The organism is Mycobacterium sp. 360MFTsu5.1 (genome assembly GCF_000383495.1).
Classification (GTDB): Bacteria; Actinomycetota; Actinomycetes; order Mycobacteriales; family Mycobacteriaceae; genus Mycobacterium; species Mycobacterium mucogenicum_B.
The window spans coordinates 285,515-398,596 of the sequence record NZ_KB911463.1 but is presented as its reverse complement, the minus strand read 5'-3'; the positions used below and the strand labels follow the sequence as shown (position 1 = coordinate 398,596).

The window sequence follows — 113,082 nt, the reverse complement described above, 5'->3', positions numbered from 1 at the left end:
CGTTGAGCAGCGTTGCGGCGCCGCCGATCCCGAGGCCGACGAGCATCAGCACGAACGGGCTGCCCTCGGTGCCCACCTTGTCCCACGGCCAGATGATGAGCATGACGCCGATGGCACCCACGTAGAAGAGCAGGATTCGCAGCAGAACCTGATTGATGGCGCGGGGGATGTTGCGGGCGGGTTCCTCGACCTCGCCGGCGGCGGTGCCCAACGACTCGATGCCGCCGAACGAGAACGTGATCGCGACCAGCGAGATCATGAAGGCGCCGAGCCCCTTCGGCGCGAAACCGCCATGCGCCCACAGGTTTTCCAGTCCGTGCACGTTGTAGTCGCCGGCGCCGAAGATGATCGCGATGCCGAGGACGATCATGGCGATGACGGCCGTCACCTTGATCAGCGTGAAGTAGAACTCGAATTCGCCGAACGCCTTGACGTTGATCATGTTCGCGGCGGTGATCAGCACCAGACACACCGCGGTCGTGATCCAGCGCGGCAAGTTCGGGAACCAGAAAGCCATGAACTCCGAAGCGGCCGTCAACTCCACCATGCAGACGACGACACAGACGTACCACCAGTTCCAGCCGGCGATGAATCCCGCCGGCTTGCCGAGATATTCGCGCGCGTACGCCGACCACGACCCCGCGACCGGATGGGCGACGGCCATCTCGCCGAGCATCCGCATGACCCCGTAGAGGACGATGCCGGCGATGGTGTAGCCGAGCAGAACGATCGGCCCGGCGGTCTGCACTGACGTGCCGGAGATGAGGAACAGGCCCGTCCCGATCGCGGAGCCGAGCGAGATCATCTGCAGATGACGGTTCTTCAGGTCGCGGTGCATCGGGGCGTCGGTCGTGGAGACGGCACTCCGCGGTCCCTCAGCGGAACGGGTGCTCGGAGCCATCGGGTTGCCTTCCATTCGGTGTGATCGCGTGCTGGTGAGGGGCTGGGACTACGTCGGTGCGGCGGGTACGTCGACGCGGGTCCGCAACACCCGCCCGGCCGACTCGCCCCGCACCAGGCCGTCATGCGTGGTGTCGTCGACAATCAGGTACAGCGTGCGCCCGTCGGCGCCGCCCAGGGTGGGCGCGACGGCCCAGCCGTGGTCGACGGTGATCCGGTTCGTCACCGTGCCGCCGGCGATGACGCGCAGGAACTCGCCGGAGTCGTAGCAACCGACCCACACGCCGCCCTCGGCGTCGATGCACAGCCCGTCGGGGTGGCGACCGGGGCCGAGATCGGCGAACACCGTGGGGGAGCCGAGACTTCCATCGGGCTCACTCGAAAAGGCAAGCAGGCGTGACCCGTTCGTCTCACTGACGACAAGGGTCGACCCGTCGGGAAGAAAGCCGAGGCCGTTGGGCACGGCAAGTCCGGTCGCGACGACGCGGACCGTCCCGGCGGAGTCGACGAGGCCGATCTCACCCACCAGCGCATTGTGCGTCTGCTGGTAGAGGTCGACGTACGCGCGGCCGTCCGGGGCGACGACGAGGTCGTTGGTCGACCACGCCCGGTCGCCGAGATCGAACGTCGCCGCGATGTGCCCCTGCGGGTCGACGTGGTGGATCTTCGCTTCGAAGAGCGTCGAGACCACGAGCGTTCCGTCGGGCAGCCAGCCGAGTCCGGAAGCGCGGGGAACCTCGGCCGCCACGGTGAGGTCGCCCGTCTCGCCGGCCGAGTACACCCGGCCGGTACGTCGCTGAACCACAGGCGGCCGTCGTGCCATCGTGGACCTTCGCCGTACACGAACCCGTCGATGAACGGCTCAACAGCTGTTGACGTCGTCGTCGGACCATCCCCTTCGCTCGATGAGTGCGTAGAGGCTATCCCGTGCTGGTGGGAGACCTATCCGAATCACCGTGCCCGACCGGGTGCGACACTGGTCCGGTGACGATTCCGGACGCGATCGAACCCGACACCAAGGACTGGACGTGGGTGCTGGCGCGCGCCTGCCCGGAATGCGGCTTCGACGCGTCGTCTCTCCAGCACACCGACGTCGCCGCCCGGATTCGCGACGACGCCGCCGACTGGGTGCACCGTCTCGCCTCGCCCGGCGTCCGGACCCGGCCCGCGCCCGACGTCTGGTCGACGCTCGAATACGGAGCCCATGTCCGCGACGTGCACCGCATCTTCAACCACCGCGTCCAGCTGATGCTCACGGAGGACGATCCACAGTTCCCCAACTGGGACCAGGACGAGACGGCGATCGCCGACGACTACGGGTCGCAGGACCCCGCGGTGGTCGCGACGGAACTTTTCGACGCCGCGAACATCGTCGCCGACACCTACGCCAACGTACCGGCCGACTCCTGGGATCGCCGCGGATTACGCAGCAACGGAAGCGAATTCACGATCGCGACCATTTCGCTCTACCACCTGCACGACATCGTTCACCACGCGTACGACGTCAGCCGTTGACTACTCCGCCGCGGCTTTGATCGCCTGCAGGGTCTGGCGCATCCCGTCGCGCATGGATGCGGTGAAGACGTCCTGCCCGCCCATGTAATTGTCAATGACGTGGACCGTCCCGTCGGGGCTGCCGTCGGGGCTCTCACGCCGCTGGGTGAGCTTGGTCCCGCCCGATGTGGGCTCGAGGCGCAGCGACCAGATGGCCCAGTTCTCCTTGATCCGGAACGCGATCTCGCGGCCGTTGTCCAACCGGATGATGGTGCCGTGCGTCTTCCATTGGAAGGTGCCGTTGTTGTTCAGGTTGGTGAACTCGACACCGTCCGCGACCTGCTCGGCGCCGCCGCGCAGCCGGGTTGATTCGACCTGCGGGCTCCACTCGGCCATCCGGCGGACGTCGCTGACCAACGTCCACACCGCGTCGGGCGGGGCGGCGATGTCGATGCTCTCCTCGAGCGCGGGTTGCGGATTCGAAGTCATGCGGGCACTCCAATCGCGAAGTTAAACGTCCGATCGGACGTGTTTCGGAGCCTAGCGATCACAGAGATTTACGTCCAGTCGCACGTATAAAATGCGGAGGTGACAACCGACGATCAGCCGGATGGGCGACGCGTCCGCGGTGACGCGACCCGGCGGAAGGTCGCCCACGAGGCGGCGATGATCGCGACGACGCACGGGCTCGACTCGATCACGGTCGGCGCGCTGGCCGCGGCGACCGGGGTCAGCAAGAGCGGCATCCTCACGGTGTTCGGGAACCGCGAGGCGATCCAGGTCGCCGCGGTGGCCGAGGCGCGGAACATCTATCGCGAGACGATCATCGCGAAGGCGTTTGAGGCCGCCCCCGGCGCGCCGCGGCTGCGTGCGCTGATCGACGCGTGGGTCGACTACCTGACCGCCGGTGTGTTCCGCGGCGGTTGCTTCATGGCGGCGACCACGGCGGAATACGGCCGTCGCGATGGTCCGGTCGCGGACGGGGTCAGGAAGCTCAAGCGGGGCTGGCTGCGGCTGCTGGAAACCGAGCTTGCTGTCGCGGGCTCGCCGGCCCCGGCCGACGACGCGTTCAAGATCGACGCGTTTCTCACAGCTGGCAACGGCCGAAGGGAATTGTTCGCCGACGACGCCGAGCTGCTGCGCGCCAGAGACCTCGCGATGGGCGTCGTCGGCCAACTCGCGGGCACCTAGTCGGCGATTGGCCGATTCCTGGTCCCGGTGCGCTTTGCCGGCGTAGCTTCAGGTGCATCTGACGATGCGAACTGGGGGTTGCTATGGCATCGAGAACACTTGGCCTGCTGGCGGCGGGAGCGGGTGCGGTGGCCGTCGCCCTATTGGGAGCGAACCCGCCGGACGGTGTCTCACTGGCGATCCAGCCGTTCCCGGCGTGCTTCCCGTGGGAATGGAACTGCGGGCCCGGCGGCTTCTCGACCCCGGCCGATGATGGCATCCCCGGCGACAACTCCGCAGAAGGTGGCATTCCCGCTTCCGCGGTCGTGCCGAACGTCGACGGTTCGCTCAGCCCGCCGGGCATGCCGGGCGACGTGTAGCTCGCCGCAATACCCCTGAAAGTCATGCCTTTTCAGGGGTACATACGCGTCACTCAGAGTGGCGGCGGGATGTCTTGTTGCTCTGCGGGTTCGGCGGCCGCGGCAGCCTCGGCGGCTTCGCGTTCTTGGCGTTCTTTGCGTAGGCGGTCGAAGGCTTCTTCTGCGGCTTCGTGCTCGTCGATGTCGGCTTGGTTGAGGGCGCGTTCGTAGGCGATCTGCTGGGCCTGGTTTTGGGCGCGGGTGCGGCGGCGGATGGGCATCATGATGCCCCGGCCGGGAGCCGGTGGGGTGTCCAGATCGGGCGCGTCCGGTGGCAGTGGGCCCGGTAGTGGGGTGTCGGTGACCTTGCGGGGAAACAGGATTCGGCATTCGGGCACGCTGATGTAGGTGTGGCCGGTGGGCGCGGTCCACACGATGGTGCCGTCGGGTTGTTGACGGTCCTGCCAGCCGTCGGGCCCGCCGTAGAACGTTTTCAGCAGGTGGTGTTTGCGGCATTTAGGGCTCAGGTTGCCCGGATGCGTCGGCCCGACCGGCCACGGAATCGTATGGTCCACATCGCAGTTGGTGGCGGGCTGGTCGCAGCCGGGGAACATGCACGTCATAGCCCGCACCCGCACGAACTCATCCATCGCCGCCGACGGCCGGTACCGCGGCACTCCATCGAGGTCGGTGGCCGAGGCGACGGTGCGGACTTTCGCGCCGCGGGCCACCAAGTCCGCGAGCACCGCCGGGGGCACTACGCCGCCGCCGAGGACATAACCGACCGGGGTGCGCACCGGTGCTGGGGGTTTAGTGACACCGGCTACCGGAGCGGGACTGGACGACGCGTCAGGCGCGGTACCGCTGGCCGGTTCGGCCGCAGCAGGAGTCGGGGTTTCGGCAGACTGCGAGTCGGCTGCCGGTGCGGGGTCGGGCATCGGAGTCTTCGCCGTGTTGTTCAGGGGCGCAGGTGCGGGCGTGAAGACCGCCTCGGGTGTGGGCTCACGTTCGGCTGTGGGCTCGGGCGCGAAGTCCGACTCAGGCGCAGACGGGGCAGGCGTGGGCACCAGCGGCGCCGCCGGGTCCCCACTGAGCAGCGGGTCCGCCACCGGCACCGGCAGCGAATCGGTCAACACGTGGATCACCACCGCGGTGGCACGGGCATCAGGTCCAGCGGCCGGGCAGTCGGGATTGCCGCACTGGCACGCCAACCGATCCCCACGAGCCGCCAACACCCCCAGGGCGTCGGCGCGGCGTTGCCCGAAAGTGCGGGGATCGTTCTCGCACACCTGCCGGGCCATCTCGGTCAGCACCCGATCGAGTAGCTCGGCGTCGGTGGCCAGCAGCGCACCCCAGATCGACGCCACCCCGGTCTCATCATCCGGCTTACCGACCCCGACCCCGCGGCGGCGGGCCGCCGAGCGCACCTTGATCACCGCGGCCGGATCGAACTTCTGCACCCAGCCGTCGATCTTGCGTTCAATCTTCTTGCGGGACAATCCCGCCCACTCACACAACGCCCCCGCCAATGCGGCATCGATCACGGCGAGCGTGTTGGGGTCCTCCACCAGGCGGGTGCGCCAGCAGATCAGCGACACCGTCCGCGCCGACACGCCACCGTCGGCGAACACCGCCGCCACCTTCGGCAACCGGAAGCGCAACGCGACCGCGATCGACAGCTGTCCCGACGCTTCGCGCTTCCCCAGACCCAGCGCGGCTCCAACTTCGGCGACAGCAGCATCCCAGCCATCGCACGCCCACCACTGCCGGCCATCTTGATCGTCGACACGCAACATCGCCAAGTCGGCAATGGCCGTGAACTTCCCGGACTCGGCGATATTCGACACCCGGGCGAAGTGGATCATCGCGTCGACCACGGAGACGTCGTGCACGAGAACTCCCGTGCCATCGATTCCCACGTGTTCGAACATATATTCGATTATGCCAGACGGGTCTGACACGTGCCAGTGATGCATCAGGACATCGGTGACACTTGGGCCCGCAGACGTGAGTGTCAGCCGCGACTGCGTGAAAGCACATTTACGCGCGCGCATATTTTGTGCAAATCCGGATTCGGCACCGGCCAGGCCGGCGTACCTTGAGCTCAGCCCACCCTCGCCGTCGATGAGCTGGCCAGGCCAACCGCACCTGATCGCAGGGCGTGTGGCACGAGCACGGAACTTCCGAAGCGAAGGGGCGACTCATGACAGCCGATGTCGATTTCTGTGTTGTGGGAGCGGGTTTCGCGGGTTTGACCGCCGCCCTGCGGCTGAAACAGGCGGGCCGCTCGGTGGCGCTGCTCGAAGCGCGGGACCGGGTCGGGGGCCGCACCTTCACCGAAGTGCTGCCGGACGGGACGTGGATCGACCGCGGCGGCGCGTGGGTCGGGCCGGGGCAGGACCGCATCAAGGCCCTGATGGCCGAATACGGCGTGACCGAATACAAGGAGTACGTCGACGGCGACGCCATGATGATCGTCGACGGCAAGAAACACCGGTACTCCGGCACCATCCCCTGGGCGATGAGTCCGTGGGCCATCGCCAACCTCGGCGCGGGCCTCCTCGAGATCGGGCAGATGTGCAAGACCATTCCATTCGACGCCCCATGGGAGGCGAAGAAGGCCGCCGAGTGGGACCGAATCACCTTGGGGGAGTGGCTGCATCGCAACATCCGCTCACATCAGGCGCGCGAGATGCTCGACATGGCCATGGCCGGCATCTACACCTCGGCCGCGTCGGAGACGTCACTGTTGTGGGCGTTGCATCAGATGGGCTCCGGTGGCGGCCCGGTGTTCGTCATCTCCAACGCCGGCGGCGCGCAGGACGCCCGGGTGCGCGGTGGTATGGGCGCAATATACGGGCCGATGGCCGCCGAACTCGTTGACGCGCTGCATCTTTCGCGACCGGTGGACCTCATCGCGCAGGACGACGACGGCGTCACCGTGCACGCCGAGCGGTTGACGGTTCGGGCTCGGCACGCGATCGTCGCCGTCCCGTTGGCCGTCGCCACCCAAATCGACTATGAGCCAATGCTTCCCGTCGACCGGATGTTCCTGCACCGGCGCATGCCGAGCGGCGCCGTGTTCAAGATTTCGATCGTCTACGAGACGGCGTTCTGGCGTGCGGACGGTCTGTGCGGGCAGTCGGCCGCCCCGGGCACTCCGGCGACGCTGACCATCGACGCCTGTACCGACACAGGCACGCCGGGCATCATGTGCGTCATCACCGAAGGCCCGGCCGCGCGCAAGCTCGGGCTGCTCGATCCGGCGGAACGCAAGGCCGTCGTCGTCAATGAACTGGTGGACCGCTTCGGGCCGCAGGCTGCGGCACCGGTGAGCTACCACGAACAGAACTGGACGGTCGAGCGCTACTCGGGTGGCGGCATGATTGGTCACGCGCCGCCCGGCGTCCTCACCGAATTCGGCCACGCGCTGCGGACCCCGTGCGGGCGGATCCATTGGGCCGGAACGGAAAGTTCGGCCATCATGTGTGGCTGGATCGACGGCGCCGTGCGTTCCGGAGAACGTGCTGCTGCCGAGGTGCTGGCGGCGGACAGCGTGGTCCACGCGGGCTAGCGGCTCGCGCGCCACCGCGCGATCTCGCGGCCGATCTCGGTCTCCGCGGGTCGGTCGAAGAACCATTCCTGGCCGATCCGGTACCAGTTGTTGGTGCTCTGCAGATGTCCCAGCGTGCCGAAGGTGAGGAAGTCGGCACGTCGGGAGAAGACGTGTTCGGGTGGCAGCATCTGCCGCTTCATCCCCGCGAATTCGGTCTGCCGTGGATCGATGGCCGAGACGACGGCGCCGGTGGCCAGCTCAGGCGTGATGGTGAGGTCCTCGTCGATCATGTGCCATTCGCTCGCGGCCCAGATGTACTCCAGGCAATCCTGTGCTGTCACACCGGATTCCGTGTCCACGATGCCGCGGTCGAGCATCAGGCGGTACAGGTCATCGGCCCGGCCGTCGATCGCGGCTTGAAAGCAGTCCAGCTCGAACGCGACGTTGGCCGGGTCCATACGGTTGTACAGCCCGAAGTCGACGAAGCCGACGCGGCCGTCGGCGGCCAGCATGATGTTGCCCGGGTGGGGATCACCGCAGAATTCGTGGTTGGCGAACAGCGAGCCGATATAGAAGCGGTAGACCAGTTCTCCGATGCGATTGCGGTCGGCCGCCGGCAGCGTGCGCATGTGCTCGAAGCCTGCGGCGTCGAGGTATTCGGTGACCAGCACCCGCGGTGTGCAGAACTCGACCACGCTGTCGGGGACGACGATGAACGGGTGTCCCCGGTACTGTTCGGCCACCATGTGCTGCGTCTCGGCCTCGCGCAGGTAGTCCAGTTCGCTCTCGAAGTTCCGGGTGATCTCGTCGAGCATGGCGGTGTTCGCCGACGGCCACAGCCGCCAGAGCTTCATCAGCAGGGCGAGATTGCGCATGTCGGCCTGGATGGCCCGATCCACGCCGGGGTACTGAACCTTGACGGCGACGTCGCGGCCGTCGCGCAACCGGGCTCGGTACACCTGGCCGATTGATGCTGCGGCCGTGGGGGATTCGTCGAAATCTGCGAAGACGCCGGACAGGGGACCCAGGTCGGTTTCCATGACCTCGCGCATGGCGCTGAACGGCGCCTGCGGCGCCTGATCCCGTAGCGCGGCAAGCTTTTCCCGGAACTGCTCCCGATGCGATTCCGGCACCAGATCCAGCTCGATCACCGACAGCATCTGGCCGAGCTTCATCGCGGCGCCCTTCATGGAGCCCAGCACCGTCACGAGATTCTCGGCCATCTGGATGGTGGCCCGCTCGGCCAGCAGCTCTTTGGCGCGTTCCGACCGGCCGACCATCGACAGCCGGGTGCGGCCGCCGCGCACAGCTTGCTTCGCGGCGAGGGCGCCCAGCTTGCCGCCCCGCGCAAGACGCCCTTCAGGCAGTCGGCGTGCCACGCTGCCTCCCACGGAATCGGTGCAACGACGCCATCAACGTACCGGCCCGGTTATGCAGGTGTCTCGTGTGCCCAGGACTCGGCTTCGCGGGCGATCCGTTGCCAGGCTTCGAGGCTCGCCAGGCGTGCGCGGGCCTCACCGTCCAGGACGGCGGAGATTTCGAGTACCTCTGTGACAACGCCTTCGGTCTGGGCGACCTCGAGTACGTGCGCGACGACGTCGACGTCGGGATGGTCGAGCAGTTCGGTGACCGCGGGCCGCGCGAGCTCGGGGTCGATCCGGTTCAGCAGGGACAGTAGCGCTGCCAGCACCTCCGGCTTGCCCGCGGCGGCAGCCCGGGCCATGCGCAACGACCGGTCCGGTCCGGCCGCCCGCATGATGTCGTTCATGACGTGCGTGTCCGACACCAGTACGCCGGTCAGGATGATGCCCTCGTCGTCGTCGATGGCCCGCTCGAACGCCACGATGAGTTCGTCGGTGGCGAATTCGACGAACCGCGACGCGGTCAGGTAGTCGCGGCGCCGCAGCAGTTCCTTCGCGGCCGGGATCAGCAGCTTGGCGGGCAGTCGCGGGGCGAAGTGCGGGATGACCCGAGGGTCGACGTACGGTGCGGCGTCGGCGAGGTACGCCGGTTTGAGTCCGGACAGCACGCCGATGGCGCGGTCTCCGTGCGCCAGTCCCACCGCGCCTCCGACGCGCCCCGCGACTTCCGGCGGCACCGCGCGGTGAGCCACGGTGACCACCAAGGCATTCGGGACCAATGGCGCGAGCTTGCCGACGCGTGCGAAGGCCTCGGCCTGTTCGTCGAACAGCGCGTCGGACAGTGCGCTGCGAAGCGCCTTGAGGTCGTCGGCACCGAGTCGTTCGAGGCCGGACAGGTCTGCGGCATCGGTCTGTAGCAGTGCGGCCAGCAGCGACAGTTGTGCGCGGGTCAGGATGTCGGCCATCACGTCACCGTCCGAACAGGATCTTGCGGGCGGCGGGCCGGATCAACCGGGGCAGGACTTTGAGCCCGTCGTCGAGGGAGTCGTTCAGGCTGCGCTGGTGGGCCACCTTCGCCTTCCTGAGCAGACCGAGCAGCTGGGCTGATTCCTCGGGGGTGAGCTTCTCGAGTACTTCCCGCGGTTGTCCGAGCTCGTCGAGCAGCGGGTTGTCTGTACCCCGGGTAGCGGCTTTGTCCATTCTAAATAACTACCACATTCGGATGGTGTAGCTATCCGAAGATGCCCGGATGGCTGGAAAAGGGCCCTTAAGCTGGCCCGTTATCTGGATAGCGATAGTATCGAGGCTCGTCGTATGGAGAATGTGGAGGGCGTGGTGGCGGCTCGGAAGGTGCTGACGCGGGCGGAGAGCCAAGCGCAGACACGGCAGGAACTGCTAGACGCCGCGGAGCAGCTCTTCTACGCCAACGGGTACCACGCCACGTCCCTGGCGGCCATCGCAGCGGAGGCCGGACGCACCATCGGTGCGGTCTACAGCAACTTCGAGGGCAAAGAAGCGCTGTGCCTCGAGGTGATCCGCAACCGCTCCATGGCCGAACTCAATCAACTGCTCGGGCCGCTCGTGGCGGCCGGCGTCTCCACCGACGACAGGCTGGCCGCGCTGGCGAGTTGGTGGGCCCGCATCGGCGCCGAGCCGAACCTCGTCGTGCTGACCGCTGAATACGTCACCAGCACCTTCCATAATCCCGAACAGCTCGCCAAGGCTCGTGAGGCGCTGGAGCGATTCAAGGAATCGACGCGGGTGTTGCTCGAAGATGCTGTGCCGGAAGGGGTTCCGGCAGACCACCCGCTCATGGACGACGCCATCGAAGTAGCGGTGGCGACCGGCGCAGGTATCGCCATGGCACAGGCGCTGGGCACGATCGACGCCGAGCGGGGTGCGGCGCTGATGGTCGCCAACATGCGGTTGTGGTTCGACGCGCTGGTCGTCGGCAAGTAGCGCCGAGTCAGTCCGTCCCTGCCGTCACCCGTTGTGCCGCAATGGCGCGGAGCGCTGCGACCACGTCACTCCCGGCCGCCAGGTCCGCGGCGTACCGCGCTCGGTGTTCCCACGTGACCCGTCGGCCGCCTCGTTCGACGACGAACACGCCACCGAGCCGGCGCGGATCGCCGGTGCGCTGATAGGGGTAGATCCCGGCCCGGACGAAGTCGAGGAAGGCGGTCGCATTCCGGATCGGGTTCAACCATCGCCGTCGGGCGGCCAATCCCATTGTGCGGTAAAGGGTGTGGTCCTGAGTGGCCATGACGGGAGTGCGGGAACCGGCCCGCTTCCGGAAAGTGAAGCCCTGGATCGACGTGCCGATGCCAATCAGGATCACTTGGGCGCCAAGCGCTTCCACTTCATCGACGTGCGCCGTCAACTCTCTGGCTTGGGCCAGGCCGAAGGTGCTGCCGAACTGCGGCAGGAACACCAGCGCCACGGGTCCGTCGTGCCAGAAGTCCTGAAACTCGTGCAGGTGGTGCCTGTCATCCAGCACACGCTCATTGCTGATGACATCGACCCGGCTCAACTGATCGCTCCCACAGCCTCATTCGCTCGGTCGGCCGAGTCGGTCGGCGCGAACGGGCACATCGTGCCGCGTTTGCCGTGCTGCAGGGTCAGGCCAGGGTCGTGCGTCATCTCGACGAAGCCGGTGCTGTCGGCATGGCGAATCACGTTGTGCAGGTAGCCCCACATTTCGGGGCCGAAGTACGGGATGAAGATGCGGTCGAAGACGGGGTTCTCCAACGCCTTGACGGTCGCCTTGACCAATAGTGAGCCCAGCCGCGGTCGCATCCGGTAGTCATCGAGGCCGCAGATCTGCCGGACATACGGCGTCAACAGTGGGATGGCGGCCCAGATCGCCACGCGCATCAGGGTTCCGAGGACGAGGTTCGGGTTCAGTGGTGTCACCGGTGGATGGGTCATGAAATCGGTGAGTTCCTGCGCCGGGCGCGTGAAGGCCATGAGCTCCTGCTCGGCCCGCTGCACCCAGGCTTCGACATCCTCGGGAGTGTCCGGCAGCTCGCCCGCCGGCATACCCATCAGCTGACAAACCCTGACCTGCTCGCGGTAGAACTGGCGCTCCTCTTCGTCGGTCGCATTCGGGTCGCCGAAGGCCTTGTACGCGCGCCACAGGTGCGGCCAGCCCACCACGTAGGTGAACTTGAGCGTCTCGACGTGGTTGGCCTGAAACAGCTCGCCGGTCGCGGGTACCTCGCCGGTGATGTGAGAGTGCTTGCGGAACAGGTCAACTCCCACCTTTTCGGCGCTGGCGGTGTCGCCCGCTACGGCGCCGGCGAAGAAGTGCAGGCTGCGCCGGATGCGGCCGATCGTGTCGTAGTAGTACGTCGTGTGATGGCCGACGCCGTACGCCCCGTCGGGGTCCAGCACCGAGATGAAAAGCCCTGAGAGAGCGCCCATTCCGGCAACCATGACGTTCTCGTAGACCTTCCAGCTGATCGACTCGGGCCCGAAGTAGCCGTTGTCGATCCGTGGGGCCTCGGCTATCGCCAGGGCTTTCTTCCCGTTCTTGCCGTGCAGCTTGAGCAGGAAGTCGTACCGGCGGTCGATTCTCTGGCGTTCGGCTTTGGGCATCGCGACGTCCTGTAGGCGGACGGACTTCATGGGCTCCTCCGGTACCAATTGAAATAGCAACGTTATTCCAATGGTGACGTTACTCCAACCGGGGCGGGCCGACAAGACTTGCGGCCGCCATAGGATGCGGAGGACGAGCAGGACGGAGAACTGGATGTCAGACGCCGCAACGCACAACGCCGTGCAGAAGTTGGTGGACGCTGAGGAGTTGCGGACGGGCTTGGGCACGTTCGCGCGCGTGGTCGACGGCAAGCGATGGGCGGAGGCTTCGCAGGTCTTCGCCGACGACGTCACGTTCGACTATGGCGACCAAGGGCCGCAGTCAGGCCTGCCCGCGCTGGTGGCGACGTTCCGCCGATATCTCGAAAAGTGCGGCGGCACACAGCATCTCATCGGTTCCATCCAGGTCGAGGTGCGTGACGACGACACGGCAGTGACCCGGGCGTACGTACAGGCCCGGCACCAGGGCCTCGGCCCGCTCGCGGCGGACACCTTCGACACCAACGGCGAATACACCGACACCTGGGCCAGGCGGCCCGAAGGCTGGCGGATCGTCAACCGCATCAGCCGGTGGTCGGCGATGTCAGGTAATCCCGCGGTTTTGTTCCCGCAGTAGCGGGATCAGCGGAAGCGGACGTCCATGGTCGCGAGGCCGAAGATCTTCTTGCCGCCCGACTTGGCGCCGACGATGACGACACCCGTGCGGGTCTCGGGATCCAGCGATTTGATCTTGCCGCTGAACTCGATGTCGCAGCCTTCGGTGGCCGGCACCACCGCGGGCGCCGACAGGCGGACGGTGTAGCGACTCACGGCACCGGGGTCACCGGACCACGTCGAGGCGTATCCGGCACCCAGGCCCATGGTCAGCATGCCGTGGGCGATCACGTCGGGCAGCCCGGCCAGTTGCGCCAGGTCCTTGTCCCAGTGAATCGGGTTGGCATCGCCGGCCACGCCGGCGTAGTTCACGAGGTCGCCGAGCGACAGCCGCAGGTGACTCGCGGGCAGTTCGTCACCGACGGACACGTCGTCGAACGAGGGAGTCCCCGGCGTCCGGGCCGAGTCGGTGGCGAACCGGATCTCGCCTTCCGGACGCACCGTCTTGCGGTACTCCTCGGAGCCGATGTCCAGGATGTTCATGTCGTGCATCATGGCCTTCTGCACGGCCGTCTTGACGTCGCCGTCGATGTCCTCGGCCGTCACGCCGACGACGGTGGTGTGCAGGGTGTGGACCCGCTCGCCCTTGGTGTCGGTGAAGGTGTTGGTCACGGTGATGAAGTCGCGGCCCGCGGTCCGGCGCACCGACGTGAGCTCGACGTCGATGACCAGCTCATCGCCCGCCACGATCGGGCGGTGTTGTTCGAAGACCTCTTCGGTCTGCAGGTAGGTGTCATAGCCAACGACGATCGACTCGAACATCCGCCGGTTGCACTTCATGCCGGGGGTCGAGGTGAACGTGATCGGTGCGATGACGTCGGCGTAGCCGAGCTCATTGGCGGCAGCGACGTCCCAGTGCGCGGGGTGGTAATCCTGCACCGCGCGGGCGTACTCGCGCAGCTTCTCGCGGCCGACCAGGTAGGTGCCGTCCATCTGGTAGTGGTGGCCGATCCGCGCTTCGAGCGGCGACGCTTCTGCTGCTGTCGTCATGACTGTGCCCAACTTTTCTATCGACATGTTCGCTGAGGCCGACCAAAGCACCCTACGTGGCGAGGTGGTGCCAACACACCTCGATGCGCCGTCTACCTGCGCGGGGCGGATGCAAATGTGCCGAAAACCACGCGATTCCCGGCAGCACAGTGGCTGTTCGCGGGTGCCGGAGGCCCCGTGCTTGACTGGCAGCATGGCCCGCACACCCATTTTGGCCCGTCGGTTGTTCGAGCGATTCGAACCCGTGCACGCGATCACGTATTTCGCGCCCGAGGCGCGGGCTGCGGCCGTCGACCTCGGCTATCGCAGCTTCTGGAGCGGCTACTTCGTCACCAGGTCAGCACCACTGGGCCCGGTGCCGCCGCAGGTCGTCGAGGCGGTCTTCTACAACTTCGCCGGCCATCGCGTCACGAAGTCGCTGGCCGGTGCGTGGGACATCGCGACGCCCCAGCAGGCGATCGCGGCCAGGGAAGCGGGCGCGGTCGCCGCGTTGCGTCGCTACGGCCTGGTTGCCGACGAGAACCTGCGCACCGCCGCCGATCTGCTGGGCCGGGCCGCGCGAGACGCGGCGGTCGACGGTCGTCCCTTGTTCGCCGCGCTGTCCGCGGTGCCGTGGCCCGACGAGCCCGTGGCCGCGCTCTGGCACGCGGCTACCCTGCTGCGCGAACAGCGGGGCGACGCCCACGTCGCGGCCCTGGTGGCGGCCGGCATCACGGGCCGCGAGAGCAATGTGCTGCACGTCGCCGCCGGCCGGACCACCAAGGAGAAGGTCCTGGCCACACGCGACTACGACGAGGCCGAGTGGGCGGCGGTGACGGCGCAGCTCGCCGAGCGCGGTCTGTTGACGGCCGACGGTTCGCTGACCGATGTGGGTCGCGAGCTCAAGGCCGACATCGAGTACCGCACCGACGCGGCCGCGCTGCCGACGCTCGACGTGCTGAGCGACGCCGAGGTCGAGACGCTGTTCCAGACGCTCACCCCGATTGCCCGGATGGTGGTCGCCGGCGGCGATCTACCGGCGATCACCCCGATGGCGTCGCGGCACAGCGATCTCGGCGATCCCAGCGCGAACCTCGGCTAGGTGTCGTGACCTGACACGTTGTTGTCAGGCGGCGAGCCGACTGATGGGTGGTTTTCCGCCGAGGGCGGAGTGGCCTCGTTGAGTGTTGTACCGGTGGAGGAATCGGTCAAGGCCTTGTGTGCGTTGGCCGTTGGAGGTCCACGGGCGGGCGTAGGCCCATTCGTTGAGCAGGGTCCGGTTGAAGCGTTCGGCTTTGCCGTTGGTCCAGGGGCAGCCGGGTTTGATGAAGCGGCGTTTGAGCTGCCACGCTGAGCACACCCAGCCCCAGTTGGTGCCGCGGCGGTAAACCATCGCGTTGTCTGTCAGCAGCCGCCGCGCGCGCACGCCGTGGCCGGCGAACCAGACCAAGGCTCGGTGCAGAAATGCTGCGCAGGTGAGGTCTTTTTCGTCGGTGTGCACTTCGCTGTAGGCCAGCCGGGTGCGGTCATCGATGGCGGTGTGGATGTAGTCGTAGCCGATCTTGGTTTTCTTGTGCCGGTTAGCAACTGACACTCTGGCGTCGCGTCCGTGCAACCGCCAACCCCCACCGTCAGGGATGCGGCCGAGCTTTTTGACATCGACATGGACCATGGCCCCCGGTAGGCGATGTTCATAGCGGTTCGCTGGGCGCCGCGAGGTACGCACCGACGTGCCGGTGATCGGATCGATCGCCGACAGATGCGGCACGTGATGGCGCGCGAGAATCCGTCCGATCGTCGACGGATTCAGATTCAGTTCCGCTGCCAGGACCACCGCACCGCGCTTGCGGCGGGCCCGGGCGGCCAGCACTTTCTTTTCGACCCGGTCGCTGGTGCGCCGGGGCATGTGATGCGGGCGTGAGGATCGGTCGGCCAGTGCCGCTTCACCGCCTTCGGCGTATCGGCGCAGCCACTTGTAGACCGTGGACCGTGAAATGCCGAGTTGCTCGGCCACATGCGCCGCTGGCCACCCCGCGGCGACACGCTCAACGATCAGGCGACGAGCGAACAGGTTGGTACGGGCGTTAGCGTGAGACACGAGGACCTCCTACGGGTGAATGCCAGACACATCCACTCCGTCAGGAGGTCCTCCCCATTTCAAGCAGGCACGCCGTCAACAACCTCCCAGGTCACGACAGCTAGGCGGCGAGGGCGCCGCGCTTGCGCAGCAGCGGCAGCACGCCTTCGGCGAACCAGTAGGCCTCTTCGAGGTGCGGGTAGCCGGAGAGGATGAACTCGTCGAATCCGAGGTCGTGGTATTCGGAGATCAGCGACGCGACTTCTTCATGGCTGCCGACCAGCGCGGTCCCGGCGCCGCCGCGGACCAGCCCGACACCGGCCCAGAGGTTCGGGTAGACCTCGAGGTGGTCGAGCCGGCCGCCGTGCAGCGCCGTCATGCGCCGCTGTCCTTCGGATTCGGAATTAGCATGCAGCGCAGTGGCTTTGGCGATCTGCTCGGGCGTCAGCTCGGCCAGAAGGGAATTGGCGACGGCCCAGGCGGCCTCCGAGGTGTCGCGGGTGATGGTGTGCAGCCGGATGCCGAACCGCAGGGTGCGCCCGCGGGCCTTGGCCAGCTCGCGCACCTGCGCGATCTTGGCCGCGGCGGCAGCCGGCGGCTCGCCCCATGTCAGGTAGACGTCGACGTGCTCGGCCGCGATGGGCAGGGCCGCCGGCGACGATCCGCCGAAATACAGCTGCGGCAACGGGTTCGGGGGCTCGGACACGCGGGCATCGGTGACGGAGTAGTGCCGGCCGCGGTAGTCCACGGGGCCGCCGCGCCAGATATCGCGCACGATCTCGAGGAACTCGCCGGTGCGTTCGTAGCGCTGGTCGTGGCTGAGCCAGTCGCCGAACCGGCGCTGTTCGACATCGTCGCCGCCGCTGACGATGTTGAGCAGCAGGCGTCCTTCGGAGAATCGCTGGAAAGTCGCGGCCTGCTGTGCGGCCAGGGTGGGCGGCACCAGGCCGGGCCGGAACGCGACCAGGAATTTGAGTCGTTCGGTCTGCTCGAGCAGCGCTGCCGACGTCAACCAGGCGTCCTCACACCAGGTTCCCGTCGGCGTCAGGACCCCTTCGAACCCGAGACGGTCGGCGGCGCGGGCGATTTCACCGAGGTAGCGCAGGCTGGGCTTGCGGTATGACGCCGGAACCGTGTGGTGCGATGACGCGTGCGACGCACCGACGATCGAGCGACTGTCACCGTTTGTGGGCAGGAACCAGAAGAACTTGGCGGACAAGACGATCCTCCTATTTTGCGGTGGTCCAGAACTGTGACAACTGATCGCCGAACCGGTTGTCGACGAACTGCGAGAAGGTGGTTTTGTGGTCGATCTGTCCGGACTGGGCGAATGCGTCGGCGAGCTGCTGCTCAGACGCGATCACCGCGGCGTTGATGGGAATGGCCAGCCGCAGGCTCCGAGACTGCGCGACGCGGGCCACCTGGGGATCGATTCCGATTGCGGCAGCGTACTTTTGGTACCACTCGTCGGGGTGGTCCTTGGCCCAGAGCGAGGCCCGCGCCACCCGTTGGACGAAGTCGGCCAGCGCGCTGTTGCGTTTGGCGTCCTGCAGCGCGGCCACCGCGGCGATGCCGAATCCGTAGCCGTTGGTGACGCTTTCGGCGGTGGCGACGGTGCGCACCTTGAGCTGGTTCTGGGCCAGGGCCGTGTACGGATCCCAGATGGCCCAGGCATCTGCCTGGCCCTGGCTCAGCGCGGTGAAGGCGTCGGCCGGCTGCAGGAACACCAGCTGGATGTCCTTGACCGTCAGGCCGGCCTTCTGCAGCTGGAGCAGCAGATGGCCGTGTGCCGAACTGCCCTTGCCTACGACGACCTTCTTCCCGCGGAGGTCGGCCACGGTATGAACCGCCGAGCCGGCAGGGGTGAGGATCTGGTCACCGGCGGCGCTGTTCGAATAGGCCGCGATGACACGGATTTTCGCGCCTGCCGCGGCGCCGAAGATCGGCGGCGTGTTCCCGGTGACGGCGAAGTCGATCTTGCCCGCGGTGGCCGCCTCGACCTGCGGCGGCCCGGAGGTGAACGTCGAGAACTGCACCTTGTAGGGCACGTTGTCGAGCTCCCCGGCGGCCCGGAGCAAGGACTCGGTGCCGCCCTTCTGATCGCCCACCTGCAGCGTCAGGCCGGTCAGGTCCGATGCCGGAACTGTCTGCGGCACAGCCACTTCGTTCTTGGTGTCACGGCTGGAGACGCAGGCGCTGAGCAATGCGCCGGCGGCGAGGATGGATACCAGGCGTGCTGCCCGGGAATGTTTCACAGTGTTCTCCCGTCAGACACCGAGTTGCGCGAGCAGCTCGGTGCGGTAGTCATCGGTGCGTCGGTCGCGCTGGTCATGCGGCTGGCGCGGATTCTCGATCTGCAGGGTGTGCGCCACGCGTCCGTGCTCGAGCACCACGATGGTGTCGGCCAGCGCGATGGCCTCGTCCACGTCGTGCGTGACGAGGAGCACCCCGAAGTTGTGCTGGCGCCAGAGGTTCAGCAGCAGGCGGTGCATCGAGAGTCGGGTCAGGGCGTCGAGCGCGCCGAACGGCTCATCGAGCAGCAGCAATTGCGGCTCTGCCACCAGTGCGCGGGCCAGGGACACCCGTTGGGCCTGCCCGCCGGACAGGGTCAGGGGCCAGGACTGCGCCTTGTCGGCGAGGCCGACCTCGTCCAGGGCCTGATCGGCCCGGGAAAGTGCTTCGGCGCGGGACAATTTCGTGCGGGTGAGGCCGTAGCGGACGTTGTCGCGTACGGATCGCCACGGGAACAGGCGGGGCTCCTGGAACGCGACGGCGGGTGCGCCCTGGACCTGGCGTTCGCCCTGGAAATCGCCGGCGAGGCCGGAGAGCACCCGCAGTATCGTCGATTTGCCCGAGCCGCTACGCCCGACGAGGGCGACGATCTCGCCACGCTTCACCCGAAGGCTGACGTCGTCGAGCACCCGATTGGCGCCGTACCACTTGGCTACCGAGCGCAGCTCTGCTGCGGGCGGTTCCGATACCGCGGGCGGTTCCACGGGTACTTCGTAAAGTGCTGTCACGGGGTGCCTTTCAGACTCGATAGCGCAAGGCACGGCGCTCCAGGACCCGCACCAGCGCGTCGGTGATGATGCCGAGCAGCGCGTAGACGACGAGACCGAAGATGATCACGTCGATGCGGAGGAAGTCGCGCGCGTTGTTGATGAGGTAGCCGACGCCGGAGTCGGCGTTGATCTGTTCAGCGACGATGAGCGTGAGCCACGAGATGGCCAACGATTGCCGCAGCCCGACGAGGACCTGGGGAGCGGCGCTGGGGATAACGACCGTCCGCAGCCGCTGGAGCGGCGAAAAGCCGAGTACGGCAGCCGTTTCGAAGAGCTTGGGGTCGACCTGGCGGATTGCCGACGAGGTATTGAGGTAGAGCGGGAATGCCGCACCCAACGCGACCATGAGCACCTTGGGCAGTTCGCCGATGCCGAACCAGACGATGAACAGCGGGATCAAGCCCAGGTGGGGCAGCGCCCGGATCATCTGCATCGTCGGATCGACCGTGGCGTCGGCCCACTTCGAGAACCCCACGAGGGCGCCGAGGGCGGCGCCGATGACTCCGCCGAGGAACAGGCCCTCGGCGGCGCGGATGCCGGAGATGCGCAGTGCTTCGGCGAGTTGACCGTTGCTGATCAGCTCGATACCGGCCTCTGCGATGGTCTGGGGCGCCGGCAGGACCTCGGGATTTATGAGGCCCCACGCGCTGCCGGCCTGCCACAGGAAGAGTACCGCCAGCGGTGACAGCCAGCGGATGATTTCCCAGCGCCGAGCGCGGACGCGGCTGAGCCAGGAAACCGCCTGCACTGCAGCAGGTTCAGTACCGGGTGCCGCGGCGGCCACCGGGGCCTCGCGGGTGGTCATCACGCTCCTAACGTCGACGGCTATCGGTCAGGCGCGCACGCCATCACACCGAAATTAGGAGGCCGTCCATGGGGTGTGAAGATTTACCGTCGCCCTGATTCCACGGGAACGGGGGTGGCCGACCGCCTGCAGCGCTGTTTGTGAGCGCACGAGGTTGCCAAGACGATCACGCATGGATCTCAGACGAAAGCGCATTGATCGTCGCGTTCGGTGACCCTACGTTTTGAGTTATGAAGACAGTGATGATCACGGGTTGTTCGTCGGGCTACGGGCTGGAGATTGCCCGGCACTTCCATGCGCAAGGCTGGAATGTCGTCGCGACCATGAGAACGCCACGGCCCGAACTACTTCCGGACTCGGACCGAATCAGGGTGCTGGCGCTCGACGTCACGGATCCGCAGAGCATCGCCGGCGCCATCGCGGCCGCCGGCCCGATCGACGTGCTGGTCAACAATGCCGGCGTCGGGGTGGTGGGCGCGTTCGAGGCCACCCCGATGGCGACGACCCGGGAAGTGTTCGAGACCAATACCTTTGGCGTCATCGCCATGACGCAGGCCGTGGTCCCGCAGTTCCGTGAACGACGGTCCGGCGCCATCGTGAACGTGACCTCCAGCACGACATTGGCGCCGATGCCGCTGGCGGCGGTGTACACCGCGAGCAAGGCGGCGATCGAGGGGTTCACCGGCTCGCTGGCATTGGAGCTCGAATTCTTCGGAGTGGCCGCCAAACTCGTCGAGCCGGGCTACGGACCTGGCACCAACTTCACCGCCAACGGCGCTTCCCGGATGGACGGCCTGCTGCCGCCGGAGTACGAGGAGTTCGCGGGTCCGGTCATGGCTGCATTCGGCGACGTCGACGTGTTCACGACGGCGTCTGACGTCGCCGAGGTCGTCTACCAGGCCGCGACCGATACGTCGGGCCGGCTGCGGTTCGCGGCGGGCCCGGACGCGCTGGCTCTCGTCGCCGCGCAGAGCGAATAGACACGTACTCGCGCTGTCGCGGGTACCGTGTCGAAATGGCAACGGACCCGCTCGATTTCATCGTCGCGCTGTTGCAGTCCCGGGCGGTGCGGTCCAAGATCGTGGCCGGTGGCGGTCACTGGAGCATCCGCAAGCCGCGTTACGCCGATCCGTCTTTCTCTGTGATGCTCGAAGGCGCATGCTGGTTCCTTCCGGAAGGCGGCGACGCGATCGAGCTCCGCGAAGGTGACTTCCTGCTCCTGCCCGAGACACCGAGCTTCGTGTTGGCGAGCGATCCGGCACTGCCGCCGGCGGATGCGCCGATCGACATCGACGGTGACGCCGCCTACGGCGACAGTGCGCCGACAATGCGGATGCTGGGTGGGTACTTCCAGTTCGATCGGGCGAACGCGGAATTGGTTGCCCGGCTGTTGCCGCCGGCGATTCTCATCCGGCGCGGCGAACCGGGTGCGTCCCGTCTCGGCCGCATCGTGGAGCTGATCGCCGAGGAGGCCGGCGAGCACAACCGGTGCCGGGACCTCATCCTCGAGCGCCTGGTCGAGGTGCTGCTCATCGAGGCGTGGCGGTTCGAGACCGACCACGCGTCGGTCGAGCAGGGATTGCTTGGGGGACTGGCTGATCCGGCGTTGTCCGGGGTTCTGCGGGCATTGCACGCCGATCTGGCCGGGCAGTGGACGGTGGAGAAACTGGCGCGCACGGCGGGGATGTCCCGGGCCGTTTTCGCCGAGCGGTTCTCGCGTACCGTCGGCATCCCGCCGATGCAGTACCTGACGGAATGGCGGGTCGCGCGGGCCAAGGAATTGCTGCTGGGCGAGCGGCCCGCGCTGTCGGCGATTGCCGGCAAGGTCGGCTACAGCTCGGCAAGCGCCTTCAGCGCGGCATTCGCGCGGGTGGTCGGATGCTCGCCGGCGGAGTTCGCCAAACGTGGCGATCGCGGTGTGGGGTAGCGGCGAAAATGCTTCAGAGCCGGTACATCTCGCGTGCCATGGCGGCTTCCTCGAAGGATTCGTCGCGCCGCGGCGGATAGTAGTCGGCCCGGTGTTCAGGCCAATGTGTGCGGCTCTGAATCCACGTGCCGGCTGCGGTGAGCGCGTCGGCGAACTGCTGAGCGCTGTGGCGCAGCCAATCCCGCAGCATTTCTGCGGGGGTCGGAACGTGTGCGTGTGTCATGGCATCGACGCTACGAATCCGTCTGGCTGTACACATCGCGCCCAGGGCTGATCTCGATGTCCGACCAGGGTAGGGCGTCGCGATCGACTGCGGGCGGATGCCTAGGCTGGCGGCCCGACGAAATCGTCCAGCGCCGACTCGATTTCGTGTGCGAGTCGTTGTGGCGCCTCGGTGTCTCCAGTGATCAGGTCGCGTAGCGCGCGGTGGAAGAGGCCGTCGGCCGTCGCGTAGACGATGGCGGGCGTGACGATGACAGCGGACTCGGTGAGCTCGGCGTAGGCGATCACGGCCTTCCAGGTCAGCGCGGCGAGGCTGTCGTCGATCTCGTTGATGCTCACGGCGAAACGGTCGTCGAAGAGCGCCTGCGTGCGCAGGTCGTACCAGAGCCGGTGCATGACGGCCGACTCGCGCAGAGAATTGCTCAGCGCGCCGCTGATGCGGGTCTTGAGCTCCGGCCCGGAGCTGCCGTCGATCACGATGGAGTTGTAGCGGTCGATGAAATGGTCCTTGTACTGCCGCACGCAGCACATGACGAGGTCGTCTTTGTCGTCGAAGTAGTAGTGCAGAACGCCGAGCGATATCCCGCAATGCTGGGCGAGCTCGCGCATGCTGGCCCGTGCGAAGCCCAGTTCAGCAAGCCCACTGGTGGCCTGGGCGGCCAGTGCCTGACGGCGTGCAGCGAACTTTTGCCCGCGCGGACCCGACAACCGGCCTGCAACGCGGCTCGAGGCGGTATCCACAGGTCTCCAGTGGCAGATGAGGTGGCAGTGAACTGGCGGGAAATTCTAAGTCTATTCCTCTGATCAGGCACTTCTGCTCGCGCCGGCAAAGTTTGGACGATCGTCTTGAAATGCCCGCGAAGAGTGGCGCAGATCACTATCATGCTCCGCGGGTACTCGAAATTCAACGGAAATGGTGCCGATGAGCGAACAAGGAACCACCGCGGATTCTGCTGCGGACGACAGGTTGGAGTGGTTGCGCAAATCGGTAGCGGAGGGTCAGCCGGGGGCGGTCGACTCGGCGTGGAGTTGGATCGTCGAACTCTCCGCCTTGGCCGACAACGACGCCGACGCGGCCGAGGCGCAGCTCAACGACCTTTTTCGGCTGGGTGCACCACCTGTCGACCTGGACGGTCCGACCGAGGGCATCCTGGTCATGACGACGACGAACCCCGCGCTGGACACGGTGACCCGGGCCGTCACCGCCCTGTGGATGCCCTGGCAGGGCAAACGCTTCGACTCCGATAGCGGGACCGGGGACAATCGGCTGACGCGCAGCACCGGCCTGGTGGGCAAACTGCTGTGGCCGCTGTACTCGATGCGCGACGCCGAATCGGGCAAACTCGCCTTCGATTTCGCCACGTACGTCGAAGCCGGCAAGGACGACCCCGACCGCCAGGTGATGGTCATCGATTACGCCAACGTGGAATCCAATCCGCGGCTGGTGATCCGCAGCATCCGCGACGAGTTGGTGGAGCTGGTACCCGGCGTCTACCTCGGCAAGATTCTGTTCAACACCGGTTCCGACCGGTTCAGCAAGATTGGATATTTCGCGCTGCGCACGCCTCGCTGACGGACCCCAGATCATCCGACGACCACCGACAAACTTCGAAAAAGAAATGGCGACAACATGATTCCGTCCCAGTGGCACGAATATCCCTCTCTTCTCCTGCAGTTGAACGCGTTGGCGAAGACCCGCGACGAACTGCGCGAGCACAACCTCTACGAGGCGTACGGCATGCGGCCGTCCGATGACCTGGGACAGCCCAATGACGAGGTGCGCCGGGCCCGTCAGCCTGATGGCACCTGGAACGATCTCCAAGACCCGCACATGGGTGCCAAGGGCACCGGCTTCGGGCGCAACGTCCCGCTGTCGATGACGGTTACCGACGTCAAGCGCCTCCTCAAGCCGGACCCACGCGTCATCAGCCGCAAGCTCATGGCCCGCGACGACTTCAAGCCCGCCGGCATCATCAACGCGCTGGCCGCCGCGTGGCTGCAGTTCGAGAACCACAACTGGTTCTTCCACGGCGACGGTGTGCCCGACAAGACCATCGACATCCCGCTGAGCGCCGATGATCATTTCCCCGAGAACCCGATGAAGATCCGGTGCACCATCCCGCTGCGGGGTGAGATCGCCGACGGTTGTCCCGCACCGGTTTTCGCGAACGCGGAGACGCACTGGTGGGACGGTTCGCAGGTCTACGGCAGTGGCAAGGAGCGCCAGTCGCAGGTCCGCACCTTCGTCGACGGCAAGGTGAAGGTCGACCCGAACGGTCGTCTGCCCGAGAGCGACATCAAGGGCATCGACCTGACCGGCATGCAGGAGAACTACTGGGTCGGCACCGGTCTGCTGCACACCATGTTCGCGCGCGAGCACAACGCGGTCTGCGACGCACTGAAGAAGGCCTACCCGAGCTTCGATGATCAGCGTCTCTTCGAGATCGGCATGCTGGTCGTCTCGGCGCTGATCGCCAAGATTCACACCGTCGAGTGGACGCCGTGCGTTCTGCGTCACCCGGCGCTGCAGATCGGCATGAACGCGAACTGGTATGGCGCACTGGGGGAGACGTTCCAGGAGAAGTTCGGCCGGATCAGCGACAACGAGGCGATCTCGGGCATCATCGGCTCACCGACTGATCACCACGCCGCGCCGTTCTCGCTGACCGAGGAGTTCGTCTCGGTCTACCGTATGCACCCGCTGATCCCGGACGACTGGAACTTCTTCTCCCTGGAGTCCGGTGAGCACCTCGTCAAGGCGGACTTCACCCAGCTGCAGGGCGCGCACACACGTGGCTTCATGGACAAAATCCAGATGGGCGACATGTGGTACTCCTTCGGGCTGGCCAGCGCCGGCGCGGTGTGTCTGCACAACTACCCGAATGCGCTACGCAACCTCACCCGCGTCGACGGCCAGATCACCGACCTCGCCACGCTCGACATCGTGCGCGACCGGGAGCGAGGTGTGCCGCGCTACAACGACTTCCGCGAAGCACTGCGGATGCCGCGGCGCAAGACGATCGATGACATCACGCCGAACAAGCAGTGGGCGCGTGAGATCAACGAGGTCTACAACGGTGACGTCGACGCCGTCGACCTGCAGATCGGCATGCAGGCCGAGCAGCCGCCGAAGGGATTCGGCTTCTCGGACACCGCTTTCCGGATCTTCATCCTGATGGCGTCGCGGCGGCTCAAGAGCGACCGCTTCTTCACCAACGACTTCAAACCCGAGGTGTACACGCAGGTCGGGTTCGATTGGGTGAACAACAACACCATGAAAGACGTGATGCTGCGGCACTATCCGGAGCTGGAGCCGGTGATCGGCGACGTCGAGCGGGTGTTCGCGCCGTGGCCGAAGCTGGGTGCACCGGTGCCGGGGAAGAAGAACCCGGTGGTGCAGCTGGCCGACTCCGTCCGCGCCTACCTCCCCTGGGGCTGACGGACGATGGCCGAGGATTTCCCGCACGCGTCCATCGTCGAAGGGGTTCGGTTCACCGCCCAGATCGGCGTTCCGAATGTCCTTCTGGGACTGTTCAACAAGCGAGAGTTGCCCACGCGCATCGCATCTGGGCTCGGCTCGGACTATCTGGGATACCAGCTGGTCGAGGGCATGGTGCGCAGCTACGGGCCCGGTCCGTTCTACGTCCGGGTCGTCGCTGACGAGGCGCTGCTGGTGCACCATCCCGACGATCTGAAGTTCGTGCTGGGCGGGTCGCCCGACCCGTTCGCGTCCGACCCCAAGCCCAAGAGAGAAGGCATGGCGGCCTTCCAGCCGGACGCGCTGACCATCTCGCGCGGGCAGCCGTGGGAGGACCGCCGGCGGTTCGCCGAGGCGGTGCTGGACACCGGCCATCCGGTGCACCGGTTGGCGCAGGCATTCGTCGAGAAGGTCGCGCGGACCGTCGAAGGCCTGGGCTCCGGAGAGCTGAAGTGGGCGGAGTGGAACGCGGCATTCCAGCGGTTGACCCGCAGCGTGGTCTTCGGTGACAAGGCCGCCGACGACGCCCGGCTCACCTCCCAGCTCAGCGAGCTGATGTCGGCGGGCAATGGAATGCCCGGCGAACCGGCGCCCGGCTACCCGGAGTTCGTCGGGCACATCGAGTCCTACCTGAGGGATCCGGAGCCGGGCAGTCTGGCCGCGCTGATCGCCGAGACGACGCCCCCGGAGACGGCGAGCCCCGCGAGCCAGGTGATCCACTGGCTGTTCGCGATGGGGGACACCTTGGCCGCCAACGCGTTCCGCACCCTGGCGGTGTTGTCCACCCACTCGGAGAACCTGCGTGAGGTCCGTGCGGAGCTGGCGTCGGCCGACATCAACTCGGGGCAGGGCATCGCGTCGCTGAAGTACCTCGGCGGGTGCCTGCTCGACACCATGCGGCTGTGGCCGACGACGGGGTTGTTCGGGCGCGTCGCAACCCGTGACATCGAGTTTCCCAGTGGCGCAGTGCTGCCCGAAGGCAAGCAGGTCCTCATCTACAACGTGTTCAATCACCGGAACCGCGACCGGATCCCCTACGCCGATCGATTCTCGCCGGGGGAGTGGGTCAGCGGCGACGCCGGCAGCGACTGGTCGTACAACTTCTTCAGCCACGGCCCGCAGGGCTGCCCGGGCGCCGGCCTGTCGGTGTTCCTCGGGCAGGCCTTCCTGGCGCACGTACTGAACGAGTCCGGCCCAGTGCTGCGCGGCGCTACGCTGAACCCACAGAAGTCACTGCCGCATAGCATTGATCTGTACGGCATCAGCATTGAACGCTAGATGGACCATGCGGTCGTCACCGCGACCGTGCGATGGAGGGGACGCTTTGTGACGACGACCGCCGAACATCTCCGGTACGCCCTGGACGGGCGTTGGCGCGACGTGAAAGACCGTATTCGCGAAGAGCTTTCCGCGGAGCTGTTCAAGCCGCACTACACCCCGGACACCGTGGTGGCCCGGGCCAAGGTCACCGAGCAGATGAAGTACATGGCGTCGCGCGGTGCCGCCGAGGACGCTTTCGCGAAGGGGCACGGCGGCAACGGCGATGCGGGCGCCACCATTGCCCGTATCGAGATGCTGGCCATGAGCGACCTGTCGCTGATGGTCAAGGCCGGCGTGCAGTGGGGCCTGTTCGGCGGTGCCATCGACAACCTGGGCACGGAACGCCACCACGAGGCGTACGTCCGCAAGGCCATCGACCTGGACCTCGTCGGCTGTTTCGGCATGACCGAGACGGGGCATGGCAGCGACGTGCAGTCCCTGGAGACGACCGCCACGTACGACCCGGCGACCGGGGAGTTCGTCATCGATTCGCCGACCCCCACCTCGCGTAAGGACTACATCGGTGGCGCGGCCGAATCAGCCCAGGTGTCAGCGGTTTTCGCGCAGCTGATCACCAAGGGTGAGAACCACGGCGTGCACTGCTTCGTGGTGCCGCTGCGCGACGAGTACGGCAATGACCTGCCCGGCATCCGTACCTCGGACTGTCATTACAAGGGCGGACTGCCCGGCGTCGACAACGGTCGCATCCAGTTCGACCACGTGCGGATCCCACGGGAGAACCTGCTCAACCGCTACGGCGACGTCGCTGAGGACGGGACGTACTCGTCTCCGATCGACAACCCGAACCGGCGGTTCTTCACCATGCTGGGCACGCTGATCCGCGGACGCGTGACGGTGGGCGGCAGCGCCGCGGCCGCCGCCCGCGTCGCATTGGACATCGCGACCCGGTATGCGTTGCAGCGCAGGCAGTTCGAGGCGCCGAAGACCGACGACGAAGTCCTCATCATGGACTACCTGGTGCACCAGCGCCGGCTGCTGCCGCTGATCGCGAAGTCGTACGCGCTGCAGTTCGCGCAGAACGAGTTGGTGTCGGACCTGCATGATCTGACCGAGGTCGACGAACCGGACGGTGAGGTGCAGCGGGAACTGGAGGCGCGGGCCGCGGGCCTGAAAGCCGCAGCGACCTGGCACGCCACCAAGGCGATCCAGGAGTGTCGCGAGGCCTGCGGCGGTGCGGGTTATCTGGCGGAGAACCGGCTCATCGCGCTCAAGGCCGACACCGATGTGTTCACGACGTTCGAAGGCGACAACCACGTCTTGACGCAGTTGGTGGCCAAGCACCTGCTCACCGAGTACGCCGACGACATCAAGGGCATGAGCCCGTTCGAGTGGGTGAAGTTCGCGACCAGCACCGCCCGGGAGCGCGTGCGCCGGAGCACCGGAACCGAGACCATCCTGCAGAACCTGCTCGACACTCGGCAGGACAACGAGGAAGAGGGCAGCCTCTTCAACCGCGGCACGCAGGCGAAGATGTTCGAGGACCGGGCCGACTACCTGCTGTCGACCGTGGCCCGCCGCCTCCAGGCCAACTCCAAGGAGATGAGCCCCTTCGAGGCGTTCAACTCGGTGCAGGACCATGTGCTGCACGCGGCGTCGGCACACATCGACCGCATCGTGTTCGAGTCGTTCGCCGCCGGCATCGACGCGTGCACAGATCCCGAGGCTCGCGAGATCTTCGGCCTCCTGTGTGACCTGTATGCGTTGTCGGTAATCGAAGAGGACAAGGCGTGGTACATCGAGCACCGCTTCCTGTCGATGGACCGGGCCAAGGCCGTCACCGCCGGGATCAACGATCGCTGCCGCAAGCTCCGGCCGTACGCCGAGGTGCTGGTCGACGGCTTCGGTATCCCCGAGCAGCTGCGCTACGCCGAGATGCTGCACCCGGAGCGCATCCCGGAAATCCGATGATCCGAAAAAGTGGCTCTGAAAAAAGTGTCCACTTGGCGATGGCTGATCGCTCCTAGCTAGTGAACGGTGCCCACGAGGGCGCCGACCAGCCAAGGAGAACGCCATGACCGCTGTATCCGTCCGTCGCCGCTCAGCCGCCGCCGCTGCCCTCATCGCTGCCGGAGCCATCGCCGGTGCGCTCGGCGCGGCGACTCCGGCGAATGCCGGAGTCAACAGGTTCCTCGCCATCGCGTTCTCGCCGGCGACGGGCCAGTGGGGCTACACCCAGAGCCTGCTGGATGCGAACCAGGCCAAGTTCGACGCCGTGGGTTACTGCCTCAACAAGGGCGGTACCGACTGCCGCATCGTGGTCTGGGGCGACAACGAATGCGCCGCGCTCGCAACGAGTCCCAACCCGTTCAACCACAGCCTCATGTGGGGCACCGGCGTGGCTCAGACGCAGAAGGAGGCCGAGACGAAAGCCCGATTTTCGACGTCGTTCAACGCCACTGTCGTCCTGTCGTTCTGCTCGCTGGGCACCGAGCACTGATCAGGGCGGCAGCCCACAATTTCTCGTGCCTGGCGGTAGCTTCGTCCAATACAGATTGCGGACGGCGAAAGGAACCGCCATGGACCTCTCGAAGAAGGCGGCGCTTTTCGCGGCGGCAGGCGTGGCGGTGGGCGTCCTCGTCGCTCCGGCCGCGCAGGCCGACATCTGCGATCCGTCGGTGACTGTCTGTCAGGGCAGTGAAATCAGCGGCCCGACGTCGGTGCCGGCCGCGTCACCGTCGGTCATCGCGAGCGATGACGAGTTCCCGTTCGGCGATGACGAGTGGTACCTCTACCCCGGCACGGGCGTGATCAACCATGGAGGCGGTGGCGGCGGGCACCGTTAGGGCAGCGCCGACGCGCCGGTCGAGTTCACGCTGCGTCGCCGGTGCTCGATACCTTCTCGGCCAGGGCGGCGAGTTTGTCGTCCAAGATCAGTGCCGCCGCCAGTAGCGGCGGGTTGTCGTCGACAACCATCAGCGACGAGGGCTTGACGTAGGTCAAGGCGCTCCGGTTGCCATCAGCTTCCGTCAGAAGGACCTCTACGGGAGCGAACAGCCCGGCCGTGAGGTCGTGCCTAATCATGGTGATCGCGATGAGCGGATTGCCCAGGATGACGCGCAGGGCCTTGCGCTCCACGCCAGCGGTGCTGAGCCACCGGGTGTGGTCGATCAGGTGCATCAACATGAAATCGCTCGGTCCGGCCTGTCGCTGGACGTCCGCTGCGAACGTATTCCAGTCGCGATCTGCCAGCGCCTGCAGGTCCGTTATCTGCGCGGGTTCGGTACCGATATCGGCGAGCAGGTCGGCACTCAGTTCGTCGAATGTCTTGTCACTGTCGAACCGCATCCGGACCCCGTTGAACGGAATCGCCTGAACCTTCACTGTGGTCATCGTCGTTTGTCCTCGCGTAGGAAACGGGTCCACACCACATTCGGCCAATCGGTGGCCGGGTGGGGAGGCCGAGATGATCCTGGTGTTCGCAGGAACAGGATGGGCAGCGGTTCGGACGTGAGCCGAAGTAGCAACTAGCCACATTGATCACTCGCACACCAACTTTGGCCCCCGATTGGCGCTTATTGACCAAGGCGAACTATTTTCCTGAGGTGATCTCTTCGGCTGTTGGCGTTGTCGCCCGCTGGACCGCTCCCCTCCTCGCTGTCGCCGCTGTCGCGAGCGTCGGCCTGACCGTCGACCCGGCGCCGCACGCCGACAACCCGGCAATCCGCCTGGTCGACGACAGCAACCCGTTGGCCGGCCGGCCCTTCTACGCCGACCCGATCTCGAAGGCCCGGGCCGCCGCCGCGCAGGCCGACCCGCCCAGCCCCGAGCTCACCGCCATCGCCAACACGCCGCAGGCCTACTGGCTCGACCAGGCGTTCCCCGCCTCCACGGTCGGCGGCACCGTCGCCGGGCTGGCCGGCGCCGCGAACGCCGCAGGCGCCACTCCCGTGCTGGTCCTCTACGGCATCCCGCACCGTGACTGCGGCAGCTACGCGGCGGGTGGCTTCGGATCGGCCGACAGCTACCGGGCGTGGATCGACAGCGTCGCGGCGGGCCTCGGGGGCTCCCCGGCGGCGATCATCGTCGAACCCGACGCACTCGCGATGGCCGACTGCCTGTCGGCCGGCCAGCGTCAGGAACGTTTCGACCTGATCCGCTACGCCGTCGACACGCTGACCCGTGACCCGGCCGCGGCGGTCTACATCGACGCCGGACACTCGCGCTGGGTGAGCGCCGAGACCATGGCCTCGCGGCTGAACGATGTCGGTGTCGCCAAGGCCCGCGGCTTCAGCCTCAACACGACCAACTACTTCACCACCAATGAAGAGATCGGGTACGGCGAGGCGATCTCAGGCCTCACCAACGGCGCGCACTACGTCATCGACACTTCGCGCAACGGTGCCGGGCCCGCCGAAGGTGACCCGATGTACTGGTGCAACCCGGACGGTCGTGCGCTGGGCGTCGCGCCCACCACCGACACCGCCGGCGCGCACGCCGATGCGTACCTGTGGGTCAAGCGCGTCGGCGAGTCCGACGGGTCGTGCGGCCGCGGAGAGCCCGGCGCGGGCACGTTCGTGAAGTCGTTCGCCATCGACTTGGCGCGCAACGCCGCACACTGATTCCGCGCGCCGAGACCACGGTTTCGGCGAAAAGGGCGATACGTTGCCGTCATGCACGGGTGTGGCCCTGACTGCGCCGACGGCGTCGATGCGATTTCCCGGCGGACGGCGATCGCCGCGTCGGTGTCCGCGCTGCTCGGCGGCGCTGCGTTGGCGACCTCGGCCGGCAGTTCAGCCGCGCCGGGCGGTGGGGACCTTCCGCAGAACGCACTGATCACGCTCGGCGTGCAGGCGGGCCCGCCGCCGGTGCCGAACCGGACGGGCATCTCGTCGGCACTGAAGATCGGCGACGACGTCTACCAGATCGACTGCGGCCTGGGCTCTTTGAATGCCTTCACGAACGCGGGGCTGAGATTCGACCAACTGCGCAGCCTGTTCATCACGCACCTGCACACCGATCACATCGTCGACTACTACAGCTTCTTCCTCTCCGGCGGCTACACCGCGTCACCCGGTAAAGGCCCGGTGTCGGTGTACGGACCCGGCCCGGCCGGTGGTCTGCCACCGAGCGAGGTCGGCAACCCCAATCCACCGACCGTCGAACCGGCCAACCCCACACCGGGCATCGCGGCCACGACCGATGCACTGCACCGGGCTTTCGCCTACACCAGCAACATCTTCATCCGGGACATGGGCACCGACGACATCCAGAGCCTGGTCAACGTGCACGAGGTTGTCGTCCCTCCTGGATCGGACTACCAGAACCGGGCGCCACGTACCGACCCCTTCCCGGTCATGACCGACAACAACGTGCGCGTCACCGCGACCCTGGTGAGCCACTACGACGTGTACCCGGCCTTCGCCTTCCGGTTCGACCTGCTGAAATCTGGTGTCTCCGTCACGTTCTCGGGTGACACGACCAAGTCCGACAATCTGATCGCGCTGGCGCAGGGCACCGACATCCTGGTGCACGAAGCACAGTTCAGCCTCGCCGACGGCGGCAACAACAGCAGGTTCCCGCCCGGCTATCTGGTCCGGTCCCATACGTCCGCCGAGCAGGTGGGTGAAGTCGCCGCGGCGGCAGGTGCCAGGCATGTTGTGTTGAGCCACTATTCGCCCACCGATCTGCCCGACGCGAAGTGGCGGGATGCGATCGGCCACCGCTACCAGGGCAAGATCACCGTCGCGCGCGACGGCCAGGTCTTCGCCCTCTGACCTATCCTCGGCCTATGCACCTGATCGCGCTGGAAGAGCATTACGCGTGGAACCCGGCGAGTGACGGCAATGTGGTCGCGACGTGGCTGGAGTCCAACAACCGCCTCGGCTTCGACCGGCTCTACGATCGCGGGCCGCTGCGGCTGGAGCAGATGGATGTCGCCGGCATCGACTTCCAAATTCTGTCCCTCTTCGATCCCGGCGTGCAGGAGTACGACGACGCCGCGCTGGCTGCCGATTACGCGCGCCGCGCCAACGACGATCTCGCCGAGACGGTGCGGCAGTATTCCGATCGGTTCGGCGGCTTCGCCACTCTCGCCACGCAGGACCCGGACGCCGCGGTGGCCGAATTGCGCAGGGCCGTCGTCGATCTCGGTCTGGTGGGCGCGCTCATCAACGGCCACACCCATGGCCGGTATCTGGACGACCCTGCCTACGAGCCGTTGTTCGCCACCGCCGAGACGCTCGGGGTTCCGCTCTATCTGCACCCGACCACCCCGCACTCGGCGGTGATGGATGCCTGGTTCGCGCCGTACGTCGATCAAGGACTGCACCTGGCGTCGTGGGGGTTCGCCGTCGAAGCGGGCACGCACGCGCTGCGGCTGATCTACTCAGGCCTGTTCGATCGGCACCCGAACCTGCAGATGATTCTCGGTCACCTCGGAGAGATGTTGCCGTTCACGGCTTTTCGCACCGATCGGTACTACGGACTCGGCGGATCGGGCGGCCAGCTGCAGAAGCTGCCGTCGGACTACCTGCGGGAGAACTTCTACTTCACCACGAGCGGCAATTTCTCCCCGCCGGCCATGGCGTGCACGTTGTCGGTCATGGGCGCCGACCGCGTCATGTTCTCGGTGGACTACCCGATGGACGACAACGTCGACGGGGCGAACTTCCTGGCGTCGTATCCGATGGACGAGGCCGACCGCCGCAAGGTCGGCTATGAGAATGCGTTGCGGCTCTTCGGGGATCGCATCCCGAGGATCGGCAGCTAGAGGCCGCGCCCCAGCCAGCTGAGGTTGAGTGCCTTGCCCACCTGGTTGAGCTGGTTGAGGATCTCCTCGATGCGGCGGCGTGGCACTGCGACCCGCCACTCGGGCATCCGTCCGGTCAACTGGATCGTCTGAGGACTGAAGCTGACGGACGTCAGCGCCAGTTCACGCGGTAGTTTCGGCAGCTGAATCCGGTAGGCGGGCAGCCGGTTCGGTAGGTGCCACCGGGCCCGGCGCAACGCAACCATCCGCGGCTTCACCAGAAGTGTCGACCCGTCGATGGTGGCGTCGACCTCGAGATGACCCATGTCAGGTCTTCTGGCCCAACGGATTTGCGCGACACCGCCGGCGTCGATGCGGCCGAGCAACTTCGGCGCGGCGCGCCCCGGCAATGATGATGCCCGGTCGATCATCCTGTCGAGCGCCTTGGTGGACATCTCGATGGTCAGATCCAGTGGTGCGGCCACCAGGACCGGCGTATTGCTCGGTTTGATGTGCACGTTGTGCAGGACGGCGGTGGCTCTGTCGAATTGCCAACCGTTCCAGACGATGTCGGCCGCCGAGATGGAGACGGTGTTGAGTTGACCGACCGAAAGGCTCCGCATGTCGAGGTCCGCATCGATGGTCGTCACCGTCAGCGTCATCTCGTCCGAGGTGAGTTTGACGGTCATGCGGCGGCCGACGACCTGCTTGCGCAAGGTGTCGAACAGGGACTTGTAGGCGCCGGCCGGCCCACCGGTGAGCGCGCTGCCCGCGGTCGACGACCAGAACGACGACAGCGCGTCCCAGTTCGGGAACGAGTCCCAGGACGGGAACGGTCCGGAGTTCGCCATGATCGGGATACCGGCCTACGCGGTGCCCAGTGACTCGCGGAACCGACGGCCGAGGATTCGACGCGCCGCGCGGGTCCAGGTGAACCCGACGTGCCCGGCGTTGACCCAGCGCACATGTTCGGCATGCCACGAATCAGCAAGGGCCTCAGACTGTTCCATCGGGATCAGCCGGTCTGCCTTGGCCATGAACAGCGTCCGGTCCCGCGGTGCGACGACCGTCGGCAGCGCCAATGGGGACACGACCTGGAAGACAGTTCGGGCGTCGTCGGAGGCAATGACGTCCCGGTACTCCGCGGGCGGGCCATGGTGCGTCAGCAGCGCGAGTGGATCGGCGAATGGCAGCGCCGCGGCCACCGCGTCGAACCGTTCCAGGCCGGCCAGCACGGTGGACAGGTAGCCACCGAGTGAGACGCCGTAGAGGCCAACCGGGGCATCGGTGGTGCTGCGAATCCAGCTCACCAACCGGCGGACATCCCACACGGCCTGCGTGATGCCGTGCAGCATGGAGGCGAGATCGAGGGACAGCAGTTGGCCGTCGCCGGGCTCGCGGCGCGGCCCGTGCAGTGGCGAAATCGGCAGCGCCACATTGTATCCGAGCTTGTGGTGCAGGTAGTTGGCCCACAGGACGTTCAGGTCGAAGCGCGACGACCCCATGCCGAAACCGTGCAGGATCACGACCCACGGAGCGGGGGAGTCGGGGCGGCGCAGCAGCCGGACGGTGACGGTGTCGTTGCGGTCGTTGCCGGGCCACCGGTCCGCACCCGGCTCGAACGACCGGGCGTCGAATTCCGATGCGAAGGACATCGACTCGTGCCCGAGTGGGCCGTTGTGGGTGCTCCAGTGCAGGACGTCGGCGTCGTTGAGTTTCGGGGGAGTTCGGTGGTACTTCGACGGTTTGGAAATCCAGCCCCGCCTCTTGAACATCGTCGCGGCCTTGTCCAGGTCGGCGGCGAGCCGGTCCGGTGCGGCGTCGGCCGGCAGCTTCGGCTGGCGCAGGCGCATGACGGCGAGCACGGCTTCATCGACGGCGATGTGCGGGGCCACGGCCATGCGCTCGCCGACGTCCATGCACTCGGGACGGCTCACCATGGGCGGCTCGGGCAACTCATCGTTCCTCAGTGGGGCAGACACCATTGTCTCCTTGCTGGAAGTCGTCCCTCAGTTCAAACATGTTGAACTGAGGGACGATTGGCTGGTCGCCTATGTAGTTATTGGCCCATCACGTACTTGACGGTGGGTCCGGTGGTCCAGCCGCCGTCGACCGCGATCTCGGCGCCGGTGACGTACGAGGCGGCGCGCGACAGCAGGTAGGTGACGGCGCCGGCGATCTCGTCGGCCTCGCCGACGCGACCCATCGGGGTGTTGGGGTAGTTGCCCTCGCCCTGCTGGATGCCGACCTGCGCCGTCATCGGCGTGTAGGTCATGCCGGGGTGCACGGAGTTCACCCGGATGCGGTCGGTGCCGAGCTCCACCGCGGCGATCTTGCTGAGGCCGCGGACGGCCCACTTGGAGGCGCCGTAGCCGGCGGTCAGGGCCAGCCCCATCAAGCCCGCGGCCGAGGAGATGTTGACGATCGAGCCACCGCCGGCGGCGCGCATGGGCGCGATGACGGCCTGGATGCCGTTGAAGACGCCGACCAGGTTGACATCGAGCACCGTGCGGAAGTGCTCCAGCGGTTCGTGCTCGATGAATTGGCCGGTGGAGATGCCGGCGTTGTTAACCAGACCGGTGATCTTGCCGAACTCCGCGACCGTCAGCGCGACGGCCGCATCCCACTGGGCACGATCCGTCACGTCGAGGTGTATGTAGCGCGCAGCGTCCCCGAGCTCGGCTGCCAGCTGCTTGCCCTCATCGTCGAGGACGTCGGCGATGACGACCTTGCCGCCGCCGGCCACGATGTGTCGTGCCATCGACGCGCCGAGACCACGTGAACCACCGGTGACAATGGCCACCACGTCCGACAAGCTATCCGAATCTGCCATCGCAGCAACTTCCTTTCTCACATCGTCAGGGCATGGATCGCCATCGCGTCTGCCCTCATGTGAAGGCAATCACATCTATTCGGCGCTGCCGCCGGAGCTCCCACCCGGTGGGACTGCGGCACCGGTTTTCTTGGTCGCCGAGGCGCTCTTCTTCGCGACGGGCTCCTCCCAACCGGACGCGGCGAGAAGCCGGTCGAGCTCTGCCTTGGCGCCCTCGAGGATTTCCCACGGGTCCTCGACGAGGTCCGGATCGGCCTGGATGCCGACGTCGACGTTGCCGCCGTAGCTGAAGACCGTGACGTTGATGCCCATGCCGACGGTCAGCGGGCCGACGGGAACGATGTGCTCGATCTTGGCGCCGGCCATGTACAGCTGGATCGGCGGGCCGGGGACGTTCGAGACGATGAGGTTGCTGGCCAGCGGCAGTTTGTCCTCGAGCTTGGCGGCGCGGAAACCCTTGAACATCAGGTTCAGCAGTACCGGCGGCGCGAAGTCGGTGAGCCCGATGGACTGGCCGGCCTGCAGGTCCTCGGCCAGCGCCTTGGCGCTGTTCATGCCGTTGTGGATGGCGGACAGCCGTTCGACGGGATCCTCCACATCCGTGCACATGGAGGCGATCATGGTGTGCACGTGGTTGCCGGGGGTCTCGTCGCCGGCGTCGCGGGTGGACATCGGCACGGTCGCCAGGACCGGCGTCTCGGGCAGGGCGTCGCGCTTGGTCAGGTAGGTGCGCAGCGCGCCGGCGACGACGCTCAGGATCACGTCGTTGACCTTGACGCCGAGACCGTTCTTGACGTGCTTGATGTGCGCCATCGGCAGCGATGTGTACGCGAAGCTGCGGTGCGAGCTGAGCGCGCCGTTGAAGCTGGTCTTGGGGGCGCTCATGGGGCGTGGCGGCGGGTCGTCGCGCCGCAGGTGGCTGATGGTGGTCACCGCGTTGCGGACGGTTTGGCCAAGGTACTGAACGACTTTCGGCGGCGTGGTCGCGGCCGACAGCGTGCCCTTGGCGAACAGTTCGAGGCTCGAGTGGCGGGGCTGCTCACCCTCGTCGGGCAGGTCGACGATCGGGCCCTTGGCGTCGGGCGTGACGTCGCACAGCACCGATGACAGGCCTGCGCCGGACACGCCGTCGACGATCGAGTGGTGGGTTTTGGCGATGAAGGCGACGCGGCCGCCTTCGAGGCCCTCGACGAACCAGCTCTCCCACAAAGGCTGGTTACGGTTGAGCTGGCGGGCCAGGATTTCGCCGACGACGTCGGCAAGTTCCTTCTCGCCACCAGGAGCGGGTAGTGCCGCGCGGTGAATGTGGTAATCGAGCTTGAAAGCCGGATCGTCGACCCACACCGGCCGATCCAAGCCCAGTGGCACCTCTTGGATACGGCGCCGGAACGACGGCAGGTAGGGCAGCCGGCGGTCGAGGTGATCACGCAGATGCTCGAAGTCGAATCCTGGTGCGTCACTGGGATCCAGAATCATCAACCCCAGCGTGTGCTGTGGCCATTCAGTGCCCTCCATGGACAAGAACATGGCATCCATGCCGGACAAGCGCTTCACCGCAATACTCCCCTCGTGGACCACGGATTTGTGGCGGCAATAACGTATCCACGAATGCGGATTCTGCAATTGCTACTTCCCAGTCAGCGAGATTGAAATGCGCGGCCTATCAGCGGTTCTCCCGCCATTCGAAATGCTGCCACTAAGTACACTCGGTTAGCTGTTTCATTTTTCCCACGACTGGCGAGAAGATGTGAAGAATGCTCGCGCAAATATATTCTGCTGAAATCAATTGGGCGAGACGGCGAATTCATCGATTCCCGGCTCGGTGTCGAGCACTTCGCGATTCAAGATCAACATCTTCACGAAATATCCGACGCCGAGGGCGATGAGGCCGAGGACGATGAAGCTGGGTACCCGCGCCGTCGTGGGTGTCACGAGCACGAAGATCGCCACGCATACCCAGACCAGTGCGACGCCGGCTACGGGCAGTTCGAAGCGGCCCAGGCTGAATCCGCCCTCCTTGTGTTCCAACCGTTTTCGCACGGCGAGATACAGCACGACGATGGCACCGTAGATCAGCGCGGGCAGGATCGTCGACGCGATGATCAGCTGGATCAGTGCCGCCCCGTGGAGGGTAGCCATCAGCACCACACCCACCGCCAGGATCAATAGCGTTGCGGGCACCGGAGTTTGGGTGCGCGGGTTGACCTGCCGCATGATGCGGTGTGCGGGGAAGCGGGCGTCACGCGCCATGGCGAAAACCTGCCGCGAACACGCGGCCATCACCACCAGGCCGGCGCCGAACATCGCCAATACGATGCCCGCCAACAGGATTCGTTCAGCGACCGGCCCGAGCTGTTCCCGGATGATGAGCGCGACCGGGGAACCGCTGTGACTGACGGTGCCGACGTCCTTGATCGCGATGGTGAGCGCGATGAGGAACACCAGGCCCGCGACGCCGGCCGCGACGACGGACGCGACGATGGCGCGCGGCACGCTGCGGAACGGGTCCTTGGCTTCCTCGGCGAGGTTCGCGGCGGAGTCGAAGCCGACCAGCGTGGTGAGACCCATGATCATGCCGGCCATGAGGCCGCCGCCGACGGCGTAGTAGTCACTGGCGCCTGCGGTGATCCCGCGGGTCGTGAGGTTCTCGATGTGTCCGCTACCGGTCACCGCCATGACTATCCCGAGTACGAGCACCAGGATGAGGACGATGCCCAGCTCCAATCCGACTGCGCCGGAAGTGATCAGGCCGAGCAGCCGGGTCGACGCGATCACCAGGGTCGCCTGGACGACGAGTACCGCGATGGTGATCAGGCGTGCGGTGTCCTCGCTGTCGCTGAGCCCCAGCAGCGGCATGAGGGCCTGGCTGGCCAAGGCGTTGTCCACGGCAACCGCCGCTATCGCGAGATACCAGAACGTGAGCCAGCCGAACAGCCAGCCGATCTTCGGGTTGGCCAGCCGCGAGGCCCATTGATACGACGACCCGCTGAGCGCGATACGGGCCGTGAACTGTGCCACCACGAGAGCCACGAGCGTCTGTCCGATGGCCGCGATGATCCACAGCCAGATGCCGACGGGTCCGGATGTCTGCAGGAGATCGTCATAGGTCCCGAAGATGCCGACCGCCACCGAGATGAAGGCAAACGAGACCGCGAAGACCTGAAAGCCGCCGAGGGTGCGTTTCAGCTCCGGTGTGTAGCCGCAGTCGACGCACTCGTCGTCCGCCGCCCGGACCGCTACGCGCTCTGTTGCCATGGCCTGCCCAGCCCTTCTGTGGCCCCCTAACGCATAATTGTCGCGCACGTCAACGATAGCTGCCGGGGATTGCTCATGTTGGTCTGCGCCGTGATGTTGGGTGGCCAATCCGTGACGAATCTTTGACCGAAATATTGACGCGCCGTACGGATTTCGGCGTTTCCCGCCCAATACCATGACGGTGTTCAACCATGCGGCCAGCGACAAAGGGGTCGGATATATGCGGGTGTTAGTACACGGTGTCCTTGCCGTGGTCGTGGTCGCCACGACTACCACTGGCGGCGCGCTCGGTATCGAGACAGCGGGCCTTCGCCTGCCGTTGGGCTCGATGATCGAGTCGACGCAGCCGACGCAGGGAGTGCCGGTCGGCGTCGCGCATCCGATCGTGGTGACATTCAAGCGGCCGATCACCAACCGTGCGGCCGCCGAAATGGCCCTGGACGTGACGTCGAAGCCGGCGATGACCGGCAAGTTCGAATGGCTGGATAACAAAGTGGTGCAATGGGTTCCGGATGGCTTCTGGCCCGCGCACAGCACCATCAAATTGACGGTCGGCGGTCAGCCGATGGCGATGACCACCGGCCCGGCGGTCATCGGAACCGCCCATGTCGCGGACCATACCTTCACCGTCACGATCGACGGCCAGACCCCACCGGATATGCCGGCGCCACACCACCTTCCGCATCTCGGCGAGTCGGGCGTGCTGCTCGCGACCATGGGTCGGCCGGAGTATGAGACACCCATTGGCAAGTACACCGTGTTGGCGAAAGACCGCAACGTCCTTATGGATTCGAGCAGCGTCGGTATTCCCGTCGACCATCCGGACGGGTACATGACAGAGGTCGAGTTCGCGGTACGGATCAGCCGCCGTGGACTGTTCGTGCATTCGGCGCCCTGGGCCGTCGAGTCGATGGGCTTCGAGAACGTCAGCCACGGCTGTATCGGTGTGGCGCCCGCGGGCGCCGAGTGGTACTACAACACCGTCAACGTCGGCGACCCGGTCATCATCGAGCCTTAGTTAGGTTGCACCTCAAGCTGATTCGCTGTCCGGCGGTCGTTACTCGTACGAGTGCGCCCTCAGTTCAGGGTCAATCCCGGTTGAGGGTCACAGTTGGTTGATCCTGAACTCAGGGCTCTGCCTACTCGCACAAATGCGCCCTCAGTACAGGGTCAACAGGATCTGACTGCCGCGGTCCGCTGACTCTGCGCCCCGAACGCCTGAAGCACCCGAGCCACGAGGGCTCGGGTGCTTCACTGAAAGCGGTTGTGCAGCTGGATGGTTCAGTTCTGCGGGCCGGGCTGGGTCGGCAGGTTGGGGGTGGGGCCACCGGCGTCGACGGGCCGCAGGGTCCGGGCCTCCTTGCCGTCGGCGACGCCACCCATGTCCATCGGGATGGCTGCGGGGGCCGCGGCGATCGGGATGGGCGCCCCGATCGGCAGGCCGGCGGGGATCGGGGGCACGACCGGGGGCACCGCTGCCGGGACGGGCGGGACGACCGCGGGAACCGGCGGGACTGCCGCCGGAACCACCGGAGCGGCCGCCAGCGGGCCGACGATGCCCGAGGATTCGACGGCGGGGGCGGCGCAGGGCGCGGCGGCTGCCGCGGCTGCGGGTGCCCCTGCGGCAGGGGCTACGGCGCCCGCGTCGCACGCGTACCCGCCGGTCTTGAGTGGGACTGCCGCTGCGGTCGGGCTCACGGCCACGGCCGTCGCGCACACACCGGCGCTGGCAACTATTTTCACAGCGATTCGACCAAAGCTGATCATCACCGGCGTCTCCTTGAACGTGCCCTTAAATTACAGCGCCGAAAATTTGCGCAGCTGAACCGTAGGGCACCGCGAGTGGCTGGTTCAAGACATGTTTTCAATCGGATGCGCGCTCGACATGGGACTGAGCCGCGACCGTGACCGCATCGTTTCAATTGCCTCAAAGTCCTCACGGAGAGGTCTCGGCAGGTAACGGGTTGGTGCCGGAACCCATTGTGAGGCCGGCAAACTCGGCGAGGGCCGAGCGGGCCGGACTAGCGAGTGGCGTCGCCGGCCAGCTGTCGTGCCAACTCTTCCTCGGCACGCCGTTCGACGAGGAGCGGGACGAAGTCGCGAATGGTGCTGTCGGCGAACTGCCGGCGGGCGCCGTCGATGACGGTGGCCACCCGGGCCGGGGGCAGGTCCGCAAACTTGGCCGTGAGGCGGGTCTCGATTTCGGTGAATACCTGCTCTTCGGTCTTGGCGGCCATACCGTCGATCCTTCTCGGCGGCTTTGACGGCTGTCAACGCAGATGGGGTGGCGTGTAGGCGAACTAACAATTGCGGGTGCCGTGTGAGCCGGGGAGATGACACCGGTGCGCCGCCGACAGTTATCGCTGCCGGAGCGCGTTGATCCCTTCGTCGAGGGCAGCCTCGAGGTACGTGAGGTCGCCGGTGGCGAGCATGACGCCGACGCCGCCCTGGATGCCGGCCAGCAGCGCGGCTGCCGCCCGCTGGGGGTCGACGGTGTGCGCAATCTTGTCCTGTTGCTGCATCGCCACGATGCCGTCGGCGATGGCGCCCCGCCAGGAGTCGATCAGTTCGGTCGTGACCGCCTGCGCGCCGGCGCTGGTGCGACCGATCTCGGACATCAGCACCGCGATCGGGCAGTTCTGGCCTTGTTGGCGGTAGCGGTCGACCACGGTGTCCCGCCAGCGCTGCCAGGCCGCCCATGAGGTGAGCGCGCCGAGGTGGGGTTGTTGATCGTCGAGCACCCGTTGCGATTCCAGCGTCGCAACGGCGAGCAGCAGCTGTTCTTTCCCGTGGGGAAAGTAGTGAAAAATCTGGCTTTTCGAGGTTCGGGTCCGCGCCATCACGTCCTCGATGGTCGTGAGCGCGACACCACGTTCCCGGATCTCGGCCGCGGCGCCGTCGATGATCCGGGCTCGGGTGGCCTGTCCCTTGGCTGTCAGTTTTTGGACTTGCAGGTCCATTTTGTCCGGTGAACCATGTGGACTCATGAGTCCAAAAGATACGCGACTGTCCGGTCGCACAGCACTTGTCACGGGTTCCACCGGCGGCCTGGGGACGGCCATCGCGCGCAGACTGGCCGATGAAGGCGCGCACGTTGTGATCAGCGGACGGAATGCCGAGCGCGGCGCCGCGCTGGTGGCCGCGATCCGGGCGACCGGCGCCGAGGCGTCGTTCGTCGCTGCCGACCTGGCGGGCGGTGACGATGCGATCCGCAACCTCGCCGAACACGCCACCGAAGCAGTAGGTGGGCGGCTGGACATCCTGGTGAACAACGCCGCCACGCTGTTGATGCCGACGCCGACGGCCGATGTCGCCCCGGAGGTACTGCGGGAGGCGTTCGAGGTCAACGTCTTTGCGCCATTCCTACTGACCGGGGTGATCGCGCCGCACATGGTGCGCAATGGCGGCGGCGCCGTGGTCAACATCGGATCGATCACCGGGTTGCGCGGGGCCAGTGGTTCGGCGATCTACAACTCGAACAAGGCGGCGATCCACTCTCTCACCACATCCTGGGCCGACGAGTACGGCCCGTTCGGGGTTCGGGTCAACGCGGTGGCGCCGGGGCCGATCGCCACCGAGCGGCAACAGGAGTTCGCAGACCACGTCCAGCCCGTGCTGGACCGGCTGCCCTCCCGTCGGATGAGCACGCCGGAAGAGGTCGCCGCGTCGGTGGCGTTCCTGGCGAGTGATGACGCCGCCAACATCCACGGCGTCGTCCTCAGCGTGGACGGTGGCTGGGCCGCAGTCTGACGTAGTGGTCGGCGCACACCCACGAGGCAGGTGCGGTCGGTCGAAATCTATCGTTGGACACGACGCGCAACGGCGTGCAGCGTTGGCGGCGAACTGGCGAACTCTGGAGGAACGACGGACCGTGAACGGCTTCAACAGAAGACAGTTCGGCTTGACGGCGATGGCAGCGGTGGGTGCGGCGTCATTGGCGGCGTGCGGGTCGTCGTCGGAACCGGCTGCGGTCGAGAAGACGGCACCGCCGCCCACGCCGGAACACAACCTGAACGCGGTCAAGCAGATTCGGGCCGGCGACCTCGATGTCGGCTACGTCGAAGCGGGTCCGGCCGAAGGTCCGCCCGTCATCCTGCTGCACGGCTGGCCGTACGACATCCACAGCTATGCCGATGTGTCCGCGTTGCTGGCAGACCAGGGCTTCCGGGTGATCGTGCCGTATCTGCGCGGCTTCGGGTCGACCCGGTTCCTGTCCGACACCACGGTCCGGAATGGACAGCAAGCCGCCCTGGCCGCCGACGTCGTGGCCCTGATGGATGCGCTCAACATCCCGCGAGCGATCCTCGGCGGCTTCGACTGGGGTGGACGTTCGGCGAATGCTGTTGCGGCGTTGTGGCCGCAGCGGGTCACCGGGCTGGTCGCGGTCAGCGGATACATCGTGGTCAATCGTGCCGCCAATCTCCAGCCGCTGGACCCGGAAGCCGAACTGGGCTGGTGGTATCAGTACTACTTCGCCACGCCTCGCGGTGAACTCGGCTACCGGAAGAACACCAAGGAGTTCAACCGGCTGATCTGGTCCAAGGCGTCGCCGCTGTGGCACTTCACCGACGCGGCCTACGGCCTGAGCGCCGGCGCGTTCGACAATCCCGACCATGTCGCCATCGTGATCCACAACTACCGCTGGCGCCTCAGCCTCGCGGAGGGTGAAAGCCGTTACGACGCAGACGAACAACGACTGCAGGCCAAGCCGCTCATCCATGTCCCGACCATCACGATCGGCAGTGACTTCGACGGCGCGGCGAAGGACGGTGCGGGATACCGCGCGATGTACACCGGTGCGTACGAGCACCGTGTTCTCGACGGCATCGGGCACAACGTGCCGCAGGAGGCGCCCGCACAGTTCGCGAACGCCATCATCGACGTCAGCCGGATGTAGCCCGGCCGGCGTCGGTCGCTACTTGGCCAGGCTCCGGCTGATCACCAGCCGCTGAATCTGGTTGGTGCCCTCGAAGATCTGCATGATCTTGGCCTCGCGCATGAAGCGCTCCACGCGGTAGTCGCGGGTGTAGCCGGCGCCGCCGAAGACCTGCACCGCGTCGGTCGTGACTTTCATGGCGGCGTCGGTGGCGACCAGTTTCGCGACCGAGGCGTTACGGGAGTAGGGCAGCCCGGCGTCGCGCCGGCGGGCGGCATCGAGGTAGGTGGCCCGCGCCGAGTCGACGGCGGCGGCCATGTCGGCGAGCAGGAAGCCGAGTCCCTGGTGGTCGATGATCTTGCGGCCGAACGTCGTTCGCTCCTGGGCGTAGGCCACCGCCTGATCCAGCGCCGACTGGGCCAGGCCGACGGCGACGGCGGCGACACCGAGCCGGCCGGCATCGAGCGCGCTGAACGCGATCGGCAGGCCTTGACCCTCGGCGCCGATCAGCCGCTCGGCCGGCAGGAACGCGTTGTCGTAGTGCGCGGAGGTGGTGGGCACCGCGTGCAGGCCCATCTTCTCCTCGGGTCGCCCGAAGGACAGCCCCTCGGTGCCGGCGGGTACCAGGAAGCACGAGATGCCTTGCGACCCTTCGCCGGTGCGCGCGAACAAGGTGTAGAAATCGGCGAGTCCACCGTGCGTGATCCAGGCCTTCGAACCGGTCACCCGGTACCCGCCATCGGAGGCGACGGCCTTGCAGGCCAGTGCTGCGGCGTCGGAACCGGCCTGCGGCTCGGACAGGCTGTAGGCGCCGACCAGGTTGCCGCTCAACATCTCTGGCAACCAGCGCTGCCGCTGCTCGTCGGTGCCGAAGGTCATCAGCGGGTGGCAGGACAGGCTGTGCACGCTGACCGCGATGGCCACCGAAGCCCAGCGGGCGCCGAGTTCTTCGAGCACCTGCAGGTACACCTCATAGGGCTGGCCGCCGCCGCCCCATTCCTCGGGGTACGGCAGGCTCAGCAGTCCGGCCTCGCCGAGGGTGGGGAACACCCCGTCGGGGTACGTCTCGTCCTTCTCGTGCTTGTCGACGATGGGGTCCAGCACCTTGTCCGCGATGTCGCGGGTGAGTTCGATCAGCGCGTGGGCTTCATCGTTGGGCAAGAGGCGATCAACAGGCACCGGGAACTCCACTAATACGTCGGACAGTACTGAGTTACCTGACACAGTACTGTTTGAGCAGTACTGAGTAAAGGGCCGCAGTACTATGCCGGGGTGAGCACGCGCACGTCCCCGGCGTTCGGCACCCGCCGACGCACTGAGCTGTTCGACGCCCTGATCGCGCTGTTCCTCGACGAGGGATTCGCCCACCTCACGCTCGACGACATCGCCGCTCGGCTGCGGTGCTCGAAGTCCACGTTGTACACGCTCGCCGGCAGCAAGGAGCAGTTGGTGCGCGCCGCGACCGTGCAGTTCTTCCGGCAGGCAACCGATGAGGTGGAACAGCTGGTGGCCGGAGTCGACGGCGCCCGGGCGCGGATCACGGCGTATCTGTCGGCGGTGGGGACGGTGCTGGACGCCGCATCGGACCAGTTCATGATGGACCTGGACGCCTTCGCCCCCGCGCGCAGTGTCTACGAGAAGAACACCCAGATCGCGGCCCGTCGAGTCCAGGAGATGATCGCCGACGGCGTCGAGAGCGGTGAATTCCGCGATGTCCATGCGTCTTTCGCGGCCGACCTGGCGGCGACCATGATGGTGCGCATCCAGCAGCGGCGGGTGCGCGAGAGTACCGGACTCGACGACGCCAGTGCATATCGCGAGCTTGCGGCGATCCTCACCGCCGGCATCAACGCCTGAGCCGGCCGCCCGACGTCACCACCGGACATCGTGTTTGTTGCAACTCGATAAGCACGCCCCAATTGCTCCATCAAGATCAGTAGCCTCGTGCGGTGGACCGCAGAACCGCTCTCAAGGTGCCGCTGCTGCTGGCGGCGGGCTCTGCCATGGCCGGATTCTCCGGACCGGCTCTGGCGTCCGCAGCCGGGGCGCGCTGGACGCCCGAGCGGGCCAACAGCTGGTACCAGGCACAGGGCTGGCTGGTCGGCGGGAACTACATCACCTCCACCGCGGTCAATCAGCTCGAGATGTTCCAGGCCGGCACCTACGACCCCGGGCGCATCAAGGCCGAACTCGGCGCGGCCCGCTGGTTCGGGTTCAACACCGTCCGCGTCTTCCTGCACGATCTGCTGTGGGCGCAGGACCCGCAGGGCTTCTCGCAGCGGCTGTCGCAGTTCGTCGGCATCGCCGCGAGCAACGGCATCAAGCCCCTGTTCGTGTTCTTCGACTCGTGCTGGGACCCGCATCCGAAACTCGGCGTACAGCGGGCGCCGACCCCGGGGGTGCACAACTCGGGCTGGGTGCAGAGCCCGGGCGCGGACCGGATCGCCGATCCGAATTACCGTGGGGTACTGCAGAATTACGTCACCGGTGTGATCAACCTGTTCCGCAACGACAACCGCGTACTCGGCTGGGATCTGTGGAACGAGCCCGACAACCCGGCGGCGGTCTACCGCAAGGTCGAGCGCAGCGACAAGATGAAACTCGTTGCCGATCTGCTGCCGCAGGTGTTCGCGTGGGCACGTGCCGTCGACCCGGTGCAGCCGCTGACAAGTGGTGTGTGGCAAGGAAGTTGGGCCAATCCAGCGCAGCGCAGTGCAATCGCGTCGATCCAGCTGGACAACTCGGACATCATCTCGTTCCACAGCTACGCCAAGCCGGCCGACTTCTCCGCCCGGATCGACGAGCTGGCCCCACTGGGCCGGCCCATCATCTGTACCGAGTACCTCGCTCGCAACCAGGGCAGCACCGTTGAGGGGATTCTGCCAGTTGCCAAGCAGCGCAACGTGGGTGCGTACAGCTGGGGACTCGTGGCCGGCAAGACCCAGACCTACTTCCCGTGGGATTCGTGGGATCACCCCAACCCCGCGGAGCCGAAGGTCTGGTTCAGCGATCTGCTCTACCCCAACGGGCGGGCCTTCCGCGACAGTGAGGTCCTCACCGTCCGGAAGCTGACCGGAACACCCGGCCCGACGTAGGTCAGTGCGCCAGCAGCAGGATGAGCTGCGCCTGCAACTCACCGAAGAGGAAACCGAGGGTGGCACCGAGGACGACGACGATCCACTCGTCATCCTTGAATGCCGGACGCAGGAGGTTCTCGAACGACAGTGAGTCCAGCAGCATCATCTTGGTGACCATGACGTTCTCCAGATCGAGGCGATCGCGCATGTATCCCTCGATGTAGGTGGATGTTTCGGGCAGCTTGTCGATGATCGAGTCGGTGATCTGCTTCTTCATGTCGACGTACTGGCGGCCCCCGACGGTCTTGATGATCTTGCCGGTGAAGCCCATCTGCGTGTCGATGGTCTGGCTGATCTCGGTGGAGATCATGTCGAAGAACCGGTCCGACGACGGGCCGTTCAGCATGCTCTCCATGATGGCCTGGGGTGTGAAGATCTCCCGGGCCATCAGCGCTGCATAGCCTTCGACCACCTGGGCACGCTCGCGCTGGAAGACGCCCTGCCACTTGATGCCGAGGAAGACGTTCTTGCGCTCCAGGGGCCGGAAAATCATCTGTAGCGCAACGTAGTCGGTGAGACCACCGGTCAGCAGGCCGAACAGCGGCAGCGACCAGTGCCAGTTGGTGATGCCGAACACCACGGCCTGCACCAGACCGATCAGGAAGCCGAAGAGCAGGCCGGACATGATGAGGAACTTGAACGCCGGCTTACCGATGTCCTGGAAGACCGTGTTGAGCGTGACCTTGTCGCGCACCAGGTTGGTGACGACCATGTGCTTGATGTCGAAGATCTGGTCGACCTGCCCGCGCAGTTTGTCGAACATCGCGGCCATGGCCGTTGGGATGCGCTTCTCGACGTTCTTGACGACGACGTCCTTGAGCTGGTCGGGCGTAGCCCGCCAGACCTGCGGCTGGAACGACATCATGATGGTGTCGACCATCTCGGCGGAGGTCTGCCGCAGTGGTTCGGCGAGTTCTTTGACCAACTCGTTCGGATCGATCTTGTCGAACATCTCCTCGGGTTTGAGGATCTCCGACGTCAGCGAATCCACCGCCACCGCAGCCATTTTCGGCGCGCGCTTGGGAATCTGGCCCTGCCAGCCGAGGTAAGGCGGAATGCCCTTGAACTCGACTGGGTAGAACATCATCTTCAGGGCCATGATCTTGGTGATCCAGCCGACGAACGCCGCGCCCAACGGGATGGTGACGTACACCCACCAGGGGTACGCGAACGCATTAGCCATGAGATTTTCCACCTGGCTGTCTCCCATCAGTCGCGTCCAGTGAAATAGCTGGACTACGTTAACCGGCGACCACGTGCGAGAAGACTAACGGGCACGTCAGATCCGCAACGCGGGATCGCGTATTTTGTTAACCCCGCTCGAACCGCCTGATAATTGGGTATTGCACGCCGGAATTCGACGTGACAGCCGGCCGCTGTCCCGCCGCGGAGCGCGGCGAAACAGCGGACGATTTCGGGTGGCGGCTACAGGTCGAAGACGGTCGATCCGTTTGCGGTGGAGTAGTCGATGTAGATCCGGTTGTGCAGGAACGGCATCGCGCCGGTGTTCGATAGCTCGGCGTTGTAGTCGTCGGTGGTCACCGTCGGCCGGTACGTCGAGGTGGTCGTGTAGGAGTAGAGCAGGTTGCCGTCAGCGTCGTACACCGAGATCGGCGTGCCCGCGTTCAGCAGGTAGTAGGCCACGCTGCCGTCAGTGTTCTTGACGGGGGTCATCTGGGACGTATTCACCAGCGTCGACGGGATGGTGCCGTAGACGCCACCCGAGTCGATCAGCAGATTGATCGGAGTGTTGACCCCGTTGATGGTTATCGAACCGATCACGTTCGGCGAACCCGACGTGGTGACGCGCGCCGGCAGCGGGTTGGGGCCGAACGTCAGCGTCTTGCTGGCCTCGTCGATGTAGATGCCGTTCTTCAGCGCGCTGGGCAGGCCGGTGGTCACCAGGCCGGGGCCGGGGCCGACCGCGTTGGTGCCGACACCCAGGACGCCGACGACGCCGTTGTACTTCAGGAAGTTGGCGAATGCGGTCTGCTGCGCCGGGTCGGTGATGACGTCGACCGGGACAGGCGTGGTGACGAGGCCGCTGCCGAAGTCCACCGTGGTGTTGTACGTGTTGTAGGTGTAGGTCAGCCCGCCGCTGTAGGCGCCGGTGCCGGTGCCCACCGAATTGCCGAGGCCGGTCTGGCCGACGTTCTTGGCGTTGACCACCAGTCCGGACGATCCGGTGTCCACCAGCACCTTGATCTTCGGCCCGCCGTTCACGGAGATGGTGACGATCGGCTCGACGCCCGCATACATGGACAGCGGGACCGAGGCGTAGATGCGGGCGTTGGTGGTGGCGTCGACGATGACGGCCTTGATGTCGCGATTCGCCGCCCAGTAACGCGCGGTCTTCAGCGCAGTCACGGCCTTGCCGATCAGCGCCTCGTTGGACTTGAGGGCCTTCAGGGCTGTCGCATTGGTCGGATCCGCCGCGTAGGCGTCCATCAGATTCTGCTGGTTCGCCTGGTACGTCGTGAGGTAGGTGGCCGCCATCCGCAGCTCGTACCGGGAGTACCCGTTGGCCGAACTGGTGCCGAGGAGGGTGCGCGCCTGCGCGATCTCCGCCAGCGCGGTGTTGATGTACTCGTCGGCGGTAACGGTCTGGCCCGGCTGCCACGTGTCGGTGGGCGCCGGAGTGAGAGTCGATGCGGCACTGGTCTTTTCGCTCGTGGCCAGCGCGGGCACGATACCGAGCAACCGGCTCACGGTCTCGGTGGTGCCGACGAGGGAGGCGGCCAGGAACTCCTCAGTGCGCTGCGTTGCAGCACCGACAGCCTGACCGAAGGCGGCCAGCACCGACAGCAGTCCGGAGATGTTGGTGGGGGCCGTCGGCGAGGTGACGCTGCTCAACGCCTTGGCGGTGGTGTTGGGAATCGAAGTGATTGCGGCCGTGGACGTCTGGGCCGCGGCGACGGTGACCTGCGGGGTGGCGGCTGCTGTCGGTGACGGCGTCGCCGCGACCGTCGCCGCGGCCGCCGGCGACTCCGTGTCCTTGGCCGCGGTGTCGGTGGCCGGCTTGACCGCGGCGGCCGTCTTGAGCGGATTCTTGGTCGCCGGGTTGTTCGTCACCGCCTGGGCGGCGGCCGAAGGGAGCTTCGCGACGGTCCCGGCGTTCGGGGCGGTCGCCGAACGTCCGGTGTTGTCCGCCTTGGTGCGGCGGTTGCGCGCCGGCTTCGCGTCGTCGTCGCCGTCGGCGGAGGCGTCGGCCGCGGCGTCGGGGGCGGCGTCGGGGGCCGACGCGGCCTTGGTGTCCGATGCGGGCTTGCTGTCCGACGTGGCCTTGGTGTCCGACGCATCCGCGGTAGCGGCCGTGTCCTTCTTCTTGTTCTTGGTGGTTTTCTGCGCAGGCGGCTTCTTGGGCTGCGCCGGCGCCGACGACGAGGCGGACTCCGAGTCGGTCGATGGGGCCGCGCTCGCGACGGCCGCGCTGCCGAGGAGTGCGGCGCTGACGCCGACGGCGGCGACTCCCGTGCCCAGCCACGTCGATACCGCCAACTTCCGGCGTTGCGGGCGACGGTGCGCACCAGCCATTTTCGGGCCCTCCATAGTCACGCCGCACGGCCATCGGACCCCGGCAGATCGACCGCTACTGCGGCATTACCGCACTGCAGTCTGGCAGACGGGTGTCCTGCCGCAGTACAGACAGAAAATTAACAGTTGTGAACGGCTGCCGCAGCGCTTCTGGCAAAGATTTTTGCCAGTGTCGTCAATAACCGTAGCTCGGCGAACTGCGGGCATCCGCCGCCGGTAGGTGGCACCGCCTCACGCCGTCGACCTGCGGCGGGTGAGGAGACTCCGGCAAATCGACCACGGGTTACCATCCGCGGACGTAAATTTGCGTTGGATGGCCATTGCGCGTTGCGAGGGCGGCACTTTCAAAGGGGGCGTTGGTGGCTGGACGGATCGGCAGATTCGGCTGCAGGGCAGTGCACCGGGTGTTGACCGTGTTGATTCCCCTGGCCGTGGTCTGCGCCTACGCGGCGCAACTGGTGGAGCCGGTGAGCCACACCGCGGTGACGCACACCGCCGAAATCGTCTCGGCGCCGTCGACCATCGGCATGGCGGACTCCAGCCTGTACGGAATGTCGAAGCAGGACATCGACACCACCCTGGACATGCTGCAATCCATGGGCGTCCAGGACGTCCGGGTCTACATCCCGTGGGTGTACACGCAGCCGCTGCCGAACCAGTACAACTGGGCGCCGATCGACGACATCATGAATGCGGCGAAGGCTCGCAACATGGGCGTCCTCGCAATGGTCAACAGCACGCCGGTCTGGGCCGGCACGGACGGTAACTTCCCCGGGGCCAAGACGCCCGACCCCGTCGCCTACGCGAATTTCATGACGCAGGTCGCGACCCGGTATGGGAAGACGATCTCGGCCTACGAAGTGTGGAACGAGGTCAACTGCGTCTGTTTCTACGACCCGATCTCGCCGTCGAGCTACACCGAATTGTTGAAGGCTGCCTACCCGGCGATCAAGGCGGCCGACCCGACCGCGACTGTCATCGCGGCAGGGCTCGGCAGCGTCTTCACGTTCGGTGGCGTCACCATGAACCCGGTGGATTACGTGAACGGGATGTACGCCGCCGGCGCGAAGGGCTACTTCGACGCGCTGGCGTTCCACCCGTACCAGGAGACGCTGAAGTTCTCGGACGGCGAGAACGTGGTCCTGTCGCCCTTTACCCAGATCCAGAAGATCTACGACCTGATGGCGGCCAACGGTGACGGTCTCAAGAAGATCTGGATCACCGAGTACGGGGTGCCGACCAACAACGTCAGCGAGCACACCCAAGCCGAGTTCATCAAGAACCTCATCGAAACCTGGCAGACGATGGCCACCGACGGAGTGCAGTACGGCGGGCCGATCTTCATCTACACCACCCGGGACGACCAACCCGGCAGCGGCAAGTTCGGCGTCTTCTACGCGGACTGGATTCCCAAGGAGGCCGCTTTCGTCATCGCCCAGGAAATCCTGCGGCTCAACGGCGTTGGAGGAGTCGAAGGCATCGCGGCGCGGATACTGGCCGCGGTGCGACTGGCGATCGGCGCGGTCGTGGACACCGCCGTCAAAATCGGACAAGCCGTAGTGAAAGTTGTTGACGCTGCGTGGAATGCGTTCGTCGACGTCACCAAGGCGGTAACGAAAGCAGTGGTCAACACGGTCAAATGGATCACCAATGCCGTCGTTCAGGGCGTGAAATGGGTGGCCAACACCGCCGCCGATGTGACGAAGGCCGTGGTCGCGGGCATCTCGAACGTGATCCAGAAGATCGGCGACATCATCCGGCCGCCGGCGTCGGTCGCCGCGGTGAACCCGAAAGCGGCGCTGAAGGCAGTGGCCACCATGAAAGAGGCTGCGGCGGAACTGGACTCGCCCAAGACGACTGCCGCGACGAAACCGGAGCCGGGTGCGAAGGTCGCCCCGGTCAAGGGGACCGATGTCAAGGACGCCGACGGTCCTGATGCTGTGAAGGCGCCGACCAAGGGGACGGAGAAGGACGCCGCTGCCGAGCCCGAGGTGAAGACGCCGGAAGCGAAGACACCTGAGGCGGCGACACCTGAGGTCAAGGGCGCGCCCAAGGCAGAGTCCGACGACAACAAGCCGGTGAGCCAGAACGACTCGGCCGGATCCAAGAAGGACCAGTCGGATTCCGATACGCCGAAGCAAGCCGATGCGCCGAAGCGCGGCAAGGGCAAGAAGGCCGGGCAACACCCGACCGGCAGTGGCAAGCCGGCGGCCCGCCCGGCTGCCGACGACAGCCCGAAGGGCCAGTCGCCGCGTGGTGAGGCGCCGAAGTTGAAGCCGAAGCCGGTGAAGGCCGCTGCGGCCGCGGCGTCGGGGTCCTCGCACGACGAGTGAGTTGATCGGCCTGAAACTGACCAAGGCGACGATGAGCGAGATTCAGCTCGGCAAAGTCAAACTCGCCGACGCGATATCGGCGAACAACGTCACCGTGGAGGGCAAGCGGCAGTCGGTGGACGAGTTCGTCGGACTGCTCGACACCTTCCAGCTCTGGTTCAACATCGTGACGCCGTAACCAGGGCGCTTGCAGGTAGGTTTTGGCTCAGCGCGATTCAATCCGGGTGAACCGAAGCAATTGCGTTGAGTCCACCTGCATCTTCGGTAATTGACGTTGCCGTACCCCCCTTTGTTGCGTTGACAGCAAACTGGTGCCTTCCTAACGTCCGGGCCAAGCTCGACGACGGACCGACATTGGGAGGCAGCTTGTGGCGCAAACGCTCCAGTCGTCTCCGCGCGCCTCCACGGCCTGGACGCGCCCCGCTGTGGCAGTCGGCGATTTCATCGTCATGGCCGGTGAGACGTTCGCCGCGATGCTGCGTCCGCCGTACGCCTGGCGTGAACTGATCGAGCAGATCTGGTTCGTCGCGCGCGTCTCCGTCGTACCGACTGTCGTGCTGTCGATTCCATACACGGTGCTGATCGTCTTCACGCTCAACATCGTGCTGATCGAGGTCGGCGCCGGTGACCTGTCCGGTGCCGGCGCGGCGCTGGCCTCGGTGACACAGGTGGGGCCGGTGGTTACCGCGATCGTCGTGGCCGGTGCCGGTTCGACCGCGATGTGTGCCGACCTCGGCGCACGAACCATCAGAGAAGAGATCGATGCCATGAAAGTCATTGGCGTCAACCCGATTCCGGCACTCGTCGTGCCCCGCGTCCTCGCCGCGACATTCGTCGCGGCGATGCTCTATTCCATGGTGGCCGTCGTCGGCCTGGCCGGCAGCTACTTCTTCGTCGTCTATATCCAGCACGTGACGCCCGGCGCGTTCATCGCGGGCATGACGCTGCTGACGGGCCTGCCGCAGGTGATCGTCTCCCTGGTCAAGGCATTGCTGTTCGGGCTGTCGGCCGGGCTGATCGCGTGCTACAAGGGACTTTCGGTCGGTGGCGGACCGACGGCCGTCGGCAACGCAGTCAATGAGACCGTCGTCTTCGCGTTCATGGCGCTGTTCCTGATCAACATCCTGGCGACCGCGTTCGGCGTGAAAGTGGCGCCATGACAGCAGATGTGGATGTCGACCACCCCTCACCGCTCAGCGAACTGGCGGGCCAGGCGATCGCGGCGACCCGCCGGCTGGGCGAACAGACGGCGTTCTACGGCAGCGCCCTGGCCGCCACCGCCGACGCCGTCCGGCGCTACCCGGGCGAGGTGCTGCGGCTCATCGCGGTCATGGGCATGGGGACCGGCGCACTCGCCGTCATCGGCGGCACCGTGGTCATCGTCGGGTTCCTCACCCTGTCCACCGGCGCCCTGATCGCCGTCCAGGGCTACAACACCCTGTCCAATGTCGGTATCGAAGCGCTGACGGGCTTCCTGGGGGCCTTTCTGAACGTGCGCTTCATCGCTCCCGCAACGGCCGGGGTGGCACTCGCCGCCACGATCGGGGCCGGGGCGACGGCACAACTCGGCGCCATGCGCATCAACGAGGAGATCGACGCCCTGGAAGTGATGGGCATCCGGGTGATCACGTACCTGGCGGCGACCCGGATCGTCGCCGGCGTGGTGGCCGTCGTGCCGATCTACACCGTCGCGGTGTTGATGTCCTTCCTGGCGACCCGGTTCGGGACCACGATGATCTACGGCCAGTCGCGCGGCGTCTACGACCACTACTTCACGACGTTCCTGCATCCCAATGACCTCGCCTGGTCCTTCTTCGAGGCGCTGGCCATGGCGGCCGCGGTGATGGCGGTGCACACCTACTACGGCTTCACCGCCACCGGCGGACCGGCCGGTGTCGGCGAGGCCGTCGGCCGCGCGGTGCGGACCTCGATCACCGCCGGCGTGTTCATCCTGCTCACCATCACACTGTCCGTCTACGGCCAGTCCGGCAACTTCCACCTGGCTGGCTGAACCGAATGGCGAAGGGTGCGAACAAAACTCGGCGTGAGCAGATCGACCCGATCTGGTGGGCGCCTGTCCTGGTGATCGTGGTCGTCGCCATGACCGCCATGACGTGGCTGCTGTTCTCCGGATCACTGCGGGGATTCGTGCCACTGACCCTGATCTCCGACCGCGCCGGGCTGGTCATGGAGGACGGCGCGAAGGTGAAGCTCCGGGGCGTGCAGATCGGCGAGGTGGAATCGATCGGCAGCCGGACAGATACTGGGGGACACGTACTTTCGACGCTGAAACTCCGGATGTACCCCGGGCCGTTCGCGCAACTGCCGGGCAATGTCGAAGCGCAGATCCGGTCGAGCACCGCGTTCGGCGCCAAGTACGTCGAACTGAATGTGCCGTCGACCGGGCCGAGCGGCGGCCACCTCAAATCGGGTGCGGTGCTGCAGTCGCAGAACGTGACGGTCGAGGTCAACACCGTGTTCGAGAACCTGCAGTCGGTGGTCCAGGTGATCGACCCGACGAAGCTCAACTCGGTGCTCTCGGCCGTGGCCGAATCGTTGCGCGGTAAGGGCGACGTCATCGGCCAGGCGATCACCGACGCGAACCACGTTCTGTTGGAGGTGAATCCGCGCATGGACACCGTGCGCAAGGATTGGCAGTTGTTCGGGCAGACCGCACAGGCGTATTCGGCCGCGGCGCAGGACATCGTGTCCATCCTGGATTCGTTCTCGACCACCGCCACCACGATCACCGGTCAGTCGAAGGAACTCGACGGCCTGTTGTTGTCGGCGGTCGGCTTCTCGCAGTCGGGCATCGACACCATCGGCGCCAACCAGACTGCCCTGGCGCGGTCGATGGAAGTGCTGCGACCGACCACCGCACTCCTCGAGAAGTATTCGCCGACGTACACGTGCCTGTTCCAGGGCGCCCAGTGGTTCCTGGAGCACGGCGGCCGATATGCCATGGGCGGCAACGGGAAATCGGTGATCATGGATGTCGGGCTGCTGGCCGGTGCCGATCCCTACCGGTTCCCCGACAACCTGCCCGTCGTCAATGCCAGTGGTGGGCCCGGTGGCAAGCCGAGTTGCGGTTCGCTGCCCGACGTCAGCAAGAACTTCCCGGTCAAGTACCTGGTGACCGACACCGGTTACGGTGACGGCCTGGATATGCGGCCCAACCCCGGCATCGGTTTCCCTGGTTTCGCCAACTACTTCCCGGTGACCAAGCCGCAGCCCGAACCGCCGCGAATCCGGTACCCGGGTGGTCCGGCTCCCGGGTTGCCCGGTGTCGAGATGGGCGTGCCCCAACCTGAGCCGGGGTCACCATGAGAAGCCGGATTCGTGGGACCGTAACCCGCGTCGTGATCTTCACCGTGGTCAGCCTGCTCTTCATGTTCGGGCTGCTGACGGTGTTCGGGCAGTTCCGTTTCGATTCGCGGGCTTCCTACCAGGCGGTGTTCAGCAACGTGTCGGGGTTGAAGGGTGGCAACTTCGTTCGTATCGCCGGCGTTGAGGTCGGGAAGGTCAAGAGCCTCACGCTGCACAAGGACGGCACCGTCACCATCGACTTCGCGATCGACAGACAACTGACGCTCACCGAAGGCACCACCGCGACCGTCCGCTATGAGAACCTGATCGGCGACCGCTACCTGGCGCTCGAGGAAGGTCCCGGGTCGGTGCGCAAACTCCTTCCGGGCCAGACGATCCCGTTGTCCCGGACGTCGCCGGCATTGGATGTCGACGCGCTCATCGGCGGCTTCCGGCCACTGTTCCGTGCGCTCGATCCCGATCAGGTCAACGCGTTGAGCGGTGAGTTGCTTCGGGTGTTCCAGGGCCAGGGCGGCACCATCTCGTCGGTGCTGGCGCAGACGTCGGCACTGACAACAACTTTGGCGGGCCGGGACCAGCTCATCGGTGAGGTCATCACCAACCTGAACACCGTGCTGGGGACGTTCGCGGCCCGTGACACGCAGTTCGCCGACGGCCTGGACAAGCTGTCGCAACTCGTTCAGGGTTTGGCCACCCGCAAATCCGACATCGCGATCGGGGTGGCGAACATCAACAGCGCGGCGCGGTCGGTTGCCGACCTGCTGACCGTGGGGGGCGAGCCGATCAAACAGACTGTGCAGCAGACGGATCGGGTGTCCGGCCAGATCGAGGCGGACCACGCCTACGTCGACGAGCTGGTGCGGACGCTGCCGGACGCGTACCAGATTCTTTCCCGCAACGGCCTGTACGGCGACTACTTCAGCTTCTATCTCTGCGACGCACTGCTGAAGCTGAATGGAAAGGGCGGCCAACCGGTGTACGTCAAAGTGGCCGGCCAGGAGTCGGGGCGGTGCACACCGAAATGACGCGCATCAAGCTGAACATCAAGCCCCTGGCCGAACGTAACCGGTTGGCGGTAGGCGCGACCGGTATCGCGCTGATCGTCGCGATCGTCGTCGCCGCTTTCAGCTACGACAAGATCCCGTTCATCAAGGGGACCTCCGACTACCAGGCGTACTTCGCCGATGCCGGCGGTATCAAGACGGGCAGTGACGTGCGGGTGTCTGGCTTGGGCGTCGGACGGGTCTCGGGAATTCACTTGGAGGGTGCCAAGGTTCGGGTGGATTTCACGGTGCGTGACGGCGTCGAACTGGGCGACCGCACCGAAGCCGCCATCAAGACCGAGACGGTGCTGGGTACCAAGGTGCTGGAGCTGACGCCGCGCGGTGACGGAAACCTCAACGGCCCCATCCCGATTGAACGCACCACCTCGCCATACGATCTGCCGGCCGCGCTGGGTGATCTGACGACCACCATCAGCGGTCTGGACACCACCCAGCTGTCTTCGGCACTCAAGACGCTGGCGCAGACGTTCCAGAACACGCCACCCGATCTGAAGTTGGCGCTGGAGAGCGTGGCGCGATTCTCCGACACCCTCGGTACCCGCGATGCCAAGCTGCGCCAGCTGCTCGCCGATGCCAACAAGGTGACTTCGGTGCTGGCCAAGCGTAGTGACCAGATTGCGCAGTTGGTGGTCAACACCGACGCGCTGCTGGGGGAGATTCTGTCGCAACGCAATTCGGTCGAGACGCTGATGGCCAATGTCAGCGCGGCCACCGTGCAACTCTCCGGTCTGGTGCAGGACAACCGGACGCAACTGAAGCCGGCCGTCGACAAGCTCAACGGCGTTCTCAGCATCCTCGACAACCGGAAGAAGGAGCTGCAGCGCACGCTGTACCTGTTGCGCCGGTACGCCATGTCGTTCGGCGAAGTGCTCGGTGCCGGGCCGTTCTTCAAAGCATCGCTCGTGAACCTGTTCCCGGGTCAGTTCGATCAGCCGTTCATCGACGCGGCGTTCTCCGACCTGGGATTGGACCCCAACGTGCTGCTGCCGTCGCAGCTGACCGAGCCCGGCGCCGGTCAGCCGGGTACCCCGCCGCTGCCGTCGCCGTATCCGCGCACCGGCCAGGGTGGACCGCCGAATCTCACTCTGCCCGACGCGATCACCGGCAATCCCGGAGATCCGCGTTACCCCTATCGGGAACCGCTGCCCGCGCCGCCACCGGGAGGCCCGGCACCCGGACCGCCGGCGCTGGCACCGGCCCCTGGCGAGGTGCCGCCGCCGACGGTCCCGCCCCCGACGCCGCTCCCGCCGTCGAATAATTCGCACACCGGTTCGCCCGGTGTGGTGTCAGATCCCGTTTCGCCCGTCGGAGGGAGGTGACCATGACCAGCCCCGAACCCACACCACGCGTGGGCAGCCGCCGGACGTGGCGCATCGCCCTCGCGCTCGGTCTCGTGGTCATCCTGGCGGTTGCCGCCACCGGACTGGCTCGATCCTGGTGGGTCACCGCTGTCCGGAGTACCTACGTCGCGTACTTCGCGAACACCAACGGCCTGTACACCGGCGACGACATCAGGATTCTGGGCGTCACCGTCGGCACGGTCGAGAAGATCGAGCCGCAACCGCATGCCGCCAAAGTGACTTTCTCGGTGGACTCGCAATACGCGCTGCCCGCCGACGTCCGTGCCGCCATCTTGTCGCCGTCATTGGTGAGCGCCCGCGCGATTCAGTTGGTGCCCGCCTACACCAGTGGACCCAAACTCGCCGCGGGCTCCACCATCGCCCTGGACCGCACCGTGGTGCCGGTGGAATGGGACGACTTCCGTCAGCAACTGGAGAAGCTCACCGACTCGCTGCAGCCGACGAGTCCCGGCGGGCCCAGTGCCGTCGGCGAATTCATCAACAGCGCCGCGGACAACCTGCGCGGCCAGGGCGACACCGCGCGCGACACCGTCATCAAGCTGTCCCGCGCGATGTCGGCTCTCGGCGACCACAGCACCGACATCTTCAGCACGGTGCGCAATCTGCAGTTGCTGGTCTCGGCACTGTCGTCCAGCAGCGATCTGCTCGCCGCCTTCAACACCAACATGGCTTCCATCACCACCGCACTGTCGAGCACGCCGAACAACATCGCCGATGCGACACGCAATCTGGACACCGCGGTCAAGGATCTGCGCGGCTTCATCGCGGAGAACCGGGAAGGGTTGGGGACCACCTTCGACCACCTCAACGCGATCACCACGGCGCTCAACGACAGCCGCACGGACCTCAAGCAGGTCTTGCACATCGCGCCGACGGTGTTCCAGAACTTCACCAACATCTACGACCCCGCGCAGAGCGCCATCACGGGCATCCTGGCGCCCGTCAACTTCGCCGACACCGTGCAGTTCCTCTGCGGCGCAATCCAGTCCGCGGCACGGGAAGGCTTCGAGCAGTCCGCCAAGCTGTGCGTGCAGTACCTGGCGCCGATCATCAAGAACCGGCAGTACAACTTCGTGCCGATCGGCGGCAATCCTTTCGTCGGCGCGACGGCCCGGCCCAACGAGGTCACCTACAGCGAGCCGCGACTGCGGCCGGGCGGGGCCCCGCCGCAGGAGAACCCCGCGCCGGCTCCGCTGCCGGCGGAGGCCCCCGTATCGACCCCGACCGACCCCGGCCAGGGGCTGGCCGGCCTCATGGTCCCGCAGCAGGGGACGCAGCCATGAAGCGCCTCGTGACCGCGACCCTCGTCATCCTCAGCGTGCTGACGTTGCCGGGATGCCAATGGCGCGGCCTGAATTCGCTGAGCCTGCCTGGCACCGCCGGCGACGGACCAGGTTCGTACGTGATTCAAGCGCAATTGCCCGACGTCGTGGTGATCCAGCAGAACACCCGCGTGCGCGTCGGTGACGTCAACGTCGGCAACGTCACCAAGATCGAGGTACAGGACTGGCACGCGCTGGTCACCATGCGGATCAACGGCGACGTCCACCTACCCGCCAACAGCACCGCCAAGGTCGGGCAGACCAGCCTGCTGGGCTCGATGCACATCGAGCTAAGCCCGCCGACCGGCGAAGCGCCGCAAGGCCAGCTGACCAACGGCGCGGTGATCCCGCTGTCCAGGGCCGCAACGTATCCCACCACCGAGCAGGCCCTCGCGTCGGCGTCGATCCTCCTGAACGGTGGTGGCCTGGCCCAGTTGCAGGAGATCAACCAGACCTTCGCGAAGGCATTGGCCGGCCGCGAGAACGACATGCGCAGCCTGCTGACCCAGCTCGACACGTTCATTTCCCGACTCAATGCCCAGACCGACGACATCATCTCCGCCACAGAGAATTTGAATTCTCTGGTGGGCCAGTTCGCGGCGAACCAGCGCACGGTCGACAAGGCGCTCACCACCATCCCGCAGGCGTTGGCGGTACTGGCAGAGCAGCGCGCGAAGCTGGCCGACGCGATCGATGCCGTCGGACGGTTCAGCGCGGTCGCGACGTCGACGATCAAGCAGACCAAGGAGAGCCTCGTCGCCAACCTGCGGAGCATGGTGCCCGTGCTGCGGTCGCTGGCCGATTCGGGACCGGCACTGACGAAGGGCCTGGACTTCCTGTCGACCTACCCGTGGGTGAAGAGCAATCTCGGCAACTGGTTCCGGGGCGACTTCGCCAACATCACGATGGTCATCGACCTGACGTTGAGCCGGCTCGACAGCAGCCTGTTCACCGGAACCCGGTGGGAGGGCAACCTCACCGAACTCGAAATGCAATGGGGCCGCACGATCGGTCAGATGCCCAGCCCGTACACCGCGGGCAACCCGCTGATCGCTCCCTATCACTTCGGGGGGTACTGACATGCTGCGTCTGCGCTTGTCCCGGACAGTCTGGCTCCAGCTGGCGATCCTCGGTGCCGTCACCGTGATTGCCTGCAGCGTCATGGCATTCGGCTTCGTGCACGTACCGGCTCTGCTCGGGTACGGCCGATACACCGTGACGCTCGAGCTGCCGGAGTCCGGCGGTCTGTACCCGACGTCGGTGGTCACCTACCGCGGCACCGAGATCGGGCGGGTCAAAGCGGTCGACGTCACCGCGGGCGGGGTTCGGGCCGAGCTGAATCTCGACTCCGCCATCAAGGTGCCTGCGGACGTATCGGCCGCGGTCCACAGCCGCTCGGCCGTCGGTGAACAGTTCGTCGAATTGATCCCTGCGGCAGGGCAATCCGATGCCGGCCCGACCCTGCGCGGCGGAGCGACCATCCCGGTGGCCAAGGTGCGGATTCCGCCGGACATCGGCAACCTGCTCGATGCCACCAACCGAGCGCTGGAAGCCATCCCGCAGGACAATCTGCGTACCGTCGTCGACGAAGCCGACAAAGCCGTGAGCGGACTCGGCCCTGAGCTGTCCCGGATCGTCAACGGCTCCACGTCACTGGCCATCGAGGCCGGCAAGAACGTCGGCCCGATCACGCAACTGATCGACCAGAGCCCGGCCGTGCTGAATTCGCAAGTGCAGACCGCGGACTCGATCGCGACGTGGGCGCAGCGAGCCGCGTCCATCACCGGCCAGTTCAAGGCCCAGAATGCGGCGTTCGCCGATCTGCTCAAGCTCGGGCAGCCGACCCTGAACGAGGGCCGCGCCCTGTTCGACAGGTTCGCCCCGGCACTGCCGGTCCTGCTGGCCAACATGGTGAGCCTGGGTGAGATCGCGGTTGTCTATCGGCACGACATCGAACAACTGCTGGTGCTCTTCCCGCAGGGCACCGCGTTGATGTCGGCGATCGCGGTCGCCGACGCGGACCTCAAGACGCCCTATCGGGGCATCTATCTGGACTTCAAACTGAACATGAATCTGCCGCCGCCGTGCAACACCGGCTTCCTGCCCGTCAAACAGCAACGGGTACCGACCGAGGTGGACTATCCCGAGCGTCCCGCCGGTGAGCTGTACTGCCGGGTGCCGCAGGATTCCGACCTGAATGTTCGTGGCGTGCGGAACATTCCGTGCGAGAACAACCCGGCCAAGCGGTCGCCGACCGTGGAGCTCTGCGAAAGCAACGAGCAGTACGTGCCCCTCAACGACGGCTACATCTGGAAGGGCGATCCCAACGCCACGCTGACGGGGCAGGGCGTCCCGCAGTACGCGCCGGGCACCGATCCCCGGCAGCGCCCCAGTGCAGCACCTGGGCCGGCACCCCCGGCACCCCCGGTGGCCGTGGTGCCCTACGACCCCGCGACCGGCGGTTACGTGGGGCCTGACGGCAAGCCGTACACCGACTCCGACCTGGCCGCCACCACGAAAGGCAAGACATGGCAGAGCATGCTGATCCCGAGCAGCTAGACATCGCCGATGCAGCCGATGCGGATGCAGCCGACGCGGATGCGGTCGTGGCGCCGAAACCGTCGCTGCGGCAACGGTTGCCGCGTGTCTCGCCGCTGGTGGCGACCGGACTGGCACTGGTCGTCGCCGGGGGTGCCCTGGTGGTCTGGCTGGGCTTTCGGGCGCACCAGGCCGAACAGGGACAGGCGCTGCGGAACCTGTACGTGCAGACGGCCCGCCAGGCCGCGCTGAACCTGACCACGATCAGCTACACCGAGGCGGACACCGACATCCGCCGGATACTCGACTCGTCGACCGGCGAATTCCGCGAAGACTTCCAGCGCCGGTCCGAGCCGTTCGTCGCGGTGGTGAAGCAGGCCCGATCGAAATCCGAGGGCACCGTCACCGAAGCCGGACTCGAGTCGGTGACCGGTGATGGCGCACAGGTGCTTCTCGCGGTGTCGGTGCGGACATCGTTGGCCGAGGCGCCGGCGGGTCCACCACGAAACTGGCGCATGCGGATCAGCGTCGCCAAGGACGGCGCGGGCGCCCGAATCTCCAACGTCCAGTTCGTGTCATGAGCAGATCGGACGGTCAGGGCAACATGAAGGACAGGTCATGACAGTGACAGTGGATGTCGAAGAACGTCCCGTCGAACCCGACGAGACCGAGGCCGCCGAGGAGGCGGTTGTCGAAGCCGAACCCGCAGCGGTGCAGAGTGATTCGCGGAAGCCGTGGGCGCGGTGGACGGGTCTGACATTGGCGTTCGCCGCGATGCTGCTTGCCGTCGCCGCGGGGTACTTCAACTGGCAGGACGGGTCGGTGCGGCTCGCGCAAGCCGCGGCCACCGAGTCGGTGCGGGCGGCCAGTGACGGTACCGTCGCCATGCTGTCGTACCGGCCGGAAACGGTTGACACCGAGCTGAAATCGGCCGCCGGCCGGCTGACCGGCGGGTTCCGCGACGAGTACACCAAGTTGGTCGACACCGTCGTGGCGCCCGGGGCCAAACAGAAACACATCTCCGCAGTCGCGACCGTTCCGGACGCCGCCTCGGTGTCGGCGACCGAAAACCACGCTGTGGTACTGGTTTTCGTGAACCAGACGACCACCATCGGTGCCGACTCGCCCACCGCGTCGACCTCGACGGTGCGGGTGACTCTCGACAAGGTGCACGATCGATGGCTGATCTCACAGTTCGATCCCGTGTGACGCGGGCGCTGGTGATGGTGTTCGCCGCGGGGGCCGCGGCCGGATGGATGGTGCCGCCGGCCCAGGCCGACCCGGTGACGTACGTGAACAGCGTCAACGTGCGGGGCGGCTTCAACTTCCCGAGCGGCGATGCCGCCATCGCCTACGGGCGCGGCGTGTGCGACAAGATCGCCGCGGGCAGGAGTTACGGGCAGATCATCGGTGACATCAAGGTCGACGTCACGGGTGGCGACGAAGGCCAGGCCAATTATCTTGTCGGACAGGTGATCAACGAACTGTGCCCCGAGCTGATCGGGCCGCTGCGCAGTTCCGCGGGCAACTACCGACCGGGGGCACAGTGAGTACCCGGTTGGCCGGGGTGATCCTGGCGGTCTTCGCGTGCGGCGCCGCGCTGCCTGCGGTGGCTCACGCGGACAACACGCGCCTCAACAACAGCGTGGTCGCCAACGTCTACACCATTCAGCACCAGGCCGGCTGCACCAATGACGTGGCGGTCAGCCCGCAGCTGCGGCTCGCCGCCGAGTGGCACGCGAACGATGTGCTGAACAACCGCGACCTCGACGGTGACCTCGGCTCGGACGGGTCGACGGCACAGCGGCGCGCGGAGGCAGCGGGCTTCCGGGGCAAGGTGTTTCAGACGGTGGCGATCAACCGGTCCATCGCCATCAACAACCTGGATGTGCTGAACCAGTGGTACTACGACCCGCCGACCTACGCGATCATGGCCAACTGCGCCAACACCGTCATGGGCGTGTGGTCGGAGAACAGTTGGGACCGTTCGGTCGTCGTCGCGTTGTACGGTCAGCCGGGCGCGTAGAGGTAGCGTCAGCCCTACACCAGCTCGCGCAGCTCCTCGATGAGTTTGACGCGGTCGGCGGTCGTCGCACCCATCGGCACCACGTTGAGCACCGTTACGCCGGCTTCCCGGAATGCCGCCACCCGTTCCTTGACGAACTCGCGGCTACCGATCAGCGAGATGTCCCGAACCAGTTCGTCGGGAACGACTTTCGCCGCACCGTCCTTGTCGCCAGCAAGGTACAGCTCCTGGATGCGGTCGGCCTCGGCGCCATAGCCGTACTTGGTGGCCACGTTGTGATAGAAGTTCTTGCCCTTGGCGCCCATGCCGCCGATGTACAGCGCGATGTGCGGTTTGATGAACTCGCGCATCCCCTCGACGTTGTCGCCGATGGCCAGCGCCGGTCCGGCGTAGATGTCCATGGGCGGCAGCGTCGCGTCGCGCTTTGCGTAACCGGCCGCCAGCGCGTCGCCCCAGACGTCTTTGGCCTTCTCCGGCATGTAGAAGATCGGCTGCCAGCCTTCGGCGATCTCCGCGGCCAGTTCGACGTTCTTCGGCCCGAGTGCTGCCAGCAACACCGGAATGCGTTCGCGCACAGGGTGGTTGATGAGCTTGAGGGACTTCCCGAGCCCCGTGCCCTGACCTTCCGGCAGCGGGATGGTGTAGTGCTTGCCCTGGTAGGCGAGTCGCTCGCGGCGCCACACCTGGCGGCAGATCTCGACGACCTCGCGGGTGCGGCCGATGGGGCTGTCATACGGGACGCCGTGGAAGCCTTCGATCACCTGCGGGCCGGACGCGCCGAGGCCGAGGATGTACCGACCGTCGGACACGTAGTCGAGACCGGCGGCCGTCATGGCCGTCAGGGTGGGGGTGCGGGTGTAGAGCTGCAGGACGCCGGAGGCCAGCTCCACCCGCTCGGTGGCGGCGGCCAGGTAGCCGAGCGCGCTGATGGCGTCGAACGAGTACGCCTCAGGGACGAAAACGACGTCCAGTCCAGCCTTTTCGAGGTCGGCGACCTCGGCCACGACCTCTTTGAAACCGCCGGCGTAGTTGATGCCGAGACCGATCTTCATGCTCACTGCTCCTTCGCGGCCAGGGCAGCGATGGCTTCGGCGGCCTCGGCCTGGATCTGCGGGAACTGGGCGGCCATGGCCTCCGACAGGGCCTGCGCTCCGGACAGTGGCCGGACCATGACGGTGAACTCGTCGATCAGGCCCTGGTCGTTGACGTGGATGAAGTCGCATCCGTTGATCGTCTTGCCGCCGACCTTGGTCTCGAAAATCAAAGCGTGGCTGTGGTTTTCGGGGTCATTGATCTCGCGGATGTAGCGGAAGTCCTCGAAGACCCGCAGCACGCCGCGCAGGATGGCGGCGGTGATGGGCTTGCCCGGGTAGGGCTTGAAGGCGACGGGACTGGTGAACACCACGTCGTCGGCCAGACAGGCGGCCATGGCTTCGCCGTCGGCGGCCTCGACCGCCTTGCGGAATGCCTGCATCGCATACCTCGCATAGTCAATTTGGTGATTAGGTACGGGTGACGCTAGCGGGACAAGCTCGGCATGTCTATATGTGACTAATCACTTTGTTGACTATTAGACTTCTGGGCATGGCTCTGCGTGACGCCGTGTTGGCGGCCCTGCTCGACAGTGAGGCCTCGGGATATGACCTGGCCAAGGGCTTCGACGCGTCCGTCGCCAACTTCTGGATGGCCACCCCGCAACAGCTGTACCGCGAACTCGACCGGCTCGCGGCAGACGGGCTGATCGAGGCCCGCGTGGTCGAGCAGGAGCGCCGGCCCAACAAGCGGATGTTCACGCTCACCGAGGCAGGCCGCACCGCGGTGCATGACTTCACCGAAGCGACACCCAAGCCCCTGGCCATGCGCGACGACCTGTTGGTGCAGGTGTCCACCGTCGACAGTGGCAACGCGGCTGCCGTGTGCGCCGGCCTGCGGGACCGAATCCAGTGGTCCACCAAACAACTCGAACTTTACGAACGGATTCGCAACCGAATCCTGGGCGGCCGCAGCGAGGCGGCGTTCCTCGCCGAGGCGGAGCGGGTGGGGCCCTATCTGACGCTGATGCGCGGGATCTCGTTCGAGCAGGAGAACCTGCGGTGGGCGCAGCAGGCGCTCGACGTCATCGAGCGGCGCCAATCGCGGCGTTAACATCGGGTATGCCCGTCTGGGAGCTGGGTCCGGCGCAGATGATGGTCGTCGGCACCTTCGGCGACCTGGATGTTCATCACCATGCGGCAGTGCAGGTCGGGGTGGGGCTGACCGGGCCGCTGACGGTCCGAACCGCCGGCGAGGCGTCCCGCAGCGGACACGTCGTGGTCATCGCCAGCGGCGCCGGCCACGCGGTGCGGTCGCAGCCCACCGATGTGACGTTGGCTCTGTATCTGGCGCCGCACACCTGGCCCGGGGCAGCGCTGCACGCCCTCAGCCAGAGCGAATCCGGTGACGGCATCTGGCTGCCGGCCGACCACCGGGCACTCGCACGGGCCGTGGCCGCCGCGTTCGACACCGCCCCCGAGTTGGCCGCCGCCACGCTGATCCAGCGTCTCTGCGGTGATCCGGGACAGCAGCCCGGGCTGCATCCGCAGCTGAAGCAGGCGATGGACCTGATCTACAGCGGCGCAACCGAATCCGTGGACCTGGCATCGGTCGCGCACGAGGTCGCGGTGTCGCCGGACTACCTCGGTCGCCTGTGCCGGCAGCAGACCGGTGTCTCCTTCTCGGCGGCCACCCGCTGGGCGCGACTGCTTTCCGGGTTGAAACATCTCGCGGGCGGTGAGCAGGTCACCGACGCCGCGCATCTGGCCGGATTCGCCGACGGCTCCCATGCCAACCGGGTATGCCGTGAGATGACCGGCGCAGCGCCGTCCGAGATCGCCCGCGCGCTGCGGGATTCGACGGATCCGTCCAAGCGTTGACGGTGCAGGCGGTTCCATACTCGACGCACACTACGAGGAGGAGACCGCGATGCCGGTGATGTCCAAAGTCGAGCGGGCATTCTGCTGCGGCGCCATGTGGAGAACCACCACCCGAGCCGTGCTCGATATGCTGCCCACCGACAAGCTGGGCGAGCAGTTGCTCGAAATCGGTTCCGGCAGTGGCGCCATCGCCGAGGGGTTGTCGACCGCGCGTCCCGGGCTGGCCATCACCGCGACCGATCTGGACCCGGTCATGGTCGACGCCGCAGCGCACCGGCTGAAGGACAACCCGAACGTGACGGTGCAGAGCGCCGATGCGACCCGCCTGCCGTTCGCCGACGATGCGTTCGATTCGGTGGTCAGTTGCCTGATGATGCACCACGTCATCGAATGGGAGGCCGCCGTCGCCGAGATCGCCCGGGTGCTCAAGCCCGGCGGGGTGTTCGTCGGTTACGACCTGACGCGGACACCGGTGGCCACGGTCGTGCACCGGGTGGACCGGTCGCCGTTCCGCCTGGTGAACCCCGATGAACTGGTTGCCGAAGGACGTCGCAACGGGCTGCGTATCGATACCAGTACCAAGGTGTTTGGGCATGTGATGCAGTTCAGTGCCGCGAAGACCTGACACTGAGTAGGTTGGTCTGCAGTCGGCAGGGGAGGGACGCATGCGGGGTCTGGTCAGCTGTGGAGCGGTGGTCGCGGTGGCGCTGCTGGCCGCGGGCTGTGGTGGCGGATCGACACAGTCGAGCCCGGCCACGTCATCCGCGAAGCCGGCGACGTCGACGACACCGCCGCCACCGCCGATCGTCGCCCCGGCGCAGCTGAAGCCGGGGAACTACCCGACCAAGCCGCATGAGCCCTACGGCACCGCGGGTGCCCCCGGGGCCGGCGCCAGGCTCGAGGCGCAACAGCTGGCCGGCTACGTGGTGGGACCCTGGCAGGTCGACAGCACGCTCATCGAGCCTTATCTGTCAACGTATTTCGTGCTCGACGAGCCCGGTCTGCTGGCCCAGTTCGGGCCCGAGAACATCGCGACCGCAGCCGGCAGGCACAACTTCATCGATGGGTTCGCCTCGGCGCGGGAGTCTGCGGCCAAGACGGTGCTGATCAACGGCGTACTGCGCTTCGCGTCGCCCGCTGATGCCACTGCCGCGGCCGGCGACATGAACGCGGCAGCCCTCCAGGTCAAGATCCGCGGCGCAGAGCCGAAAACCGTTGCCATCCCGGAGCATCCGGATGCGCTGGCGTCGACGTACGACGTCGACTCCCGCGGCACGAAGGTGACCACCGTGCGGTCCTTCACCGCGCACGGCCCCTATGTCCTGACGCAACTGGCGCAGTCAACAGCCGGCCCTGATCCGGCCATCGCGTTGGTGGCCAAGGCGACAGGCGCCCAGGTCACCGCGATCGAGCCCTTCAAACCCGCGGCAGAGTTGCCGACCGTGCCGATCGATCCGACCGGGCTCCTGGCCTTGACGCTGCAGACCGAATCGCCACGCAATTCGCAGAACGCCGTCTACTCCGGCACCGGGGCCCTGCACTTCCAGAGCGACCCGGTCGCGTCGAGCAAGGTGTTCCAAGACAACGGGGTGACAGCGTTCGCGCGCGGCAAGACGAGCGTGTATCGGGCCAAGGACCCGGTGTCGGCGGTGAACGTGGCGAACACCTTCGGCAAAGAGGTGTCGGTGGACGGCACCGAGACCGCCGATCCGGTGCCGTCGCTGACGCTCAGCCGCTGCATCCTGCTGGCCAACCCGAAGCAGTTTTACTGTGTTGCGCCGGCAGGCGACTATGCCATCGAGGCGCGGGGCGCCGAGTTGAAGGATGTGCACGAACAGGTTGCCGCCCAATACATCCTGTTGACGGCTAAGCCTTAGCGGAGCCGTTCAGGGACACGCCGGTGGCCGACTGCAGCAGGCAGATGACGGTGCTGGGCAGCGGCGTGTGTCCGGTGCGATCCATGTTCGAGTCGATGAGATAGGTCGAGGTGTACCGGCTGCTCTGGCCGGCGTACTGCGTCAGGCCCGCGGCGCATTGCTGGTCGGCGACACCGGCGATGGCGTCGTTGACCGCGACATTGGCACGCAGGAATACCTCGGCGATGTGCGGGGCCGCGCAGTCCACGAGTGTGACCTCGACGACGCTCGGGTCGGTGGGTGGCGGTGAGTTCAGGCAGTCGCCCACCTGCAGGTCGACCCACTTGGCCTGCCGCGCATTCGGTTTCACCGGTACGACGGGCACCGGCGGCGGGAGCTGGGCTGCCGTTGTCGTGGGCGCGGTCGATGTGGTCGACGACGGTGCCGCTGACGTATTCGAACCACAGGCCGCGAGCAGCGACACCGCCGCGACCTGCCACACGAGCCGATGTGGGCGAACGGTCATGGCCGTCATGGTAGTGCTTGTGGGGCGGTGTCCGGGCTGGGACGGTTACCATCGCGGTACCAGCGACACCAGGAGGTCGGTATGCCCGAGTACACCGTCGGTGACTACCTGCTGGACCGGCTCGCTGAATTGGGTGTGACCGAGATTTTCGGTGTACCAGGTGATTTCAACCTGGAACTGCTCGATCATGTGATCGCGCACCGGGATGTCCGATGGGTCGGCAGCGCCAACGAACTCAACGCCGGCTACGCCGCTGACGGCTACGGCCGGCTGCGCGGCATGGCGGCGCTCATCACCACGTTCGGCGTCGGCGAGTTGTCCGCGGCGAACGCGATCGCGGGCAGTTACGCCGAGCATGTCCCGGTGGTGCACATCGTCGGCACGCCGTCCATTGACGTGCAAGGCTCGCGCCGGGTGATCCACCACTCGCTCGGTGATGGCGACTTCGACCACTTTCACCGCATCGCCCGCGAAATCACCTGCGCACAAGCCAAACTCGTGCCGGCCACGGCCACCCGCGAGATCGACCGGGTGCTGTCCGAGGTGCACGAGCGCAAGCTGCCCGGCTACCTGATGCTGGCCACCGATGTCGCCCGGTTCCCCGTTGAACCGCCGACCGGACCGTTGCCGCGCTACACCAGCGGCACGAGCCCGCGGGCGCTCTCGCTGTTCACCGCGGCAGCCGCTCGTCTGATCGGCGAGCACCAGCTGACGGTGCTGGCCGACCTGCTGGTGCACCGACTGGAAGCCGTCCCGCAGCTGGAGGCACTGCTGGCGGCCGACGTCGTGCCGCACGCAACGCTGATGTGGGGTAAGAGCCTGGTCGATGAATCCGCACCGGAGTTCCTCGGCATCTACGCGGGTACCTCCAGCCAGGAGTCGGTTCGCCGGGCCATCGAAGAGGCCCCGGTGCTGGTGACCGCCGGGGTTCAGTTCACCGACATGGTGAGCGCATCGTTCACACAGCAGATCGACCCCGCGCGGACCATCGACATCGGACCCAACCAGAGCACCGTGGCCGGCGAAGTCTTTGCGCCACTGGACATGTCGGCCGCGCTCGAAGCGATCACCAGCATCCTGACGGCCCGGCCCACCCGGTCGCCCGCGGTACCGCAGCCGGTGCCCGACGCACCCGACCCGGTGCTCGAACCGGATCAGCCGCTCACTCAGAAGGCCCTGTGGGACAAGGTCTGTGGTGCGCTCACCCCGGGCAATGTGGTCCTGGCCGAGCAGGGGACGTCGTACTACGGCATGGCCCGGCACCGGCTACCCAGCGGCGTGGCGTTCATCGGCCAGCCGTTGTGGGCCTCCATCGGTTACACGCTGCCGGCCGCCCTCGGTGCGGGTCTGGCGGAGCGGGACCGTCGTCCGGTGTTGCTGATCGGCGACGGCGCCGCGCAGCTCACCATCCAGGAACTCGGCCAGTTTGGCCGCGAGGGTGTGCCCGCCGTGGTGATCCTGGTGAACAACGACGGTTACACCGTCGAACGCGCGATCCACGGTCCGGCCGCGCCGTACAACGACATCGTGACCTGGCGGTGGCGCGACATTCCGGCGGCGCTCGGTATCCCAAACCCGTTGTCCCACCGGGCGACAACCTGTGGTGAGTTGGAGGCCGCACTGGCCGACGCGGCTGCCCATCCGGACGACCTCGTCTTCATCGAAGCCGTCGTCACCGAACTGGATGTGCCGCCGCTGCTGGAGGAACTCGCCGCGGCCATCGCGAAGGCCAACAAGGCCGCCGGTAGCTGAAGGCGGGTTACCGCGGACGTGCCTTGTCCGGACCCAGGTAGGCGTCGGCCCAGGCGCCGATGATCCGTCCCGCCCGCTTGGCCTGTCCTGGCCCGGTGAGCAGGTGTTCGGTGCCCTCCAGCGAGACGAAGCTGCGCGGGTGACGGGCGGTGCGGAAGATCTCGCTGGCGTTCTCGATGCCCACGGTGTTGTCGGTGGGGGAGTGCAGGATCAGCAGCGGCAGGTGCAGTTCCTTGATCTTGGCGTGCAGCTTGGCCGCACGGACGTCCTCCACGAAGTCGCGCTTGAGCGTCAGCTCGCGCCCGCCGACCATCCACTGCGCACTGCCGTTCGCGAGCACGCAGTCGAGGATGTCGTCGTACTGCTTCTCGACATGCGACGGGTCGATGGGCGCAGCGACCGTCGCGACCGCGCGGACGCCGGGCGCCTGCCGTGCCGCCGCCAGCACCGACGCCCCGCCGAACGAGTGGCCCACCAACAACGCCGACGGTGTGCCGCGCTCGGACATGAACTTGCACGCCTCGATGACGTCGTTGGTCTTGTGGGTGAAGGACCCGTCGCCCCAGTGGCCTTCCGAGTCGCCCAGGCCGATGGCGTCGAAGCGGAGCATTCCGATGCCATCGGAGGCCAGTTGCTTGCAGATGCGCGCCGCGGCAGGGGAGTCCTTGCCGAGCGTGAAGCCGTGGGAGAAGACGCCCCAGCCGCGCGGGGTGCCTTCGGGGAGGTCGATGATCCCGGCGAGCATGGGGCCGGTGGAACTCTGGAACTTGACGCGTTCAGCCACGGGACGGGTTTATCACGGCTGGCAAGCCGGACGTGGCCGATTCTTTGCTGGAGGCCATCGGTAGGGTGGAGGTTTCACGGGAAACACGACCTGCGGGTCGTAGCGGTCAGTGACGCCTGCGCCCCGTATGTAGTCCTGAGATCCGGAGCAGAGTCGTGACCCTGAACACCATCGCCTTCGAACTGGTCCCGCCCAATATTGAGCGCGGTCCCCAGTTTGCGGTCGACGAGGCGCACAAGGTGCTGCTCAACGCCGCGGCCGTCGGCCTCGAGGGCCGCATCCGGCACGTGATGATCCCCGGGATGATCGAGGAAGACGGCGACCGGCCCATCGAGATGAAGCCGAAGATGGACGTCCTCGACTTCTGGCAGTTGATGAAGCCCGAGCTGCCGGGCATCCGTGGGCTCTGCACCCAGGTGACGTCGTTCCTGGACGAGGACGCGCTCTCGAAGCGGCTGGCTGTGCTGCAGGAGGCGGACTTCGACGGCATCGCGTTCGTCGGCGTCCCGCGCACCATGAGCGACGGTGAGGGCGCCGGCGTGGCACCGACCGACGCGTTGACGATCTACCGCGATCAGGTGCCGAACCGCGGCGTCATCCTGATTCCGACGCGCGATGGCGAGCAGGGCCGCTTCAACTTCAAGATCAACCAGGGCGCCACCTACGGGATGACCCAGTTGCTGTACTCGGACACGATCGTGGGCTTCCTGAAGGAGTTCGCTGCGACCACCGAGCACCGGCCTGAGATTCTGCTGTCGTTCGGGTTCGTCCCGAAGATGGAGTCGAAGGTTGGCCTGATCAACTGGCTGATCCAGGATCCGGGCAACCCGCTGGTCGCCGCCGAGCAGGAGTTCGTGTCGCGGCTGGCCGGCGAGGAGCCCGCGGCCAAGCGTGCGCTGATGCTCGACCTGTACAAGCGCGTCATCGATGGCGTCGGCGAGCTCGGCTTCCCGATCAGCATCCACTTGGAAGCCGCCTACGGCGTCTCCAAGCCGGCGTTCGAGACGTTCGCCGAGATGCTGGAGTACTGGGCGCCCGACAAGGGTTAGCCTCTCGCGCCGATACGGCGTTGTGGCGGAGCCTATTTCGAGGCTCCGGCCATTCCCCCGAACAACCGCCCAGCGTCGGCGGGTGTCAGTCCGCCGGGCATGGTCGGCATGCGGACCTCGGCGCGGCGGGCGGTGTCGCCCGGATTGTCGATGGAGTCCGACGTCTTACGAATCTGAGTCGCGGCCGGATCGGCGGCGCCTCCGGTGTACTGCTGCGCGTTGATGGACACCGCCGGCTGAGACCGGGGGATTGCGCCGGGCGCCACGCGCCCGGCGGGTGTCATCGGTGCGGTGGACGTGCGGCCGGCATTGGTCTGTGCGCTGACGGAACTGGTCGGTTCGGGGCGGTCGATCACGGGGCCCGGGTGGGGACCTTTTGCCGCCGCCGGCGCGGCCATGGCGATGGACAGCGCCGACAACCCGATGGCGGTCCCTGTCACGAGGCGCGTGATGGAACGACGGAACTCGGTGCCGGTGTGGTGGGTGGTGTTCATGGCGCTGCCTTTCTAGATACTTGCTCGAACAAGTAATAACTGGCAGCTATTCCAACTGGGGTTATACGGCGATGGCTCGGGAGTATGCTGATTAGACAACTAATGGCTTCTGGGGGTGCGCTGATGGCGACAGAGAGCGACGAAGGTCGGGAGACGTGCGAGGCGATGGCATTGCCGACGGCGGCCCGCAGCGGCCCCGTCAGTCATGCGGTCTTTCAGCTCACCCGGCTGACGCGAACGATCATCGCGACGCTCCTGCGTCCCCTCGGTCTGTACCCGGGCCAGGAGCTGGTGATGATGTACCTGTGGGATCGCGGCCCGCTTCGTCAGACGGATCTGGTGCGACTCACCAGCTCCGATGCGCCGACGATGACCCGCATGATCCAGCGGCTGGAGCATGCCGGATTCGTCCGCCGCTTCCCGAGCCCCGAGGACAAGCGCGCCCATCTGATCGAGGCCACGCCGGCCAGCCGCGGACTGCGGGACCAGATCGAGGGTGTGTGGCGTGAGATCGAAGAGTTGACCGTCGGCGATCTGAGCGAGGCGGAACGGATGACCGTGCTGCGCGTCGTCCAGGGTCTGGAGCATCGGCTTGCCGGCGCGGTGATGGGCTCGGCCGGCCGCGATCCGCTCAGCCCGTGATGTCGCGGCCGATCAGGTGGCGGGCGATGACCCACTGCAGAACTTCGTTGGCGCCTTCGAAGATTTCCAGGATCTTGGCGTCGCGGTAGATCTCTTCGAGCCGGTAGCTCTCGCCGGTCGCCGACACCCGCCGTGCGAACCCGTAGCCGCCGTGGATTTGGAGCGCGTCGCGCGCGAGGTCGTTGGCGAGCCGGGTCGCGTAGGACTTGGCCATGGATGCTTCCGGCTCGCCGGACCGGTCGCCGCGGTCGAGGCGGACGGCCGCCTTCTGGTACATCGAGCGGGCGGCTTCGAGTTCGGTGGCGCGTTCGGCCAATTTGTACTGCCAGTACTGCATCTCGCCGAGCTTGCGGCCGAACAGTTCTCGGCTCCGCAGTCGGGCCACCGCCAGGTCGAGTGCGATCTGGGCGACGCCGACACCGGCCGCGGCGATGCCGAGTCGCCCTGCGGCCAGGGACGCCAATGCCGTGGCCAAGCCCCGGCCGGGCTCGCCGAGCGCGTGGTCTGCCGGCACGGCGACGTTGTCGAAAACGATGTCGGCGGTGATCTGGCCGCGGTGACCCATCTTGAGATCCGGTTCACCGACCTGGACGCCGGGGCTGTGCATGTCGATCAGGAGCATGGTGGCGTTGTCGGTGTCACCGTCGCGGCACAGGATGCAAACCCAATCGGCGACAACCGAATTGGTGATCCACCGTTTGCGGCCCTTAACGACGAATCCGTCCGGGGTTCTCGTGGCGACGGTCTGCAGCGCGGTCGGCGTCAGATCGCTCGACGCGTCGGGTTCTGTTGTGGCGAAGGCGAACACGGCGTCGCCGTTGATGAGGCCAGGTAGGACCTGCGCGCGGATGTGGGGTTGGGCGAACGAGAGGGCGCGGGCGTTGAGGATGCACTGCCCGTCGTACACGCCGGCCAAGCTGGAGCTCTCGTAGGCGATTTCCTCGGTGACGATGCAGGTCGCCAGCATCGGGTGCTGCAGACCCGCGCCGAACGGCTGCTCGAACGGCACCGCGAAACAACCGGCGCCGGCAAGGCCCTTGAAGGCGGTCCACGGGAACGAGTCGACGGACTCCTCGCGTTGGGCGATCTCGCGGGCGACCGGTGCCAGGTGCGTGGCGACGGCGTCGCGGGCCATTGCCCGGACGTGCTGCACGTCGTCGGGCAGGAACACGTCGTGCCACATGCGATCGGCGGTCCGGGTGATGGATTCGGTGTCCATGCGCGTCCTCCTGCGTCGGTTGCGGCCGAGCGTAGGCAAATCCGGGCAAACTAGTCAACTCTGACTAGTTTATGATTTGGTGATGACGCCACCTCGACGTGCACAACGCCGCGGCATCGCGGTGCAGGAACGCATCCTGGACGCCGCCGTGCGGGCGCTCGTCGAACACGGGTACGCGGGCACGTCGACGCTGCGCATCCAGCAGATGGCCGAGGTCAGTCGGGGAAGCCTGTTGCACCAATTCCCTTCGCGTGACGCCTTACTCGTCGCAGCAGTTCAGCACCTCGCCGAAGCGCGGTTCAATGAACTGAGCACGCGGACCGCGTGGCCGGACGACCCCGGGGAACGGATCCGTGCTGCCGTGATGACGATGTGGTCGACCTACCAGCAGGACTACTTCTGGGCGGCGACCGAATTGTGGCTTGCCGCACGGCATAACGCCGAGCTACGCGACAGCCTCGAGCAACAGGAGCGGGTTCTCTACCGCCAGGTCCGCACGGTGACCGATGCCATGTTCGGCGAGCCGCTGAACCAGCATCCCGACTACGCCCGGGTGCGCGAGACGCTCAACACCAGCATGCGTGGCGTGGCGCTCACCTACGCCTTCGATCGCCGGAATGCGTTGCGCGACCCGCATCTACCGGACTGGATCGCGCTCGCGGCATGTCTGTTGCCAGCGGATCCGGCCACAAGCTAGCGGGCTTCGGTCGTGATCTCCGACGTATCGTCCGGACGGCTGCGGATCATGCAGAACGCGACGAGAGCAGTCAGTTCGTCGAGGAATTCGTCGTGGTCGATGGAGGGGCGGTCGAGCACGTATCGAATGGTCAGATGCTCGACGGCGCGGACCACCATCCAGATTCTCGTGTCGGGGTGGTCCGAATTCTGGTCGCGCAGCCGCAGGTGCGCGATCGCAAGCTCGCCGACCCGCTGTTCGAAGTCGGCGATCTTGTTTCCCAAGCCGAGTCTGGGAGTGTGTTCGATCAGCGCTCGCAGCATCTCTGGTTGATCCATCATCGCGTCGAGCAGGATCGCGATGACTTCCCGGAGCGAGCGGATGTCTTCGGGTTGGCCGACCTGCTCCACGAGGCGTGTGGTCACTGAGCGCAGGACTTGGTCTGTGTACGCGTCGATGATGGCCGCGACGATGGTGTCCTTGTTGGGAAAGTACTGATAGAGGGAACCGGGACTGATGCCGGCAACTTCCGCGATCCGATTTGTTGTAGCTGCGTCGTATCCGCGGTCGATCAGCACTTGCCGACCCGCCTCGAGTATGCGTTCGACCATCAAACGCGAGCGTTCCTGTCGCGGGGTACGTCGCGGGACCCTCGGTGTGCTGCTCATCGGGCACTCACGAAACGAATTGTATGCGAGTAAAAGCTCGTGTCAGCATTTTGGGCATGGCTTCATCGACCCGAGAACAACGACGTTCTGGCAGCTCCGGTGCCTCGCGGAACTGGCACCCGCACATCGACGGAGTGCGCCGATGACCGCACCCATTCCCGCTCGTCACCCTGAGGAGCCCCGCGGTGTCCCGGCTTTGGTGCGGATGTTCGTGCTGCTGCTGGGTATTGGCAAGCCGAATGCCGAGCAGTGGGAGCACCTCGGTCAGCGGCTCACAGTCGGCGACGAGCCCGCCGACCGCCTTGTCGATTGGATGATGACCGCAGGCACGCTGCAGGCCCGGCCGTTGTTTGACCGGGCGCTGGCCGAGGGCATCGCTGGAGTGCCCGACGCGCCGGAACCGCTGCGGGAATTCTTTACCCAGATCGAGGAGACCCCGGACTGGGTGGACCTGGCCAAACTGCGTGTCGGTGCGCGCACGCTCCGCCGGGCCGGAGCTGACGGGATGTACGTCGCGCGTGACGTGTCACTTCTGGGGGGCTATCAGTTCTCCGGCTTCAACAAGACGCTGCTGCGCACCGGCGCGCTCGAGAAAGGTTCCAACAAGCGTTTCGCCGAGACCATGCAGTGGGCGCTGGATGTCATTGCCGATGGTGGACTGGAGCCGCTCGGCGTCGGTTACCGGTCCACGGTCCGGGTGCGGTTGATCCACGCTTTCGTGCGTCGCCATGTCGCGGCAATGCCGGACTGGCGGGCGGATGAGTGGGGTGTGCCGGTCAACCAGACCGATATGGCCGCCACGCTTGTCGGTGCACTCATTGCTCCGCCCGCCGCAGCGATCGGGATGGGATTTGTGTTCTCGCCGAACGAACTCGAGGGTGTTGCGCATCTGACCCGCTATGTCGGGTGGCTGATCGGTGTCCACGACGAGTGGCTGCCGCGCAGCTTCCGTGACGGGGTTCGCGTCCTGTACCACACGCTCACTGCTTTGGCTGCGCCCGATGAATCAACCAAACAGTTGGCGATGCCGATGGCTCAGGATCCACTGGCCTGGCATTACCGCGTCCTGCCGAGCCTGCGACGCCGCGTCGCACAGGCACAGCACCTGTCGGTCACCAGTGGGTTCCTGGGACCCCGCGCAATGCAAAACCTCGGCCTGACCTACGTGCCGCCGTGGTACCCGGTGCTGCGCATCCCGGTGAACCTGACGCGCAGTGTGGCTGCCCTGGTTCTTCCTGGTGGCATGGATCGAGCTGACGTGTGTGGACAGCGCGAGCAAGAAGCGTTGCTACGCACCATGATCGGCGACACCACGACAACAATCGGAGAATCAGCCGCGCACGTCAGCCGCGTTGCCTGAGCGGGCACGCTGCCGCGAATTCGTCAACTGCTGTGGTCCTCGATCTCTACAGCCGAACGACCGTGCTGCAGGCCACCACCTATCCTGGGACTGGTGTCCGACCTTCAGCTGCGCGAACTGCGTGATCGTCTGGATGGTCTGACCATCCGTGACGCCGCGCGGCTGGAGCGTCGGCTGAAGAATCTGCGGGGCGACAATCCCGAGAAGATCGCCGAACAGATCGCGGCCGCGGAAGGGGTGATCGCCAGCCGCCTCGCGGCTGTTCCTGCGATCACCTATCCCGACCTGCCGGTCACCGACCGTCGAGGTGAGATCGCCAAGGCCATCACCGACAACCAGGTGGTGATCGTCGCCGGCGAGACCGGCTCGGGCAAGACGACGCAGCTGCCCAAGATCTGTCTCGAGCTCGGCAGGGGCATCCGCGGCACCATCGGGCACACCCAGCCACGGCGGCTGGCCGCGCGCACGGTGGCGCAGCGCATCGCCGACGAAACCGGCACGGCACTGGGCGGGGCCATCGGCTACACGGTGCGGTTCACCGATCAGGCCAGCGACTCGACCCTGGTCAAACTGATGACCGATGGCATTCTGCTCGCCGAGATTCAGAGGGACCGGCGGCTGCTGCGGTACGACACGCTGATCCTCGACGAGGCGCACGAACGCAGCCTCAACATCGACTTCCTGCTCGGGTATCTGCGCGAGTTGCTGCCGCGTCGTCCGGACCTGAAGGTCATCGTGACGTCGGCGACCATCGAGCCCGAGCGATTCGCCAAACACTTCTATGACGCGCCGATCGTCGAGGTCTCCGGCCGCACGTACCCCGTCGAAATCCGTTACCGGCCACTGGAAGTACCGGTTGCGGTGGACGACAGTGATGACCCGGACGACCCGGACCACGAGATCGTCCGCACCGAGCCGCGCGACCAGACCGAGGCCATCGTCGACGCGGTGCGCGAACTGGAATCCGAGCCGGCGGGCGATGTGCTGGTCTTCCTGTCCGGTGAGCGCGAAATCCGGGACACCGCAGAGGCTTTGCGGGACGCATTGTCGGGTGACACCTTCCCGACCGAGATCCTGCCGCTGTACGCCCGGTTGCCGACCGCGGACCAGCAGAAGGTCTTCACCGCCAAGCCGGGTGGGCCGCGCCGGATCGTGTTGGCCACCAACGTCGCCGAGACCTCGCTGACCGTGCCGGGCATTCGGTACGTCGTCGACCCCGGCACAGCGCGCATCTCCCGCTACAGCCGGCGGACCAAGGTGCAGCGGCTGCCGATCGAACCGATCTCGCAGGCGTCGGCCGCACAGCGGTCCGGCCGGTCGGGCCGTACCGCACCCGGTGTGTGCATCCGGTTGTACTCGGAAGAGGACTTCGCGAGCCGACCTCGGTACACCGACCCCGAGATCCTGCGTACCAACCTGGGCGCGGTCATCCTGCAGATGGCGGCGCTGGGGCTCGGTGACATCGAGGCGTTCCCGTTCCTGGACCCGCCGGATGCGCGCAGCATTCGCGACGGCATCCAATTGCTCCAGGAATTGGGCGCTTTCGACGCGAAGGGCGCCATCACCGACGTCGGTCGCCGGCTGGCCCGCCTGCCGCTGGACCCGCGCGTCGGCCGGATGATCCTGCAAGCCGACACCGAAGGCTGCGTACGTGAGGTGCTGATTCTGGCCGCCGCACTGTCGATCCCGGATCCGCGGGAGCGGCCGTCCGACCGGGAAGAGGCCGCGCGGCAGAAGCACGCACGCTTCGCTGACGAGCATTCGGACTTCATCTCCTATCTGAACTTGTGGAACTACCTGCGCGAGCAGCGGAACCAGTTGTCCGGCAGCGCCTTCCGCCGGATGTGCCGCGACGAATTCCTGCACTACCTGCGGATTCGGGAATGGCAGGACCTGGTCGGCCAATTGCGCAGCATCGCCGGTGATCTCGGTATCCGGGAGTCGGGCGACGACGCCGACCCGCTGCGCATCCACACCGCGCTGACCGCCGGGCTGTTGTCGCACGTCGGGTTGCGGGAAGGTGAGACGCGCGACTACCAGGGCGCCCGCAACTCGCGATTCGTGCTGGCGCCGGGGTCTGTGCTGACGAAGAAGCCGCCGCGGTGGATCGTCGTCGCAGATCTGGTGGAGACGAGTCGGCTGTTCGGCCGTATCGCGGCGCGCATCGAACCGGAGACCGTCGAGCGGGTCGCCGGAGATCTGTTGCAGCGCAGCTTCAGTGAGCCGCACTGGGATGACCGCCGGGGTGCGGTCATGGCGTTCGAGCGGGTGACGCTGTACGGGCTGCCGCTGGTGCCGCGCCGTCGGGTCGGGTACGCGCAGGTGGATCCCGTGGTCGCGCGCGAGCTGTTCATCCGGCACGCGCTGGTAGAAGGTGACTGGCAGACGCGGCACCACTTCTTCCGCGACAACACGCGCCTGCGAACTGAACTGGAAGAGCTGGAGGAGCGCGCCCGGCGCCGGGATCTGCTGGCCGGCGATGACGAGGTCTACGCCTTCTACGACCAGCGGGTCCCCGAAAGCGCGGTGTCGGCACGGCATTTCGACGCCTGGTGGAAGAAGCAGCGGCATGTGACGCCGGACTTGCTGACCATGACGCGCGACGACCTGCTGCGCACCGACACCGACGCCGACCAGCCCGACACCTGGCAGACCGGCGACCTGTCGCTGCCGTTGAGCTACCGGTTCGAGCCTGGCGCTGCCGACGACGGTGTGACGGTACACGTTCCGGTCGAGGTGCTGGCCCGGCTCGGCGGCGACGGTTTCGCGTGGCAGGTGCCCGCGCTGCGGGAAGAGTTGGTCACCGCGCTGATCAAATCGTTGCCCAAGGACCTGCGCCGCAATTTCGTGCCCGCGCCCGACACCGCGCGGGCGGTGCTGCCGGACCTCCATCCGGGAGACGGCTCACTGCTCGAGGAGCTGCAGCGTGAATTGCGTAGGCGCAGCGGCATTCTGGTGCCGATCGACGCCTTCGACCTGAGCAAGATTCCGGACCACCTGCGGGTCACCTTCGCCGTCGAGAAAGACGGCACCGAGGTGGCGCGCGGCAAGGACCTGGGCGCGCTGCACGATCGACTGGCCGGCTCGGTCCGGCAGGCCGTGGCGGGTGCCGTCGCGGGCGATCTGCAACGGACCGGCCTCAAGGCCTGGCCGGACGACCTCGCCGAGCTGCCCCGCACCGTGGAAAGCTCGGCCGGCGGCCACACCGTGCGCGGATTCCCGGCGTTCGTGGATACCGGCGCCGCAGTGGATATCCGGGTCTTCCCGACGGCGGCTGAGCAGGCCGCGGCCATGGGTCCCGGGCTGCGACGGTTGCTGCGGCTCGCGGCGCCATCACCGGTCAAGGCTGCCGAGCGCGGGCTCAATCCCCGCGCGCGCCTGTCGCTGTCGAGCAACCCGGACGGCAGCCTGGCGGCGCTTCTCGAGGACTGCGCCGACGCAGCGGTGCGGGTGTTGGCGCCCAAGCCGGTGTGGACCGCGGCGGACTTCACGGCGCTGCGCGATACCGTCGCAGCCAAGCTGGTCCCGACGACACTCGACGTCGTCGGTCGCGTCGAGCGCGTGTTGACCGCCGCGCACGCAGCGCAGGTTGCGTTGCCCGACAAGCCTTCTGCGCTCCAGGCCGACGCCGTCGCCGATATCCGCGCGCAGCTGGCTCGGCTGTTGCCTGTGGGATTCGTCGCGGCGACGGGCGTGACCCACTTGGCCGACCTGACCCGCTACCTGACGGCCATCGGCCGACGCTTGGAGCGCCTGCCGCAGGCGCCGGCGGCAGACCGGGAACGGATGGACCGCGTCCACGCTGTCGAGGACGCATACGACGAACTGCGGCAAGCGCTTTCGCCACTACGTTGCCAAGGTGAGGACGTCCGCGACATCGCCCGGCAGATCGAGGAGTTGCGCGTCAGCCTGTGGGCCCAGCAGTTGGGCACCCCACGGCCGGTCAGCGAGCAGCGGATCTACCGGGCCATCGACGCCGTCGTCCCGTGATTTGTGCACGATTTTCCGCGGTCGGCGCGGAAAATCGTGCACAAATCCCTCAGGAAGGTGACGTGGGGGCGTCGGCGATCTTGACGAGCTGCACTTCGGGCCGGTCCGGCACCTGATCGGTCAGGAACCAGCGGAACGCCAGGTTGCCCACCGGATAGTCCAGTGTGGTCAGCGAATTCGGGTGGGAGGTGGTGCCGCGCGACAACACGACCGTCACCGTGCCGTCGGCATTGGGCACTGCGCTGTAGCCATTGAGCGAACTACGGGCGTCACTGGCACCGGGGGTGGCCATGAACTGGTTCCACACCACCAGGTTCCAGAACCGGCATGCCGGCGGACGGTGGGTGATGACCAGAGCTTCGTCATCGGCGAGCACGAAGCTGCCGTACGAATAGCAGGCGTCGCGCGCCGACCAGCCGAAGTTGGCGTCCGGCACCTGATAGGGCGCGGCGAATTCATTGGCTAGATGGGCGGTTTCGTGCCCGAGGCTGGCATCGTCGACGGCGCGGGTGCCCACCGGCATCGGCATGATGGCGAACAGCGTCCGAATCCAGGTGGCGCTGGACCGCAATGCGGCGGCGGTTGCGGCGTCACTGTGCCGGAACGGGTCCGGTGCATCCAGTGCCTCGATGTTCCAGGTGACCGGACGGCCCGTCGTCGGATCGGCCTGGTAGTCGCGGGTCAGGAAGACCGCTGCCTCGGGCAGGGGTCCGAGCTCGAAGGAGAAGTTGCCATCGGCGTCGAATTCGATGTCGGTGTCACGGATTATCGCGACGACGCGGTTGGACCAGGCGCCGGGAGAGGGCTCGTTGTACGCGGTCAGGGATAGGTAGACGCTGTCGCCCTTGTTGCCGCTGATCCGGTATTTGCGCTCCGGGTCGACCGGACACATGTGGTAGTAGGCGTCGGTGTTGTCGCCGCCCCAACGGCGGTCGTGCCGGGTCGGGGTGTTGACGGTGACGAACTGCGGCCGTCCCGGCTCGGGGAACAGATAGCAGTCGAGGGCCACCCCGAGCCCCGTCGCGAGCATCCGGTAACCGTCGGCGATCTGGCGGTCGTCGGTGACGGCACGCGGACCCTCGAGGAAGGAGGTGTCGAGCTCGCGAAGGGTGTCGAGGAGTTCCCGCCAAGCGGCAGCGGATTCGGTCATGCGCCAATACCTTTCAGAATGAGTGTGGTGTTGCGGTCGATCCAGTCGTCATCGGGGGCAGCGCTCCGCGTGAGTGCGGCGAGCAGTGCGATACCGGTGATGACCTCGGTCAGGTCAGCGGAGGCGACGTCGGCGCGGAGTTCGCCGCGTGCCGCGGCGGCATCGAGGCGGGCATGCAACCCGGGACCAAGTGCGTCGGCGAACCGATCCAGCAGAGCGCTGTGCAGGGTGGCGTCGGCGGTCATCTCGCCGAGCAGTCCAGGGAGCGCGGCGCGGGCCGCCGGGGTGCTGAGCACCGCCACGGTGCCGCGGACCATGGCCCGGACATCGCCTTCGAGAGAGCCGGTGTCGGGCAGTTCCGTGGCGACACCGGCGGGGAATGCGGCCTCGTGGACGAGGTGGGCCTTGCTGGGCCAGCGCCGGTAGATCGCCGGTTTGCTGGTGCCGGCCTGCTTGGCGATGGCGTCCACGGACAGTGCGGCATAACCGACTTCGCCGAGGAGCTGCACGGTCGCGTCCAGTACGGCGTCGTCGATGCGCCGATCACGTGGTCTACCAAGTTCTTTCGCCATTACGAAACTTATAGTAACATAAGTAGTGTGACTGGCACCACAGACGTTGTCCGGCTCGATGACCTGGCCTGTCCGACCTTCACGGCCGAGGCGCAGCAGTTCCGCGACATGATGACGATGCTGGCGGCGGACTGTCCGCTCGACGCGGACGCGCTGCACGCCAAGGCGAGCGCCGACACCGGCCTCGACGACTTCGGCGCCACCGACTACCGCGAACGCCTCGAGGTGCTGCTGGGCGCGCTCCGGCAGATCGACGGCCTCAACGGCCCCGGCGTCGTGAACTTCTACGGCCAACTGCTGCAGCTGTTGAAGAATCGGCTGCTGCTCACCGATTTGTTGAAGCGGCACCCCGAGATTCACGACATCGAACTGCTGCCTCCGGTGGTGATCGTCGGGCTGCCGCGCACCGGGACCACGCACCTGCACAACCTGCTGGCCGCCGCGGGAACCTTCCGGACCCTGCCGTACTGGGAGTCGATGGAGCCGTTCCCGCTGGCGTCCGAGGCCGGTATCGAGCCGGACCCGCGGCGCACCCGGATGGACGTCGCGGTCAACGTGATGAACATCGTGATGCCGCACTTCCCGCTGATGCACGAGATGACCACCGACCACGTACACGAGGAAATTCAGTTGCTGGCCAACGACTTTTCCACGATGTACTTCGAGACCTTGGCGGACGTCCCCGCGTGGCGTGACTACTACGAATCCCACGACCAGACGCCGCACTACCGGCACATGGTGACCCAGCTGAAGGCCTTGCAGTTCCTGCGCGGCGGCCGGCGCTGGTTGCTCAAGTCGCCGCAGCATCTCGAACAACTACCAGTGCTCAATGCCGAATTGCCCGGTGTGGTCGGCGTTTTCACGCATCGCGATCCGGTGCCGGTGGTGCTGTCGATGCTCGCGATGATCACCTACTCGGCGCGCATGCACCGCAGCCCGGTTCCGGTCGAACACATCGCGGCATACTGGGTGCAGCGGCTGGAGCACATGCTCGCCGGGCTGGTCCGTAACCGGGAGATCATCGGCCGGGACCGGTCCATCGACATCCGCTTCGACGATTTCATGGCCGACGATCTCGGCGCCGCGGAAAGCGTTTTCGCCCTTGCGGAGGAACAACTTTCGGAGGTCGAACGCAGCAAGATGGCGGACTACCTCGCCAGCCACCAGCGCGGCCGGCTGGGCCGGGTCGAGACCTCCTGTGCGATGTTCGGGCTCGACCCGGATGACCTGAAGGCCCGCTTCGCGCCCTACACGCAGCGCTTCCTGGCGTAGTCTCTCGCGCTACGACTGCTGCATCGTGGCCGGGTCGGCCAACGGCACCACGAGGTGCGAAGCGTGTACGCCCCCTTGAGAAATCCGATACGTCCCGCCCGCCAGTGCCGTCCGCTGCGGGCGGGTCGGCACCAGATGCGGGAAGTCGTACGTCGTCAGCGTCAGCCGCAACCGGTGGCCCGGGGCGAGGAGCGCCGCGGTCGGGAACACCTCGATGTCGTAGCGAGTCAATTCACCGGGCACGACGGGCTCGGCGGCAGCCTTGGTGCTGAGGTGTTGCGGCCGTAGCACGGTGCCGTCGGGCAGGAGCCAGCTGGCCTCCGGGTCGAGGGCACGATGCGACCCGAGGAGCGCCCCCTGCGTCAGCGGCCGGCTGACGCCTTCCGGAGAGAGGTCGTCGAGGTGTGCGACCCACAGGGTTTCGGTTCGATCTGCAGTGGCGAAGATCGTCAACCCGACCGGCCCGGCCAGCAGCTGCTCGGTGTCGAACGCCTCGCTGGTGTAGGTCAGCGCGTCGCGCTGCAGCCGGGAGTTGTCCTGGTCGTACCGGACGCTGCGGCCCGTCTGCGACACCATGAAACTGCCCATGCCGAGGCTCCACTGCTCCAGGCTGCGTCCGGAAACCGGTCCGCGAGAGAGGTATTGGAGCGTGGCGGTCGACTCGTCGGCCGACGGGGTGGCATGCAGGCCGCCGCCCAGGCCCAGGTACAGCCGCGTCGGGGTGGCCTCCGGGAACGGATAAGCACTGGTGCGGAACCACTTCGGGCTGCCGATCGCCTGGAACCGTACCGGCGCACCGGTGACGACCGCGGTCTCGTCGTCTTTGAGCCAGCGGTTGAACCAGCGCAACTGCAGGGCCTGCAGATGCTGCCCGTCGAGATCCGAGACGTGGTACCAGGGACCGGCCATGAGCTGGAACTTGTCGGAGACGGGCTGGTCGGCGGTCATGGCGGCGTCGGCGGGACGGCCGGCGAACGTGTTCTGCAACGCCACATAGTTCAAGGGCGCGCCGCGCTGGAACGCGTCATGCCAGCCGGCCACCAGAAACACCGCAATGCCGTTCTCGGCGATCTTCGGCACCACGTCCGCGGGGCGCATGGTGTCCCAGAACGTGCCGTCGAATGCGGTGTCGCCGCCACCGATGGCGTCCTTGATCAGGCTCTTGAAATAGCTGCGCTGGTCGCTTCCGCGCTGGCGCACCGCGGAAATGCCACCGGCCCTGGGCCTTTCATGGCTACCGCGATGGGCGAACTCCAGTGCCGGGTTGATCACGTTCAGCAGCGAGTAGGTGGCACCGTAGGCGCGGACGGTACGCATGTGCGGGACGCCACCCATGGTGACGACATCGCGGTAGAAATCGTTGGCGGCCATCGCCGGGAAGATCGCCTTCAACGGCGAGCCGGGACCCACCGCGGCGGCCGTCATGAGTTGGTTGATGGCCAGATACGAGATGCCGAACATGCCGACGCGGCCATTCGAATTGGGCAGCGTCGCAGCCCAATTCACCAGGTCGACGCCGTCCTGCACCTGCTCGGGCCCGAGCATCTCGAAAGACCCGCCCGAAACTCCGGTGCCCCGCACGTCGGCCATCACCTCGATGTAGCCACGACGGATCAGGTACGGCGTTGCGCCACCACCGATCTGGGCGGCCGGCGGGGGTGCCTTCTTGCCGTACGGCGTCATCGAGAGCAATACGGGGAAGGGGCCGGCAGCGGCCTCGCCCGTCGCCGGGTCGGTCGGATAGTGGATATCCACCCGCAGCGAGATGCCGTCGCTCATCGGCACTGCCACGTTGTGGTGCACTCCGACGCCGTACCGCGCCGGCGGGGCTTCCCAGGGCGGCAAAAGTGGCGATGGGCTGGTCTTGCGGGTGCGTGCGGCCGCCCAGCCTGCTATGGCCTTGATCCGTGCGCCGACGCCTGCTGTCTCGACATTCGTCTCCACGCCTCGACCGTACGCCGAACCCGAAAGAAGTTATTGCTTCGTGACGGAACCGTGTCAGGGCGCTCGGGGGTGTTCCCAGTCTCGGTCCGTAGCATCCGATCAGTGACCAGTAGCCCGTGTGAAAGAGACGACGCAGGTAAGGGCGTCGGCTGCATCTCGCGCCGACGCATGCTGAGAATGGCTGCTGCGGCGCCGGTTCTGGTCGGTATGCCTGCCGTTGTGTCGTCGCTCACCGCACCCGTGGCCAGAGCCGCTGGGCTGGCCGGTGCCGTCGTGTTCCTCGACCCGGGGCACAACGGGGCCAACGACTCGTCGATCACCAAGCAGGTGCCCACCGGCCGCGGCGGCACCAAGGACTGCCAGACCAGTGGCACGTCCACGACGGCGGGCTTCCCCGAACATTCGTTCACCTGGAACGTGGTGCTGCTGATGCAGCAGCAGCTGGCGAACGCCGGCGTGCAGGTGCACCTGTCGCGCAACAACGACAACGCCCTCGGGCCGTGCGTCGACCAGCGCGCCGAGATGGCGAACGCCCTGCGGCCCAATGCGGTCGTGTCGGTCCACGCCGACGGCGGTCCCGCGGGCGGCCACGGATTCCACGTCAACTACTCGGCGCCGCCGCTGAACCAGGTGCAGGCCGGACCGTCGGTGCGATTCGCCCAGATCATGCGCGATCGGATGGTGGCCGCGGGGCTGACGCCGGCGACCTACATCGGCAGCAACGGTCTGTACGGCCGGGCCGACCTGACCGGTCTGAACCTCGCTCAGTTTCCGTCGATCCTGGTCGAGTGCGGCAACATGAAGAACCCCGAAGAGGGCGCCGCCATGGCCACGATGCAGGGGTGGCAGACCTACGCCAACGCCATCTGCCAAGGCATCGCCGCATTCATCCAGGCCAGCTAGCCGCCCCGGATACTGTCGAGCTGCCGGTCCGCCTCCGCGGTGGCCGGGGTGTAGACGACGATGTTCAGATCCGGCAGGTCAGCCGGGGCCAGCCGGTGATACTCCAGCTCGATATCGCCGAGTGCCTCGTGGGCGAACCGACGGATCCGGGTCTGAAAACCCTCGATGGTGTGGTCGTTCCAGACGCGGTCGAATTCCTGGCTGTCCGCGCGCAATCGGTCGAGTAGTTCGACCACCGCGGGCTCGCCGAGTCGGGCGCCGTTCTGCATGCGGTACTCCGAAACGAAGCGCCGACTCTCCACGTCCCAGTCCGGCATCAGCTGCCGGATCGACGGATCGGTGAACACCAGCCACAACAGATTGCGATCCTCGCGAGCGACCGTCCGCACCCGCGGATACAGCGCCGCGTAGGCGCGATTCCATGCGGTGATCTCCCAGTCGAGATCGATCGCGAAGGCCGGCGAGCGGCCGAACGCCTCCAGAAGCCGGAGCAGATGATCAGGCGGTTCGCCGGTATCCGGCATGAGTTGCGCGCCGCCCGGGGAGAAACCGGCGAGTGACAGCAGGTACGTCTGGTCGGCAGGGGAGAGCCGCAGCGTTTCCCCGATGGCGTCGAGCACCTGCCGCGACGGGTTGATGTCACGGCCCTGCTCCAGCCACGTGTACCAGGTGACGCTGATGGCGGACAGGAACGCCACTTCCTCACGGCGGAGGCCGTTCTGGCGGCCCCGGATCGGCGGCAGATCGTGCTCGGCGCGGTCGACCGCCTCCCGGCGCATCCGCAGGAATCCGCCCAGCTCTGCGCGGGCGGCCTGGTTGGACATCGCTCAATGTTAAGGCTGGTAGTGGCAGTACTAGAGGCAGCACCGTCTTCGCCTGTCGCGCGCCGTCCACAAGCATGGGTGCCATGCCCGAATTGAGATCCAGGACCGTCACCCACGGCCGGAACATGGCCGGCGCGCGGGCGTTGCTGCGCGCCGCCGGTGTGTCCGGCGCCGACTTCGGCAAGCCAATTGTGGCTGTGGCCAACAGTTTCACCGAGTTTGTGCCCGGCCACACCCATCTGCAGCCGGTGGGCCGCATCGTGTGCGACGCGGTGCAGGCTGCCGGCGGAATAGCGCGGGAGTTCAACACCATCGCTGTCGATGACGGCATCGCCATGGGGCACGGCGGCATGTTGTACTCGCTGCCGTCCCGCGACCTGATCGCCGACTCGATCGAGTACATGGTCAATGCGCACCGCGCAGATGCGCTGGTCTGTATCTCCAACTGCGACAAGATCACTCCCGGCATGTTGATGGCCGCGCTGCGGTTGAACGTGCCGACGGTGTTCGTGTCGGGCGGGCCGATGGAAGGCGGCACGGCGACGCTCGTCGACGGCACGGTGCGCACCGGCCTGCACCTGATCTCGGCGGTGACCGACGCGGTCGCTCCCGAGGTCTCGGACGCCGACCTCGAGCGCGTCGAGGCCGCGGCGTGCCCGACCTGCGGGTCGTGCTCCGGCATGTTCACCGCGAACTCGATGAACTGTCTCACCGAGGCGATCGGGCTGGCCCTGCCGGGCAACGGCACGACGCTGGCGACCCACACGGCGCGTCGCGCGCTCTATGAGGACGCCGGTGCGGCCGTCATGGCTCTGGCCCGGCGCTACTACAACGAGGACGACGAGAGCGCGCTACCCCGCAACATTGCTTCTGCCGCAGCGTTTTCCAACGCCATGGTGGTCGACATCGCGATGGGTGGGTCAACCAACACCATCCTGCATCTGCTCGCGGCGGCACGTGAAGCGGAGGTGGACTTCGATCTTGCCGATATCGAAGCGCTCTCCACCAGGATTCCGTGCATCTGCAAGGTCGCCCCCAACGGCAAGTACCTGATGGAGGATGTGCACCGGGCCGGTGGCATCCCCGCCGTGATGGGAGAGCTGCTGCGTGCGGGCCTGCTGGACACCAATGTGCATGCGATCCATGCTGATTCGCTCACCTCGTGGCTCGAGACGTGGGACACGAGATCTCCCAAGGTCTCGGACGCGGCCGTGGACCTGTTTTTCGCCGCGCCGGGCGGGGTGCGGTCCAGTTCTGCGTTTTCGCAGTCCTGCCGCTGGGAGAACCTCGACCTCGACGCGGTGTCAGGCTGTATCCGCGATGTCGCGCATGCGTATTCGGCCGACGGCGGGCTGGCCATCCTGCGCGGAAACCTCGCCGAGGGCGGGTGCGTGGTCAAGACAGCCGGCGTCGACGACTCGATCCTGCGCTTCAGCGGCCCCGCCGTGGTCGTCGAATCCCAGGAGGAGGCACAGGACGTCATCTTGAGCGGCCGGGTGCAGCCCGGCGACGTCGTCGTGGTGCGCTACGAGGGCCCCCGCGGTGGGCCCGGGATGCAGGAAATGCTCTATCCCACCTCGTATCTCAAGGGTGTCGGGCTCGGGAAGGTGTGCGCGCTGATCACCGACGGGCGGTTCTCCGGCGGATCCTCGGGGTTGTCGATCGGCCACATCTCGCCGGAGGCAGCGGCCGGAGGCGTCATCGCCCTGGTGCAGGACGGGGACCGCATCGACATCGACATCCCGGGCCGCCGCATCGAATTGGGCGTCGACGCAACCGAACTCGACGCCCGCCGGCATCGGCTGGAACAGGGCGGCGGGTACTGGCCGAAGCACCGGGACCGTGAGGTGTCGCCCGCGCTGCGGGCCTACGCCGCCATGGCCCTGTCGGCAGACCAGGGGGCGGTGCGCGACGTGTCGGGGATCGAGGCCGCGAGCCGAGCCGCCGGGGCGCAGGCTCGGCTCGCGGCGGCTGGTGCCGCTACAACGCAACGTTGACGGCTTTGGTCTGGGTGTAGAGGTCGATGGCCCCTGCACCCAGTTCCCTGCCCCATCCCGATTGCTTGTAGCCGCCGAACGGCATCGCGGTGTCGAAGCCGTTGTACTGATTGACCCAGACCGATCCGGCGTGCAGTTGCCGGGCCAGCCGGTGCGCCCTGGAGATGTCACGCGTCCAGATGCCGGCGGCCAGCCCGTAGATCGAGTCGTTGGCGGCAGCGGCGATGTCGTCATCTGCTCGGAACGGCATGGCCGCCACCACCGGGCCGAAGATCTCTTCCGCCACCACGCGGAACTGCGGCTGTACATCGACGAATACGGTCGGTTCGACAAAGAAACCTTGGTCGCCCCAGCGTTTTCCACCACACAGGGCGCGTGCGCCGTCTGTCAGTCCTGCTGCCAGATAATCGGTGACTTTATCGAACTGGCTCTGTGAGACCAGCGGACCGAGCTGCGTGGCCGGATCGAGGCCGTGGCCGATCGTCACTCGGGACGCGGCGTCGGCCACCGCTGCGGTGAACTCGTCGAAGATGTGGTGCTCGACGAACAATCGCGTTCCGGCGACGCAACACTGACCGTGGTTGAACAGCCAGGCGTTGAGTGAACCGGTCACGGCGGCATCGAAATCGGCATCCGCGAACACGATGTTGGCGCTTTTGCCACCCAGCTCGAGCGATACCTTCTTGAGGTTGCCGCCGGCCGCGGCCAACACCCGCTTGCCGACCTCGGTGGAACCCGTGAATGCGATCTTGTCCACGCCCTCGTGCGCGGCCAGTGCCGCACCCGCATCACCGAAGCCGGTCACCACGTTGACCACGCCTGGCGGAAAACCCGCCTCCAGAAAGAGCTCGCCCAGCAGCAGCGCCGAAAGAGGCGTCTGCTCAGCCGGTTTGAGGACGACGGTGTTGCCGGCGGCCAGGGCCGGGGCCAGCTTCCACGCCGCCATCAGGATCGGGAAGTTCCACGGCACGATGAGTCCGCAGACACCGACGGGCTCACGCAGGGTGTAGGCGTGGAACTGGCCGCCGGGAACGAACGGCATGGACACGTCGACCGTCGTGCCCTCGATCTTGGTGCACCAGCCCGCGTAGTAGCGGAAGACGTCGGCCGCCCATGCCACATCGACGGCCGCGGCGACCGCGGCGGACTTTCCGTTGTCGAGGGCCTCCAACTGGCCGATCTCCTCGGCGCGCTCCGAGAGCAGATCACCGACTCGCCACAAGAGGCGTTCGCGCTCATTGGGTTTGAGCGATGGCCAGGCTCCGGTGTCGAATGCGCGGCGGGCGGCTCGCACGGCGCGGTCGACGTCCTGCGCATCGGCGCGGGGGACCTCGGCGAGGCGCAGACCCGTGCCCGGGTCCGTGGTCGAGAACATCCGGCCCGCGTCGGGTTCGGTCCACTCGTCGCCGATGAGCAGCCGCTTGGGCCTGCGTAGGAAGCGGGTGACCGCGGGGAGAACGGTGTGGCCGGCGACGGTCATCGCATCGGTTGTCGTGGATGTCATGGCTGTGCCTCAGCTCTCGCCGCGGTAGGAGCGGCCGACCGCGTCGAGACGGTCGAGTGTGTGCTGCAGTGGAAGCACGTTGAACGACTCGTCGAGTTGGTTGCACGCGGCATCGAAGACGCCCTCGACGCGCGGGTTACCGGTGGCGATGCCGCTGACGGCAGCGGTGTAACCACGCTCGAGGAATGCCTGGGGGTGATGCACCACCAGGACGGTGTCGCCGATTGCCGGCATCGGCTCACCCGGGCCGAATACCCCGTGGGCGTCAACCATTTCGTTGTACAGATACGGAATGCGGCAGCCCCTCGCGGAGTCGAGATCGGTTCCGGCCGCAGCGGACATGGGCTCCGGGTCATACAGATCGGAGACGAAGTTGAACACACCGCCCGCGGTGTAGACATTGTCGCCCCAGTAGTGGCTGACCTCGGTGACCACGACTTGTGCCGGTCGTTCGGCCATGTCCTGCTTGGCATGGAAGCCGCCCGACCCGGCCAGCGACACCCCGGGCTCCACTTCGGTGACGCCGTAGCTCGCGAGGACGGGAAACGTTCCGACGTTGGCGTTGCCGCCGACGTTGAGATGAAGATCGGCCAGACCAAGTTCTCTTTCCAGCAGTTCCTTGGCGCGCAGCATGGTGAAGAACGCCTCGGTCGGTTTCACCACCGACGGATCACCGGTTTCCCCGTAGCTGATGGCGGAGAATTGGGTCAATCCCGCGACCTCGACGTTCGGAAGGTCCAGCAGCGGTCGGATTCCGGCAACACAGGTGTCCTCGGTCCACCCGCCGACAAGCCCGCTGAACGCGCCGTCGTCGACGCCGACGATCGGTGTTCCGGTCGGTGCCTGGTTGGTGACCCGCACGTAGAGCCGCTGCGTGACGCCGAGCCGCGCAGCCGCGGCGGAGACCCGCGCAGCAGCCTCGTAGGTGTAGACCGTGATGAATTCGGGGCGCATCGCGACCACCGCGGGAACCTGCGCGGCCGGGACGTTCTGGATGTGGCCGACGTTTCCGAGGGGGAATCCATAGCGGTGAATCCGGTGTGCCTGAAGCGTTTCCACCGCACAGGTGGACGGGATACCGCACTCCAGCATCACCTTGGTCATAAAGGGGTTCAGACCGTTCTGCTTGGTCATGGCGTATACGCGCAGCCCGTGTTTCTCGGCGGCCGCGGCAGTGCGGCGCGCGTTCTGGGCGATCATGTCAAGGTCGATCAATTGCGTGGCCGATGGCACCGCGCCTGCCTGATGCAGCTTGATGGCTGCAGCGAGCATGTTCGGGTTGAGTGCGAAGGCGCGGTCGAGAAGTGTTCTCATGTTTCAGCTTTCGGTGTAGTAGGCGGCGAGTTCCGGGAGTGAGAGGGCCGGCGGATTGTCGAGATCGAGTCCGGTGCAGGCGCGCAGCGAATCTTTGAACCACCGGTCGAACGGTCGTGCCGATACGCTCATTCGGCCGAGCGCCAGGGCGAAGTCGACGCATTCCAGGTAGGCCACGAGGATGTCGCCGGCGCCGGATCGGACGATGAACCACGCTTCTTTGGTCACTTCGAGTTCGCGTTGTGATTCGCCGTAGGCCTCCGCACGCGGGCCGGCCAGTTCGGCCATGAATACCTCGGTGCGTGGCGTCTGGCCCGCGAGAATCGGAAGATGAAGGCAGGTGGGGGACATGTGGTTTCCTTTCATTTGGCCGGGCTGGTCGCGATGGTTGTGGTGTCGTGGCCGGTTGCGGGCTCGAGATAGCCGAAGTCGGCGTAGCTGTCGGGCCGGGTTCGGCGTAGGTAATACGCACCGAGGAGCCCGATTCCGAAAGCGACGGGCAGCAGCACCCAGAGGTGATTCATCAGGTTCGACGTCGCGCCCGTCAGCGCCGGAAAGTGCCACACCGACAACCCGATACCGGTTGCGAGGAGCAGTGCTGCGGCAATGGGGGCGATGGTCGTGCGCCACAGTTCGCGATCGGGGCGTCGTGCGAAGAACCCGACCACCGCACAACTGGCAAGTCCCTGGAGGCACAGCATCCCCAGAGCGCCGAGGCCGAGGAAGCCGGCCGCGATGTCTTCCACGTCGAGTCGCGTGAGGGCCATGAGCACCAGAACCACGCCGGCGAATCCGAGCTGAGTCCGGCTCGCGATGTGGGGTGAACCGTGCCGGTCGTGGACGCGGGCGAGCGCGCGCGGCAGCGCGCCGTCGCGTGCCAGCGCGAACATGTACCGAGCGGTGGCGTTGTGGAAGGCGAGGAGGGCGGCGAACAGGCTGGTGCACACCAGCAGATGCATGATGTGGTCGGATATCCCGCCGACGTACAAGCTGTTGGCCTTGAAGACGAAGTCCGAATCCTGTTGTGCCGCTTGGACCGCGCCCTGCGGTCCGAATGCCGCGATCAGTGACCAGGTGGTGATCACGTAGAACCCCGTGATGAGTGCCAGCGCGACGTAGGTGGCCCGCGGAATGGTGCGGCGTGGTTCGCGCGCCTCCTCGCCGTAGATCGCGGTCGCTTCGAATCCGGTGAACGAGGAAAACGCGTACACGACGCTCACGCCGATCGTGGCGGTGAAAACCGAACTCGGAGCGAATGATTCGAGTGGGAAAGCTCCTGGTCCGTTTTTGACCAGGACCATCACGTCGAGCAATCCGAGGATGACGAACTCCGCCGCCAGGAGCACGCCGAGCACCTTCGCGCTGAGCTCGATCCGGAAGTACGACAGCGTCACCAGTACCAGGTAGGCGAGCAACGACCAGACCTGCCAGGGCAGTTCGATACCGAGGTCGGCCGATGCGGCACCTTGGGTCGAGATGCCGACGAAGGCGATCAGGGCGACGACGTAGGCGTTGTAACAGATCAGTGCGATCATGGCGGCCCCCATCCCAAAGGCACGTCCCAGTCCGCGTGTGATGTACACGTAGAACGCGCCGGCGCTGACCACATGACGGCTCATGGCCACGTATCCGACGGCGAACAGGGCCAGGGTGATGCCTGCGATCACGTAGATGCCCGGAGTGCCGATGCCGTTGCCGTGTCCGATGGATGCGCCGGCCCCGACGAACATCGCCCCGAGCGGCGATGCTGCAGCCACGACCATGAAAACGATTGCCCCCGTGCCGATCTGGCCTGAGCGTAGGCGCGGGGGAGGGTTGCGGTCCGAGAGAGCCATGCTGGCCAACTTTCTGGTGTGAAGTGCTGAGAGGTTGTGCGGCGTAGTCCTTCGGGGCCGCTGGCAGAGAGGCGATGCCGATTTCACCGGCAGGCAGTAGCGTATAAGTCATCAGACAACCTGACAAGTGCTGAATGTGAGTTGGCCAACATCACGAGACTGGAGGCGACTGGGCATCGGCGTGCGCCCGGGGAAATGTCCACTCGTCAGACAACCTGTTAGCGTTTGCGCATGGCAGTGCTTCGCAGGTTTTCGCTCGTAGAGCAGGCGGCGGACCAGATCGCGGCGCGTATCACGGCGGGCGAGTGGCAGATCGGCGCCAAGCTTCCCGCCGAGTCGGCATTGGCCGGTGAGCTCGGTGTCGGTAGATCCACTGTGCGCGAGGCGATCAAGGAGCTTCGCGGTCGAGGCCTGGTCGAGGCTCGTCAGGGTTCCGGCGTGTATGTCACTGCGCTCGAGCGCTCCGAAGACTGGGAAGTGGTCCTGCGCCGCGCTGATATCGACGATGTACTCGAAGTTCGGGAGGCCATCGAGACGGCGGCCACGAGCTTGGCCGCCACCCGTCGGGATTCCGGGGATCTCGCCCGGCTCCGGGCGACGCTGAAGAAACGCGCGGATGCCGAGCATGGTGGATCGGACACCGAACTCGTGGACGCCGACCTTGAGTTCCATCGCACCGTGGTGCGTGCGGCACACAACCCGGTGCTGTCAGAACTCTTCGAATCCTTTGCGCCGCGGGTGCGTACGGCGATGGTCGACATGTTGCAGCTCGCGCCCGACGACCGGTACCGGCATGATCAGGCGGTCCATTCCGAGATTCTGGACGCGATCCGGCGACGCGATCCCGCGGGCGCCATGGCGGCCATGCTGGGGCAGCTGGAATCCGACCGCCGCGGAAACGAACGGGCCGTCACAGATACGCAGTGAGTTCGGCGTTGCCGCCGGCGAGACGGCAACGCCGAATACATCAGCGTTGAACTGCAAGGACATTCGGCCGGTGATGAGACCACGGCCGGGCTCGTTCGTACGCCGAGGCCACGCTGAGCACCTGGGCGTCCGCACGTAGTCCGCCGATGATCTGCAGCCCGACCGGCATTCCGGCGGACGTGAATCCGGCAGGCACGGAGATGGCCGGGTTGGTCGTCATGTTGAAGGGATAGGTCAGGACCCAGCCCATCAGCTGGTGCGGCAGGGGCGCACCGGACAGGCTGTCGGGGCAGAACGCGTCGGCGGCGAACGTGGGCTGAGTGGTGACCGGTGTGACGAGAAAGTCGAAGTCGCACATGAACGCCGTCATCTGATCGACCATGCGGCCGCGTTCCGCGTCGGCTCGCTGGATTTCGCGAGCCGTCAGCCGCGCTCCTGACCGGATCAATTCGACGAACTGGTCATCGACCTCGCCAGAGTGCGCATCCCAGTCCGCGGCATCGAGCATCGACGAATACACCGGTGCCCACACGCCTTCCCACATGGCTTGCTCGGGATTGCCCCACCCGGGATCGGCTTCGTCGACGGTGCAGCCCAGCTCCGTGAACGCCGAGACCGCGCGTAGACAGATCTCCTCGATCTCGGGGTCGACGGTGGCGAACCCCAGATTCGGAGACCACGCAAAGCGCGCGCCATCGATGTCACGATCCAGCGCCGCGACGTAGTCGACGTGGTCCGACGGCAAGGACAGCGGGTCCGCCGGATCGAACCCGGCCATGGCGTTGAGCATCAGCGCGGCATCGCCCACCGTGCGGGTGATCGGTCCGTGGTAGGCGAAGGTATGGAACCGGCCGGCGAGCCGAGTCTGCGGAATGCGGCCCAGCGCTGGTTTGAAGCCGACGACACCGTTCACCGCGGCGGGAATGCGCACGGACCCACCGCCGTCCGTGCCCTGCGCGAGCTGGCCCATCCCGGCTGCCACCGCTGCCCCGGCGCCGCTGCTGGAGCCGCCCGCCGTCATACCGTGGCGCCACGGATTGTGGGTCGTGCCGTACAGATGGTTGGACGACGTCGCCTTGTAGCCGCCCTCCGCGCTGTTGGTCTTGCCGAGAAACAGTCCGCCCGCCGCCCGTAGCCGTGCCGCCACGGGTTCGTCGTGCTCGGCGACCGCGTCTTTGAACGGGACGACGCCCGACGTCACGGGCGTTCCCGCCACAGCGCACACCTCTTTCACGCTGTAGGGGATGCCGTGCAGGGGTGGCAGCGGTCGCCGTCCCGCAAGCTGTTCGGTGAGCGCCTTTGCATCGGCCAATACCTGATCGGGATCGTGGTACACGAACGCATTGAGTTGCGGATTGACATCCGATATCCGGCCCAGCACGGCCTCGGCGACGTCGACCGGGGTGATCTCCCGGTCGCTGATCCTCCGCGACAACTCCACGGCGGGCATCCAGCACAGCTCTTCGTAATCGGACATGGCCCTCACTTTCCAGCGGTTGATTGGGCAGGCCTGCAATCCGGAGCCTACAACTTATCTGACAACCTGATAAGTGCTACGGGTCGGCGCCGGCTGCGAAACATCGGAGCCGGCCGCGGAGAACGCCTGACCCCGCAGAAATCCGCGGAGCTTTTCAGATCGGTGAAAGGTGATGGGAAATATTGGATTTCGGTCAGAGTCGAGAGCGGCCTAGAGCTCAGCCAGCGCAACCCCGGTGACGCCGGGACCCAGTTGCGCCAGCTCGCGGTCGGTCCCGTCGGCGAGGTTCACCACGCGGATGCCGCCAGTGCGCAGCTCGCTCACGTAGTACGTCGTGTCATCGGCGGTCGTCAGACCGATCGCCTCCTGATAGCCACGGGCCACGATGTCGTACATCCCGACCGCAGGCTGGACCCGTCCACGGTTGAGCGTGTTGCCGTCCGGCTCGGCGCCGCGGTCCGTCCAGACCAGGTTCCCGGATCCGTCGAGATCGAGGTCGATGGGCTCGGGCAGGTCCTGCCACAGCAGCTCGATGTCGTCGCGGTCGGTGGCCGTCATTCCCGCGGGAATCTCGGTGCCGCACCGGAAGATTCGGCCCTGCCCGCCGTCGGGTGCGCCCTTCTGCGTCCAGTAGACCAGGCGATTGACGGGGTCGACGGCGATACCCACACAGTGATTGCGCTCATCCTGCGCGTCGGTGCCCGCCACCACCAGCGTCTCCAAACCCGAACCGTCGAGCCGGCAGCGCAGCACCTGCATGCCTTCGCGGTCGCACCAGTAGAGCAACCCCGCGTCGAAGTCGGCCGTCAGCTGCTTGCCCGTGGTGAACGCGCCCCGCGGCACGATGGTCCGCCGGTCCGAACCGTCCAGATTCACCCGCTCGAGCGATCCGTTGCGGGTGAAGAAGGTGGAGAAGGCTCCGCGTCCGGAGCCGGGGTCCGGAGTGCCCATGTTGGTCCAGTAGATGTGGCCCCGGGCCTGGTCGACGACGATGCCGTCGGGCGTCTCGTCGACGTCGGCGACCAGCGTCCGGACCCGTGAACCGTCGAGGGACACGGCCAGGATCTCCCGCTTGGCGATGTGCAGCACCAATAGTTCGGTCATGCCACGGATTATTCAGCGGGGTCGCTAGCGTTGTGTGACCGGAACATTCATTGGAGGCTGATTGTGCACATTGATCTGACCGGCAAAACCGCCCTGGTAACCGGTTCTACGCAGGGCATCGGGCTGGCCATTGCCGAAGGGCTTGCTGCCAGCGGGGCCCGCGTCGCGGTGAACGGACGCAGCGACGAACGCGTCCAGGCGGCCGTCGCCGAACTCACCGGCAAGGGATTCGCCGACGTCATCGGCGTCGCCGCCGACGTCACGACCGAAGAGGGCGTGGCCCAACTCACCCGACAACTTCCTGATGTCGACATCCTGGTCAACAACCTCGGCATCTTCGGGTCGACGCCGGCGCAGGAGATCACCGACGACGAGTGGCGGCGGTACTTCGAGGTGAACGTGCTGTCCGCGGTGCGGCTCATCCGCACCTACCTGCCGGGGATGACCGAGCGCGGGTGGGGCCGCGCGATCCAGATCGCCAGCGACTCGGCGATCGTCATCCCGGAAGAGATGATCCACTACGGCACGTCCAAGACCGCGCTGCTCGCGGTGACCCGCGGTTTCGCCAAGGATGCGGCAGGCACCGGCGTGACGGTGAACTCGGTGATCGCAGGCCCGACGCACACCGGCGGCGTCGAGGACTTCGTCTATCAGCTGGTCGACAAGAACCTGCCGTGGGACGAGGCGCAGCGCGAGTTCATGATCAAATACCGCCCACAATCGTTGCTGCGCAGGCTGATTGAGCCCGAGGAGATCGCCAACATGGTGGTGTACCTCAGCTCGGAGCAGTCGTCGGCCACCACCGGCGCCGCGGTGCGCGCCGACGGCGGCTACGTCGACTCGATCCTGCCCTGACGTGCGCAAGCGCGTCGTCATCGCCGGGCTGGGGGACAGCGGCATCCTCGCCGCTGTCCGCCTGGCCCCGCACGCCGACGTGGTCGGCATCTCGGTCAAGGACGGCCTGGTCAGCGGGCAGGAACTCGGCATGCGCGTCGCGCGGCCCGACGCCTGGGCGCGGGACTACTTCATCGGTTTCCGGCGGTTCCGTGGCCTGGATGCGGTACGGATCGTGCACGGGGCCCTGACGAGTGCCGACCTCGACGCCCGCACGGTCACGGTCGTGGCGGCCGACGGAACCGAGACCGTCGAGCCGTTCGACGTGCTGGTGATCTCGACCGGGACGACCAACGGGTTCTGGCGCCGCCCGACGCTGCAGACGGCCGACGACGTCGCTACAGATCTGCACGCCACCCACGAACGACTGGCGCGCGCGCAGCGCATCGCGGTCGTAGGTGGCGGCGCCACGGCGGTGAGTAGTGCCGGGAATCTGGCGCGCAGCTGGCCCGACAAGGTCGTCGACCTGTATTTCCCTGGCGCGCAGATACTTCCGGGCTACCATTCCGGAACCCAGGTGCGCGTCGCCCAGCGACTGGCGGAGCTCGGGGTCCGGCTGCATCTCGGGCACCGCGCGGTGCTGCCACCGAATCGCAACGAGATCACCACTGGGCCAATCGAATTCAGCACCGGCCAGCCGGACGGGGAAGCCGATGCCGTGCTGTGGGCCGTCGGGCGCGTCCGACCCAACACGGCGTGGCTGCCTACTGACATCCTCGACGACGACGGCTTCGTGCGCGTCACCCCGGAACTGACGGTGCCGGGGTATCCGAGCGTCTTCGCGGTCGGCGATGTCGCCGCCACCGATCCGCTGCGCACCTCGGCGCGTAACGGTGGCGGTGCGCTGGTCGCGCGAAACATCCTGGCCCAGTTGAAGTCCCGCAAACTGCGCCGCTACCGGCCACCGGCCGTGCGGTGGGGTTCGGTGCTCGGACCGCAGCCCGACGGACTGGAGGTGTTCACCCCATGGGGACAGGCCGTCCGATTCCCGGCGTGGACGGTCGACCGAGTGCTGCAACGCTTCGTGGTGCGTCGTCAGCTGTACCGGGGTGTCCGGGACTGATCACCAGGTGTCGATGAAGCCCCGGCGCGGCGGCAGGCCCGCGGGCGCCGCGGTCGCCAGCGTCGCGGCGATGAGCGACCGGGTCTCGGCTGGATCGATGACGTCGTCGATCTCGAACATCGACGCGGAGTTGAGTGCGGCGGCGTTGGCCTGCGCGGCGGCGGTGGCGTCCCGCACCGCCTGTTCGCGGGCTTCTTCGTCGGCGATCGCCTCGAGTTCCTTACGCAGCCCGAGCCGCACCGCGCCCTCGAGTCCCATCGGTCCGAGGTGTGCCCCCGGCCAGGCCACCGTCAGCAGGGGCTCATGCAGGCTGCCGCCGCACATCGCCTGTGCGCCAAGGCCGTAACCGCGGCGCAGGATAACCGCGATCAAGGGGACGCGTAGCGCCGCACCGGCGACCAGCAGCCGCGACCCGCGCCGGACCAGCGCTTCGGCCTCCGCAGCGGGTCCCACCATGAAGCCCGGGCAGTCGACGAGGGACACCACGGGAATCCCGAAGGCATCGCAGAGTTGCAGGAAGCGGGCCGCCTTGTCGGACGCCGCCGCGGTGATGGCACCGGCCATGACCATGGTGTTGTTGGCGAGCACCCCGACCGGCCGGCCCTCGATCCGGGCCAGTGCGGTCACCAACTCCGGGGCGAACTTCTGCCGCAGGAAGGTGACGGAGCCGTCGTCGGCGAGCGTCTCGATGATCGGCGCGACCTGATACGCGCGGCGCGCGCGCTCGGGAACGATTGTGCGCAAAGCGGTTTGATCCGGCGCGGTGCCGGGTGTGGTGGGCCCGCGGAAGTAGCCGAGTAACTGGCGGGCGACCGAGACCGCGGCAGCCTCGTCGGGCACCACGACGTCGACGACGCCGTTCGGCGCCTGCACCGAGATCGGGCCGACGGCATCGGGCGCGATGTCGCCGAGTCCGCCGCCGGCGATCATCGCCGGGCCACCCATGCCGATCGACGTGTCCTCGGTCGCCACGATCAGATCCGAACAGCCCGCGATCACCGCATTGCCTGCGAAACAGCGGCCCTTGACGACCGCGATGCGCGGCACGACGCCCGACAACCCGGCCCACAGCGCAAAGGCGCGGACATCCAGCGATGACACCGTCGGATGGTCGGTGTCGCCGGGCCGTCCGCCGCCACCCTCGGCGAAGAACACCGTCGGCAGTTTCATGCGCTCGATCAGCTCGAACAACCGGTCCTTCTTGAGGTGCCCGAGGGCGCCCTGGGTACCGGCCAGCACGGTGTAGTCGTACGACAGCACCGCGCACGGGTGGCCGTCGACATGGGCCGTGCCGGCCACCAGGCCGTCGGCCGGAGTGCGCGCGATCAGGTCGTCGAGCTCCCGCCGTGCCCGTTGGGCGGCGATGGCGAACCGGCCGTACTCGACGAAGCTGCCGTCGTCGACCAGGTCGAGGATGTTCTCGCGGGCCGTCCGTCCGCCGGCGTCATGTCGGCGCTGGACGGCGTCCGGTCGGGCGGCATCCTCGGTGAGCGCCCGCCGGCGCAGGAGCTCGATGTGGTCGTCGCGGAACGGTACTTCGGGCATTGGGCCGGGCATGGGGACAGCCTGCCAGGCGCCCTGGATGGGGGTGCGGCATGATCGGTCCATGCAATCGACTGCAACCACCACTGTTGCCCGCCCGATCGACGTTGTTTGGGCGACCCTGATCGACCACGAAGGCATGGCCAACTGGGGTCCCGGCATCAGCGTGACCATCGACCAGCCCGGCACCCCCGCGCCGAACGGCCTGGGCGCGGTCCGCCGCATCTCGGCTCCGGGACCGGCGCCCGCGATCGTCGAAGAGGTCGTCACTTTCGACGCCCCCAACGTGTTCGGCTACAAGGCCCGCTCCGGCGTGCCGTTCCCGGGCTACGCGGGCGAGGTGCGGCTGACCCCCGAGGGCTCGGGCACGCGCATCGACTACTCCTTGACCTCGACCGCGTCGTTCCCGCCGGTGAAGCTGGCGCTGGTCGCCATCAACCAGGTGCTGCTGCGCCTGTTCGCGAAGGCTGCGTCGAAGGCGTAACCCACGTCTCCGGATCGCACAGGTCGTCTGGAGAGCTGCCGCGGCGGCGAAAGTACGTGGCGTCAATCAGAACGCGCTCATACGCAATGCAATTGAACGCAGGCACCTTCTGCGGCTCTGAGAAGTCCCTGAGTTCAATAACCGACGGCAGATCGCCATCGCTACTGAGCTCACGTACTTTTCGCCGCTACCCGGACTGCGGAATCTCCCGGGCGATCGTGTCGAGCAGCGCCGGATACCGGTTGGCCTCGGGATGACCGCCGGGCTTGCCGCTGCTGACCACGGCAGCGGCGAGGTTCCGGGCCGGGTCGGCCCACACCGCGATGTTGGTCAGTCCGGTGTGCCCGAAGGCGGCCGGAGCGCCCTTGCCGAACGGGCCGAAACGCTTGGAGCCCAACATGTATCCGGTGCCCCAGCGCATCGGTTGGAGTCCCACCGCGATGTCGGGCCGCAGGCGCCGGCAGGGGGCGGTCGCGGCGCGCAGGGTCTCCGGGCGCAGCACCCGAACCCCGTCGAGTTCCCCGCCGCGGCAGAGCATTTCGGCGAAGCGCGACAGCTCGACGGCGTTGGAGACCGTGCTCGACGACGGCACCACGCTGGTCAGGAAGTCCGGGGTGTTGCTGAACGGGATGATCTGGTTCGGGGTGCCGCCGACCGCTTTCTTGAACGCCGCCGCCATGGGCGCCGGCAGTGGCTTGCCGGTGACGTGACTCGGCGCGACCAGCGGAACATCCTCCGGCACGACGCCGTAATTGGTCCAGCGGAAGCCCAGCGGCTCGAGGATCTCGGTGGCCAGGATGTCGCGGATGTTGCGACCCGTTGCGGCTGAGACGATCTCGCGGATCAGCGGGCCCCAGGTCAGGCCGTGATACATGTGGACCAGGCCCGGCCGGTAGATCGGCCGCAGATTCCCGAGCATCTCGCGGGCGTACTCGCTGTCGTTCATCCGCTTGAGGTCCGGCCGTGGCCCGGTGGCCAGCGGAACCCCGGCGCTGTGGGTGACGACGTGCCGAACGGTGGTGCGGTCCTTTCCGTGGCTGGTGTACGTCGGCAGGTAGTCGCAGACGCGGGCGTCCAGGTCGAGCTCGCCGCGTTCGACGAGCATGTGCACGACGGTCGTGCTGATCGCCTTGGCGGCCGAGTACACGCAGAACGGGGTGTCGACGCCGACGGGGATCTTCTCGGCATCCACCGGATCGTCCGGCCCGTTGCCCCAGCCGTGGCCGATCGCGCGGTTGAGCACGACCCGACCGTTCTGGCGCAGGCAGACCTGGATGGCCGGCTGCATCCCGGCTGCGTACCAGTGCCGTGCTGCCTGCCAAATCCGTTCTACCGCTTGCGGATCGACGTCGGTGTGGTCTTCGGTGCCGGTGGCTGTGGCCGAGTCCAGGTCGGCGGGGACCCGAATCCGGCCGGTTTGTGGTTCCGTCATGCGTCCTTCCGATGCAGCACAGCCGCGAGGTGGTGGCGCAGCGGGATGCCCACGGCAGCCATTCGGACGTTGTAGCTCAACGTGTCTCCGTCGAGCCGGAACCAACGACGCAGGGCGTCAACCTCTTTCGCGGATTCGGTACGCCCGATGTCGGTGGTGGCCAGATCCAGCACGAATTCTCCGTCGGTGCTGATGGTGCCCTGCAGCACCTCGGTGATGCCGGTGGGGTGGGCCAGCACCCACTCGATGCGCCCGGGCGCGGGCACTCGCAGGTAGCCGGTCTCGGCGTGCAGCGGACGGCCGTCATCGGCGGCACGGGTGCGCTGGCTGTAGGCCAGGAACGGTTTGCCGACATGGCCGAACGTGACCTCTTCGAGGTAGTCGAACGAGGCGATGGTCGGGTACTCACCGGAGCCGGTGCCGGCCCAGGTGCCCAGCAGCGGCGCCAGGACCGCGACGTCGGGGTGCAGATCGGGCATGTCGGCTACTTCGTTCCCACGGTCAGCAGGTCGGACACGATGAGCGTCCACGCCGGCCGCTTCACCCGGTGCTGCTCGGACACCGTGAACCCGGCGTCCTCGAAGAGCTTCTTCATCTCCGCGGGGGACGGATTGTGGGCGGGATTGAGGATGTGCGACGACAGCGCGTGCAGCGGCAGGACCTGCCGCGGGCTGATGGTGGTGACGGCCGCGATGCCGCCCGGCTTGAGCACCCGATGGAATTCGCGCAGCGCGGCGGGCTGATCGAACCAGTGGAACGCCGACGTCGTCACCACCGCATCGAGTGCGCCGTCGTTGAACGGCAGGTCCTCGGCCGGTGCGGTGAGCCAGGTGACGTTCGACGACCGCGCCTTGGCCTGGGCCAGCATGCCCTCGGACATGTCCACCCCGGTCACGACGGCATTGAGCTCACGTTGGATCCGGTCGGCGAAAATACCGGTGCCACAGCCGGTATCGGCGATGGTCAGGGAGTCGTGTGCCCGCAGCTGTGCCAGGACCTCGTCCTGGGCAGGTTGGTAGACCCAGCGCTGCAGTACCTGGGTGTCGTAGGCGGGAGCGGCGAAGCCCCAGAAACGGGTGACGGCGTCATTGAATCCCCGGCGTTGAACCATGCGCTTCAGCCTAGGCGGCGGCGCCGGCCGGATGCCGATCGATACGCTGCCGCTTTATGAGTTCTACTGCGCTCAGCTGGATTGCCCAGCTCCTGGACTTCGCGCGCGACGGCGACACCTTCATCGCGCCGCAACCGACAGAAGGGCCGGGACGGTCTCTGTTCGGTGGACTGATCGCCGCGCAGGCCCTCGGTGCGGCCGGTCGCACCGTCGAGCCCGACAAGTTGCCTCAGTCACTGCACCTCTACTTCGTCCGCGGTGGCCAGTACGGCGTCGACGTGGAGTTTCACGTGGAACGAACCCGGGACGGCCGGTCCTTCGATACGCGGCGCGTCACCGCGAAGCAGAACGGCAAGACGATCCTGGAGATGATCGCGTCGTTCCATGTGCCCGAACCCGGCGCCGACTGGCAGCGCCCCGAGGTGCGCGGCCTCGAGCTCGACGCCGCGGTGCCCAAGGCGACGAGCCTCACCGCGGCCGACTTCTTCGATATCCGGGTGCGGCCGGAAGATGTGGGTGCGTTTGCCGTGCCCCCGTTCTGGATCCGCACCAAGGACGAGATCGAGGACGATGCGCTGATCCGGGCCTGCACGCTGACCTTCATGTCCGACTTCGGGCCGGTGCCCGTCGCGCGGCCCGACGGTGCGAGCCTGCGTGACGGATTCGCGGCCAGCCTGGACCACGCGGTGTGGTTCCACCGGCCGTTCGTGCCGCGCGACTGGCACCGGTACGAGGTCACCCGACTGAACAACACGGACTCCCGCGGGCTGGTCGCCGGAGCCCTGTATGACACTGGTGGGGTGCTGATCGCCAGCACCAGCCAGGAAGCCCTGTGGCGGCTGTAGTCCCGGAAGATCACTCTCACTGATGACCGTCCCGACGCCGACCTGCTATCGGCATCCCAGCCGCCCGACCTACGTGAGCTGCAGCCGGTGTGGCCGCCCGATCTGCCCGGACTGCATGACCGCGGCTGCCGTGGGTCAGCAGTGCCCGGAGTGCGTCAACGAGGGCAAGCGAACGGTGCGGCAGGCCCGGACGCACTTCGGTGGCCGGATCTCCAAGGGCTCGCTGGTCACCTACACGCTGATCGCGGTCAACGTGGTGATGTTCGTGCTGCAGCACACCTCGGTGCAGATGCAACAGGATCTGGTGCTGTGGCCGCCCGCCGTCGCCGACGGCCAGTACTACCGACTGGCGTCGTCGGCCTTCCTGCACTACGGCCTGGCCCACATCGTGTTCAACATGTGGGCACTGTGGGCCGTCGGCCCGCAGCTGGAGCAGTGGCTGGGCCGGTTGCGATTCGGGGTGCTGTACGGCCTCAGCGGCTTGGGCGGCTCGGTGCTGGTGTACCTGCTGTCGCCGCTGAACTCGGCGACAGCAGGTGCCTCGGGTGCGATCTTCGGCCTCTTCGGCGCGACGTTCGTGTTGTTCCGCCGGCTGCAGCTCGACGTCCGCGGGATCGTCGGGCTGATCGTCATCAACCTGGTGATCACCTTCGTGCTGCCCGCCGTCAGCTCCCAGGAGATCAGTTGGCAGGGGCACGTCGGCGGGTTGGTCACCGGCACCGTGGTGGCGGCGGTCTTCGCGTATGTGCCTGCGCGGCAACGGCTCCTGGCGCTGATCTCGGTGACGGCGGTGCTGCTGGTGTTGTTCGCCGGGCTGACGATGTGGCGGACTCAGGCGCTGCTGACGATGTTCAGCTGATCCCGGAGTAGGGGAGCAGTGCCATTTCGCGGGCGTTCTTGATCGCGGTGGCGACCTGGCGCTGCTGCTGGACCGTCAGGCCCGTCACGCGGCGGGACCGGATCTTGCCGCGCTCGGAGATGAACAACCGCAGGTTGTTGGTGTCCTTGTAGTCCAGGTACTCCACGCCGAGCTTGGTCAGCATGTTCTTGACCGGTCGCTTGGCCTCGGCCGGGCGCCGGGCGGGCTTGCGCTTCGCCATCACCAGCTCGCTTTCCGGATGCCGGGCAGCTGTCCTTCGTGGGCCAGTTCGCGTACCCGCACTCGGGACAGGCCGAACTTGCGCAGGTGGCCGCGCGGACGGCCGTCGACGGCGTCCCGGTTGCGCACCCGCACCGCGCTGGCGTCGCGCGGCTGGCGGGCGAGTTCCCGCATGGCGGCCGACTGCTCGTCGAGGCTGCGGGACGGGGACTTGATGATTGCCTTGAGCTCGGCCCGGCGCTCGGCGTAGCGGGCGACGGTCAGCCGGCGCTGCTCGTTCTTGGCGATCTTGGATTTCTTGGCCATGCTCAGCGCTCCTCTCGGAAGTCGACGTGCTTGCGGATGATCGGGTCGTACTTGCGCAGCACCATGCGGTCGGGATCGTTGCGCCGGTTCTTGCGGGTGACGTACGTGTAGCCGGTGCCCGCGGTGGACTTGAGCTTCACCACGGGGCGGATATCGGTGCGGGACATCTAGATTCGCACCCCGCCCCGGCGCAGCCGCGCCACGACGGCCTCGATGCCGTCCCGGTCGATCACCTTGATGCCCTTGGCGCTCACCTGGAGGCGGATGCGCCGGCCTTCGGAAGGCAGGTAGTAGGTCTTGCTCTGGATGTTGGGGTTCCACCGGCGCGAGGTGCGCCGATTCGAATGGGAAACCGTGTTGCCGAAGCCTGGCTTGCGCCCGGTGACCTGGCAGTGCGCTGACATGTCCTTCGCCCTATCGCTAATGAAAATCGTTTTCGACAAGTTGCCGGTTGCCACTGTAGCGTGACGGTCGACAGATTTGAAAATGATTGTCGATAAGGAGTGGCGATGCGGACGCCGGTGATCGTCGTGGCTGGTCAGGGACCGACCGGATACGTGACCGAGGAACTACTGAAGGCGCCGGGCACGGTGCTCGTGGAGCACCAGTTCGACGGACACGTCGTGCGCCGTCGTACCGTCACCGCGCCGCACGGCATCGTCACCGCAACCGAGGCGGCGCTCGAACTGGCCCACGGCTGCGTGTCCTGCACCGTCCGCAATGACCTGCTGATCTATCTGCGCCTGCTGCACCGGCGCGATGACGTCCACCGAATCGTCGTCCACCTGGAACCGTGGATGGAACCGGAGCCGATCTGCTGGGCCATCAACCATGTCCGGGTTCGGGTGGGCCCGGGGTACATCGACGGACCTGCTGCCCGTGACGTCGCGATCGCGGGCGTGGTGACGTGCATCGAAGCCGGCGACTGGCTCACCGACGCGCTGGGCGACGACGAACTGCCCGACGGCCGGACCGTCGCGCAGGTGGCGGTGGGGCAGACCGAGTTCGCCGACGTCCTCGTCGTGACCCACGCCGAACCTGTGCTGCTCGCGGTATGCCGCCGGCTGGCGCCACGCGCTCAGCTCGTCACCGGGCCCGACCTCGTCGAGGACGCGTTGCGCACGCTGTGGCCCGACGCCCGCCTGGGCCGCGCCGACGAGCCGCACGGGCCGCTGCTCGCGGGGCAACCCAGCCTGAAACCTGAAGGGCCCGTTCAGATTGTCGAGTTCAACGCGCGCCGGCCGTTCCACCCCGAACGTCTGCACGATGCCATCGACCACCTCCTGGACGGCGTGATCCGGACGCGCGGCCGGATGTGGCTGGCGAACCGGCCCGGCCATGTCATGTGGCTCGAGTCGGCCGGCGGTGGCCTGCGCGTCAGCAACGCCGGCCGGTGGATCGCCGCGATGACCGTCAGTGAAGCCGCCTACCTGGACCGCGAACGCCGCGCCCTCGCAGACCTCATGTGGGACAACGAATTCGGCGACAGGCACACCGCGATGACGATCCTCGTGTGCGGCGCCCGGCCCGACGACGTCACCGCCGCCCTGAATGACGCGTTGCTCACCGACGAGGAATTCGCGGCGCGCGACACGTGGGCCGGCTACCCGGATCCGTTCGGGGACTGGCACCAGGAACCGTGCACCCGCGACGACGTGACGGTCGTCAGCGACGGCACCGATCACGGCGCGGCGTGAGAGGTTCTGGACTCGATAGCCAAACGCCTTGGTAACGAGGCGATCACGCCGCGCGTTGGTCGAACGGCCCGGCGCGGCACGGCGTTAGTTTTCACTCGTGTTGGCGACTCTGGTTGGCAAGAATTACGGCGCGAAACTGCGGCGGCTCGCGGTGGCGGCTGTCGCTGCTCTGACGGTTCCGGCGATGGCGATGCCCGCGGTGGCCCCGCAGGCGCATGCGGCCGCGAAAGCGGTTGAGGTGCTGAATATTCCGTCGCCCGCGATGGGGCGCGACATCAAGGTCCAGTTCCAGGGCGGCGGACCGCACGCGGTGTACCTGCTCGACGGGCTGCGCGCCCAGGACGACGCGAGCGGCTGGGACATCAACACCGCCGCGTTCGAGTGGTACTACCAGTCCGGCGTCTCGATGGTGATGCCGGTCGGCGGGCAGTCCAGCTTCTACAGCGACTGGTACCAGCCGGCCACCAACAACAATGGCGTCATCACCTACAAGTGGGAGACGTTCCTGACCCAGGAGCTGCCGGCCTGGCTGGCCGCCAACCGGGGTGTGCAGCCGACCGGCAACGCCGTCGTCGGTCTGTCGATGTCGGGCGGCTCGGCGCTGACGCTCGCGATCTGGCACCCGGCCCAGTTCATCTTCGCGGGCTCGCTGTCGGGCTTCCTCAACCCGTCGCAGGGCCTGTGGCCCACGCTGATCGGCTTCGCGATGAAGGACGCCGGCGGCTTCAACCCGACCCAGATGTGGGGCATCGCCAGCGACCCGGCCTGGAAGCGCAACGACCCGACCGTCAACGTCCGGCAGCTGGTGGCCAACAACACCGCCGTCTGGGTGTACTGCGGCAACGGCACGCCGTCCGATCTCGATACCCCGGGCGACCTGGGCATCCTCTACAGCGCCCAGTTCCTGGAGAACCTGACCATCAGCTCCAACCGGGACTTCCAGAAGGTGTACCAGCAGGCCGGTGGCCGCAACGCGGTCTTCAACTTCCCGGCGGACGGCACCCACAGCTGGGGTTACTGGGGCCAGCAGCTGCAGGCCATGAAGCCGGACCTGCTGCGCGTGCTCGGCGTGGGTGCGCCGGTGCCGCCGCCCGCCCCGGCGCCTGCTCCGGTGCCCGCCCCGGCCGTCGCTCCCGTCGCGTTGCCGGCTCCCGCTCCCGTCGCGGCCGCGGTTCCGGCCGCGGTGCCCGCCGCCGTTCCGGCAGCAGTTCCGGCCGCGGTCCCCGCAGCGTTGCCTGCCGCTGCGCCCGCTGCGGTTCCGGCGCCGGTGGCACCCGCTCCGGCCGCCACCGGCGGACTGGTGCTCGCGCCGACGGGCTAATTCGGCAAGACTCAGGGGTCGGATTTGACACCTGAAAGGGCGGGACAGCCGTGCAGACCACGATCATCCACGGGCCGGGCGACATTCGATACGAGGACCGCCCCGATCCGCAGATTCAGTCACCAGGCGATGCGGTGGTCCGCGTGGTGCGGACCTGCGTGTGCGGTTCGGACCTCTGGCCGTACCGCGGGGTGCGTCCGACGCCTGCGCCACACCCGATCGGGCATGAGTTCGTCGGGATCGTCGAAGCTGTCGGCGCCGAGGTCAGGAATGTGCGCGTCGGGGATTTCGTCATCTCGCCGTTCACCGACAGTGACGGCACCTGCGTGCACTGTCGCAACGGGATCACCACCTCGTGCGTCAACTTCGGGGTCTGGGGCGGCACCACCAAGACGGGCGAGCCCCTCGACGGGGCCCAGGGCCAGTACGTCCGGGTGCCCTTCGCCGACGGCACTCTGGTCACGGTGCCGGAATCGCCTGACGCAGAACTGCTCCCGCACCTGCTGACCCTGGCCGACGTCATGTCCACCGGTCACCACGCCGCGCGATCTGGGAACGTGCAACCCGGTGCCACCGTGGTGGTCGTGGGCGACGGCGCCGTCGGGCTGTGCGCCGTGCTGGCCTCGAAACGCCTTGGCGCCGAGCGGATCATCGCGATGTCGCGGCACGAGGACCGACAGCGTCTGGCACGTGCGTTCGGGGCCACGGACATCGTCGCCGAACGCGGTGATGACGGAATCGCGGCCATCGAGGAACTGCTCGGTGGCGTCGGCGCCGACTCCGTGCTCGAGTGCGTCGGCACCAAGGACTCGATGCACCAGGCACTCGGGGCGGTCCGTCCCGGTGGCTCTCTGGGGTTCGTCGGGGTGCCGGCCGGCGCCCCCGAACTGCCGATGCAGCAACTGTTCAGCACCAACATCCACGTCGCCGGCGGTATCGCGCCCGTCCGCCCGTACCTCGATGAACTGCTGCCCGACGTGCTGTCCGGGGCGATCGAGCCGGGTCGGGTGTTCGACCTGTCGCTGCCGCTGGCTCAGGTCGCCGACGCGTACACGGCGATGGACCAGCGCACGGCCATCAAAGTGATTCTCGAGCCCTGATCACGCCGGCCGGACCAGATGGTCCTCGCCGCCGACGTACACGGTGTCACGCAGATCGCGTCCGGTGGCGGCGATGGTGATGGCGGACGCGAACTCCTCGATGGTGGGCAGCGGCCCCCGGCTGCGGCGCGCCCCGACCGCGTCTGGATCGCGGCGCTCGTACAACCTGGC

Annotated in this window: 114 protein-coding genes (2 of these 114 only partly in view); 59 read left to right on the top strand and 55 right to left on the bottom strand. The window is 66.7% G+C overall.

Annotated features, from left to right (window positions below; genetic code table 11):
- Both H289_RS0105475 and H289_RS29785 read right to left on the bottom strand, forming a co-directional pair.
- Positions 1-901: the 5' portion of an amino acid permease gene (locus H289_RS0105475; protein ID WP_051128411.1), read on the bottom strand. It extends 479 nt beyond the left edge of the window; only the first 901 of its 1,380 coding nucleotides appear in the window; it begins with the start codon at positions 899-901; the stop codon falls past the left edge of the window.
- Between the two features lie 48 nt (positions 902-949).
- On the bottom strand, positions 950-1,723 hold the full coding sequence (locus H289_RS29785; protein ID WP_231387958.1) for an SMP-30/gluconolactonase/LRE family protein: 774 nt from the start codon (positions 1,721-1,723) through the stop codon (positions 950-952).
- Between the two features lie 161 nt (positions 1,724-1,884).
- Here H289_RS29785 and H289_RS0105465 point away from each other — a divergent pair, with 161 nt between their 5' ends.
- Positions 1,885-2,415, top strand: coding sequence for a DinB family protein (locus H289_RS0105465; RefSeq protein WP_020099749.1), 531 nt, complete (start codon positions 1,885-1,887; stop codon positions 2,413-2,415).
- On the opposite strand, the gene H289_RS0105460 is transcribed toward H289_RS0105465, so the two are convergent.
- Positions 2,416-2,883 (bottom strand): SRPBCC family protein, encoded by a 468-nt coding sequence (locus tag H289_RS0105460; RefSeq protein WP_020099748.1) that lies wholly within the window; start codon positions 2,881-2,883, stop codon positions 2,416-2,418.
- 99 nt (positions 2,884-2,982) lie between these two features.
- Between H289_RS0105460 and H289_RS0105455 the strand changes: the two genes are divergently transcribed.
- Entirely contained in the window at positions 2,983-3,585 is a 603-nt protein-coding gene (locus H289_RS0105455; RefSeq protein ID WP_020099747.1) for a TetR/AcrR family transcriptional regulator, read from the top strand.
- Between the two features lie 83 nt (positions 3,586-3,668).
- Positions 3,669-3,944: a hypothetical protein gene (locus tag H289_RS0105450; RefSeq protein WP_155944036.1), complete on the top strand. Its 276-nt coding sequence runs from the start codon at positions 3,669-3,671 to the stop codon at positions 3,942-3,944.
- A 53-nt stretch (positions 3,945-3,997) separates the two neighbouring features.
- On the opposite strand, the gene H289_RS29780 is transcribed toward H289_RS0105450, so the two are convergent.
- Positions 3,998-5,854, bottom strand: a complete 1,857-nt coding sequence (locus H289_RS29780) for a DUF222 domain-containing protein (protein WP_020099745.1) — start codon at positions 5,852-5,854, stop codon at positions 3,998-4,000.
- A 272-nt stretch (positions 5,855-6,126) separates the two neighbouring features.
- On the opposite strand from H289_RS29780, the gene H289_RS0105440 reads away from it, so the two are divergent.
- A complete protein-coding gene (locus tag H289_RS0105440) occupies positions 6,127-7,497 on the top strand; it encodes a flavin monoamine oxidase family protein (RefSeq protein ID WP_020099744.1) in 1,371 nt (456 codons plus the stop codon).
- Here the strand turns inward: H289_RS0105440 and H289_RS0105435 are convergent.
- The 3 genes from H289_RS0105435 to H289_RS0105425 are packed head-to-tail and all read right to left on the bottom strand — an operon-like array spanning position 7,494 to position 10,040.
- Positions 7,494-8,858 carry an ABC1 kinase family protein gene (locus H289_RS0105435; RefSeq protein ID WP_020099743.1) on the bottom strand — a complete coding sequence of 455 codons (1,365 nt, stop codon included), beginning with the start codon at positions 8,856-8,858 and terminating at the stop codon, positions 7,494-7,496. The two genes, H289_RS0105440 and H289_RS0105435, sit on opposite strands and share 4 nt — an antisense overlap.
- A 50-nt stretch (positions 8,859-8,908) precedes the next feature.
- Positions 8,909-9,805 carry a hypothetical protein gene (locus tag H289_RS0105430; RefSeq protein WP_020099742.1) on the bottom strand — a complete coding sequence of 299 codons (897 nt, stop codon included), beginning with the start codon at positions 9,803-9,805 and terminating at the stop codon, positions 8,909-8,911.
- 4 nt (positions 9,806-9,809) lie between these two features.
- Positions 9,810-10,040: a hypothetical protein gene (locus H289_RS0105425; RefSeq protein ID WP_020099741.1), complete on the bottom strand. Its 231-nt coding sequence runs from the start codon at positions 10,038-10,040 to the stop codon at positions 9,810-9,812.
- Positions 10,041-10,154: 114 nt separating this feature from the next.
- Between H289_RS0105425 and H289_RS0105420 the strand changes: the two genes are divergently transcribed.
- Positions 10,155-10,799 carry a TetR/AcrR family transcriptional regulator gene (locus H289_RS0105420; protein ID WP_020099740.1) on the top strand — a complete coding sequence of 215 codons (645 nt, stop codon included), beginning with the start codon at positions 10,155-10,157 and terminating at the stop codon, positions 10,797-10,799.
- Positions 10,800-10,806: 7 nt separating this feature from the next.
- On the opposite strand, the gene H289_RS0105415 is transcribed toward H289_RS0105420, so the two are convergent.
- The gene (locus tag H289_RS0105415) at positions 10,807-11,370 is read right to left on the bottom strand and encodes a peroxiredoxin-like family protein (RefSeq protein ID WP_020099739.1); all 564 of its coding nucleotides are present in this window, start codon (positions 11,368-11,370) and stop codon (positions 10,807-10,809) included.
- Positions 11,367-12,467 (bottom strand): oxygenase MpaB family protein, encoded by a 1,101-nt coding sequence (locus tag H289_RS0105410; protein WP_020099738.1) that lies wholly within the window; start codon positions 12,465-12,467, stop codon positions 11,367-11,369. Before H289_RS0105410 ends, H289_RS0105415 begins: the two co-directional genes overlap by 4 nt.
- Positions 12,468-12,591: 124 nt before the next feature.
- Here H289_RS0105410 and H289_RS0105405 point away from each other — a divergent pair, with 124 nt between their 5' ends.
- Positions 12,592-13,053: a nuclear transport factor 2 family protein gene (locus H289_RS0105405; protein ID WP_020099737.1), complete on the top strand. Its 462-nt coding sequence runs from the start codon at positions 12,592-12,594 to the stop codon at positions 13,051-13,053.
- 5 nt (positions 13,054-13,058) lie between these two features.
- On the opposite strand, the gene H289_RS0105400 is transcribed toward H289_RS0105405, so the two are convergent.
- Positions 13,059-14,081 carry a fused (3R)-hydroxyacyl-ACP dehydratase subunits HadA/HadB gene (locus tag H289_RS0105400; protein WP_020099736.1) on the bottom strand — a complete coding sequence of 341 codons (1,023 nt, stop codon included), beginning with the start codon at positions 14,079-14,081 and terminating at the stop codon, positions 13,059-13,061.
- Positions 14,082-14,274: 193 nt separating this feature from the next.
- On the opposite strand from H289_RS0105400, the gene H289_RS0105395 reads away from it, so the two are divergent.
- Positions 14,275-15,162, top strand: a complete 888-nt coding sequence (locus H289_RS0105395) for an SCO6745 family protein (RefSeq protein ID WP_020099735.1) — start codon at positions 14,275-14,277, stop codon at positions 15,160-15,162.
- A 24-nt stretch (positions 15,163-15,186) separates the two neighbouring features.
- Here H289_RS0105395 and H289_RS0105390 read toward each other — a convergent pair whose 3' ends face one another.
- The 5 genes from H289_RS0105390 to H289_RS0105370 form a co-directional block, all read right to left on the bottom strand.
- Positions 15,187-16,158 carry an IS481 family transposase gene (locus tag H289_RS0105390; RefSeq protein ID WP_029104816.1) on the bottom strand — a complete coding sequence of 324 codons (972 nt, stop codon included), beginning with the start codon at positions 16,156-16,158 and terminating at the stop codon, positions 15,187-15,189.
- A 100-nt stretch (positions 16,159-16,258) separates the two neighbouring features.
- Complete coding sequence (locus H289_RS0105385; RefSeq protein ID WP_020099733.1) at positions 16,259-17,356, bottom strand: LLM class flavin-dependent oxidoreductase; 1,098 nt, start codon at positions 17,354-17,356, stop codon at positions 16,259-16,261.
- 10 nt (positions 17,357-17,366) lie between these two features.
- Positions 17,367-18,392, bottom strand: coding sequence for an ABC transporter substrate-binding protein (locus tag H289_RS0105380; RefSeq protein WP_020099732.1), 1,026 nt, complete (start codon positions 18,390-18,392; stop codon positions 17,367-17,369).
- Between the two features lie 12 nt (positions 18,393-18,404).
- Positions 18,405-19,157: an ABC transporter ATP-binding protein gene (locus H289_RS0105375; RefSeq protein WP_029104815.1), complete on the bottom strand. Its 753-nt coding sequence runs from the start codon at positions 19,155-19,157 to the stop codon at positions 18,405-18,407.
- A gap of 10 nt (positions 19,158-19,167) precedes the next feature.
- On the bottom strand, positions 19,168-20,004 hold the full coding sequence (locus H289_RS0105370; RefSeq protein ID WP_020099730.1) for an ABC transporter permease: 837 nt from the start codon (positions 20,002-20,004) through the stop codon (positions 19,168-19,170).
- A gap of 230 nt (positions 20,005-20,234) precedes the next feature.
- Here H289_RS0105370 and H289_RS0105365 point away from each other — a divergent pair, with 230 nt between their 5' ends.
- Both H289_RS0105365 and H289_RS0105360 read left to right on the top strand, forming a co-directional pair.
- Positions 20,235-20,984, top strand: coding sequence for an SDR family oxidoreductase (locus H289_RS0105365; protein ID WP_020099729.1), 750 nt, complete (start codon positions 20,235-20,237; stop codon positions 20,982-20,984).
- 35 nt (positions 20,985-21,019) lie between these two features.
- A complete protein-coding gene (locus H289_RS0105360; protein WP_020099728.1) occupies positions 21,020-21,931 on the top strand; it encodes an AraC family transcriptional regulator in 912 nt (303 codons plus the stop codon).
- A gap of 13 nt (positions 21,932-21,944) precedes the next feature.
- Here H289_RS0105360 and H289_RS32840 read toward each other — a convergent pair whose 3' ends face one another.
- The gene (locus H289_RS32840; RefSeq protein ID WP_141772309.1) at positions 21,945-22,154 is read right to left on the bottom strand and encodes a hypothetical protein; all 210 of its coding nucleotides are present in this window, start codon (positions 22,152-22,154) and stop codon (positions 21,945-21,947) included.
- A 101-nt stretch (positions 22,155-22,255) separates the two neighbouring features.
- Positions 22,256-22,894: a TetR/AcrR family transcriptional regulator gene (locus tag H289_RS29775; protein WP_051634993.1), complete on the bottom strand. Its 639-nt coding sequence runs from the start codon at positions 22,892-22,894 to the stop codon at positions 22,256-22,258.
- 181 nt (positions 22,895-23,075) lie between these two features.
- On the opposite strand from H289_RS29775, the gene H289_RS0105345 reads away from it, so the two are divergent.
- The 6 genes from H289_RS0105345 (at position 23,076) to H289_RS0105320 (ending at position 29,755) form a co-directional block, all read left to right on the top strand.
- Entirely contained in the window at positions 23,076-23,726 is a 651-nt protein-coding gene (locus tag H289_RS0105345; RefSeq protein ID WP_141772308.1) for a hypothetical protein, read from the top strand.
- 57 nt (positions 23,727-23,783) lie between these two features.
- On the top strand, positions 23,784-25,592 hold the full coding sequence (locus H289_RS0105340) for a peroxidase family protein (RefSeq protein WP_020099724.1): 1,809 nt from the start codon (positions 23,784-23,786) through the stop codon (positions 25,590-25,592).
- A gap of 6 nt (positions 25,593-25,598) precedes the next feature.
- Positions 25,599-26,909 carry a cytochrome P450 gene (locus H289_RS0105335; protein WP_020099723.1) on the top strand — a complete coding sequence of 437 codons (1,311 nt, stop codon included), beginning with the start codon at positions 25,599-25,601 and terminating at the stop codon, positions 26,907-26,909.
- 48 nt (positions 26,910-26,957) lie between these two features.
- Positions 26,958-28,880: an acyl-CoA dehydrogenase family protein gene (locus H289_RS0105330; protein ID WP_029104814.1), complete on the top strand. Its 1,923-nt coding sequence runs from the start codon at positions 26,958-26,960 to the stop codon at positions 28,878-28,880.
- 103 nt (positions 28,881-28,983) lie between these two features.
- Positions 28,984-29,409, top strand: coding sequence for a DUF4189 domain-containing protein (locus H289_RS31720; RefSeq protein ID WP_020099721.1), 426 nt, complete (start codon positions 28,984-28,986; stop codon positions 29,407-29,409).
- Between the two features lie 79 nt (positions 29,410-29,488).
- Entirely contained in the window at positions 29,489-29,755 is a 267-nt protein-coding gene (locus tag H289_RS0105320; RefSeq protein WP_020099720.1) for a hypothetical protein, read from the top strand.
- Between the two features lie 25 nt (positions 29,756-29,780).
- Here the strand turns inward: H289_RS0105320 and H289_RS0105315 are convergent, their stop codons facing one another.
- Positions 29,781-30,302: a DUF302 domain-containing protein gene (locus tag H289_RS0105315; RefSeq protein WP_020099719.1), complete on the bottom strand. Its 522-nt coding sequence runs from the start codon at positions 30,300-30,302 to the stop codon at positions 29,781-29,783.
- A 212-nt stretch (positions 30,303-30,514) separates the two neighbouring features.
- Here H289_RS0105315 and H289_RS0105310 point away from each other — a divergent pair, with 212 nt between their 5' ends.
- From H289_RS0105310 to H289_RS0105300, 3 genes are read left to right on the top strand one after another with little or no spacing between them, the layout of a single operon-like run.
- Positions 30,515-31,531 (top strand): glycoside hydrolase family 6 protein, encoded by a 1,017-nt coding sequence (locus tag H289_RS0105310; RefSeq protein ID WP_020099718.1) that lies wholly within the window; start codon positions 30,515-30,517, stop codon positions 31,529-31,531.
- Positions 31,532-31,582: 51 nt separating this feature from the next.
- Positions 31,583-32,686, top strand: coding sequence for an MBL fold metallo-hydrolase (locus H289_RS0105305; protein ID WP_020099717.1), 1,104 nt, complete (start codon positions 31,583-31,585; stop codon positions 32,684-32,686).
- A 14-nt stretch (positions 32,687-32,700) separates the two neighbouring features.
- Positions 32,701-33,681, top strand: coding sequence for an amidohydrolase family protein (locus H289_RS0105300; protein ID WP_020099716.1), 981 nt, complete (start codon positions 32,701-32,703; stop codon positions 33,679-33,681).
- On the opposite strand, the gene H289_RS0105295 is transcribed toward H289_RS0105300, so the two are convergent.
- From H289_RS0105295 to H289_RS0105275, 5 genes are all read right to left on the bottom strand, one after another.
- Positions 33,678-34,511, bottom strand: coding sequence for a hypothetical protein (locus tag H289_RS0105295; protein ID WP_020099715.1), 834 nt, complete (start codon positions 34,509-34,511; stop codon positions 33,678-33,680). The two genes, H289_RS0105300 and H289_RS0105295, sit on opposite strands and share 4 nt — an antisense overlap.
- Positions 34,512-34,526: 15 nt before the next feature.
- Positions 34,527-35,642, bottom strand: a complete 1,116-nt coding sequence (locus H289_RS0105290) for an alpha/beta hydrolase (RefSeq protein WP_196809985.1) — start codon at positions 35,640-35,642, stop codon at positions 34,527-34,529.
- 77 nt (positions 35,643-35,719) lie between these two features.
- Positions 35,720-36,493, bottom strand: a complete 774-nt coding sequence (locus H289_RS0105285) for a glucose 1-dehydrogenase (protein ID WP_036420142.1) — start codon at positions 36,491-36,493, stop codon at positions 35,720-35,722.
- A 75-nt stretch (positions 36,494-36,568) separates the two neighbouring features.
- Positions 36,569-38,047 carry a WS/DGAT/MGAT family O-acyltransferase gene (locus tag H289_RS29765; protein ID WP_196809984.1) on the bottom strand — a complete coding sequence of 493 codons (1,479 nt, stop codon included), beginning with the start codon at positions 38,045-38,047 and terminating at the stop codon, positions 36,569-36,571.
- Positions 38,048-38,275: 228 nt separating this feature from the next.
- The gene (locus H289_RS0105275; RefSeq protein ID WP_020099711.1) at positions 38,276-39,748 is read right to left on the bottom strand and encodes an APC family permease; all 1,473 of its coding nucleotides are present in this window, start codon (positions 39,746-39,748) and stop codon (positions 38,276-38,278) included.
- A gap of 220 nt (positions 39,749-39,968) precedes the next feature.
- Here H289_RS0105275 and H289_RS0105270 point away from each other — a divergent pair, with 220 nt between their 5' ends.
- Positions 39,969-40,766, top strand: coding sequence for a L,D-transpeptidase (locus H289_RS0105270; RefSeq protein WP_029104813.1), 798 nt, complete (start codon positions 39,969-39,971; stop codon positions 40,764-40,766).
- A 263-nt stretch (positions 40,767-41,029) separates the two neighbouring features.
- Here H289_RS0105270 and H289_RS0105265 read toward each other — a convergent pair whose 3' ends face one another.
- From H289_RS0105265 to H289_RS0105250, 3 genes are all read right to left on the bottom strand, one after another.
- Entirely contained in the window at positions 41,030-41,446 is a 417-nt protein-coding gene (locus tag H289_RS0105265; protein WP_412457992.1) for a hypothetical protein, read from the bottom strand.
- Between the two features lie 323 nt (positions 41,447-41,769).
- Positions 41,770-41,985, bottom strand: a complete 216-nt coding sequence (locus H289_RS0105260; protein ID WP_020099708.1) for a three-helix bundle dimerization domain-containing protein — start codon at positions 41,983-41,985, stop codon at positions 41,770-41,772.
- Positions 41,986-42,105: 120 nt separating this feature from the next.
- Positions 42,106-42,708 (bottom strand): TetR/AcrR family transcriptional regulator, encoded by a 603-nt coding sequence (locus H289_RS0105250; RefSeq protein ID WP_020099707.1) that lies wholly within the window; start codon positions 42,706-42,708, stop codon positions 42,106-42,108.
- Positions 42,709-42,733: 25 nt separating this feature from the next.
- Here H289_RS0105250 and H289_RS0105245 point away from each other — a divergent pair, with 25 nt between their 5' ends.
- On the top strand, positions 42,734-43,498 hold the full coding sequence (locus tag H289_RS0105245; protein ID WP_029104811.1) for an SDR family NAD(P)-dependent oxidoreductase: 765 nt from the start codon (positions 42,734-42,736) through the stop codon (positions 43,496-43,498).
- A 160-nt stretch (positions 43,499-43,658) separates the two neighbouring features.
- A complete protein-coding gene (locus H289_RS0105240; protein ID WP_036420140.1) occupies positions 43,659-44,645 on the top strand; it encodes an alpha/beta fold hydrolase in 987 nt (328 codons plus the stop codon).
- A gap of 18 nt (positions 44,646-44,663) precedes the next feature.
- Here H289_RS0105240 and H289_RS0105235 read toward each other — a convergent pair whose 3' ends face one another.
- Entirely contained in the window at positions 44,664-45,803 is a 1,140-nt protein-coding gene (locus H289_RS0105235) for an acyl-CoA dehydrogenase family protein (RefSeq protein ID WP_029104809.1), read from the bottom strand.
- A 93-nt stretch (positions 45,804-45,896) separates the two neighbouring features.
- Here H289_RS0105235 and H289_RS0105230 point away from each other — a divergent pair, with 93 nt between their 5' ends.
- Positions 45,897-46,481 carry a TetR/AcrR family transcriptional regulator gene (locus H289_RS0105230; protein WP_020099703.1) on the top strand — a complete coding sequence of 195 codons (585 nt, stop codon included), beginning with the start codon at positions 45,897-45,899 and terminating at the stop codon, positions 46,479-46,481.
- 146 nt (positions 46,482-46,627) lie between these two features.
- On the top strand, positions 46,628-47,719 hold the full coding sequence (locus H289_RS0105225; RefSeq protein ID WP_502685695.1) for a cellulase family glycosylhydrolase: 1,092 nt from the start codon (positions 46,628-46,630) through the stop codon (positions 47,717-47,719).
- A 1-nt stretch (position 47,720) separates the two neighbouring features.
- On the opposite strand, the gene H289_RS0105220 is transcribed toward H289_RS0105225, so the two are convergent.
- Positions 47,721-48,944 carry a DUF445 domain-containing protein gene (locus H289_RS0105220; RefSeq protein ID WP_020099701.1) on the bottom strand — a complete coding sequence of 408 codons (1,224 nt, stop codon included), beginning with the start codon at positions 48,942-48,944 and terminating at the stop codon, positions 47,721-47,723.
- A gap of 242 nt (positions 48,945-49,186) precedes the next feature.
- On the bottom strand, positions 49,187-51,295 hold the full coding sequence (locus tag H289_RS31715; RefSeq protein ID WP_155944034.1) for a PecA family PE domain-processing aspartic protease: 2,109 nt from the start codon (positions 51,293-51,295) through the stop codon (positions 49,187-49,189).
- 413 nt (positions 51,296-51,708) lie between these two features.
- Here H289_RS31715 and H289_RS31710 point away from each other — a divergent pair, with 413 nt between their 5' ends.
- The 14 genes from H289_RS31710 (at position 51,709) to H289_RS0105145 (ending at position 65,266) form a co-directional block, all read left to right on the top strand.
- The gene (locus tag H289_RS31710; RefSeq protein WP_155944033.1) at positions 51,709-53,628 is read left to right on the top strand and encodes a hypothetical protein; all 1,920 of its coding nucleotides are present in this window, start codon (positions 51,709-51,711) and stop codon (positions 53,626-53,628) included.
- 1 nt (position 53,629) lies between these two features.
- Positions 53,630-53,806 (top strand): alkyl sulfatase C-terminal domain-containing protein, encoded by a 177-nt coding sequence (locus tag H289_RS32245; RefSeq protein WP_020099699.1) that lies wholly within the window; start codon positions 53,630-53,632, stop codon positions 53,804-53,806.
- A gap of 271 nt (positions 53,807-54,077) precedes the next feature.
- On the top strand, positions 54,078-54,788 hold the full coding sequence (locus H289_RS0105200; RefSeq protein ID WP_051128409.1) for an MlaE family ABC transporter permease: 711 nt from the start codon (positions 54,078-54,080) through the stop codon (positions 54,786-54,788).
- Complete coding sequence (locus H289_RS0105195) at positions 54,785-55,639, top strand: ABC transporter permease (RefSeq protein ID WP_029104806.1); 855 nt, start codon at positions 54,785-54,787, stop codon at positions 55,637-55,639. The genes H289_RS0105200 and H289_RS0105195 overlap by 4 nt, the downstream gene beginning before the upstream one ends.
- A 5-nt stretch (positions 55,640-55,644) precedes the next feature.
- Positions 55,645-56,955: an MCE family protein gene (locus H289_RS29755; RefSeq protein WP_020099696.1), complete on the top strand. Its 1,311-nt coding sequence runs from the start codon at positions 55,645-55,647 to the stop codon at positions 56,953-56,955.
- Complete coding sequence (locus H289_RS0105185; RefSeq protein ID WP_029104805.1) at positions 56,952-57,980, top strand: MCE family protein; 1,029 nt, start codon at positions 56,952-56,954, stop codon at positions 57,978-57,980. The genes H289_RS29755 and H289_RS0105185 overlap by 4 nt, the downstream gene beginning before the upstream one ends.
- Entirely contained in the window at positions 57,977-59,338 is a 1,362-nt protein-coding gene (locus H289_RS0105180; protein ID WP_020099694.1) for an MCE family protein, read from the top strand. Before H289_RS0105185 ends, H289_RS0105180 begins: the two co-directional genes overlap by 4 nt.
- Before the next feature lie 2 nt (positions 59,339-59,340).
- Complete coding sequence (locus tag H289_RS0105175; protein WP_036420138.1) at positions 59,341-60,663, top strand: MCE family protein; 1,323 nt, start codon at positions 59,341-59,343, stop codon at positions 60,661-60,663.
- Entirely contained in the window at positions 60,660-61,781 is a 1,122-nt protein-coding gene (locus H289_RS0105170) for a virulence factor Mce family protein (RefSeq protein WP_020099692.1), read from the top strand. Before H289_RS0105175 ends, H289_RS0105170 begins: the two co-directional genes overlap by 4 nt.
- A gap of 1 nt (position 61,782) precedes the next feature.
- Positions 61,783-63,261: an MCE family protein gene (locus H289_RS0105165; RefSeq protein ID WP_020099691.1), complete on the top strand. Its 1,479-nt coding sequence runs from the start codon at positions 61,783-61,785 to the stop codon at positions 63,259-63,261.
- Complete coding sequence (locus tag H289_RS0105160; RefSeq protein WP_020099690.1) at positions 63,231-63,821, top strand: Rv1363c family protein; 591 nt, start codon at positions 63,231-63,233, stop codon at positions 63,819-63,821. The genes H289_RS0105165 and H289_RS0105160 overlap by 31 nt, the downstream gene beginning before the upstream one ends.
- A 37-nt stretch (positions 63,822-63,858) precedes the next feature.
- Positions 63,859-64,449 (top strand): hypothetical protein, encoded by a 591-nt coding sequence (locus H289_RS0105155; RefSeq protein ID WP_020099689.1) that lies wholly within the window; start codon positions 63,859-63,861, stop codon positions 64,447-64,449.
- Positions 64,419-64,790 carry a DUF732 domain-containing protein gene (locus H289_RS0105150; RefSeq protein ID WP_036420137.1) on the top strand — a complete coding sequence of 124 codons (372 nt, stop codon included), beginning with the start codon at positions 64,419-64,421 and terminating at the stop codon, positions 64,788-64,790. Before H289_RS0105155 ends, H289_RS0105150 begins: the two co-directional genes overlap by 31 nt.
- Positions 64,787-65,266 (top strand): CAP domain-containing protein, encoded by a 480-nt coding sequence (locus H289_RS0105145; RefSeq protein WP_020099687.1) that lies wholly within the window; start codon positions 64,787-64,789, stop codon positions 65,264-65,266. The genes H289_RS0105150 and H289_RS0105145 overlap by 4 nt, the downstream gene beginning before the upstream one ends.
- 14 nt (positions 65,267-65,280) lie before the next feature.
- Here the strand turns inward: H289_RS0105145 and H289_RS0105140 are convergent, their stop codons facing one another.
- Complete coding sequence (locus tag H289_RS0105140; RefSeq protein WP_029104802.1) at positions 65,281-66,318, bottom strand: LLM class F420-dependent oxidoreductase; 1,038 nt, start codon at positions 66,316-66,318, stop codon at positions 65,281-65,283.
- A gap of 2 nt (positions 66,319-66,320) precedes the next feature.
- A complete protein-coding gene (locus tag H289_RS0105135; RefSeq protein ID WP_020099685.1) occupies positions 66,321-66,740 on the bottom strand; it encodes a nuclear transport factor 2 family protein in 420 nt (139 codons plus the stop codon).
- A 110-nt stretch (positions 66,741-66,850) separates the two neighbouring features.
- Between H289_RS0105135 and H289_RS0105130 the strand changes: the two genes are divergently transcribed.
- Genes H289_RS0105130 through H289_RS0105115 form a run of 4 tightly spaced genes read left to right on the top strand, consistent with a single transcriptional unit; the run spans position 66,851 to position 70,055 of the window.
- Positions 66,851-67,411, top strand: coding sequence for a PadR family transcriptional regulator (locus tag H289_RS0105130; RefSeq protein WP_020099684.1), 561 nt, complete (start codon positions 66,851-66,853; stop codon positions 67,409-67,411).
- Between the two features lie 8 nt (positions 67,412-67,419).
- The gene (locus H289_RS0105125) at positions 67,420-68,178 is read left to right on the top strand and encodes a helix-turn-helix domain-containing protein (protein WP_020099683.1); all 759 of its coding nucleotides are present in this window, start codon (positions 67,420-67,422) and stop codon (positions 68,176-68,178) included.
- A 49-nt stretch (positions 68,179-68,227) separates the two neighbouring features.
- Positions 68,228-68,803 (top strand): class I SAM-dependent methyltransferase, encoded by a 576-nt coding sequence (locus tag H289_RS0105120; RefSeq protein ID WP_020099682.1) that lies wholly within the window; start codon positions 68,228-68,230, stop codon positions 68,801-68,803.
- A 40-nt stretch (positions 68,804-68,843) separates the two neighbouring features.
- Complete coding sequence (locus tag H289_RS0105115; RefSeq protein ID WP_020099681.1) at positions 68,844-70,055, top strand: DUF7373 family lipoprotein; 1,212 nt, start codon at positions 68,844-68,846, stop codon at positions 70,053-70,055.
- On the opposite strand, the gene H289_RS0105110 is transcribed toward H289_RS0105115, so the two are convergent.
- Positions 70,045-70,560 (bottom strand): hypothetical protein, encoded by a 516-nt coding sequence (locus H289_RS0105110; RefSeq protein WP_029104801.1) that lies wholly within the window; start codon positions 70,558-70,560, stop codon positions 70,045-70,047. The genes H289_RS0105115 and H289_RS0105110 overlap by 11 nt on opposite strands.
- A gap of 81 nt (positions 70,561-70,641) precedes the next feature.
- Here H289_RS0105110 and H289_RS0105105 point away from each other — a divergent pair, with 81 nt between their 5' ends.
- Positions 70,642-72,312, top strand: coding sequence for an alpha-keto acid decarboxylase family protein (locus H289_RS0105105; protein WP_020099679.1), 1,671 nt, complete (start codon positions 70,642-70,644; stop codon positions 72,310-72,312).
- 7 nt (positions 72,313-72,319) lie between these two features.
- On the opposite strand, the gene H289_RS0105100 is transcribed toward H289_RS0105105, so the two are convergent.
- The gene (locus tag H289_RS0105100) at positions 72,320-73,096 is read right to left on the bottom strand and encodes an alpha/beta hydrolase family protein (RefSeq protein WP_020099678.1); all 777 of its coding nucleotides are present in this window, start codon (positions 73,094-73,096) and stop codon (positions 72,320-72,322) included.
- A gap of 155 nt (positions 73,097-73,251) precedes the next feature.
- Here H289_RS0105100 and H289_RS0105095 point away from each other — a divergent pair, with 155 nt between their 5' ends.
- Entirely contained in the window at positions 73,252-74,145 is an 894-nt protein-coding gene (locus tag H289_RS0105095) for a mycobacterial-type methylenetetrahydrofolate reductase (protein ID WP_020099677.1), read from the top strand.
- A 32-nt stretch (positions 74,146-74,177) separates the two neighbouring features.
- Here H289_RS0105095 and H289_RS0105090 read toward each other — a convergent pair whose 3' ends face one another.
- The gene (locus tag H289_RS0105090; protein WP_020099676.1) at positions 74,178-74,639 is read right to left on the bottom strand and encodes a hypothetical protein; all 462 of its coding nucleotides are present in this window, start codon (positions 74,637-74,639) and stop codon (positions 74,178-74,180) included.
- 123 nt (positions 74,640-74,762) lie between these two features.
- On the opposite strand from H289_RS0105090, the gene H289_RS0105085 reads away from it, so the two are divergent.
- The gene (locus tag H289_RS0105085; RefSeq protein ID WP_020099675.1) at positions 74,763-75,281 is read left to right on the top strand and encodes a MarR family winged helix-turn-helix transcriptional regulator; all 519 of its coding nucleotides are present in this window, start codon (positions 74,763-74,765) and stop codon (positions 75,279-75,281) included.
- On the opposite strand, the gene H289_RS0105080 is transcribed toward H289_RS0105085, so the two are convergent.
- Complete coding sequence (locus H289_RS0105080; RefSeq protein WP_020099674.1) at positions 75,271-76,500, bottom strand: acyl-CoA dehydrogenase family protein; 1,230 nt, start codon at positions 76,498-76,500, stop codon at positions 75,271-75,273. The genes H289_RS0105085 and H289_RS0105080 overlap by 11 nt on opposite strands.
- Before the next feature lie 82 nt (positions 76,501-76,582).
- Between H289_RS0105080 and H289_RS0105075 the strand changes: the two genes are divergently transcribed.
- Positions 76,583-77,197 (top strand): TetR/AcrR family transcriptional regulator, encoded by a 615-nt coding sequence (locus tag H289_RS0105075; RefSeq protein ID WP_036420135.1) that lies wholly within the window; start codon positions 76,583-76,585, stop codon positions 77,195-77,197.
- Here H289_RS0105075 and H289_RS29750 read toward each other — a convergent pair.
- Entirely contained in the window at positions 77,194-77,787 is a 594-nt protein-coding gene (locus H289_RS29750) for a TetR/AcrR family transcriptional regulator (protein WP_036420134.1), read from the bottom strand. The two genes, H289_RS0105075 and H289_RS29750, sit on opposite strands and share 4 nt — an antisense overlap.
- Before the next feature lie 199 nt (positions 77,788-77,986).
- Between H289_RS29750 and H289_RS0105065 the strand changes: the two genes are divergently transcribed.
- Entirely contained in the window at positions 77,987-79,204 is a 1,218-nt protein-coding gene (locus tag H289_RS0105065; RefSeq protein WP_029104799.1) for an oxygenase MpaB family protein, read from the top strand.
- Positions 79,205-79,297: 93 nt separating this feature from the next.
- Positions 79,298-83,194 carry an ATP-dependent RNA helicase HrpA gene (hrpA, locus tag H289_RS0105060; RefSeq protein WP_020099670.1) on the top strand — a complete coding sequence of 1,299 codons (3,897 nt, stop codon included), beginning with the start codon at positions 79,298-79,300 and terminating at the stop codon, positions 83,192-83,194.
- A 49-nt stretch (positions 83,195-83,243) separates the two neighbouring features.
- Here hrpA and H289_RS0105055 read toward each other — a convergent pair whose 3' ends face one another.
- Together H289_RS0105055 and H289_RS0105050 are read right to left on the bottom strand one after the other, a co-directional pair.
- Positions 83,244-84,344 (bottom strand): DUF1214 domain-containing protein, encoded by a 1,101-nt coding sequence (locus tag H289_RS0105055; RefSeq protein WP_020099669.1) that lies wholly within the window; start codon positions 84,342-84,344, stop codon positions 83,244-83,246.
- Entirely contained in the window at positions 84,341-84,916 is a 576-nt protein-coding gene (locus H289_RS0105050) for a TetR/AcrR family transcriptional regulator (RefSeq protein WP_020099668.1), read from the bottom strand. Before H289_RS0105050 ends, H289_RS0105055 begins: the two co-directional genes overlap by 4 nt.
- Positions 84,917-85,024: 108 nt before the next feature.
- On the opposite strand from H289_RS0105050, the gene H289_RS0105045 reads away from it, so the two are divergent.
- Positions 85,025-86,188, top strand: coding sequence for a sulfotransferase family protein (locus tag H289_RS0105045; protein ID WP_081633329.1), 1,164 nt, complete (start codon positions 85,025-85,027; stop codon positions 86,186-86,188).
- Between the two features lie 9 nt (positions 86,189-86,197).
- Here H289_RS0105045 and H289_RS0105040 read toward each other — a convergent pair whose 3' ends face one another.
- On the bottom strand, positions 86,198-87,967 hold the full coding sequence (locus H289_RS0105040; protein WP_036420232.1) for a CocE/NonD family hydrolase: 1,770 nt from the start codon (positions 87,965-87,967) through the stop codon (positions 86,198-86,200).
- Positions 87,968-88,300: 333 nt separating this feature from the next.
- Here H289_RS0105040 and H289_RS0105035 point away from each other — a divergent pair, with 333 nt between their 5' ends.
- Positions 88,301-89,035 (top strand): Rv3717 family N-acetylmuramoyl-L-alanine amidase, encoded by a 735-nt coding sequence (locus H289_RS0105035; protein WP_036420132.1) that lies wholly within the window; start codon positions 88,301-88,303, stop codon positions 89,033-89,035.
- Here the strand turns inward: H289_RS0105035 and H289_RS0105030 are convergent.
- Positions 89,032-89,859 carry a helix-turn-helix transcriptional regulator gene (locus tag H289_RS0105030; protein WP_020099664.1) on the bottom strand — a complete coding sequence of 276 codons (828 nt, stop codon included), beginning with the start codon at positions 89,857-89,859 and terminating at the stop codon, positions 89,032-89,034. The two genes, H289_RS0105035 and H289_RS0105030, sit on opposite strands and share 4 nt — an antisense overlap.
- A gap of 83 nt (positions 89,860-89,942) precedes the next feature.
- Here H289_RS0105030 and ilvD point away from each other — a divergent pair, with 83 nt between their 5' ends.
- On the top strand, positions 89,943-91,856 hold the full coding sequence (gene ilvD, locus H289_RS0105025; RefSeq protein WP_051128408.1) for a dihydroxy-acid dehydratase: 1,914 nt from the start codon (positions 89,943-89,945) through the stop codon (positions 91,854-91,856).
- Here the strand turns inward: ilvD and H289_RS0105020 are convergent.
- From H289_RS0105020 to H289_RS29745, 4 genes are all read right to left on the bottom strand, one after another.
- The gene (locus H289_RS0105020; RefSeq protein WP_502685694.1) at positions 91,840-93,360 is read right to left on the bottom strand and encodes an aldehyde dehydrogenase family protein; all 1,521 of its coding nucleotides are present in this window, start codon (positions 93,358-93,360) and stop codon (positions 91,840-91,842) included. The two genes, ilvD and H289_RS0105020, sit on opposite strands and share 17 nt — an antisense overlap.
- A gap of 9 nt (positions 93,361-93,369) precedes the next feature.
- Positions 93,370-94,674, bottom strand: coding sequence for an alanine racemase (locus H289_RS0105015; RefSeq protein ID WP_020099661.1), 1,305 nt, complete (start codon positions 94,672-94,674; stop codon positions 93,370-93,372).
- Between the two features lie 3 nt (positions 94,675-94,677).
- Positions 94,678-94,962, bottom strand: coding sequence for a hypothetical protein (locus tag H289_RS0105010; RefSeq protein ID WP_020099660.1), 285 nt, complete (start codon positions 94,960-94,962; stop codon positions 94,678-94,680).
- 74 nt (positions 94,963-95,036) lie between these two features.
- A complete protein-coding gene (locus H289_RS29745) occupies positions 95,037-96,437 on the bottom strand; it encodes an APC family permease (RefSeq protein ID WP_020099659.1) in 1,401 nt (466 codons plus the stop codon).
- Between the two features lie 303 nt (positions 96,438-96,740).
- Here H289_RS29745 and H289_RS0105000 point away from each other — a divergent pair, with 303 nt between their 5' ends.
- On the top strand, positions 96,741-97,436 hold the full coding sequence (locus H289_RS0105000) for a FadR/GntR family transcriptional regulator (protein ID WP_020099658.1): 696 nt from the start codon (positions 96,741-96,743) through the stop codon (positions 97,434-97,436).
- A 40-nt stretch (positions 97,437-97,476) separates the two neighbouring features.
- Here the strand turns inward: H289_RS0105000 and H289_RS0104995 are convergent, their stop codons facing one another.
- Both H289_RS0104995 and H289_RS0104990 read right to left on the bottom strand, forming a co-directional pair.
- Complete coding sequence (locus H289_RS0104995; RefSeq protein WP_020099657.1) at positions 97,477-98,913, bottom strand: amidase; 1,437 nt, start codon at positions 98,911-98,913, stop codon at positions 97,477-97,479.
- Positions 98,914-99,123: 210 nt separating this feature from the next.
- Complete coding sequence (locus tag H289_RS0104990; RefSeq protein ID WP_020099656.1) at positions 99,124-100,017, bottom strand: hypothetical protein; 894 nt, start codon at positions 100,015-100,017, stop codon at positions 99,124-99,126.
- A 63-nt stretch (positions 100,018-100,080) separates the two neighbouring features.
- On the opposite strand from H289_RS0104990, the gene H289_RS0104985 reads away from it, so the two are divergent.
- Complete coding sequence (locus H289_RS0104985; protein WP_020099655.1) at positions 100,081-100,872, top strand: SDR family NAD(P)-dependent oxidoreductase; 792 nt, start codon at positions 100,081-100,083, stop codon at positions 100,870-100,872.
- Position 100,873: 1 nt separating this feature from the next.
- The gene (locus H289_RS0104980) at positions 100,874-101,974 is read left to right on the top strand and encodes an NAD(P)/FAD-dependent oxidoreductase (RefSeq protein WP_020099654.1); all 1,101 of its coding nucleotides are present in this window, start codon (positions 100,874-100,876) and stop codon (positions 101,972-101,974) included.
- Here the strand turns inward: H289_RS0104980 and H289_RS0104975 are convergent, their stop codons facing one another.
- Positions 101,975-103,519, bottom strand: coding sequence for an acyl-CoA carboxylase subunit beta (locus H289_RS0104975; RefSeq protein WP_020099653.1), 1,545 nt, complete (start codon positions 103,517-103,519; stop codon positions 101,975-101,977).
- Positions 103,520-103,580: 61 nt separating this feature from the next.
- Here H289_RS0104975 and H289_RS0104970 point away from each other — a divergent pair, with 61 nt between their 5' ends.
- Positions 103,581-104,000 carry an SRPBCC family protein gene (locus tag H289_RS0104970; RefSeq protein ID WP_020099652.1) on the top strand — a complete coding sequence of 140 codons (420 nt, stop codon included), beginning with the start codon at positions 103,581-103,583 and terminating at the stop codon, positions 103,998-104,000.
- 187 nt (positions 104,001-104,187) lie between these two features.
- Here H289_RS0104970 and lipE read toward each other — a convergent pair whose 3' ends face one another.
- Genes lipE through H289_RS0104955 form a run of 3 tightly spaced genes read right to left on the bottom strand, consistent with a single transcriptional unit; the run spans position 104,188 to position 106,543 of the window.
- The gene (gene lipE, locus H289_RS0104965) at positions 104,188-105,432 is read right to left on the bottom strand and encodes a lipase LipE (protein ID WP_020099651.1); all 1,245 of its coding nucleotides are present in this window, start codon (positions 105,430-105,432) and stop codon (positions 104,188-104,190) included.
- Positions 105,429-105,911, bottom strand: coding sequence for a peroxynitrite isomerase (locus tag H289_RS0104960; protein ID WP_020099650.1), 483 nt, complete (start codon positions 105,909-105,911; stop codon positions 105,429-105,431). The genes lipE and H289_RS0104960 overlap by 4 nt, the downstream gene beginning before the upstream one ends.
- 5 nt (positions 105,912-105,916) lie before the next feature.
- Complete coding sequence (locus H289_RS0104955; RefSeq protein ID WP_020099649.1) at positions 105,917-106,543, bottom strand: class I SAM-dependent methyltransferase; 627 nt, start codon at positions 106,541-106,543, stop codon at positions 105,917-105,919.
- Between the two features lie 56 nt (positions 106,544-106,599).
- On the opposite strand from H289_RS0104955, the gene H289_RS0104950 reads away from it, so the two are divergent.
- Complete coding sequence (locus H289_RS0104950) at positions 106,600-107,388, top strand: acyl-CoA thioesterase (protein ID WP_020099648.1); 789 nt, start codon at positions 106,600-106,602, stop codon at positions 107,386-107,388.
- A gap of 22 nt (positions 107,389-107,410) precedes the next feature.
- On the top strand, positions 107,411-108,247 hold the full coding sequence (locus tag H289_RS0104945) for a rhomboid family intramembrane serine protease (RefSeq protein ID WP_036420130.1): 837 nt from the start codon (positions 107,411-107,413) through the stop codon (positions 108,245-108,247).
- On the opposite strand, the gene rpsR is transcribed toward H289_RS0104945, so the two are convergent.
- From rpsR to rpmB, 4 genes are read right to left on the bottom strand one after another with little or no spacing between them, the layout of a single operon-like run.
- The gene (gene rpsR / locus H289_RS0104940) at positions 108,240-108,488 is read right to left on the bottom strand and encodes a 30S ribosomal protein S18 (protein WP_020099646.1); all 249 of its coding nucleotides are present in this window, start codon (positions 108,486-108,488) and stop codon (positions 108,240-108,242) included. The genes H289_RS0104945 and rpsR overlap by 8 nt on opposite strands.
- Positions 108,488-108,793, bottom strand: a complete 306-nt coding sequence (gene rpsN, locus H289_RS0104935) for a 30S ribosomal protein S14 (RefSeq protein ID WP_020099645.1) — start codon at positions 108,791-108,793, stop codon at positions 108,488-108,490. The genes rpsR and rpsN overlap by 1 nt, the downstream gene beginning before the upstream one ends.
- A 2-nt stretch (positions 108,794-108,795) precedes the next feature.
- Positions 108,796-108,960 (bottom strand): 50S ribosomal protein L33, encoded by a 165-nt coding sequence (rpmG, locus tag H289_RS0104930; protein ID WP_020099644.1) that lies wholly within the window; start codon positions 108,958-108,960, stop codon positions 108,796-108,798.
- Entirely contained in the window at positions 108,961-109,197 is a 237-nt protein-coding gene (rpmB, locus tag H289_RS0104925; RefSeq protein ID WP_020099643.1) for a 50S ribosomal protein L28, read from the bottom strand.
- 105 nt (positions 109,198-109,302) lie between these two features.
- On the opposite strand from rpmB, the gene mrf reads away from it, so the two are divergent.
- From mrf to H289_RS0104910, 3 genes are all read left to right on the top strand, one after another.
- On the top strand, positions 109,303-110,490 hold the full coding sequence (mrf, locus tag H289_RS0104920) for a ribosome hibernation factor-recruiting GTPase MRF (protein ID WP_020099642.1): 1,188 nt from the start codon (positions 109,303-109,305) through the stop codon (positions 110,488-110,490).
- 184 nt (positions 110,491-110,674) lie between these two features.
- On the top strand, positions 110,675-111,811 hold the full coding sequence (locus H289_RS0104915) for an esterase family protein (protein ID WP_051128407.1): 1,137 nt from the start codon (positions 110,675-110,677) through the stop codon (positions 111,809-111,811).
- 50 nt (positions 111,812-111,861) lie between these two features.
- A complete protein-coding gene (locus tag H289_RS0104910; protein ID WP_020099640.1) occupies positions 111,862-112,911 on the top strand; it encodes a zinc-dependent alcohol dehydrogenase family protein in 1,050 nt (349 codons plus the stop codon).
- Here H289_RS0104910 and H289_RS0104905 read toward each other — a convergent pair whose 3' ends face one another.
- Positions 112,912-113,082: the final stretch of an SDR family oxidoreductase gene (locus H289_RS0104905; RefSeq protein ID WP_020099639.1), read on the bottom strand. It continues 564 nt past the right edge of the window; the window shows 171 of its 735 coding nt (coding positions 565-735); its start codon lies beyond the right edge, outside the window; it ends in the stop codon at positions 112,912-112,914.

Bases quoted from the DNA above. Each gene is read 5' to 3' on its own strand.
- H289_RS29785 (WP_231387958.1), bottom strand. From the start codon at position 1,723: ATGGCACGACGGCCGCCTGTGGTTCAGCGACGTACCGGCCGGGTGTAC.
- H289_RS0105460 (WP_020099748.1), bottom strand. From the start codon at position 2,883: ATGACTTCGAATCCGCAACCCGCGCTCGAGGAGAGCATCGACATCGCC.
- H289_RS0105450 (WP_155944036.1), top strand. From the start codon at position 3,669: ATGGCATCGAGAACACTTGGCCTGCTGGCGGCGGGAGCGGGTGCGGTG.
- H289_RS29780 (WP_020099745.1), bottom strand. From the start codon at position 5,854: ATGTTCGAACACGTGGGAATCGATGGCACGGGAGTTCTCGTGCACGAC.
- H289_RS0105440 (WP_020099744.1), top strand. From the start codon at position 6,127: ATGACAGCCGATGTCGATTTCTGTGTTGTGGGAGCGGGTTTCGCGGGT.
- H289_RS0105430 (WP_020099742.1), bottom strand. From the start codon at position 9,805: ATGGCCGACATCCTGACCCGCGCACAACTGTCGCTGCTGGCCGCACTG.
- H289_RS0105425 (WP_020099741.1), bottom strand. From the start codon at position 10,040: ATGGACAAAGCCGCTACCCGGGGTACAGACAACCCGCTGCTCGACGAG.
- H289_RS0105420 (WP_020099740.1), top strand. From the start codon at position 10,155: ATGGAGAATGTGGAGGGCGTGGTGGCGGCTCGGAAGGTGCTGACGCGG.
- H289_RS0105410 (WP_020099738.1), bottom strand. From the start codon at position 12,467: ATGAAGTCCGTCCGCCTACAGGACGTCGCGATGCCCAAAGCCGAACGC.
- H289_RS0105405 (WP_020099737.1), top strand. From the start codon at position 12,592: ATGTCAGACGCCGCAACGCACAACGCCGTGCAGAAGTTGGTGGACGCT.
- H289_RS0105400 (WP_020099736.1), bottom strand. From the start codon at position 14,081: ATGACGACAGCAGCAGAAGCGTCGCCGCTCGAAGCGCGGATCGGCCAC.
- H289_RS0105395 (WP_020099735.1), top strand. From the start codon at position 14,275: ATGGCCCGCACACCCATTTTGGCCCGTCGGTTGTTCGAGCGATTCGAA.
- H289_RS0105370 (WP_020099730.1), bottom strand. From the start codon at position 20,004: ATGACCACCCGCGAGGCCCCGGTGGCCGCCGCGGCACCCGGTACTGAA.
- H289_RS0105365 (WP_020099729.1), top strand. From the start codon at position 20,235: ATGAAGACAGTGATGATCACGGGTTGTTCGTCGGGCTACGGGCTGGAG.
- H289_RS0105360 (WP_020099728.1), top strand. From the start codon at position 21,020: ATGGCAACGGACCCGCTCGATTTCATCGTCGCGCTGTTGCAGTCCCGG.
- H289_RS32840 (WP_141772309.1), bottom strand. From the start codon at position 22,154: ATGACACACGCACACGTTCCGACCCCCGCAGAAATGCTGCGGGATTGG.
- H289_RS0105345 (WP_141772308.1), top strand. From the start codon at position 23,076: ATGAGCGAACAAGGAACCACCGCGGATTCTGCTGCGGACGACAGGTTG.
- H289_RS0105340 (WP_020099724.1), top strand. From the start codon at position 23,784: ATGATTCCGTCCCAGTGGCACGAATATCCCTCTCTTCTCCTGCAGTTG.
- H289_RS0105335 (WP_020099723.1), top strand. From the start codon at position 25,599: ATGGCCGAGGATTTCCCGCACGCGTCCATCGTCGAAGGGGTTCGGTTC.
- H289_RS31720 (WP_020099721.1), top strand. From the start codon at position 28,984: ATGACCGCTGTATCCGTCCGTCGCCGCTCAGCCGCCGCCGCTGCCCTC.
- H289_RS0105320 (WP_020099720.1), top strand. From the start codon at position 29,489: ATGGACCTCTCGAAGAAGGCGGCGCTTTTCGCGGCGGCAGGCGTGGCG.
- H289_RS0105315 (WP_020099719.1), bottom strand. From the start codon at position 30,302: ATGACCACAGTGAAGGTTCAGGCGATTCCGTTCAACGGGGTCCGGATG.
- H289_RS0105305 (WP_020099717.1), top strand. From the start codon at position 31,583: ATGCACGGGTGTGGCCCTGACTGCGCCGACGGCGTCGATGCGATTTCC.
- H289_RS0105300 (WP_020099716.1), top strand. From the start codon at position 32,701: ATGCACCTGATCGCGCTGGAAGAGCATTACGCGTGGAACCCGGCGAGT.
- H289_RS0105295 (WP_020099715.1), bottom strand. From the start codon at position 34,511: ATGGCGAACTCCGGACCGTTCCCGTCCTGGGACTCGTTCCCGAACTGG.
- H289_RS0105285 (WP_036420142.1), bottom strand. From the start codon at position 36,493: ATGGCAGATTCGGATAGCTTGTCGGACGTGGTGGCCATTGTCACCGGT.
- H289_RS0105275 (WP_020099711.1), bottom strand. From the start codon at position 39,748: ATGGCAACAGAGCGCGTAGCGGTCCGGGCGGCGGACGACGAGTGCGTC.
- H289_RS0105270 (WP_029104813.1), top strand. From the start codon at position 39,969: ATGCGGGTGTTAGTACACGGTGTCCTTGCCGTGGTCGTGGTCGCCACG.
- H289_RS0105260 (WP_020099708.1), bottom strand. From the start codon at position 41,985: ATGGCCGCCAAGACCGAAGAGCAGGTATTCACCGAAATCGAGACCCGC.
- H289_RS0105250 (WP_020099707.1), bottom strand. From the start codon at position 42,708: ATGGACCTGCAAGTCCAAAAACTGACAGCCAAGGGACAGGCCACCCGA.
- H289_RS0105245 (WP_029104811.1), top strand. From the start codon at position 42,734: ATGAGTCCAAAAGATACGCGACTGTCCGGTCGCACAGCACTTGTCACG.
- H289_RS0105240 (WP_036420140.1), top strand. From the start codon at position 43,659: ATGGCAGCGGTGGGTGCGGCGTCATTGGCGGCGTGCGGGTCGTCGTCG.
- H289_RS0105225 (WP_502685695.1), top strand. From the start codon at position 46,628: ATGGCCGGATTCTCCGGACCGGCTCTGGCGTCCGCAGCCGGGGCGCGC.
- H289_RS0105220 (WP_020099701.1), bottom strand. From the start codon at position 48,944: ATGGCTAATGCGTTCGCGTACCCCTGGTGGGTGTACGTCACCATCCCG.
- H289_RS31715 (WP_155944034.1), bottom strand. From the start codon at position 51,295: ATGGCTGGTGCGCACCGTCGCCCGCAACGCCGGAAGTTGGCGGTATCG.
- H289_RS0105200 (WP_051128409.1), top strand. From the start codon at position 54,078: ATGGCCGGTGAGACGTTCGCCGCGATGCTGCGTCCGCCGTACGCCTGG.
- H289_RS0105195 (WP_029104806.1), top strand. From the start codon at position 54,785: ATGACAGCAGATGTGGATGTCGACCACCCCTCACCGCTCAGCGAACTG.
- H289_RS29755 (WP_020099696.1), top strand. From the start codon at position 55,645: ATGGCGAAGGGTGCGAACAAAACTCGGCGTGAGCAGATCGACCCGATC.
- H289_RS0105185 (WP_029104805.1), top strand. From the start codon at position 56,952: ATGAGAAGCCGGATTCGTGGGACCGTAACCCGCGTCGTGATCTTCACC.
- H289_RS0105180 (WP_020099694.1), top strand. From the start codon at position 57,977: ATGACGCGCATCAAGCTGAACATCAAGCCCCTGGCCGAACGTAACCGG.
- H289_RS0105175 (WP_036420138.1), top strand. From the start codon at position 59,341: ATGACCAGCCCCGAACCCACACCACGCGTGGGCAGCCGCCGGACGTGG.
- H289_RS0105170 (WP_020099692.1), top strand. From the start codon at position 60,660: ATGAAGCGCCTCGTGACCGCGACCCTCGTCATCCTCAGCGTGCTGACG.
- H289_RS0105165 (WP_020099691.1), top strand. From the start codon at position 61,783: ATGCTGCGTCTGCGCTTGTCCCGGACAGTCTGGCTCCAGCTGGCGATC.
- H289_RS0105160 (WP_020099690.1), top strand. From the start codon at position 63,231: ATGGCAGAGCATGCTGATCCCGAGCAGCTAGACATCGCCGATGCAGCC.
- H289_RS0105155 (WP_020099689.1), top strand. From the start codon at position 63,859: ATGACAGTGACAGTGGATGTCGAAGAACGTCCCGTCGAACCCGACGAG.
- H289_RS0105150 (WP_036420137.1), top strand. From the start codon at position 64,419: ATGGCTGATCTCACAGTTCGATCCCGTGTGACGCGGGCGCTGGTGATG.
- H289_RS0105140 (WP_029104802.1), bottom strand. From the start codon at position 66,318: ATGAAGATCGGTCTCGGCATCAACTACGCCGGCGGTTTCAAAGAGGTC.
- H289_RS0105135 (WP_020099685.1), bottom strand. From the start codon at position 66,740: ATGCAGGCATTCCGCAAGGCGGTCGAGGCCGCCGACGGCGAAGCCATG.
- H289_RS0105130 (WP_020099684.1), top strand. From the start codon at position 66,851: ATGGCTCTGCGTGACGCCGTGTTGGCGGCCCTGCTCGACAGTGAGGCC.
- H289_RS0105125 (WP_020099683.1), top strand. From the start codon at position 67,420: ATGCCCGTCTGGGAGCTGGGTCCGGCGCAGATGATGGTCGTCGGCACC.
- H289_RS0105120 (WP_020099682.1), top strand. From the start codon at position 68,228: ATGCCGGTGATGTCCAAAGTCGAGCGGGCATTCTGCTGCGGCGCCATG.
- H289_RS0105115 (WP_020099681.1), top strand. From the start codon at position 68,844: ATGCGGGGTCTGGTCAGCTGTGGAGCGGTGGTCGCGGTGGCGCTGCTG.
- H289_RS0105110 (WP_029104801.1), bottom strand. From the start codon at position 70,560: ATGACCGTTCGCCCACATCGGCTCGTGTGGCAGGTCGCGGCGGTGTCG.
- H289_RS0105105 (WP_020099679.1), top strand. From the start codon at position 70,642: ATGCCCGAGTACACCGTCGGTGACTACCTGCTGGACCGGCTCGCTGAA.
- H289_RS0105090 (WP_020099676.1), bottom strand. From the start codon at position 74,639: ATGAACACCACCCACCACACCGGCACCGAGTTCCGTCGTTCCATCACG.
- H289_RS0105085 (WP_020099675.1), top strand. From the start codon at position 74,763: ATGGCGACAGAGAGCGACGAAGGTCGGGAGACGTGCGAGGCGATGGCA.
- H289_RS0105080 (WP_020099674.1), bottom strand. From the start codon at position 76,500: ATGGACACCGAATCCATCACCCGGACCGCCGATCGCATGTGGCACGAC.
- H289_RS0105075 (WP_036420135.1), top strand. From the start codon at position 76,583: ATGACGCCACCTCGACGTGCACAACGCCGCGGCATCGCGGTGCAGGAA.
- H289_RS29750 (WP_036420134.1), bottom strand. From the start codon at position 77,787: ATGGTCGAACGCATACTCGAGGCGGGTCGGCAAGTGCTGATCGACCGC.
- H289_RS0105065 (WP_029104799.1), top strand. From the start codon at position 77,987: ATGACCGCACCCATTCCCGCTCGTCACCCTGAGGAGCCCCGCGGTGTC.
- H289_RS0105055 (WP_020099669.1), bottom strand. From the start codon at position 84,344: ATGACCGAATCCGCTGCCGCTTGGCGGGAACTCCTCGACACCCTTCGC.
- H289_RS0105050 (WP_020099668.1), bottom strand. From the start codon at position 84,916: ATGGCGAAAGAACTTGGTAGACCACGTGATCGGCGCATCGACGACGCC.
- H289_RS0105045 (WP_081633329.1), top strand. From the start codon at position 85,025: ATGATGACGATGCTGGCGGCGGACTGTCCGCTCGACGCGGACGCGCTG.
- H289_RS0105040 (WP_036420232.1), bottom strand. From the start codon at position 87,967: ATGAGCGACGGCATCTCGCTGCGGGTGGATATCCACTATCCGACCGAC.
- H289_RS0105035 (WP_036420132.1), top strand. From the start codon at position 88,301: ATGCTGAGAATGGCTGCTGCGGCGCCGGTTCTGGTCGGTATGCCTGCC.
- H289_RS0105030 (WP_020099664.1), bottom strand. From the start codon at position 89,859: ATGTCCAACCAGGCCGCCCGCGCAGAGCTGGGCGGATTCCTGCGGATG.
- ilvD (WP_051128408.1), top strand. From the start codon at position 89,943: ATGCCCGAATTGAGATCCAGGACCGTCACCCACGGCCGGAACATGGCC.
- H289_RS0105020 (WP_502685694.1), bottom strand. From the start codon at position 93,360: ATGACATCCACGACAACCGATGCGATGACCGTCGCCGGCCACACCGTT.
- H289_RS0105015 (WP_020099661.1), bottom strand. From the start codon at position 94,674: ATGAGAACACTTCTCGACCGCGCCTTCGCACTCAACCCGAACATGCTC.
- H289_RS0105010 (WP_020099660.1), bottom strand. From the start codon at position 94,962: ATGGCCGAACTGGCCGGCCCGCGTGCGGAGGCCTACGGCGAATCACAA.
- H289_RS29745 (WP_020099659.1), bottom strand. From the start codon at position 96,437: ATGGTCGTGGCTGCAGCATCGCCGCTCGGGGCGATGTTCGTCGGGGCC.
- H289_RS0105000 (WP_020099658.1), top strand. From the start codon at position 96,741: ATGGCAGTGCTTCGCAGGTTTTCGCTCGTAGAGCAGGCGGCGGACCAG.
- H289_RS0104995 (WP_020099657.1), bottom strand. From the start codon at position 98,913: ATGTCCGATTACGAAGAGCTGTGCTGGATGCCCGCCGTGGAGTTGTCG.
- H289_RS0104990 (WP_020099656.1), bottom strand. From the start codon at position 100,017: ATGACCGAACTATTGGTGCTGCACATCGCCAAGCGGGAGATCCTGGCC.
- H289_RS0104975 (WP_020099653.1), bottom strand. From the start codon at position 103,519: ATGCCCGAAGTACCGTTCCGCGACGACCACATCGAGCTCCTGCGCCGG.
- H289_RS0104970 (WP_020099652.1), top strand. From the start codon at position 103,581: ATGCAATCGACTGCAACCACCACTGTTGCCCGCCCGATCGACGTTGTT.
- lipE (WP_020099651.1), bottom strand. From the start codon at position 105,432: ATGACGGAACCACAAACCGGCCGGATTCGGGTCCCCGCCGACCTGGAC.
- H289_RS0104960 (WP_020099650.1), bottom strand. From the start codon at position 105,911: ATGCCCGATCTGCACCCCGACGTCGCGGTCCTGGCGCCGCTGCTGGGC.
- H289_RS0104955 (WP_020099649.1), bottom strand. From the start codon at position 106,543: ATGGTTCAACGCCGGGGATTCAATGACGCCGTCACCCGTTTCTGGGGC.
- H289_RS0104950 (WP_020099648.1), top strand. From the start codon at position 106,600: ATGAGTTCTACTGCGCTCAGCTGGATTGCCCAGCTCCTGGACTTCGCG.
- H289_RS0104945 (WP_036420130.1), top strand. From the start codon at position 107,411: ATGACCGTCCCGACGCCGACCTGCTATCGGCATCCCAGCCGCCCGACC.
- rpsR (WP_020099646.1), bottom strand. From the start codon at position 108,488: ATGGCGAAGCGCAAGCCCGCCCGGCGCCCGGCCGAGGCCAAGCGACCG.
- rpsN (WP_020099645.1), bottom strand. From the start codon at position 108,793: ATGGCCAAGAAATCCAAGATCGCCAAGAACGAGCAGCGCCGGCTGACC.
- rpmG (WP_020099644.1), bottom strand. From the start codon at position 108,960: ATGTCCCGCACCGATATCCGCCCCGTGGTGAAGCTCAAGTCCACCGCG.
- rpmB (WP_020099643.1), bottom strand. From the start codon at position 109,197: ATGTCAGCGCACTGCCAGGTCACCGGGCGCAAGCCAGGCTTCGGCAAC.
- mrf (WP_020099642.1), top strand. From the start codon at position 109,303: ATGCGGACGCCGGTGATCGTCGTGGCTGGTCAGGGACCGACCGGATAC.
- H289_RS0104915 (WP_051128407.1), top strand. From the start codon at position 110,675: ATGGCGATGCCCGCGGTGGCCCCGCAGGCGCATGCGGCCGCGAAAGCG.